Below are 115,343 nucleotides of genomic sequence, written 5' to 3'. Positions count from 1 at the left end.
TACTGAAGCCGCTTTTGCCCTTACACAATTTGATCTGATAAACAAATCGATGCTGGATGATGGTAGCATGAACTACTACGAATTAAATTCGGACGGTCAGCGTATGGGTTATGACGTTCGGGACCAGAAGAACTTCCGCATCGACACGGCAGGGAAAAAGGAGCTCAAAAACAGCGAACTTCCAGTCAACGCGATCACCCTCGATGTTTGCGGTACGGAAGGGACCATCGATGAACATGGGACGATCTTCGAGTGTGGTCCGTTTGAACACTTTCTCTTTGACGTGATGGAAAGGAAGCTGGAATTGCATTCGGGGACCGCTTTGGAAATAGCAAGGAAGAGTTCCCCTGAAATCGACCAGTGGCTCACGGAACATCTGGGAGACAGGATCAGTCGGGAAGCGGATGGGGAGTATTTCCTTCTAGTCGATGGGAAAGAGAAACCCGTATCACAACAAGAATACATGAAAGCATTGAAGGAAACGCCAATGGTCGGGGTCAATGAAATGGGTGAAGAGAAGTGGAAGGTAACCGTGGAGAATCCATATGGGGATGCGCCTCATACAATGACATTTGAAATCGATGGATCTGGAGAGGATCCTGTGGTGACTGAGCTGGATTTCAGGTAACGTTTTGGATAAGGGGAAACCACTTTCTTACCCCTTCCTACACACAGTAGATGCGAGCTGTTTATAGTCCGGTACGTTGATATGCTGGCTCTTTCAGTTCAGATTGGTTAAAGAATAATGTTGATTCTAATCAGGTTCTAGCGGTTGATTGGAGTGCGGGACGAAGACTCCTGCGGGGAGAGTAGCTTATAAGAAAAGCGGAAGGGCTTTGAAGAGAGGCGTGTGGCATAAGACAAATGGGCCACGAAGGCGTACTTTGCCTTCTTGGTCGGTTTGGCTTATTATATCTGCCTCTAAGCCCTGCAGCTAGACATATGAGACCCCGGAGGCTTACGGGCTACCCGCGGAAAGCGAAGTCTTGCCTGGAAATCAACAGCGGTGTTTAACTGAGCACTGATTTTTTAAATTTTTTCCAACTGAAATCCCTTGTTGCATGAAAATGTTTGCATAAGTGAAAATGGGGGAGTATAAGGAAAGGTAAACAATTGAGCGGCCACTATCATATAGTGTAGTGACATTCAGCTAATATCCGCGGAGGTGCCGGAAGTGACTAAACCGACAATAGATGATTACTTGGAAAACGGGATGTACGGTCAGAAACAGACGAAGCCTGACGAGCGGCGAAAGTTTCTCGGAAGCTTACGGGAACGCGTCGTCATCGCCCTCACACAAAACCAGGTGAGGGAGAAGAAGGTGTATAAGGAAGTGGAAGAAAGCCTGAAGGAACATAAAGGTGCCAAGCTTCTGCTCAATGGGAATATGCATTATAGCTACCTTACGAAATATATCAAGCTCGCCGGACAATATGGGGTATCCTTTTCCATGGTCACCAATAAGGAAACGGAAACCGAAATCGGTCTGCTCCTTGCATATGATCACGCGATTGACAAGGAAGAGATCTATGTGACGAAACAACCGGACAAACCAGTCAATAAATCGAAGCCGAAGAATAAAAAAGGGCTCTTTTCTTCCATTAAGAAAAAATTATTCTGACTCTGACGCAGGTCATGCCGTCCAGCTCAACATCTTGAGTGGGCGGCATTTTTATGTCCAAAGGCTCACCGGCACACGCTAACAACACGAATCATGGCTTACAGGACTTGATATCCGATCCTTTCAGCTCATGCTATAGGGATTCCAAGGCGTGATCCCGACTCGTAAAACCGTTCCGGCCAGTCCTCGCCTATTGCTTTAACACCGCTAATTTTGGTATTATCAATAGTATTGCAAGTGTTCGAAACTTTATGGAGGTGAAGAGGATGTCTAGAATTTCAGAAGATCAGGTGAAGCATGTTGCACACCTTGCACGACTAGCCATCACAGAGGACGAAGCGAAAAAATTCACAAATCAATTAGATGCCATCATCGGGTTTGCAGAGCAGCTCAATGAATTAGATACAGGGAATGTCGAAGCGACCAGCCATGTGCTTGATATGAAGAATGTGATGCGTGAAGATAAGCCGGTAGAAGGGCTTCCACGTGAAGAAGTGTTGAAGAACGCACCGGACAAACAGGATGGACAAGTACGCGTTCCATCGATTTTGGACTAAGGAGGGCAACTCATGTCATTATTTGATCATAAATTATCAGAGCTTCATCAACTTTTACATAAAAAAGAAGTATCTGTCTCAGATCTTGTCGACGAATCATATAAGCGTATCGATGCCGTCGAAGATAAAGTAAAAGCATTCCTTACATTGGATGAGGAAAATGCACGTGCAAAAGCGAAGGAAATGGATGCGAAGCTTGGCACGGATGAATCGAAAGGCCTTCTTTTCGGGATGCCGATCGGAATCAAGGATAATATCGTCACGAAAGGTCTTCGTACGACTTGCGCCAGTAAGATCCTTGAAAACTTCAACCCAATCTATGACGCAACGGTCGTCAATAAATTACATAACGCAGATACGATCACAATCGGAAAATTGAATATGGACGAGTTCGCGATGGGGTCATCCACTGAGAACTCCGGATTCCAGAAAACAAGCAACCCTTGGAACCTGGAGACGGTCCCAGGAGGATCTTCAGGTGGTTCTGCTGCTGCGGTTGCAGCCGGTGAAGTTCCATTTTCATTAGGTTCCGATACAGGTGGATCGATCCGTCAACCGGCATCGTTCACGGGTACGGTAGGTTTGAAACCGACTTACGGACGTGTATCCCGTTTCGGGCTTGTGGCATTCGCATCTTCACTTGATCAGATCGGGCCGATCACGCGAAATGTAGAAGACAATGCTTATTTATTACAGGCCATTGCAGGTCTTGATCCGAACGATTCCACATCTGCAAACGTTGAAGTACCGAACTATGCAGAAGCGTTGACTGGCGACATCAAAGGTCTGAAAATCGCCGTGCCAAAGGAATACCTTGGCGAAGGAGTAGGAGAAGAAGCACGTCAATCCGTCCTTGCTTCTCTTAAAGTATTGGAGAGCCTCGGAGCGACTTGGGAGGAAGTGTCACTTCCACATTCCAAATATGGGGTTTCCACGTACTACTTATTGGCATCTTCTGAAGCGTCTGCAAACCTTGCACGTTTCGACGGTGTCCGCTACGGTTACCGCACGCCGAATGCCGACAATCTTCTTGACCTTTACAAGAAGACGCGTGCAGAAGGTTTCGGTGACGAAGTGAAGCGCCGTATCATGCTTGGTACATTCGCACTGAGCTCAGGCTATTATGATGCTTATTATAAAAAAGCACAGCAGGCACGTACATTGATCAAGAAAGATTTTGAAGATGTATTTGAAAAATATGACGTCATCATTGGACCGACAACACCGACTCCTGCGTTCAAAATCGGTGAAAAAATCGATGACCCACTTACGATGTATGCAAATGATATCCTGACGATCCCTGTCAATCTTGCAGGTGTGCCGGGAATCTCCGTACCGAACGGTTTCTCTTCAGACGGATTGCCGCTGGGGCTGCAAATCATCGGGAAGCACTTTGATGAAAGTACGATCTACCGCGTAGCACATGCATTCGAGCAGGCTACAGATTTCCATACAAAAAGACCACAACTGTAAGGGGTGAAATCAATGAACTTTGAACCAGTAATCGGACTAGAAGTCCACGTAGAATTAAAAACCGACAGTAAGATGTTCTCTCCGGCACCGAACCATTTCGGGGCAGAACCGAACACAAATACAAACGTGATTGACCTTGGCTATCCGGGCGTACTTCCAGTGGTGAACAAGCGTGCCATCGAGTTCGGCATGAAAGCGGCGATGGCATTGAACTGTGAGATCGCACAGGACACGAAATTTGACCGTAAGAACTACTTTTATCCGGATAACCCGAAAGCTTATCAAATTTCTCAATTCGACAAACCGATCGGGGAGAACGGCTGGATCGAAATCGAAGTGAACGGCGAGAAGAAACGCATCGGGATCACCCGTCTTCACCTCGAGGAGGATGCAGGTAAGCTGACTCACTCAGGCGACGGCTATTCCCTTGTCGACTATAACCGCCAAGGTACGCCTTTGATCGAGATCGTTTCAGAGCCGGACATCCGTACGCCGGAAGAAGCGTATGCATATCTTGAAAAACTGAAATCCATCATTCAATACACAGGCGTTTCCGACTGTAAGATGGAAGAAGGTTCACTTCGTTGTGACGCGAATATCTCCCTTCGTCCAATCGGACAGGAGAAGTTCGGTACGAAAGCCGAGCTTAAAAACCTGAACTCCTTCAACTTCGTTAAAAAAGGGTTGGAATACGAAATCGTCCGTCAGGAGAAAGTCCTTTTATCAGGAGGATTGATCCAACAGGAAACACTTCGTTTCGACGAATCGACAGGTAAGACGATCCTCATGCGTGTCAAAGAAGGATCGGATGATTATCGTTACTTCCCAGAGCCGGATCTATTGCACCTGCACATCGACCAAGAGTGGATGGACCGTGTTCGTGCGGAAATCCCGGAACTTCCGGATGCGCGTAAACAACGCTATGTCGAAGAAATGGGGCTGCCTGCATACGATGCAATGGTCCTGACATTGACGAAGGAAATGTCCGACTTCTTCGAAGAAACGGTAGGAGAGGGAGCAGACGCGAAGCTCGCTTCCAACTGGCTGATGGGTGAAGTATCGGCATACATGAACGCCCAGCAAAAAGAACTTCACGATCTTAAATTGACGCCTTCAGGTCTTGCCGGCATGATCCAGCTGATTGAAAAAGGAACGATTTCTTCCAAGATCGCGAAGAAAGTATTCAAGGAGCTCGTTGAAAACGGCGGAGATCCAGAACAGATCGTAAAAGACAAAGGACTTGTTCAAATCTCTGACGAAGGAGCACTTCTGAAAATCGTCACGGAAACACTGGATAACAATCCACAATCAATCGAAGACTTCAAAAACGGTAAAGACCGTGCGATCGGATTCCTGGTCGGCCAAATCATGAAAGCAACCAAAGGGCAGGCAAACCCGCCGCTCGTAAACAAACTGCTTCTACAAGAAATCAAAAAACGCTAATTCAAAGGTACGTCCCTCACCACTTTAACGCGGTGAGGGACGTACCTTTTGTATGTATTTTATTGGTAAATAACAGATAATTCAGAAAACAACCTCTTTTTAGTTCAAGTTTTCCTTGGATGGAGCTTTTTCGTATATTTTTTATGGGTAATTTAGCACAGGGTTGAAAAAGATTCGGAATGGGTATTTAGACTCATTACCGCGTGTGAGATCTTGTACTATAGTTGTATCTACAGTTCGGAAAAGTTAGAAAATTCTTAAAAAAGAGGTGTTGTAATTGAAAAAGAAAGTCGTAGCGTTAAGTTTAACAGCAGGTTTGATGATGGGGCCGGTCTTTTCAGCGGATGCATTGGGTGCACCTGACTTGAGCCAGAAAGTGAACTTCAATGAAAAAATCGGTGCTCCTCAATTTATCTCAGGGAAGCTGACAAAGCCTTCTGCCGATGCGCCAGAGAAAGTTGTATTGGACTATTTCAATCAACAACAAGATGTATTCAAATTCAAGGGAGACGCAAAACTTTCGTTTAAAATAGTGGAACAGAAAAAGGATGATCTTGGATTTACATACCTTCGCGTCCAGCAAGTGTATAAAGGGACTCCTGTGTACGGTGCAGTATTGACGGCTCACGTCAATCAAGACGGTGTGCTGACTGCGGTATCCGGCGCTCCGGTTCCGAATCTTGATGAGAAGCAGTCCCTTAAAGCTTCTAAAAATGTATCGAAGAAAGATGCAGTGGCAGCAGGGGAAAAGGATCTCGTTGCTGAACTTGGCAGTGAACCTACTTATGAATACGCGCCTAAATCAAAATCAGTCATCTATGTAAAAGATGGAGAAGCGCGTCAGGCATATCTAGTAAACTACAATTTCCTTGATCCGAAGCCGGGCAACTGGAATTATTTCATTGATGCCGAGAGCGGCAACGTGCTCGATAAGCTGAATGAAATCCATGAAGCAGGTGGAAAACCAGGCGGTGAGGGAATCACTGGAACAAACACAGTAGGTACTGGAACAGGTGTATTAGGTGATACGAAATCACTGAATACGACTCTATCATCCTCAACGTATTATTTACAGGATAATACAAGAGGCGGCGGAGTATTCACATATGATGCCAAAAACCGCCAGCGCCTTCCGGGATCATTATGGGCGGATGCAGACAATAAATTCAATGCTGCATATGACGGTGCCGCAGTAGATGCCCATGTGTATGCCGGCCAAACGTATGATTACTACAAAAACGTCCACAACCGCAACAGCTATGATGGAAACGGCGGGGCACTCAAATCGACGGTCCACTACGCAAGAAATTATAACAATGCGTTCTGGAATGGACAGCAAATGGTTTACGGTGATGGTGACGAATCGACATTCGTTCCATTATCCGGAGGACTGGACGTTGTCGCGCATGAACTGACCCATGCCGTTACGGACACAACTGCGGACCTAATCTATCAAAACGAATCCGGTGCCATCAATGAATCAATGTCCGATGTATTCGGTACATTGCTTGAGTACCACACTGGAAACAATCCTGACTGGGAAATCGGAGAAGATATCTATACACCGGGAGTGAGCGGTGACGCCCTGCGTTCCATGTCTGACCCGGCAAAATATAATGATCCGGACCACTACTCTGTAAGATATACAGGTACAGGTGACAATGGCGGTGTCCATATCAACAGTGGAATCGGAAACAAAGCGGCTTATCTACTAAGCCAAGGAGGAACACATTACGGAGTCAAAGTGACAGGGATCGGAACCACTAAACTTGGAGCCATCTACTACCGTGCCCTGACGCAATACCTGACTCCATCATCCAACTTCAGCCAGCTTCGTTCGGCTGTCGTCCAATCGGCAACTGACCTCTACGGTGCAGGAAGCGCTGAAGTAGCAAGTGCCAACGCGGCATTCAACGCTGTTGGGGTTAACTGATTTTGCTTTAGTTTGTAGAAAGGGAAGGGCTTCGGCTCTTCCTTTTTTGTGTTTTAGGATGGAGGGAGGGGTGGTGGTTGAAGGAAGGATTAGTGTAGGGGAAGGTGTGATGTTGAGTTGGCGTGTGGAGATAATCATCTGAATGGGGTGCTGTTAATTGGAAGGGGTTGATGTTTTGATGGGGGTTTAGCGTGAAAAAGAGGGCTGTTTTTGATGATTCTTTATTATTGGGGGAGTGGGGGTTAGGTTGATTGTAGGGATATGCTTCATTTTTGGGGGATTTATGCTTCGGATGAGAGATATGTGCTTTTGATCAGGGGGTTATGCTCCGAATGAGAGAAATGTGCTTTTGATCAGGGGGATTTATGCTCCAAGTGAGAGATATGTGCTTTTGATCAGGGGGATTAATGCTTCAAGTGAGAGGAATTTGCTTTTGATCAGGGGGATTAATACTCCAAATGAGAGATGTTTGCTTTTAATCAAGGGGGATACTCCAAATCAGAGATATATGCTCCTAATCAGGGATTTATGCTCCAAATCAGAGAAATATGCTCCTAATCAGGGATTTATGCTCCAAATCAGAGATATATGCTCCTAATCAGGAATTTATGCTCCAAACTAGAGATATATGCTCCTAATCACAAAAATATGCTCCTATAAGAATGATTCTAAATAAGCCATCACCTCTCTCCATCTAAGCATCACCGCAATCGCCGACCGGCCACAACCGTCACCAAAATACAACTAGCCCAACAAAACACGGCAAAAATCCACCAGACAAAAATAAAAACCAAGCACAACCGACTTGGCACCCGAAACTCATATTCAATTAAACCACGAAAGATCCGACTCAACACATTCTGGCCCCACCCTACTACCAGGCACAACCAACCAACCAACCAACCCTATCCCACTACCACCAACCTCTTCTATGCCTGCTTCCGGCCCTTCTCCAAGATCTTTTTTGCCAAACGGTAATAGGTATCGGCTTCGGCTTTTGACTCGGCGTTTTTCAGCTGCATCATATAGTTTTGAAATCGAAGTTTGTCGACAGACGAGACTTTCATCACGATTTTTCTCATTTCGGCTCTCCTTTGGTGGACAAAGATGTGTCCAAATATCTATTCTGAATATTCTGTAAATAATGTATAATAATAGTAAATGATTCCAGAGGGTGGATAGAATGTCCTTATTAGAAGTGATCTTGTTGCCAATGTTGATGGGCGGTATCGGGGGCTTAGGACATATTTTGATTTTCAAAAATGGTCATTTCACCTTTCCTCGTAAGTTCATTGATGACCAAGGTGAGAAGCATTATCTATTCGGCTCAACGAAGGATATTATCATAGGCGTCCTTGCAGGATATCTCTCTGTACTTCCAGTCATTGACACGATTCCGATGTGGTATACGGTTTACATCAGTTTATTATCGGGCATCGGGGGAAGTTCCGTCATTACAAGAAAAATCGAACAAAACCTGGCTAGCACGAAAGCATCCTATATCGAAGAGCTATCACAATATCAGCTCGAATTGACCTCTAAGGGAGGATCTTCAAATCACAATGAGGTGAAACCTGTTGGCAAAGTCGAAGAAAAGAAGAATCAAGGTTGAACTGCCGCCTGAAGAGTATGAGAAAGCGAATCTCTATATGAAAAGACTGAAGGAGGCAGAGAGTGTAATCGAGCTGAACTACTACTACAAAAAAGTGGCAGAGATAATAGAGAATTCCAGATATTTTGAAGATGGTTCAATTGAAGAGTAATCCTGATCAAAGATGTAAGGGATTAAACTGACTTTTGAGTCAGCTTTTTTTGTGAGTGTACGGTATGATGGTTGGTTCATTCATAAGGACGATTTGCGCTATCACCCATTTCCCCGCTGGACATCTCTTCGGATAGCCATTCGGCTATTCTTTTTTTATGTTCCCTGGAAGAAGTTTTTACCCATCAATCACGTTGCTTTCTTCTATTATATTCCTCCAGGCATAATCGCACAATTGAAATTTATGATGAAAATGAAATGGATATTACTTGTGGTATGGTTACAAGATGAATAAGATATAAGAGAAATAAGTAAGCATATGAAGGATCTACATCCATAGGAGGAGTAAGCATGGCTTTAGTAAACTGGTTCGATAAAGGAATGACACCAACCGAATACTTTGAATATATGAAATCACATAAAGAAAATACATTGTCCATCTTAAATGGATTCGAGATTCCTGAAGATGATCAAGAGGTCATGGATTCAATTGCGAAACAATCTTTGCGTGTGATTGCAATCACGGAGGATTGGTGCGGGGATGCGATGCTGAACATCCCGATCCTGTTGAAAATTGCTGAAGCAGCTGATATCGAAGTGAAGATGATTCTTCGCGATGAACATTTGGAGCTCATGGATCAATATCTGACAAACGGGGTTTCAAGGGCGATCCCGATCTTCATTTTCATCGATGAGAATGGGGAAGAGAAGTTCGTGTGGGGGCCGCGTGCCCCGATGGTAAAGAAAATCGTCGATGATGAGCGTGCGAAGTTACCGCCGAAAGACTATGAAGGCTTCGGTGATAAGCAAAAAGAAATGATCGAACGTTTGACCCGTCGATACACGAGCGATAAGGAAATATGGGCAGAGGTGTATGAAAGCCTTAAAACGACGCTCGTGCAGGAAGTATTGATGTAAGATGGAAGGCCCGGGGTGAATCCTTGGGCTTTTTTTAGTTCCTGCAAAAAAGTTACTGTTCCTTCCATATAAAATCTACTCAGGTCTCCAGCACGGTTCCTTAAACTCTCCGTCCTCTTATACCGGCACAATACCAATAATCAGGTAATATGATGTAGTTTTTTGTGAAGACAAACGTTTCCTTTTATGGTAAGGCTAGTAGAAAGTGCCCTTCCTACTGGTACTTTTTCCCGGTTCACGAATGACGATATTCACGGTACTATGGTATAGGATGAGGAGTTGAAGCAACATGATTCATCAAAAAACAAATGCGATTGTCATTGAATCACTGGATAAATTCCCCCATAAAATTCACATTAAATTGGGAGATATCCTTCGTGATAGAGGATTAACTCAAGGTGATTTGCATCGCTTAACGGGGTTGCGGGTAGCGACGATCAATGAATTAGTGAATTTCAAGAAAAAGTCACTAACCGTTGCTCACCTTGTTTCTATTATGATCGCTCTTCGAATCACGGATATTCGTGAACTTATCGAGGTTGAATTCGATGAAGAGGTACAAGCCTACTTCAAAGAAGAAAATGAGCGAATGAGAAATGGTTTTACTCCAGACCTGACCAAAACAGCAGAAGAGAATGTTAAACGCATCGCAGCTGGAGTGAAAAACTAAATCACCGATTAATGTACAGGCCATCTTTGATTGGCCTTTTTTTCTTGTCTTAAAAAAGGATTGCCTCCCATCAAAATACGCTTTATCACGCTAAAGGTACGTCCCTCACTGCACTAAAGTGTTTGGAAGTTGACATGAAAACGTAACGTGGCTGGGGCGGGTTTTGGTTTATGATGGGAGTAGGGGATTTCATCGGTTTTTTGCTGGTGAATTCATGCTCTTATGGAAGATAACGTTTGAATCTATAGGTTTGTGGGATTATCATTATATACATAGTTTAGTAGAAAGAGTGATGGGATGAGCGTTGTGGAAAAGTATGTGAATTACTTGAATATGGACGTCGAGCAGCCTACGATCAATTATTTGCAGCGATTGATTCAACAGCATCTTATTCGGATTCCTTATGAAACCTTCAGTAAATTTTATTATTTCTCCAAAGGGGATTCCTATGTCCCGTCGCTTGAGGACTTCACCGACCACCTCTATTCAAAAGGGTGGGGCGGTACATGCTTTACGCTGAACATCAATTTCGGCAGACTTCTCAAGGAATTGGGATTCCAGTGCCAGTTTGTGAGGGTCAAACCGGGTCACCTTGGGTTGATGATCACTATCGATGATCGAAAGCTGTATGTGGATGTCGGCTACGGATCACCGATCATGAAACCCGTTGAACTTGAGGCGAGGCATAAACATGTGCTGCACGGCTTTGGTGAAGAGATCATCTTCACTCACAGGGATCAGTATGAGTTTGAAGTGGATCGCCGTTCAAACGGTAAATCTTTCGTGAAGAAAATCATCGAGTGGGTACCTCTCGAGGAAGAAGATTTGATAAAGGATATTGAAGCATCCTATCAGGACACGGACGACAATATCACAATGAGAAGAATCACGGCCGTGCGTTTCCAGGGGAATCAATGCTTTTTCCTTCGTAACCATACTTTGAAGGTGATGACGTACCGAAATATACGGGAATATCAAATGAGGGACCTCGACAAATGGAGAGACATGATCCAGGAGGTTTACCACTTTGACGGAAGTTCCCTTCAGGATTCCCTGCATTTCCTGGAGAACCGGAACATCAAGCTATTTTCATGAGCCATCTTGAATGACTGTTCATTCTGGATGGTTTTTTTTATGAAATCAAACACTTCTTAAGGACTACTCTAAAGGTGCACTATGAATAATAAACTAAATCAGGATGATGGTTGGGGTCCTGACTGATCCGTTGCTATGAAAAAAGTCATAAAACCTTCTATTATTTCCTGTAATTTTATTAGATTTTTTTTCGGAAAAGAGTTATGATATGGAGCGGTAGTTACTAAGAGGCGTATTTTCATTAATGGCACTTTATTGCAAGTGATGGCTTTATTTAATATGATGTTAAAAGATGGAACTTACACACAAACTCCGAGATCGAGGAACTTAAATAAAAGATTAGGATGATGGGGTATGAAACGCGCAAGAATTATCTATAATCCGACTTCTGGCCGCGAGCTCTTTAAAAAGCACCTTGCCGAAGTTTTAATTAAATTGGAACAAGCAGGTTATGAAACAAGTGTTCATGCCACGATCTGTGAAGGCGATGCCACGGAAGCAGCCAGGATCGCGGTGGAACGTAAATACGATATCGTCGTCGCTGCAGGCGGAGACGGGACACTTAATGAAGTGGTCAATGGCCTCGCTGAACAGGAATATCGTCCGAAGCTGGGTATCGTGCCGATGGGAACGACCAATGACTTCGCCAGGGCCCTTCACATCCCGAGGGACATTGGACAGGCAATCGATATCATCACGAAAGGTGATACCCTTCCTGTCGATATCGGGCGCATGAATGACCGTTATTTCATCAATATTGCCGGTGGGGGCAGGATCACTGAGCTGACCTATGAAGTACCGAGCAAACTGAAAACGATGATCGGACAGCTAGCCTACTATTTAAAAGGGATTGAAATGCTCCCTTCGATCAAGCCGACGGATGTGACGATCGAATATGATGGAAAACTCTTCGAAGGTGAAGCGATGCTATTCTTGATCGGACTCACCAACTCAGTCGGGGGCTTCGAGAAGCTTGCGCCGGATGCATCGATCAATGACGGGCTATTTTCCCTCTTGATCTTGAAAAAGACGAATCTGGCTGAATTCATCCGGATTGCCTCACTAGCCGTCCGCGGTGAACACGTAAAGGATCCGAACGTCATTTACACACAAGCGAACCGCATCAAGATCCAAGCAAAGGAAAAGGTGCAGCTGAACGTCGACGGCGAACTCGGCGGCGTCCTTCCTGCTGAATTCGAAAACTTATACCGCCACCTTGATGTCTTCGTCCCTCTGGACAAGATCCGCCCTGAGGATAAGGCGCTTTAATGAGAAAAGGAATGCCGGTGATGCCGGCGTTCTTTTTTTTGTTGGGGAGGGTTGGTTTTGGAATCTGGTGAGGTGGGGGGAACGGACTTGCGGTTGTTGCTTGGAGGCTCGGGTGTTGGAAAATTTATGTAAGTGACGGAATGATCTTCATTATTGAAAGATTATCATGTGAAACTGAAAGATTTCTTAACAAAATTAAAAGATTCTTCCATGAAACTAGAAGATTATAGCCAAATACTAAAAGATTATTTTCAAATGGGATGCGGTAGTGTTTCCAGGGGTGTGATTCGTCACGATCTTATCCGCAGAAACAGTGTAATCAACTGAACTTCAACGTGGAGACATTCCGATTGGACATGATTCCATTCCAAACGAACCGAACGGCAGGAGAAACTGCATCGGATGAAACGTGTGCACCCCAAATCGAACCGGATTTCACAACGAACCGTAACAAACGGACCAGATTTCATCACAACCTCCTCAAACAATCAAACCTCACACCCAACTCCCCAAAACAAACCGTACTCCACCATAAAGCGAACAAAAATCCACCCAACCCCAACCCTCCTAATACACCACAAATTTTAAAAAACCTCCAACAATCCAACTATCCCTAAATGGCGCCATCTCCCCCTAAAAATCCCCACAAAAAAACCACCCCCCGAACATCCAGCTCGGGAGGCAGTCTACCTACAAATACTATCTAATCAATAAAAATACTAAAAATGCCAGCGGGAACCCGATCAAAAATCCCCAGCCGATTTGCTGTTTATGGCGGAATGGTACCAATCTGACAATGAATGAGAGGATGTGGGCAACGATGACGAATGCAAATGCCCAGATGAGCTGCCCCACCACGAATACGAATAAATAAGACAGGATCGATTGTTTGTTCATGACGAGTGATAGTCCAAATCCAAAGGTCAACGTTAAAAAGGTGATCCCCATCAGGATGTAAGGAAGCCACCATCGGCGTGATTTAAGTGTGAATAGGACGCCGAGGAATACATTTCCTACAAGGATCAAATTTACTAAGATGTCAGGTTCCATAAGATCTACCTTCTTTTTTAGTTGTTATTTTAAGAGAGGGGAGCGCTATATCTCTTCTCTCCTAAAATATCTTTCTATACTAGCAACATCCCACGATTCTTTTCAAGCAATAACATGGAGCTTCCATAAATAGTCACGGAGGATAGTTTCCATGAGCCTGGCGTTGTGTTAAAGTGGGGAAAAGCATGTCGGAACCTAATGCCTGTGGAGGAGTGGTCATATGTATATTGTGCATTCAACATTTGTTGTCCCGGATGAGAAAGCGGATGAGGTGATAGCAATCTATCATTCCCGTTCCGGGTTAGTCGACCGGGCGGAAGGATTTCAACGTTTCCTGCTGCTTCAAAATGAAAAGAAGCCAGGGGAGATCACGGTTCACATGGAGTGGGATACGAAGGCGCATTTCATGACTTGGATCCAGAGCGATGACTATAAGCGGATTCATGATTTGGAGAAGAAGTACCCAGACCAGGAGCTTGCTTCGATCATCCCGTCGATTGATAAGTATAAGGTGGTGGCCTACTGATGGAGAATAAGTATAGTGCGGTGATTGACCGTGCAGTAACAAAGCTGTATGAGCGTTACCCTGAGCTACTTGAACGGTTCGGTGAGGGGGGAAGGCAGAAATGCTATGAAGATAATGTCCATCATTTCAATTATCTTCAGACGACTGACGCCGCGCGTGATGAGAAAGTGTTCGTTGATTATGCGCTGTGGCTGAATAATGTGTTGATCAGCAGGGGGATGAAATCCGATCATCTGATTGATAATTTCGTATGCATCGTGGAAGCGTTGGATGAGAGTGAGTTGCAACAGGCAGAAGCGTTTAAACAGTATCTGCAAGCAGGGATCGGCGCCATACGCGAGAACGACCTGGCATCACAACTTCGATAAACGAAAGCGGGATAAACATCGAAAACGGAATGGTTTCGGTGTTTTCTATTTTTATAGGAGCTGGTTGAATGGTGGATCGTTCACTCAAAGGATGAATTTTGGTTCCAAATTCAAGTAATGAATACCCTGATGATGAACAAAAGGAAATGAATCCAACAAAAAAACTGGGTGAGCGCCTGCTCATCCAGTTTTTTATCATAGGAATTGAAACATTAAAAAAGCTGCGGTTACATTGGCTAAAGCATGCGCGATCCAAGATAAATAAAGATTCCCAGACTTATAGTAAAGATAGCCGAATACTAAACTATCAAGAAAAATCGTGATAAGGTCCGGGATGACGATGCCGGGCGGTCCACTTGAAATGTGCATGATCGTAAATAGGATGGATGTCAGCGAGATCGAAAGAAGAGGGTTCATGACCCAGTTCAGTCTATTTTGTATCAATCCCCTGAAGACGATTTCTTCACCCAGGGCTAGAATGAGGATGCTGAAAATCAATTTGGTATCGAATGAATCAAGGATGGATACTCTTTCGTGAATATGTCCGAATACTTCCGGAACAAATTGCTTTAAGAGGAAGAAGTACCCTAACTGAAACACCACTCCGACGATCAGGACCCATTGCCACTTCTTTTTAAGCGATGCTCCGATCTGTTCCCTCTTGAATCCGATGCTTGATAGTGAGCGATTACGGACTCTCCTTTCAATGAACACATAGATGATTGGAAGGATGGCCGCTGCCCCTTTGAAGGCTGGAAAGAAAATCGCCACAATCACCATCAAAACGACCAGGATCCCCATTTCAAGAAGGGGACGTTTCTCATCCAGCTGTTTGTATGGATGATTCATGAGTCTTCACCCCGCTTTAAATAAAGAATCCTACAATATAATGGCTAATGAAAATGGCAAGGTAGATCAACGTGATCCACGGCTGGTAATCCACATAAAATTCCTTGTGTGTAAATTTAAAAGGGTGAGGAATCAAAACCCATCCTACGTAATCGAGAATGATCGATATGACCGTCCACTGAACGACCGTGTCGAACATCAATCCATGAATGTCGGTGGTCTCGATTGAGCTGACATACAGCCATAGGAAAACCGGAAACAAGACGACATTATAGAGTGCCTGATAGGGGATCGTCTTTACATAAGCAGGGGACTTGAGATAACTTGTACCTGCCTGTTTGGCATTCGGCACCCCGTAAACATGATGAAAGATATACATATGAATGATTGCGACAACCGTGACCAAGGTGTATGCCAGTAAAAGCCAGACAAACGACATTCCTAAGTGTTCAAACATAACCATCACCTCCTCGAATATCGAGCTTTCTAAAATATGTCTTTATACCTATAATTATCCATAAAATTTTGGAAAGATAAAGAATCTTTTTTACGTGGTAAAGAAAAGCTGTACATTGAGGTGATTCAACATCGTTCCCTGTTTATGGTACAATCAGTAGAGTCTTAATTAGGAAGCAGAAAAGGAAGATCATGATGAGTAAAAAAGCGCCTGTTCAAAAGAATGATTATATAGAGAATGCCTATTTCGAGGATCTGACCCATGATGGCAATGGGGTGACAAAGGTAGACGGTTATCCGCTGTTTGTCCCGAATGCGCTGCCGGGGGAAGAAGGAAAGGTAAAAGTCGTCAAGCCAAGCAAGGGCTATGGCTTTGGCCGGTTGGTGGAACGTACGATGGAAAGCCCCCATCGCCAGGAGCCCCCATGTCCGATTTACAAGGAATGCGGTGGCTGCCAGATTCAGCATATGACCTATGAAGGGCAGTTGCTCGCGAAAGAAAAGAACGTCCGCGATGTGATGCAGCGGATCGGAAAGCTTCAAGATGTCGCAATCCATAAAGTGCTTGGTATGGAAGAACCGTGGAGGTACCGGAATAAAGCGCAGGTGCCCGTTGGTGAGAAGGATGGTCGGTTTGTGGCCGGATTCTATCAGAAGCGAAGCCACGAAATCATCGACATGGACAAATGCATCATCCAATATGAAAAGAATGATGAAGTCATCCAGCAAGTGAAGGATATATGTGAAAAGCTGGGGATCCGTCCGTATGATGAAAAGAAGCACAAGGGGACTTTGCGCCATATCATGACGAGGACTGCGTATACGACAGGTGAAGTCATGGTCGTACTGGTCACGAGGACGAAGGAGCTGCCGCATAAAAGTGAAATCATTGATCAACTTGTCAGCAACATCGATGGCCTCAAATCCATCGTCCACAATGTGAACGGCAAGAAGACCAATGTGATCATGGGTGATGTGACCAATGTGCTTTGGGGGGAAGAAGTCATCCACGATATGATCGGGGATGTGAAGTTTGCGATTTCCGCACGCTCTTTCTATCAGGTCAACCCTGAACAAACGAAAGTTTTATACGAGAAAGCGTTGGAATATGCTGACTTGAAGGGGGAAGAAACAGTGATCGATGCCTATTGCGGGATCGGTACCATCTCCCTTTTCCTTGCTCAAAAAGCCAAGAAGGTGTATGGGGTTGAAATCGTTCCCCAAGCCATTGAGGATGCGAAAAAGAATGCACGTCTGAACATGATGGATAATGTCGAGTTTGAAGCCGGACCTGCTGAAGTCGTCATCCCAAAATGGTACGAAGAGGGAATCAGTGCCGATGTCCTTGTCGTCGACCCGCCGAGAAAAGGGTGCGATGAAGCCCTTCTCAATACGATCCTGGCGATGAAGCCAAAAAAAGTCGTCTATGTATCATGCAACCCTGCGACCTTGGCCCGCGATCTCCGCATACTCGAAGACGGTGGTTACAAAACGGCCGAGATCCAACCTGTCGATATGTTCCCGCAAACGATGCACTGCGAGGCAGTGGCGAAAATAGAGCTGAAGTAACGAAAGCAGAGAGGCATGGCGCCTCTCTTTTTTTTATTCGGAAAATAGAAACCGGACTCTGATGATAGAAGGAAGGGATGGATCAGTCATCCGATAACGACAATTTGTTGATCGTCAATCCACCTTGCCCCCGCACCACTTTCACTGAATTTACTCGATCTGGTTCCAATACAGAAATAAGGTAGTTTATTGCTTTCAAGGGATCGACCGTATGACCACATGTGTACCCATCAAGTGCGGCAAAACCTTTTTCCGGATACGTATGGATGGAGAGGTGGCTTTCCGAAAGGATGACGAACGCCGTGACGCCATGAGGGTCGAACCGATGATAATCGACCGAGAGGACCGTTGCACCACTGGCCTTCGCAGCTTCATGCATATGCTTTTCAAGAAAGGCCACATCATTGAGTCTGTCGAAGTCGACTCCCCACAAATCTACAATGATATGCCTTCCGAATGTACTGTACTCCAATCTCCTGCTCCTTTCTATAAGCGTTTACTTTAAGATATGTACAAACTCCCCGATTGGTTTGATAAAAGATCGAAATCTAGTAAAAATCCATCGTTTGATTATGATGACGTCCGCCCATAGGGATGAATCTCTTAGGATGATTGTCTATTTTTTTAATAGTAGAGAGGGTTGGGAGAACGGATGAAGCTTGATAGAAATAGAATGAAGTAGTAGTAGAAATTCATGAATAGGATGTGAACATCAGTGGCGAAAGAAAAGAATGGGCGTCAGTCGGCAAAGGAACTGGAATTATACGGTGATGAATGGGACAGGATCGGCCTAAAGGAGCTATTGGCCGGGGAACATGATGGTCTTTATAAAGGGAAGAGTAAATTTCAAGATATTCAGGTCATTCGAGCAGAGGATATCAGGTTGTACCTAAATGAACAGCTGCAGTTCAGTTCACTGGATGAAAGGATCTATCACGAAGCCTTTGTGCATGTGCCATTTGCACTTGGCAGGCCGATACGATCGGTCTTGGTCCTTGGTGGAGGGGACGGGCTCGCCCTTCGGGAAATCCTGAAATACGAGAGTGTCGAAGAAGTGGATTTAGTCGATATTGACGGGAAGGTGGTATCCCTTGCCAAGAAGGTCCCTGTTTTGGTTAAACTGAATGAACGGTCTTTTTTTGATAAAAGGGTAAGAACGCATATTGAAGATGCCAAGCAGTTCATTGAACGAAACGAAAAGGTATATGATTTAATGATCATTGATTTTCCCGATCCCACCAATGAACTGCTGGCAAGCCTTTATACACGGGAATTGTTTCGACAGCTGCATGCATCATTGAGTGACCATGGACTGATCGTTTGTCAATCCAACGCCTTGGATGCGACACCGACCGTGTTCTGGAGCATCGGAATGACCCTTGCCCATGCAGGATTCCATACGCAAGCCTATCATACCATCATCCCATCCTTCGGTGACTGGGGCTTCCAGATGGCGGCGAAGACATCAATATCATTGAAGTTCAACCCGGTTGCCGTCCCTCATCGCACCCTTCCCAAGCAATTATCGACTCTATTCTCATTCGCCCCCTACTATGAAGAGTACAAAAAAGGGGCGACCGTCAATTCTGCATCGAACCTGATCCTGCACCACATTTTCAAACAAGAGAACATATAAGGGAAGAGTTCATGTCAACTTTGCCGACTATGATATAATAGTGGGAAACTAGATGAAAGAGTTAATAGAGGGAAGCGAAATGTATCTCACAATAGCAGAAACAGCAGACTATTTATCCCTTCCAGAATCCTATATAGAAGCGCTCGTTCACGAAAATAAAATCAGGGCTGTCCACGACGGCGAGCAATTCCTGGTATATCGTGAACAATTCAATCAGCATCTCGAGCAAATCGAAAAAGCAAAGAAGCAGCTGGCGGAATACTTGAACGAACCCATTCCGGAAGATCCGGATATAAAGGACGAGGATTGAGGAGTTGAGGGTGAACACAGGGGTTGGTGTTTCAGATTGAATTTTTTGTGGAGAATTCCAGGATGGAAAGTTTCGTATGCACGGAATTTCAGCGAATGGGATTACTTTTCAGGTGAGGATGACGGGGTAAGATCTCATTGGACCGAAATGTGGAGAGGGTTTTACGATGAATTGTACCAGAAATGGAGTAATTGCACCGAAAACCGATGAATTGCCAAGATCCGATAATTGTACATCTTCTTAAACCGTCATCAATTTCAACCCCAAACCCCCATCACAAAAATCCAAAACCACCGACAAACCATAACCAAGTTAGGAGAATCCCATGAACGGTCAACAGCGAGCAAATATCAAACCAGGTTTACAAGTAGAAATCGTACTAAAAAAAGATCAGCGGACAGGCCGGCTGACGCAGGGCGTGGTAAAGGACATCCTGACGAATTCGGCCAATCATCCTCACGGTATCAAAGTGAGGCTTGAAGATGGACAAGTCGGAAGAGTGAAGAACATCCTGTCGTAACCGTTGCCAGTAAAGAAGGACTGTCCTTTAGTTAACTAAAGGACAGTCCTTCTTTTATTTTGCGTATCCCAGTATAACAAAAATGCCCCAAACCCATGCAGGGTGTGGGGCATTTCTATATTATCCAAACAATTTAGGAAGTTCGTTGATCATCGTGTAAATTCCCATATATGACATCGCAACGACGATGAGCAGACCGAAGATGGTCATCCACATCGGGTGCTTGTAATCGCCGACGATTTTCGTCTTGTAAGCAGCGATCAGCATGACGCCGAGGGCAATCGGCAGGATGAGCCCGTTCAGTGAACCGACAAGGATCATGACGGCGACCGGCTTACCGATGAGAGAGAACACAAGTGTGGATACGGCGATGAAACCGATGATGAGCCACTTGTGGTATTTCTCGAGCAGCGGGCTGAATGTACGGATGAAGGAAACGGATGTATAAGCCGCTCCGACGACCGAAGACACGGCGGCCGACCACATGACGATCCCGAACATTTTGTATCCGATGTTTCCGGCAGCAAGGTTAAAGACGGATGCCGGCGGGTTGGATGGGTCGATCTGGAGCCCCTGTGCGACGATTCCAAGCGATGCAAGGAAAAGGAAGATGCGCATGATCGAGGCGATCCCGATTGCTGAAACCGAACTCTTCGTGATTTGCGGAAGGGCGTCCTTACCGGTGATGCCTGCTTCCAGTAAACGGTGTCCACCGGCGAACGTAATGTATCCACCGACGGTTCCCCCTACAAGGGTGATGATGGCCATAAAGTCGATGGTATCGGGTGCGAATGTCTTCGTGACGGCTTCCCCGACAGGCGGGTTCGACGTGAACATTACGTAAACCGTTAAGAGGATCATCAGGAATCCAAGTATTTGCGCGAACTTGTCCATCAGTCTGCCTGCTTCTTTCACAAGGAAGATCCCGATGGCGACAAGGCCGCTGAATAAGGCACCCATTTCAGGTGAGATGCCGAATAACACATTGGTACCAAGACCTGCTCCCGCGATGTTTCCGATATTGAAGGCGAGGCCGCCCGCAACGATTAAGAAGGCCAGGAAATAGCCGAGGCCGGGCAGGATGTCATTCGCGATGTCCTGTGCCCTTTTTTCAGAAATGGCGATGATTCGCCAGATGTTTAGTTGAGCCCCGATATCGATGATGATGGAAACGAGGATGACGAAACCGAAGCTCGCCGCCAGTTTCTCGGTGAAGACCGTGGTCTGGGTAAGGAACCCAGGTCCGATTGCTGAGGTGGCCATCAGGAAGGCGGCACCCAGCAGTACGCTGAGGTTGGATTTTTTCATTGAATTCTCTCCTTTGATGTAGATTCTTTGATAGGATTATTTGATCTTCAAGGCGATGCCCTGCTTCAGGTGGCGAAGCTGATATTCCCTTTCGATGAGAAGCTTTTGCGCTTCTTCCCTCGTGATGAGGCTGAAGGAAAGTTCTTCTCCCGGTTTTGCTTGTGCGACTAGAGGCAGGTCGATGGAAGCGACCTGGCCGATCCGCGGGTACCCTCCGGTCGTTTGCCTGTCGGCTAAGAGGATGATCGGTTTCCCATCAGAGGGCACCTGGATCGTCCCAAAGGTGACGGCTTCTGAAATCATATTCATCTCTTCCTGGAGGACAAGTGGATTTCCTTCGAGTCGATAACCCATCCGGTCCGATTGGGGTGAAATTTTAAATGGCTGATCAACGAAAGCTTGCCGGCTTTCCTCTGAAAAGAAATCGAACTCCGGCCCTGCAATGACCCTGACTGCCTTTTCCCTTTGATGGATGGAAATGAATTCGGAAGAAATCGACCAGTCTATTTCCGTGAAATCGCGATCTTCCAGGTAAGGAGTCAGATAGTCGACCATGTCGAGGGAATCTCTCTGAAGTGCTCCGTGCTTTAGGAGATCGCCTTCTTTAATAGGTCGTCCCCCATATCCACCGATTCCGGCACGCATATAGGTAGACCGGCTACCCATGACCAGCGGCACATCGATCCCCCCTGCCACGGCAAGGTAAGCACGGGAGCCGCTTTTGCATCGACCGAACTTCAAGGTGCTGCCCTTCTTCACCAAGACCGAACGCCAAAGAGGGACAGGATCTCCGTTTATCGTGGGGGAAAGGTCACCTCCGCAGATGGAGATCAAGCTATTTTCCTGAAACTCAAGTAGGGGTCCGGTCAGGGTCATTTCAAGGACGGCATGGTTCTCGTCATTACCGACCAGCCAGTTCGAAATGCGGTGGGCAATCGGATCCATGCTGCCGCTGACGATGACGCCGAACTTCTGATAGCCGTATCGTCCAAGATCCTGGACAGTGGTAAGGAGGCCAGCCTTTAGTATGTTGATCATGATGATTCCTCCCAGTTTTTAAATTCTTCTTCTGAAATAGGGATGAATTTTATTCTGTCCCCGGCTTGGAGCAGGCTTGGGGTATCAAGCTCAGGCTGAAATAACGATAGGGGGGTCCGGCCGATCAGCTGCCATCCACCAGGGGTTTCAATCGGGTATACGCCTGTCTGCTCCCCGGCGATGCCGACGGATCCGGCAGGGATCTTCAAGCGTGGCGATTCCCTACGCGGGGTCGCTAAAGCGGGATCCAATCCTCCTACATAAGGAAAGCCCGGCGCAAAGCCGATCATATAAACGAGATAATCCCCATTGCTGTGCTTCGTGATGACCTCTTCGGTTGTCAAACCGTTGATGCGCGCAACTTCTTCTAAATCCGGTCCGAACTCACCGCCATAACAGACAGGGATCTCGATGATCCTCTCAGACGAGGAATCTCCCTTGATCTCGCCGGACAGCATATCGTTCAGGACGGAACAAATCCCTTCATAGGGAAGTTCGTGTGGGGTTTGTTGCAATATGGCAATCGGATCGTAATAGAGTGTGACCGTTGTAAAGGCGGGGATCACTTCCAAGAGCCAATCCTGTGGATTTTTTTCAAAAAATGCCGTTACATTCTTTACCTTTTCATGGGTATTCAACTCGATTGAATCCCCTAATTGAATGACTACGGCACTGTCGCCTAAAGGACGCAGGGTGTGGTTCATGATGTCTCCTCCTTTTTGGTTATGTATATTTATATTTAAAAGTAAATAAAAATACAGAATTGAACAGTATGTACGGATTTTTCTGAACTTTTGGTCATGTTGTCTATTATAGTATAAATTCAGAACTTTTCAACGGGAATTCCGCGGGAGAGAGGATTGGTCCGGAATAAGGGAGTCTCTTTTCCACACCTCTATACGCATAACGACATATCTTCAGGCAGGGATCCGGTCCGGAAAGAAGATTGGGATATTTCTAGAAAATGACAGGATTCTCTCGAATGAAATCGTGTATCTTTTACGTATAGTGTGCTATTATTTAGTAATCCGAAATAAATGAAGATTGTAAGAAATATAGATAAGTGAAAGGGGGATTTCCGGTGATGAAGGTGAAAGAACCTCTCTGGACAAGGTCCTTTATTATGTTGATGGTTGGAAATCTGTTTGTATTCATGTCATTTCAAATGTTGATCCCGACACTTCCTCCTTATATTAAATCACTGGGAGCGTCAGGACTTGAAATCGGTCTGGTGACGACGTTATTTTCAATCGGTGCGGTGCTAAGCAGGCCGTTCATCGGTTTCATGCTCGAATATCGGGAAAGGAAGCCCTTGGTCATCATCGGCGTAGTATCCTTGCTCCTCATTACCGTTGTGTACCCATTATCGAGCGTGGTCGTGATTTTCTTGCTGTTCAGGCTCGTGCACGGGTTGGCTTGGGGATGGTCGACGACGGTCAATGGAACGGCTGCCGTGGATGTTGTGCCGAAGTCGAGGCTCGGTGAAGGAATGGGGTATTACGGATTGTCCATAACGATTGGGATGATCATCGCTCCAAGTCTTGGAATCTACTTGTTTCAGGTAACCACTTTCACGAACTTGATCATCACGTCCGGCATACTTGGGGCGATTGCGATATTGTTGTTGTCGCTTGTGCGGTATCAGACGCCCGAAATGGTGAAAGAAACGAAGAAAGAAGATCTGAAGTTTTCCTATCTTGGATCACTCATAGAGAAATCAAGCTGGTTTCCCGCTTTCATCACGATCATGGTCACGTTTGGATATGGAACGATTGTCACGTTCATCGTGATCTTCGGTGAAGAACGCGGTATTCAGCATATCTTTTTATTTTACCTTTTCAATGCCATCATGGCTTCCATCTCAAGACCCGTTGCAGGGAAATGGTTTGATGAACATGGACCCAAGGGGCTTGTCTTGTTCTGTATCGCGGTTACGTTCATCGGGATGTGGGTACTGTCATTCGCCCATTCGGACGTACTCATCGCCGTAGCGGGCATTCTATTCGGAGTCGGATTCGGTTCGCTGATCCCGACGCTCCAATCGTGGACCCTATCCATGACGCCCGATAACCGCAGGGGAGTGGCGAACGGGATGTTCTTCTCATCCATCGACCTTGGCATCGGCTTGAGTGGCCTTGTGTTCGGAGTCATGGCGCAGTTCGTCGAGATTGGCGTCCTATTCCAGATCTCGAGCTTGTTCCTTGTCCTTGCCTTTGTCGTGGCAGTCCTTGAAGGCAGGAAGCAGCAAAAAAGGAAGCGGATCGGCGAGGCCCGTCAGGCGTAACCGGCCTGTAAGTGGACCCATTGCACTTCGGAAAATCGATTGATGAGATTTGCACCCCTGTTATCATGAGTGATGGTGCCATCTCATCGTTTACGCCTCCAGAAAAGGGGGTAAATCATAAGGACTATCTATTATCTTAAAGGGTATAGCCTTTTCGTAATGGATAGTCCTTTCTTGTGTAATGATTGTGTGAAGAAAGAATCACGGCATAAAGAATCATTTGAAAAATGAAAACGAAATGAAATTTTATCTTGTCGAAATTCTGATAGAATGATAGCCATAGAAAAGTCTGTGAATCGGGAAGCGATTCACAAATAACGGAGGACATTATGGTAGAAGAAAAATTATTGATGGAAAAGTCCTATTATGAAACGTTTTTAATAGAACAGGAGTCGACCGTTCATCCGATCGAAATATTGGGTGAGGCGTTTGTCGAAGAGCAGAAGAATGAACCTTATGACCTGACATACATCCGGTATGCCCAGGGTGAGGTGTATTTTCACAGTAAAGATTATGAAGCGGCGATCTTCAAATGGGAGAGCATCTCGGATGAGCTCGGATCGTGGGCGAAGAAGAATATAGCGGATTCGTATTATGCGCTCGGCATGCTGTCAGCGGCGGAGGATGTCTACACGGCGATCACGACCGAGAGCACGGTATTGACGATGGAAATTTCCTTACAGCTTTTCCACCTGTATATCGAAAGGGATAAGCTCAAGTCCGCATACAGGATCATCGAGAAGGCACTCGCGACCGATCCCGATTATCCGCTTGTGGCACAACTTGCGAAATCCTTCTATGAAGAGCAACAGGATTGGGAAAGTGCCGTCGGACTGGCTGTGAAGGAGTCCATCCGGACAGGGGAGCGCACATGGTTCCAGTCCCTATTGGAATACGCCGATAAGGGGTATACCTCAACATTCACACCCAACTATTTTTATGATGTTCTGATTACAATCTATGAAAGCGATAGGGAGATCTTCAGGAATCTCATCGAGAGCCTGTGGCAAACGTACAGGGAGGTCCCTTCAACTCATATCGATTGGGTGAATACCGCCAATACGATCTTCCAATATGTAGAAGTCGAGCCTGGTGAGCGCTGGGAAGCTATTTCATCCCAGTTCCAACAAGCGTACCTTCACTTCCTTGAGAATGGATACCTTGTAAAAGAAATCGAAGGGGTCATGCCTGTACTGCTGACCAATTGGCTGAAAATCAGTAAGCAGGAAAATCCCCTTCTGTCCGCATCGGCTGTAATGGCGTGGAATGATGCTTTCTCTTACTCGATGGAACCAATGGTCGTTGAAGAAGCGGAGAATCTGCTCATTCAGGGGGAATATCCTGCTTTCAACATGGAGGAAACACTCATCCTTCTTACGAAAATCATTGATTGGTCCGAGAAGAATGGTGCACCGGTCTCATTCAAGACCACATGGATCGCCGAACAGCTGCTTGATACAAGCCAGCAATATCTAGTGGTGGCGGGAAGCGAATCCAGCGGGAAATCATCATTCGTCCAGTCTGTCCTTGGGGAAAGTGTCGGGGAAGCAGAACACTCCACTGTTGTATACCGATACCATCACAACCAGGTGGAAGTGACGGAAATCCATGACCGAGGGGAAGGTCCGGTAGAGAGCATTGCCGATTTTGAAGCGCTCATGGAACGGGATGCGTTCGTCGAGTATAGACTGCCTTCTGATTTTCTTCAGAAAAATGGGCAAGCACTCATCGACGTCCAGGCGGACAGCAGGGGCTTGAAGGACCTTGCTTCCTTCTATCCAGCTGCGGACGGCCTTCTTTACGTATTGAACGCAGAATCACCCTTCAATGCCGAAGACCGCAAGACACTAAGGGCATTGACGGAAATCGGTCAGCCCGTGAATGTCCATTTCCTGCTTAATAAAATGGACAAAATCGCCCATGCTGGCCACTCCGAAGAAATCATTGATTCCGTCCGTAGCACGGCTCGGGAATGGTTCCCGGACGCCGAAGTCCTTCCGTATTCATCCCTTGAAGCGGTACACCTGCAGAAAAGGGACGTCGAAGCGTTAATCAAGGACTATTACACCCTTCATTCCGGCGAGCTCAAATACGAACGCAGGATGAAATTATTCTATCTTGTAAGAAAAACGCTGAAAGATCTATTCTCGAAGCGTAAGAATCAAGAGCTTGGATTAAAGGACGCGATTGAGAAAAACAAAGACATCCTAGTTCGCCTGAACGGCTTCCATACGTACCTCGAAGACATGCAAGCCGACAAGACCAAAGGGATAAAGGACTCTTTCCGTAAACAGAAAGAAGAGATGAGAAAAGAAATCTCGAAAAAGATCCCTGAAATCCTGAAGGGATGCGGGGAACTGATTACGGAAGACAGTGACTTCAGACAAATTCACAACGAATTGAATGAGGCGATGAACGATAGGATCCAAACGTATGTCAACGAAGATCTCATGCCTCGCTATATGGACTCATTGGAAAGCTGGCTTCAGTCTTCAAGGCAGGAGCTAGAGGACGGTCAGGATTACTTACATGAAATGAGCACAACCTTCAACCAATTATTCGGTCAAGACAAGGTGGTCCTTCAATGCGACTTCCAAGTGATCGATGACTGGAGAAGGGATGTAAGCCGGATGGGAACGAGGGCCCAGGTCGATAAGGAAAACATCCTCCTCAAGTTCAAGCCCGGTCAATTCCTGCTGAAGAGTGCCGGTAAACTGTTCGGAAACATCCCGCAGAACAAGAATCTGCTGTACACACAATACAAGCGTTATGTGGAAAACGAGGATTATTCCGAAACGGCCCAATCCATCATGAACAAGTTCTTCGTTCCGTTCGACTTGTTTGAAAAGTCATTGGACCAGGACGTACAATCCTTCTTCGCAGAACCGTTCCGCCAGCTCCACCTCACAATTGCAGACACGGAACGGGAGGTAGCGACCGACGAAGAATCCTTAAGGAAAATGAAGGAGAATCCGGAACGTTACTTCGATCCGATCAGATTGTTTGAAGTGAAGCTGCTTCAAGATGAATATCGAATGAAGGCCGGGAAGGCAAGTACACGCCCGTCGTACTGAGATAAATAAGGGAAAAGTCGATTCGCCGTTGGTGGATCGGCTTTTTTGATTTTTTGGGAGGAGGGAGTTGAGTGAGTTTGGTGAGGGGTGAGGGGTGAGGGCTGAGTGGCGTGAGACGGCGGGTGTTGTTCGAGGTTGTTTGTGGTTAATTTTGGTAAGTGACGGAATTAATCGTAAAACTCGAAGATTATACCGATAAACTCGAAGATTTCACCCCGAAACTGAAAGAAAAAGCCCAGTTTTCGAAAGATTACCAGGCAAAACTAAAAGATTAACGATTTTTTCAGAGATAACCGTAGATTTTCGCGGAGATTACCGGGCAAGACTAAGCATTCACGATCATCGCAGAGAATACCGTGCATTTTCACAAGGGGCACAGGGCCAAAACTAAAAGATTCACGATCATCACAGAGATTACCGTACTTTTTCACAGGGATCACCGGCCAAAACCAAAACATCCACGATCATCATCACAATCATCATCAAAAAACCCCCGGAGCACCATTCTCTCCGGGGGTAACGTATCAGAATTCATCCATTCAAGCGGATTTATTCAATAAACCATTCAATTGTTTCCTCGCACGGTGATAACGGGTTTTGACCGTTGCCGGATTGAGGTCGAGTTTCTGAGCGATTTCCTTGTCGCTCAGTCCCTGAATCGCCTTTAAACGAAGGACTTCTTGCTGGGAGGCAGGGAGCATCCTGATTCCCGCTTCAATCTCTTCTTCCAATAAGTGAAGATCGAGTTCGGATTCTACCATTCCACAGGAATGTGCGATAAACGGAGAATCATAGTCTCCATGATCATCGACAGGGTCCTCCCGACGCTTCGATTCTTTCCGGATGAAGTCGATGGCTGTCCGGTTGGCGATGCATGACAGCCACGCCTGGATCTTCCTGAAATCAATCAGAGTATCCCATTTACGGTACGCCTTCATGAACGTTTCCTGGACGATATCTTCTGAAAGATGGGCGTCCTTCGTCAATTTATAGGCGATATGATAGATTAATCGGTGAAATTGATGATACACATCTTCAAATGTTGGAGATTCAATGTGTATGAGTTTTGCACTCAAAGGTTATCACCTCGTTCGTTTCTAAGATTATTCAAAGGCTTTTTTTACAAAAGAAGGGGCGTTTTCTTCAGTAAGACCCATCACATCGACATAAGATTGGCCGCTGTATTTGATGCCGACAAGGTAAGGGATGTTCTCTCTGTCGTAGCTGAGGTTCTCGATAACTTCTTCTACTTTATCCTTGTCCTTGATCTCAAGCCCCGTTCCCTGTTTTTTTAGTTCAGGGAAGATGTCACCTGGGTATTTGCCCTTGTTCAACTCCCGGATATGGTCGTTTTTGTCCAGGATGTAAATCCAGTCAATATCATCGGAAGTCGTTTTGATTTTTTCGAGATATCCCTTGGCGCGAAGCCACTTTTCAAACTCATCATAGGAGTTGCGGACACTGATGCTTGTGCGTTTATTATTGGATAAAAGCACTTCAATGGAATATGAGTTCAATCTGTTTTGATCTTTGAACGTTTCATTATAAATTTCCTGTTTCAGGATTCCGATTGCTTCCTTGATGTCTTCAGGGTCGACGATCGATAAGGTCCTACCGGCAGCAAATTCCTTATGAAGCGTCAATTTGTCGATTTGATCCTCATTGATTTGGAAGATGTCGTTGGATGCTTCCTTGTACTCCTTCGTTTCATATAAATCGGAGTAGTACTGATCCAGCGTACCTTGTTTTACTTGATAGCTTCGAGCGATGGTGGTTCCGTCTTCTAATTTGTAATAAAAGAAGGCAGGCATCAATTCATAGTTATAGCCGATCGGCATTTTACCCAAATCGATGATCCCTTTGTGCAGGTTACGGATCGCTTCGATCGTTTCATCTGATTTCATCATCGGATCTCGCCTGAAATCAGTGATTCCGTCCTCGCTTGTGTACATTAAATCACTGCCGAATAGGTCATAGTAGCTGTATCCGACATAGGCTTCCTTGATCGCGCTTGCTTCAGGGACTTTCTTTTCGTATTGAAATAGATCGAAATGGAACAGAAGGGAGGCAGCTCCGATGACAACCAGGTAACCGACAAATCCTTTCCAGTTCCGGAAAACCCTCCAATGCTTTTGTAAAATCATCTCAGCGACATAGTAGCCGATCAGTGAGCCCACGATATACCCGAACCAGATCCAGCCAGCTTGTTCCTGAAGTTCGATGAAGTACATACCACCGATCAGCATGAAGCAGAACGTGACACCGTACTTGAAAATCGGCTGCAGAAACCTGAAGGCGATTGGCTGGGCAGCCATTTCAATGTGCCGTTTTTTATATAAAATGAGCGCCAAACCATAAAACAAAATCGATATGACTGAATAGATGAGGGCATCCGACCATGAAATCAGCTTATTCTCTAGCATCGCTGCTTTCACGATTGGTGAATACTCCTCAATCTGTATATTGTAGAAGTAGTCTTGCGGAAAGCCGAATAGAAGCTGCTGCAGGCTGAATGTGATCAACAGGAACAGCCCTGCCGGAAGCAGCAGGAGGATATAGGTCAATACACCCTGCACGGCTGAAAGTCCAGTGATCATCGCGATGAATGTCCCGGCCAAGTAAAACAGTACGGCCATCAACATGGTGATACCGGACCAGGCGAAGATATCCGCTGCATCAATGTAAAGATTCACTTCGGTCATTCCGTACAGAATGAAAAGGAATGCAGTGTTAAGTAAAATGGGGATCAGCAGAATCCCAAGACCCGTCAACAACGTATGCTGAAAGATCCTTCCCCGGCTGATCGGCAGGCTGTGAATGAAATCGGCTGCCTGTTTCACGTGCAGGAATCGGAAAATAAACACCGCCAGTAGAACAGGGATGAAGAACAAGAGTCCCATCTGAATCGGGTACTGTATTTTAAAGAGATTCTCATAAAGGCTGTTATAATAGATGACATTCGGATTTGTCAGTTTACCAAGAATATCGATCGGCAAGGAGAATAGGAGTCCGATAAAATAAACGATCCCGATCCAGCCGACATTGCGCAAGATTTGTATGATAAGTTCCTTATTAATCCAAGATGTTTTGGATGGCATATCCAACATCCCCCATTTCGTAGATAAAGATTTCTTCCAAAGTCAGCGGCAGCAGGTCGAAGATGACCGGATGATGCGCGCGGACCAGCCGTTCGACCTCTTCATGTTCCCCGCGAACGATGCACAATAGGACGCTGCCCCTTGTTTCTTTATGAAGGACATCCAGTTGATCGAGGAGTCCAGTCGGAATATCTCCCTTGAATGCGAGCTGGATTTTATGGATGCCTGATTTCAGGTCATCGAGCTCTTTTTCCAGTAAGAACCTTCCTTGATGAAGGATGGCGATATGATCGCAAATATCCTCGACTTCTCTCAAGTTGTGAGAGGAGATCAGGATGGTCATATCCCTTTCGGCCACTTCTGTGATCAACAGGTTCTTTAATTTTTTTCGTACGACAGGGTCGAGACCGTCGATCGGTTCATCCAGCACGAGGACATCGGGCTTTGCGGACAGGGCAAGAATGAAGGAAGCCTGACGCTGCACTCCTTTTGAATACTTATGAAGTTTCTTATGTGGATCGATTTCAAACAATGCCGTCAGCTGTTGATAATACTCCTCATCCCAACGGCTATACGTATTCTGATAAAACTGTCCCATCTGCTTCAGTGTGTAATGAGTGAAGAAGAAAGGTTGATCGGGAAGAAAAACAATCTTTTCTTTAACAGCGGTCATTTCATGGATCTGCTGGCCGTCCAACGTGATTTCCCCTCCATCGGCCGTTAAAATCCCGGCAATCGTACGAAGCAAGGTGGTCTTGCCGGCACCATTTGAACCGAGCAGTCCATAAATGGAGCCTTTTTCAATGGTAAATGAAATATTATGAATGATTTCGGTTTTATCGAACGCCTTACTGACACCTTTGATCTCAATCATCAGCTTGATTCCCCCCGACTGATGCCTCGATGTCGGCGATCATTTCTTTTAAATCTTCCGCAGTGATCCCGAGATAGAGGGCCTCTGACAAAAGTCTTGTAAGTTCTTCTTTTACTTTCATGATTTTCTCCGCGTTTTGGATGTGACTTGAAGGATTGACAAAGCTACCTCTCCCTTTCACTGAATAAATATATCCTTGCGATTCGAGTTCCCTATACGCTTTCTGGATCGTGTTTGGATTGATTGTCAGCTGTTGAGCCAATGTTCGCACAGATGGCAGCTGCTCATCCGGCTTCAGCACTTCGTTGATCATCAGTTCCTTGAGCTTTTCAACCAGCTGTTCGTAAATGGGCTTACGGCTTCTTAAATCGAGTTCAAACATATCCACCCTCCCAACTGTATACAGTGTACTATGTGTCTTAATACAGTTAAGTATATAACATGTTCTTCCAAATTAGAAGCATTTTTTGGTAAAAAAATTAAACGGATTCTTCATGAAATCCTGAAGCGCGTAGCTCTTTTCTTTCTAGGGAAGGATAAAAAGTGGTTAGACACAATCTGGAGCGGATGTCATATATATAGAAATGCAGAATCGTTGAGTTTACACGTAAACATTTCCTTTGACGAAGAAAGTTTCCTTGGTACAAAATAGACGTATCAGAAATAGAGATGGGAGGAACGGGTATATGATGGATTGGTTCACTGCTTTGAATCCGACCGTTCAGGCGCTTTTTGGCGGCATGATGACCTGGGGATTGACTGCGCTCGGGGCGGCCACCGTATTTTTCTTCACGAAAATTGAAAAGCATACGATGAATATGATGCTCGGATTTGCGGCCGGGGTCATGATTGCGGCTTCTTTCTGGTCGCTGCTCGCACCATCGATAGAGTTCAGTGAGCAGAACGGACAGATTCCGTGGCTTGCACCGGCAATTGGCTTCCTGCTCGGGGGCATCTTTATCAGGCTTCTCGACTTTGTCGTTCCCCACCTGCATCTTGGCAACGCTCAGGATAAGGCGGAGGGTCCAGAAACAAAATTCAAGAAATCCACGCTGCTATTCCTGGCCATCACCCTTCACAATATCCCTGAAGGCTTGGCAATCGGAGTCGCCTTCGGTGCAGCGGCCCTCGGAATCGGTGATGCAACGGTAATCGGCGCACTCGGCCTTGCAATCGGGATCGGAATCCAGAATATGCCCGAGGGTGCAGCCCTTTCCGTCCCATTGCGCGGGGAAGGCATGTCACGGGCCAGGGCCTTCAATTACGGTCAGCTCTCGGCCATCGTCGAGCCCATTGCGGCCGTCATCGGAGCGGCGGCCGTCATCCTCGTCCAACCGATCCTGCCTTATGCACTGGCATTCGCAGCAGGCGCGATGATCTTCGTAGTCGTCGAGGAACTGATCCCGGAATCCCAGTCTTCAGGAAGTACGGATCTAGCGACTCTCGGCTTGATGGTGGGGTTCGTCGTCATGATGATTTTGGATGTTTCGTTGGGATGAGGTTTGTTTGGATAAAGTAAAACCCTTACTAGTTTGCATGGGAGGCAATTAGTAAGGGTTTTTATTTTTTCTCTTTCCCACGGTTGTTTGGAGCCCCCATAGGTAGAAAACTTACGGCTAACGGCTCTGAAAGCGAAGTCCTTTACGGATGTCAGTAGCTGTATTGAAGACCTCGACTGACGTTGTTCGTGTCTTTAGACTTTTCATGGTTTAGTATAAAAAGTTCCTTTTCCAGCTCCATTCTGAATCAAGCCCGCTGTTTGAAGGATCCCGGTCGCCACTTTACGGGAGGGGAGGCAAAGGAACCTTCGTAGCTCCCGGCTGGTAAGTTTGGTGTCCACCAATAGGAAATAGTCGTCTATGGCCTTCAGGACGCTATCGGGGGACTGCCTGGAACATTGATCGCAGTGCCAGGAATTTCTGGTTCTCTTTAGTGGTAAGTGTCCGCAATGTTCACACTGGACCCCTGGGAGGATTTCCTCCTTCTTAAGGTTATATGTTTGCAGGCATTTGGAAGGGATATCTTCGTGATGGGTGAGAATAAGCTTCTTGATTTTCTTTAGTGTTTTATCATCCAGAGCCTTCATTTTATATAAACTGTTTAATTGTATAATCCGGTCGATGACACTTTGGGAATGAATGATATTAAGGTATGGAGATTGTGCTTCAGGGCGGGAGGTATACTCAATGGTAGTGGATGGATTGCTGATGACGACGAGGTATTCAATGGGGAGTGGTGGTATCTTATGGAGCGATAACCACTTTTGAAGGAAGTGCGTTTGCCGTCGGGCTTGCGAGATGGGATCGATAAAACCTTCTTGTGAGTCTTTATAGATCCGTGTACATTGTTTGATATGAGGGTCGATTCTGATGATTCCGGAGACGTTTTTCACTTCAATGGCGAGAATATAGTAAGGAGTCAGCAGGATGGTATCAATTTGAAAGTAATGTGGGGCCAGAGGTAGGCGGATGTCGAAGAAGAGCCAGTAATGTTTCCCGGTCAGAAAGCTCAAATGATAATCTACTGCTTTTTCACCGTTAAAGCCAGCCTTTCTTTTCTTTAAATCGAGCTCAATCAGGGGCTTGGATTCATGAAATGGGTCGAGCCGTGTCAATAAAGCTTCGTTTTCCAGTATTTTTATCGGGATTGTGCGTTCTTTTAGTATCAAACCATCACTCCTTAAACGTTGATATAGGATTATTCGCCATAGGGAGGAGGAATTCCTTTATTTTATTTGTAAAAAATGGAATTTGATTTTGGATATGCTCCTAATTGGGGATTTATGATCCAAATCAGGAAAATATGCTCCTAACGGCGGATTTATGCTCTCAATCCAGGATTTATGCTCCTAATTGGAGATATATGCTCTTATGAGAATGATTCTAATCTAGGGATTGGTCGGTGGCGCGTATGACCTAGATCCAGCCAAATCTAGCCCGCCCCCAGCCCATAGCCCCCATGCGAAACTCCGCCCCCGGACCATCCCTAGTCCGAATGCAAATATCCAACTCTACCCCAGTCCATAGCCCCCATACGGCCTCCATGTGAAAATCCGGCCTCAGCCCAATCCCAGCGCCATACCGAAATCCCACCCTAGTCCCCGCTCAGCGCGTAATCCCCACGCCAAAATCCCACCCCCCGCCACCCAGGAAATCCCACCCCCTACCTCGAATCTATCCATAACCACCAAAAACCTAAAAGGAGCAATTTATGAAAATTGGACTAATCAGGCATTTTAAAGTGAAAAGGGGATATCCGAATTCAATCGTGTCCTCGGCTGAATTGATGAAGTGGGTGGATGAATATGAAGCTTCTGAAGTAGAGGAGAATGAAGTGGATTTGAATGGAGTTGAATGGAAGTCCTGCTATTCGAGCAGCATGCGGAGGGCGGAAGTCACGGCACGGAGCGTTTACAACAGGGATATCATTTTCCTGGATGAATTAAGGGAGATTCCGTTATCACCGCTCTTTCCTTCGAGGATGAAGCTGCCCTTGTTCATCCATCTGACTGCCATCCGTCTGGCGTGGTGGTTCAATCATCCATCGCAGGCTGTTAGCAAAAAAGAGGTTTTCGAGAAAATAAATAAAGTCATAGACAGGGTCATGTCGGAGGATCAGGACGTTCTGATTGTCGGGCACGGTGGTGTGATGATGTTCATGAGAAAGGAATTGATCAGGCGTGGGTTTTCTGGTCGGTCATTCAGACGGCCGGAAAATGGAGTGGTCTATGTTTACGAAAATAAAGAAGGATGATCCATGTCAATTGCAGGGATCATCCTTGCTGCTTAAGTCTTTTCAAATCGGGAAACTTCAATGAGGTGCAAGGGTCATCACTTTGCCACGCTTTGAGGGGGGCGCGTCATTCCCGATCTTACTGCTGAACCAACAACAAAATCTTACCCTCATCCAGTTTTTCTTCGTACTGATCGGCTTCCTCTTTTGAAAAGCCCATTTCCTGGAGTTGGTTGCGCAGTTCGTCGCCTTTACTTAGGATCATGTTGCCGACGGCGGTGCCGAAGCCTGTTTCTTTCGCGCCGATTTCGTTTGCGTCCGCATTGTCGGCTACTCGTTCTGTGCGGTCATCGTCATGGGATAATACATATAGATTCTTTTTGTCTATGCCTTGAGAAGATAATGTTTCAACTTCAGAAATCAGTTCCTTGTCATTGTAGAATTCCTTTACAGTTGGTTTCATGTGAATCTCCTCCATTATCGTTTTCGTTACAGTCGTTGTTTTCCCCGTTATGGAAAAGATAAACATGTCCTATGGAGTGATTTTGACGGCACAAAGAGGGGAATAGATAAAGGGGACAGTAGATCAGAAAGGAGGAGAGTACCATGAATGAACAGCATACCCTCGAAGAGATCAAGAAGACAATACAAGAAGAAACAATGGTGCTTCTTTATATTTCACGTCCTAATTGTTCGGTATGCCATGCTTTGCTGCCCCAGGTGGAGGGAGTGCTTGAAAAGTATCCCATAATTGTCGCCGTTCACGCTGATGCCGATGAGATTCCCGGTATTGCAGGGGAATTTTCCATTTTCACGGTGCCTGTTGTGATTGTTTTTATAGAAGGGAAAGAAATGATGAGAAAGGCACGTTTCGTCCCAATTGATGAATTGGAAGGTGGACTGTCGAGGTTGATTGCCATGTTCGAGGATTAAACAAACGTTTGATTAAACGTGCCCGTACCATATGCGAGAAGGAATCAAAGAGTTAAACGATTGTTTAACTACATCAGATGGTGGCTGGCGATGAAGCAGTCCTTTCCAGAGGGATTAGATAAGAAGCTTACTCCTATTTAAAAAAGTAGCCATTTTGTCATGTCCACCTGAATAAGTATATAATAGAAGTAATATCCGGAATATTCAGAGCATTCTCCGGGGAAAGGAGAGGAATGGATGCCGAGGTTGTCCAGAGCAAGTAAAGTAATCATTTCAATAGCTGCGATCATTCTATTTGTTGCCGCCAATCAGATGACGATTGTTCAACACTTTACTGCCCGAGCGGCCACGAAGATTTATGTGGGATGGAAGTATAATCATCTTGACCTGGAATACGAGGATGTGGAGTTTTCCCCGCAATTCGGAGATTACTCTGTTGCCTATAAGGATAAAGAAGGCAGAGTCTACGGTTTCATGGTTGCCCCCAAATCCATGCCGGTCATCATCTTGCACGACCCGCTAAATGAACGCCCTTGATTGATTCCTTCATTTCTATGTCCGCAATGTCTTTTACTATTTACTCTTTTCGTGTATAATACGTACTGGAATAATAATTTAATAAACGTGACCACAAGGGGAGCGATTTGCTGAGAGTGAACGGCACGGCCTGTTCTGACCCTTTGAACCTGTTAGTTAGTACTAGCGTAGGAATGTGGAAGATAATAGGATCACTATGCCTATTTGAATTTGACTGACTCTCCCTTATGGTTTCGTTTAATAAAAAGGGGAGATTTTTTTTATGAAATCTTTAAGTTTAGTTGTCATGATCGAAGCTGCTTTGATGGCTGCGTTTGCCTTGATTCTTGATTTGCTTCCTTCGATTGATTTTTCACCGAGTATCTCCATTTCATTCTCGATGGTGCCGATTTTCATCCTTGCGTTCAGGAGAGGGTTCAAGGCAAGCTTGCTTGCCGGGTTTGTGTGGGGAGTCTTACAGGTTGCGCTCGGTAACGCCTGGATTGTCACGCCGGTTCAGATGATCATTGAGTACTTCATTGCGTTTGCCTTCATTGGATTTGCGGGTCTACTTGTCAACCGCATCCAACAGTCACTGCGTTCCGGGAATAAATCAAAGCTGTATGCGTGGATCATAACCGCGACGGTTGTCGGAAGTGCCGCCCGTTATTTCTGGCATTTCATCGCAGGATTCATTTTCTTTAGGGAATATGCTCCTGAAGGCATGTCGCCGGTCTTGTTCTCGCTGTTTGCGAACGGGGTGACGATGCTCGGATCAGCGTTGCTTTGTACAATCGTACTGGTGCTCTTGATTGCGACTGCCCCACGATTGATCAAGCAAGGTGTCCCTGTAGCGGAAGATCAGCGAAAAGCTTCATAATCGTATATAAAAACAACCGAATCCCAAGGGATTCGGTTGTTTTTTTGCACTCTTCATTGCCTACTCACCTGTTTTTCCTTTACACTAGACCTATTCAAAATTGATATGTGCATGGAGAGGTTCTTATGGAAGCGAAAATGATACGCAGGTATGACATAATGGAGGTTTGTTTGCTGGCAGGCAAGATCATGCTGCAAAGCGGTGCGGAAACGTATCGGGTCGAGGATACGATGATGAGGATCGCGGCCTCCTATGGAATCAAAGAATCGCATAGCTATGTGACGCCGACGGGAATCATCTTTAGCATTGAAACGGACGAACCGACCAAAACAAAATTGATCCGTATCAATGAACGGTCCACCGATCTTGAGAAAGTGACCCTTGTGAATGGGATTTCAAGAAAGATCAGCGAAGGGTTATTCACCATTGAAGAGGCATACAGTGAGCTTGAAGAGCTCGAAAAAACAGACCATTCTTATTCTTTTGTGGTCCAAGTGCTTGCTGCTTCGATATCGAGCGGCTGTTTTCTCATCATGTTCCTGGGAAACTGGGCTGATTTTCTTCCCGCTTTCATGACCGGGGGAGTCGGATATATGAGTGTCGTGTATTTACATAGGCTCGTTCCGATTAAATTCTTTGCAGAGTTTCTTGCATCCTTCATCATTGGGATTCTTTCCTTCGCTTTTGTCCATTTCGGGGCAGGGCAGGAACTGGATAAGATCATCATCGGTTCTGTCATGCCGCTTGTACCTGGGCTGCTCATCACCAATGCCGTCCGTGATCTGATGGCGGGGCACTTGGTCTCGGGATTGTCGAAGGGGGCGGAAGCGTTTCTGACCGCATTTGCAATCGGCACCGGCATCGCGGTGGTATTTACGTTGATTTAAAGTGAGCTTCAAAGGAGTGAATAGGGAATGTTAATCATTGAACATCTGATCACCAGTTTCATCGCCGCCGCTGCATTCGGCATCATTTTCAACGCACCGAAAGAGTCCCTATTCAAATGTGGGATTGTCGGGATGCTCGGATGGATCATCTATATGATCATGTATTTGAATGATACCGATGCAATACTTGCAACCTTGCTTGCATCCTTCGTCGTAGCCGTGGTCAGCCAGGTATTTGCAAAGATGTACAAGACGCCGGTCATCATCTTCAGTGTGGCGGGGATCATCCCGCTTGTACCTGGCGGGCTTGCCTATGATGCGATGAGGAATTTCGTTCAGAATGACTACAATGCAGCCATCAATCTGGCAGCAAAGGCCTTTATGATTTCGGGATCGATCGCGGTCGGTCTCATCTTTTCCGAAGTCATCAATCAAATCATCCGGAATGCCAAGCTCAATGCGAGTGCAAGGAGAATGAGATGACCATTCATGACGGACCCTGGAAACGGGGTCTTTTTTTATGCCATTTTTATTAGTTGTTCTCGTAAACATTGTTCCTATTGAAAAAAAGAGAAAAGATTAATTGGAGCTCCGTGCCCTAACTTTCCGCAGGACCTCCTCGGATGATTGCTCCTACTGAAACGTCGAAAAATCAACAGCCCACTCCGTCTCAAAACATCAACGTCAATAATATGTAACTTTCTTCCACCCCTTCCGTCTAATCTGAAAATAGACTATAAAGGTGGGTCAATCCGATGAAAAAGCATGGTTTCATCATTCTTGCAGGTCTTTTGTTGTGTGGTGGTTTCGGATTTTACTTCTATTGGCAGAAGCCTGCCGTCATGGCTGGTGGGAGTCTTGACGGAAAGGTTATGGTCATGCAGGGGAATGAGTGGATACTTCATTTCTCTGTACCGGTCAGTAAAAAAACAGTCAATTCACGGACTATCGCCGTGAAGGACTCGGATGGTCATGAAGTGGGGGTCGGATTTGAATTGAACGATGAAGGTACAGCACTGAAGATCGTTCCGCCTGCCGGGGGGTATCCAGATGATTCCCGTCAATTTACCTTGTCCATTTCTTCCGGTGTCAAAACGAAGTTGGGGTTCACTTACAGGGGAGATACAAAGGTGGCGTTTACCGTCACCGAATCCCTGCCTTCCTTCGGTTCGACGAAAGAATTGGCTAGCTATTTCCAAACCATCATCAAGAGACAAAAAATCGAACAGGAAAGGTTCAGTCTTTTTCGAAACAGCGTGGCCGAATCATCCGAAGATAAGGCTTCCTCAGGGGAAAGCTCAGGTTCTCAGCACTCCGAAACGAACAATCAGGTGCAGGGAGTAGATGAAGGGGATGTCGTCAAAACCGATGGTACTTATATTTATCAGGTTGCAAACGGGGAGCTTGTCATAACGAGAGCGATCCCGTCCACGAGCATGGAGATGGTGTCAAGGATACCGTTTGAAGGGAATATAGAGCCCCGCCATTTATTTTTGGAAGGAGACAATGTTGTGGTGATCGGGAACAGCTGGATGAGCAATGAGATGCAAGAAGGAGCGAAAGAGGTCATGCGTCATCCGATTCAAGGCTCTGCTTTTGCGGTGGTCTATGATATTTCAGATCGGAAAAAGCCGAATCTTCTAAGAAAAGTCGAGGTGGAAGGGAATTATATGACCTCCAGAAAAATAGGGGGGACGATCTATTTCATAGCCAACTCATATCCTGACTATTGGCTTGCCGACAAAAGTTCCGATGTTGATTTGAGACCGAGGGTCATGGACAGTGTGAAAGGGAACGAATTCACGGAGGTCGCGGTAGACAGGATCCAATACTTTCCCCAATCGATGCAGCCGAGTTATACGATGATCGCATCCCTTGACGTCACAAAACCCAAAGGGGAACTGAACGTTCAGACGTATTTGGGAAGTGGCAGCGGCATGTACATGTCGAAAGAGAATCTGTATCTTGCCGTTGAAAAATTTAATGATGACAATTGGAATGTCATGAGTACAGAGGTGTATAAATTCGGATTGAAGGATTCCGGGGTCATGTACAAAGCTTCAGGTCAAGTCCCTGGAAGGATCCTGAATCAATTTTCCATGGATGAGCATGATGGATATTTCAGAGTCGCCACAACGGACGGAGAGGTGTGGAATGACGATCGGCCCTCTTCGAATGCCCTCTATCTATTGGATGAAAACATGAAGAAGAGTGGTGACGTCACGAATCTCGCGAAAGGTGAACGGATTTACTCGGTAAGATTCCTCGGGGATAAGGCATATATCGTCACCTTCAAACAGGTGGACCCATTGTTCGTCATTGATACGGCGGACCCTCGACAGCCCAAGGTGCTGGGAGAATTGAAGATTCCGGGCTTCAGTACGTACCTGCATCCGATCGACGAGAATCATTTGATCGGTTTCGGGTTCGATACGAAGATAATCGATGATGGAAAATCATTGAACGGGGACCCCCGGATCATACGGAGCGGGATGAAAATTTCATTGTTTGATATTACAGACTTCGAGAATCCAAAGGAAGCAGATACTGAGATCATCGGAGGGACCGGGACCCATTCCCCGCTAATGGATGATCATAAAGCCCTTTTTCATGAACCTTCCCGGAATTTATATGGCTTTCCTGTATCTGTTTATCATGATAAAGAAGCTAGTGAATATGAGCGGGTCTTTGACTACCAGGGTGCACTTCTCTATGAAATCACACCTGAACACGGAATTGAAAAAAAGGCGGTGCTGGGAGCGGAAGACGGTTCAGGAAAAGAAATCTATGAAAGCTGGGAAAAGAATATTCAGCGGCTTCTATATATCGACGATCATGTATACACATTGGCCAATCAAAAAATCGAAGCTTATTCGCTGAACGATTTTCAAAAAGAAAGCTCGTTAGTTTTACACTGACAATCATGAAGCCTCCGACGATAATCGGAGGCTTTTTTGGTGGGGGCAGCCGCAGATTCCGGGACGTTTCACGTGGAACCTCCGAAGGGCATGGACAGAGTCGTTGATAAGGAGTCACCAAACTACCAACCATCATAAAAAAACGATATCATGGTACATATATACATATCGTAAGAACGAGAGCGTAAGGGGTGTGTGTCTTTGAGGATAATCGGTTTTTTGAAGCCCTATCGGCTGGCGATGGGGATTGCGTGGACGTTGATGCTGGTGGAGCTTGCAGTAGAACTTTTGAATCCACTATTCATGGCAAAGATCATTGATCAGGGAATCTTGAAGGGCGACATGGACGTGGTGCTTCTATGGGGCGGGATCATGGTAGGCATGTCAGTTCTTTCATTTGCTTCCGGGGTGACGAACTCCTTCTTTGCTGCCCATACGAGTCAGGGGTTCGGTTATGACGTCCGGGAAAGTCTATATAAGAAAATCCAGTCTTTTTCATTTGCAAGCTTCAACAAACTGCCGTCATCCTCGCTCATCACGAGGATGACCAATGATGTGAGACAGCTGCAGAATACGATTTTCATGAGCTTGAGGATCATGCTGAGGGCCCCGCTGCTTGTCATCGGATCGACGATCATGGCACTGTTTGTCAATGTCGAGCTTGCCCTTGTATTGCTTGTCGTGATCCCGATTTTATGGATGTTTTTACTATGGGTCCTCAAGCGGGGCTGGAGTTTATTTGAGAAGGTGCAGAAACGCCTGGACCGGGTGAATGAAGTCATGAAGGAGAATCTATCGGGCATACGGCTGATCAAGGCCTATACAAGGGGACAACATGAAGAAACACGATTCCACGGCGCCAATGAGGATCTGAAGGACAAAACGGTGCGTGCCCTCAGGTTCATGGAAATCATCATGCCTCTGTTGATGTTAGTGATGAACCTGGCCATCTTGATCGTCCTTTGGTCAGGGAGCCTGAAAGTGAATACGGGCGGTGCGCAGGTTGGGGAAGTCGTCGCGATCGTTACGTATGCAACGAGGATTTCATCCGTATTTTCCATTTTCTCTTTCATCATCACCAGTTTTTCAAGAGCGCGTGCTTCAGCTGACCGAGTGGAAGAGGTGCTGAACACTGAAGTTGATTTGCGGGATGGGGAAGAAGCGCGGATTGAAAATACCGTCATAACTGGAGAGATTGAATTTAAGGGAGTTTCCTTTCGATATCCTGAAACGAGGGGGAAGGTGCTCGAGGATATCTCCTTCCACATAAAAGCAGGGGAGACTGTCTCTGTCTTAGGGGCGACGGGTTCCGGGAAGTCGACGTTGTTCCAGCTGATCCCGCGCCTGTATGATGTGACGGAAGGGGAAATCCAGATAGATGGCCACCCGATTCGATCTGTCACGCTTCAGAATTTGAGAAAGGCAATCGGATATGTTCCACAGGAGGCGGTCCTTTTTTCAGGGACTGTCCGCGAAAATCTGCTATGGGGGAAAGAGCATGCCTCTGAAGAAGAAATGATGAAGGCAGCTAAGGATGCCCAGATCCATGACACGATTGAACACTTGAAGGACGGATACGACACGGAGCTTGGTCAGAAGGGGGTAAACCTTTCCGGGGGCCAGAAACAAAGGCTGTCGATTGCAAGGGCACTGATCAGGAAGCCGAAAATCCTGTTGCTGGACGATAGCACGAGTGCGCTGGATTTAAAAACGGAAGCGAAGCTGCTACAAGCCATCAAGGGATATGATTGTACGGTCATCATCATTACGCAGAAAATCAGTACATCGATGGAATCCGATACGATCTTGTTGCTGGAAGACGGGGTGTTGACCGCGAACGGTTCTCACGACACGCTTCTGAAGGAATCGCCTTTATATCAACGGATCTATCAATCGCAGTTCGGGGAGGTGCATCATGTCTAGGCATATGAGGAAGAAACTCGGGAAGGACGATCAGGCGCAGGATACGAAAGGGACACTGGGAAGACTCTGGTCCTACTTGTCAAAGATGAAGGGTGTGCTCTATCTGGTCATCGTCATGGTGATCATCAGTTCGACGGCATCGCTCCTTGGTCCATTCCTTGTTGGGAGAGCGATCGACGAGTACATTGTCACGAAAGATGCTTCTGGGATCATTTCCCTTCTTGCGGGTCTGGTCATCGTCTACATCCTGCACTCGGTATCTGTCTGGTATCAGAACTACTGGATGATCGGTGTGGCGCAGGATACCGTCTACAGGTTAAGGAAGGATTTGTTCCACAGACTGCATTTGCTGCCGATCCCTTTCTTTGATAAGAGAAAGCATGGAGAATTGATGAGCAGGGTGACCAATGATATCGATAATGTCAGCAATACATTGAACAGCTCCTTCATCCAGATCATCTCCAGTGTGCTGACACTCGCCGGGACGGCTGTCGTCATGCTGTGGCTCAGTCCCTTGTTGACTCTGATCACGCTTACGATTGTGCCGATTATGGTTTTCGGCATGAAATGGATCACAAAAAGGACCGGGCCGCTATTCAAACAATATCAGCATAACATCGGTGAGTTGAATGGGTATATTGAAGAGACCATTTCAGGACATAGCATCATCAAGACTTTTTCGCGGGAAGAGACGGCGATCGAGGAGTTTCAAGGGAAGAATGAAAGGCTGAGGGCGGCTGCCTATTGGGCGGATACGTATTCAGGCTTCATCCCGAAACTGATGAACATGCTCAATAATCTTAGCTTCGCGGTGATCGCGGGTGTCGGTGGGATCTTTGCATTGAACGGGATGGTCACAATCGGTGTGATTGTGATTTTCGCTGAATATGCGAGGCAGTTCACGCGACCTCTCAATGAACTCGCCAATCAGTATAATACATTGTTATCGGCGATCGCAGGCGCGGAACGTGTCTTTCAGATCATCGATGAAGAGGAAGAAGCGGGGGACGAAGAGGAGGCGGAGGAAATCGATTCCCTCCGTGGGAAGATCGAGTTCCGGGACGTCCATTTCTCTTACGGAAAGAATGATTCGACTCTTCAGGACGTTTCGTTTTCAATCTCCCCTGGCGAAACGGTTGCGCTTGTTGGCCCGACCGGTGCAGGAAAAACGACGATTACGAACTTATTATCCCGCTTTTATGATCATGATCAAGGGAGGATCCTGATTGATGGCAGGGAGATCGGGTCGATCAAACGTGATAGTCTTCGTAAGCAGCTTGGATTTGTTCTTCAGGACAGCTTCCTCTTCCAGGGGACCATCAAGGAGAATATCCGTTACGGAAGACTTACTGCTTCAGACGAAGAAGTAGTTGAGGCTGCAAAGCTAGCGAATGCCCATTCGTTTATCGAGAAGATGCCACAAGGATATGACACGGTCCTCAGACATGACGGCAACGGCATCAGTCAGGGGCAGAAGCAGCTTCTGTCGATCGCACGCGCCATCCTGTCAGATCCATCGATCTTGATCCTGGACGAAGCGACTTCGAGCATCGATACCATCACGGAACTGAAGATCCAGGATGCCCTGAAGAATTTGATGAAGGACCGGACGTCCGTCGTGGTCGCCCACAGGCTCAATACGATCCGGCAGGCCGATCAGATCCTCGTCCTCGACCAAGGGCGGATCATCGAAGAAGGTACCCACGAAGAACTTCTCGACCAAAAAGGCTTCTATCATGGCCTCTATCATAGCCAGTTGAAACAAACCAGCTAAAAAGAAGGTACGTCCCTCATCGCTTTAAAGCGATGAGGGACGTACCTTCAGAATTTCTCACTCATAAAATGGACAAAGCCCCCGAAGCGTCGGCGCTTCCGGGGGCTTTTATTGTGGTGAGGGGCTGAGCTTCCTGTCAGTGCTCCCTCATTCCATGCCTGATCGGAAAAGGCATGCTCTGTAACTTGCAACATCACAAGTAATATATTTATATCTTTAAACGTATTCAGATAATAAACAGCCGCGGGCAATTCCTTGAGTCGTTTGATGTACCTAAACGACGTAAGCCCTACCTCTCTTACATCCTTACGGCTCCGAAGCCGATCCAGTGTGAATAAGTTACATATCAAAACAGAATAGAATTACAGATTATCTGCTCTAGTCGTTTTAATTATGTCACAAGTTAACAATGATTAAATATATCATGTTCAGGAATACTTGTCAACATCATAACTCAAGTGTGTGCGGAGAACCTTCCTCATCATTCATCAATCGGATCGTATCCGGAGTGATTTTCAATACAATATAATTCGGGTCGTCCTTGCCATCGAACCATTTCTCCATATGGTCATTCCACAGTTTATCCTTATACGCCTGTGATTCTTCAATTGATGCTTTTCCCTGGATTTCCACGAACGTATCCCCATATCCTTCCCCTTCATATCCTAGGAGGATATGGACATTTGGATTCTCGTCGATTTCTTCCGCTTTATGTGTCTCTTTATTTGTTGGTGTATAAAGAGTGAGATCTTCGTGGAAGAAAGTCATATAGCGGGAATGCGGTTTGCTGCCTTTCACCGTAGCGAGTGTGCCGACCTTGCTATCCTCTAGAACCTTTAGTATTTGCTGCTTGAGCTGTGTTTGATCCATCCATGCCATCTCCTTATTTTGATCTATCCATACTATTCCTTAACAAAACGAGAATTAAACATGGGGATGTGTAAAGGAAGGGACGGAATGGGTATAAAGAAAAACAGGGATAAGGTACGTCCCTCATCGCGGTAATGTGTCAAAGGGGTGAGGGACGTACCTTCTGGAAGGAGGATGATGAGGGTGCTGCCGAAGGATTTGGTTGAACGATGCAAAAAAAGGATGGAGCCATACAATTGTGAAGGATTTGTTCATGGACGGGGCCCTGGGGATCCCTTGATCATGGTTGTGGGGGAAGCACCCGGTGAAACGGAAATTCATAATGGGATGCCGTTCAGTGGAAGGGCCGGGAAGGTACTGGACGAGTTTTTTGAATACCTCGGTGTTTCAAGAGAGGAGATTTATTTTACTTCTACCGTGAGGAGTAGGCCTTTTAAAATCGTACACAAAGAGGGACAGGGTGGAGAAATCATACAAAAGAAATACAACCGGGCGCCAAATATGAAGGAACAGCTTGCCCATGCTCCGATTGTCGATTATGAAATCCGGCATATCAAGCCTAAGCAAATCGTGACCCTAGGAAACATCGGCCTGCAGAGGTTACTGGGAAGGAAGTATACCATTTCGGAAGTCCACGGGAAGCTGATTCATGCGCCGGTCAGAAGATTGAAGGATATGGACACAAACGAGTGGACGCTCACTGATAGGGAATACGCCATCTTTCCGACTTTCCATCCTGCGTCCATCTTCTATAATCGATCCCTGCTTGAGAAAATTCATCGTGACCTCGATGAACTGAAAAAACATTTGAAAGGGGATAAAGGACCTTGACCATCAGCACTCAGATTGGTTAAGGTCCTTTCGCTTTTCACTTCTTATTTAAATTCTCCTGCGCCATCCTCACTAATTCCTTTACCATATTCCCGCCCATCCGGCCACCGATCTTCCCGGCTTGTTCAGACGTCAGTTTCCCGTTATATCCTTTGTCCAATGGGATTCCCTGCTCCCTCGCAGCTTCGAATTTCGCGTCCTTCGGATCGCTTACACCGGAGATTCTGGCCTTCAGCTGATCCAGTGCCGCACGAGATTCGGGCACTAGCAATTTTCGTCTCGACATGTTCCAACCTCCTTTCGTCATTAGGTTGCCCCGAAAAAATTTTTATACTGACCAAGCTTTGTTATACAAGGGTTTTCGGGTATGACGGCTTTTTTACGGATAAAAAAAGATTGTCTAATTTGTGTCAAATAAAATATAATTCATAATAGTTAGATAATTTTTGGAAGAAAAGGGGGAAACACTGTGGAAGAGTTTGTAGGCAGATTGGTGGGGATCTTATGGTCACCGGTCATGATTTATTTCTGTTTGGGTGTAGGACTTTTATTTTCGATCTTAACAAGATTTTTGCAGGTGCGTCTCATTAAGGACATGGTGGTTCAGATGTTCAAAGGGAGCAGCTCGAAATCGGGCGTATCCTCATTCCAGTCACTTGCACTTTCGTTATCCGGGCGTGTAGGGACGGGGAATATTGCCGGTACGGCAACCGCAATCGCATTCGGGGGACCCGGAGCGGTGTTCTGGATGTGGGCAATCGCATTCATCGGAGCAAGCAGTGCGTTCATCGAATCCACGCTTGCACAGATTTATAAAGTAAAGCAAGACGGTGAGTACCGCGGGGGTCCGGCCTATTATATCGAAAAAGGGATTGGTTGGAAGTGGTATGCGGTATTGTTCTCATTGGCAACACTTCTTGCCATCGGGGTATTGATGCCGGGGATCCAGTCCAACTCCATCGCGCAGGGCCTAGATAATGCATTCGGGCTTAATACGTCGGTTACCGGTATCGGATTAGTCATCCTGCTTGCCATCATCATCTTCGGTGGGGTAAAGAGAATTGCCGGTGTCGCTTCATATGTCGTTCCATTCATGGCGATTGCTTACATTGTTATGGCTTTGGTGATCGTTGGAATGAACATTGCTGAAATTCCAGCAGTTCTTTCCTTGATTTTCAGAAGTGCTTTCGGTGCAGACGCAGCATTCGGCGGAATCATCGGTAGCGCGATTGCCTGGGGTGTAAAGCGTGGAGTCTACTCCAATGAAGCAGGTCAGGGTACAGGGCCTCACCATGCAGCAGCAGCTGAAGTATCCCACCCGGCCAAACAAGGTCTGGTTCAGGCATCTTCCGTTTATATCGATACCCTGCTTGTATGTTCGGCTACGGCTTTCATGATCCTATTCACTGGCGCTTATAACGTAGAAAATGCCGATGGATCTGCCATTGTCACGAATCTTGAAGGAGTCGAAGCGGGTCCTGCATATACACAGGCTGCAATCGAATCGGTCCTTCCTGGTTTCGGGGCAGGTTTCGTCGCAATCGCCCTTTTCTTCTTTGCTTTCACAACCATCATGGCATACTACTATATGGCTGAAACGAATGTGGCGTATTTATTAAAAGGGAAGAATAGCAAGCCAGCCATCTTCATCCTTAAGATTGTCATTCTTGGGGTCACGTTCTACGGTGCGATCAAGGAAGCCGCACTTGCATGGGCCCTTGGGGATATCGGCCTCGGGATCATGGTATGGCTCAACCTAATCGCCATCCTGATCTTGGCAAAACCTGCTCTTCGTGCCCTCAAGGATTATGAAGAACAGAAGAAACAGGGGCTTGACCCGGTCTTTAACTCAACAAAGCTCGGAATCAAGAATGCTGAGTACTGGGAACAGGAATACAAGGCGGACAAGGAAGAAAGCGCTTCTTAACAACCTGAATGGACCTGCTGCACGATCTATCATGCAGCAGGTCCATTTTATGTATCAGTGGCGTTCAGCAGGGGGATCCTTTACGATGAAGCGATCGACGATGAACCGCTGGAACCCATATAAGAGGAGGGATTTAACGAAGAATAGCAGAGAGAGCTGATACCTTTTCAATAAAAGTAACTTCCCGACCCCCAATCTTGTGGATAGTGTAGTGAAAGGGTAAACGTAAAAGGTATCGACTAGCATATTAACAAAAAGGAACAAGTAGAAATTTTTATAGGTCCATTTCAAGATCCAGACCGAACCGCTTAGGAAAAGGCCAATCACGAAAGGGATATTTCCATTGACGCCCGGGAAGAGCTTCTCCTTTATTGTCCACCATTTGTTTTTTTCTGCATAAATGCTCTCAAGTATCACCAATAGACTCATAAACGCTGCGGAAGGCAGGTATTTCTTTAAGCTTTCTTTTCCTGCGACGAATAATGATCCCCAGGATAACAGCATTAAAAGAAGGATTAACGTTTTATTTTTGTTAAGCTTCATGGTCGATTCCTCCTGTAGTGGTAAAACAGTACATATGAATAGGTTTAATCTGTACCCGAAAATTTATTCAGGATACTTGAAATGATTTAATTCTGATTGGATTAGTAGGACAAAATTTTTGAGAATCGTAAGTTGTTTGATTATGATAGAGGAAAGATTGGTTGTTGGGAGGAGGACCATAATTGAATTTATATGAACCGTTTATCCAAAATGACCGGCAGAGGGAATTGCTAGACATGACGGCAAAGCTTGCAGATACCTTTGCCACTCGTGGTGAAAAATTCGATCGGGAAGATGCATTCCCATTTGAGAATGTTGAGGATTTGAAGGCCGCGGGCTATGTTTCATTGACTGTACCAGAGGAATATGGAGGGAAAGAGATCAGTCTTTATGAATTGGTGATGCTCCAGGAGAGACTCGCAACTGGTGACGCAGCCACCTCGTTATCGATTGGATGGCATCTCGGTGGTCTGATGGAACTATCTGAAAACCGTCCCTGGGACGAAGTGTTATTCAAAAGCCTGTGTGAAAAGGTTGTAACAGAACGTGTCCTGATCAACCGCGCCGCCACAGAGCCTGCCACGGGTAGTCCGACTAGAGGGGGCCTCCCTGAAACACGAGCGGTTAAGAGCGATAGGGGTTGGATCATTGATGGGCGAAAGACGTTCACTTCAATGGCGAAGGCACTGGACTATTCGTTGGTTTCGGCGCGAATAGGAGATTCCGATGAGAAAGGATTCTTCCTTGTAGACCATTCCCTTGACGGGGTGAGGATTGAAGAAACGTGGGATACCATCGCCATGCAGGGGACAGGAAGTGATGACTTGGTTCTTGATGACGTGTCCCTTTCAACGGAGGCGTTGGTCGAACGGGATCGCGACAAGCCTGAAGGAGGGGTGCTCCCGAAAGCATGGCTCCTCCATATCCCTGCCTGTTATATCGGCGTAGCGATTGCGGCCAGGAATGAAGCCATTACCTTTGCCAAAGAATATTCACCCAACAGTCTCCCAGGTCCGATCAAGGATGTTCCCGAAGTCCAAAGGAAAATCGGTGAAATCGAATTGGAGCTTTTCAAAGCCAGGCAGATCCTGTATTCGGTAGCAGATAAATGGGTGAAGGAACCACACAAGCGATCCGCAATGGGGGAAGAGCTTGGAGCGGTTAAGCACATTGTCACGAACAGTGCGTTCAAGGTGGTCGACACGGCGATGAGGATCGTTGGAGCAAGAAGCTTGTTTAAATCCAATCCGATGCAGCGGCACTACCGGAATGTACGAGCCGGACTCCATAACCCGCCGATGGATGACATGGTCATTTCTCAGCTTGCACATAGAGCTTTGGAACAATAGAAAAGGATCGCCTGGGATGAATTCCAGGCGATCCTTTGTCATATCTGCAGCGTTTTCTCCAGCACGTGTTCATGCTGTTTCTCCATCGTATGGATTTGGTTCAATTCTTCCAGTAAATCATGGATGGAAAGCAATTCGTACAATAAGATGGTTTCGCAGGAAAAATGTTGCCTGATTGACTTGAACTCCTTGCTATAAAGATCATGATGATCTTCCCAAAATTCCTGGAGCAGTTCTTTCATCAGGATGAAATGGCCCTCCTGCATATCATATGAAGGATGATTCATGATCGCTTTGATCGATTGGATGGCTGAAAGGATCTTTTCCTTCTGTTGTTCTGTAAACGAATGTCGGACAGGCAGATAGACCAGGTTACCAATATGGAAATGAATCTGCCTTAAGAGATTGAGCTTCTTGAATTGGTAATGATGGTCACGCAGTTGCTGACGGCTCGAGCGGTGAAGCTTCATTTCCTCTTTTTGATAGTCACATAGCATATTCGTTTTGTCGATTTCCCTATTGATGTCAGTGAAGATCAGCTTTGTTTCCCTGTGCAGGGAGTGCCCCTGAAGCACTTCGATTCCTCTTCTCTCCAATAAATTACCGGTCTTTACATACAAATCGTGAATATTACGGCTGATGATCGGTGAATATTTAGGTGGTAAAATCCATAAATTCACCAATGTAGAGACAATCAGCCCCAAGCTGGTCGATCCGAGCCGGATGAAGAAGGTGGCAATATAATGATCATGTATGGTCGGGATCATGGCGATGCCTGTCAGGGTGGCCACGAGGATACCGGCATCAAGGCGGAGCTTATGACAAGTAATGATGGTCAAAATGGCGACGAGGGCATACGTTACTGCATGATGCCCAAGTAAAGGAGAAATGATGACCGCAAATAAAGCACCGATCGCAGATGCGGGAAATCGTATGAATGCTTTCTTGATGGAATCGGCAGCAGTAGGTTCGATCGTGACAATCGCGGTGATGACTGCGAACATGGCCGGCCAATTCATGAGTTCGCAGACAAAGGCAGTCAGAAATACCGCGATCCCAGTCTTCGCGATCCTCCCTCCTGCAAACCTGAATTTTTTTAAGAAATTCATAGACTATAACCCTTTCTGGAAAAAACTCTTCTACTAACCATTATAAATAAACTTTCCCAAAAAAGAAAAAGGGTTCCGCAAATTGAGAAGGAGTCAGTAGCAAGAAATTTTCTGTAATCAAAATGCTGTTCCGTAAAACATTGTTGTTAAAAAAGGCGAAATCTTGCACGGAATCGGGCAGCTGTGTTTACAGTGCCATATAAACTTTAAGAAAATCGCCAACCAAAAAAGAACTGTTCAGAATGAACAGTTCATAAATATAGCATTATCTAAGAGGTAACGGGCGTAAAGAGATGCGGATGGAGCGAGGCATCGTGTTTTGATTCTGTGCCTCTTTTAAGAACTTGTACATCTGTTTGCCGGCAACAGCGTTTGCGGAATGGATGGTGATCGAGTTAGCAAAAAGTTGATGCCTTACCATGTAGTGTACAAGCATAAGTCCGTTTCTCGTTTTGCACTTCAAGTCATGATCCAATGAAAGATGAGAGATAGAGTACCTCTTGAGCAGGTCGATACATTCGTCGATGTCTTTTGCGAGAATGTAGCCTGGGGGACAGTGTCGATAATCATCCAAAAACACATTGACTGTCATAATTTATTCTACTTTCGTTGATTTGACTTACCTTCACCCTAACAGACTAGTGGTTGGACTTATATAGGTACAAAGAACTATTAAATTGAAATATTATTGTACAAGTGTATTAAAAAGATTGTATAGCACCCTGTAGTCATGCTTAATCACTGAATATTACGTATATATTCAATTTCGCCCCAGGATCTTCAGCAAGACGTCTGGCCGGTCTGTAATGATTCCGTCAGCCCCGGCACGAATCAATTTTTCCATTGTTTTCCTATCATTGATCGTCCAGTAGTGAACAGCAAGATTGAATCGGTGAGCCCCTTCAATCAGGCGGGGGTCTGTTAAATCGATGTCCCCTTTTTGCAAGGGAAGCTGGAATGCATGTACGGTAGGCTTATATAAATTCCGTAAAAATACCTTGTGTAGAATAACAAATTTCCTCACCTCTTGGGTCCCCCCCTGTACAGCTACGCGCCCTTCCGAATAAGTCCCGAACCGATCTATGATCGACTGATCGAAGGAAGCGATCAGAACACGATCTTCCATTCCGTACTCGTTGATCAGATCCATCAATTTCTTCGTTATTTCATCCATTCGCTCACGGGGATTGTCATCCTTGATTTCAATATTTATTTTCATTTTGTTGAAGCGCTGGAATACTTCTTCGAGGGTAGGGATGTAAACTCCCTTACCCCGATAAGGATATTCACCCTCGGGATCCACGAAATTGTAGCCCGCGTCGAGCCGCTGCAGTTCTTGTAAGGTGTAGTCGGCTACAAGCCCCTGTCCGTTTGTGGTGGCATCGACGGTGGGATCGTGAATGGTCACGAGATGGCCGTCCTTGGTGATATGTATATCCGTCTCAATGACATCGACCCCTAAGTCAACGGCATTCTTAAAGGCCGTGATGGTATTGCCTGGAGCAAGTGATTTTCCCCCTTGATGGGCAATGACGAGCGGTCCGTTATGGTCGCTTTCGAAGAATGGAAGGGTTTGTCCCTTATCTACAGGCATAAAGTAAGCGATGCTGAAAAAAGATGCAATCAATAGAATGAGTGATAACATCAAGGTCCATTTTGCTGACCATTGAGGGAAGGGACCCAGTTTCGTATTGTTCATAGACGTTCATCCTTCGTTAAAGTAGTTGTCTGATTTCTTCTTCCTTATATCTATTAATGGAAGTGTCCGGAAATGATTGGTTTGGCCAATAAATTTCAGTTTCATTTATAAATGAGCTTTATAGAGTGTTTTTTTCTCTGTAGAGTAAAAAAATTACTTTAAAGAGAAACTTTTCTTGATTTTAAGCGTAATATATATTACCTTATAAAGTAAGGAGGCGAATTGGATGAAAGATAACTTATCGTTGAATGTGTCACTGCTCAGGCGGAGGGTCCCCAATCTGACAACGGCTGCTAAAGCGGTGGGACTCAGGCCGGCTACAGTCTCAAACCTCTGTACCGGAAAAATATCGGTGGGGCGCGCGGAAGTCAGGACCTTGGTCACCCTGGCCAACCTGGCGAATTGTTCATTGGACGAATTAATCATTCAAGGGGGAAAATTAAGTATGATTGAAACGGGAATCAAGTCGGTCGATTTGTTTGCTCCGATTGTCAAAGGCGGTATAAACGGTTTTGTTGCAAGGGCTCAGGTCGGCCAATTGGTCGTACTGGCTGAAATCACACAAAGCTTGAAAGAAAAGGGCTATGAGATCATTTTGTTGACTCCCGATCGGGATTACGTGGGGATGAGTGACCTCGAGGGGTTTGTGAATGTGAAGGTCCATTCCGTGGACGATGCGTTCGCAGAAGTCTCTTTACGGGAGGACAAGGAAAAAATCATTTTACAAGTGGACCGGGCATTCGTCGTATCAGGAGAGGTATACGAGATGCGGGAAAGATTTGAAGCAGAGGGGTATCCGGATATCACGACGATCTTATTCGACCCGAGCGGAACGGCTGTTGATGAAGACGATCCGTACGGTCCTCTAGATACTTTATGTTATTTTGATATCGACCTCGCGAGCCGTGGGTTATATCCGGCGATTCATCCGGTTCAGTCAACGTCTGTATTGGTTGAGGAAGACAGTCTTGAAGATGAACACACGGATGTTAACAGAAAAGCGAAGAAGCTGCTTAGGCGATACAAGGAGATTCGGGTCCTGCTGAATTCACTTGGGAAGGATAAGCTGCCAGATTCAGATCTTGAACTATTTTCCATCGGAGAAAGGATGGAGGCATACCTGAGCCAGCCGTTCCACGTAGCTGAAGAGTTCACAGGGGTCAAAGGGGAACAGGTATCCGTACAGGATACGATTAAAGACATAAAGAAGATCCTAGCTGGCGAGTATAGCAACCTAGACCCAGTCGCGTTGAAGTTTAAAGGGAAGATAAGCTGACGTTTCAGCCTCTGTCGGATCAGCTGAGACGGCTGAATGTAGGATTTAAACGCCTTTAACCAGGCGTTTTTTTTCTTTCGTCGGACCAATATCCCTACCAAACGACTTTTTTATTTAATTCTCGACAGGAAATAAAGGGATTCCCCCCTTCAATGTCGTATGAGTATAGTACCGATGTCATAATTCGTTGTTGGGAGTTAAAAGGATGATTATTGAGAAATTGTTATTGCATGTATTGATAATCTTAGCTCCAATATTGATTCAGACCTCTTTATTAGAACATCACCGATTAGGGAAGTCACCTGTATTCATAGGGATTCTGCACGGTATTGCGGCGTTTGCCTGTTTGATCTTCGCATATGAGAGCTTTGGGCTCTTTTGGGACTTCCGCTATATCCCCCTGGTGCTGTCGATGCTATATGGCGGCAGGAAAGCAGGGCTGATTGTCATGGTCTTCATCATGGCGGCCCGGATCATTAATGGTGGGGACGCACTCCTGTTTGGGTTTATCAGTCTATGTTTAGCAGGGCTTCTACCCTTCCTCATCTCCAATAAATTCTGGTCATATACCCCTAAGAAACGAATCACCTTTGCCGTGTTGCTCGGATTCTGGCCTGCTTTTGTGATGCTTGGCATCCTGCTTTCGTTTTCGTTGATCCGTGGGATTCCTCTTTCGGGGAATATTGAGATGTTGACCTATGTCCTCATCTTCGGAGGCATTCAAGTATTGGGGGTGGGACTTGCTGCCAGGCTGAACGAATGGATGATCGAGAAGAGTATCCTGAGGGAAGAAATCATTAAATCAGAAAAACTGAACACCATCGGGGAATTGGCTGCATCCATTGCCCATGAAGTGAGAAACCCCTTAACCGTCGTAAAAGGGTTCCTGCAATTGATGAAAAAGCAGGTGAAAGGTGATCATCATGAATATCTGACGATCGTACTCAGTGAACTGGGAAGGGCAGAGGAGATCATCAATGATTATCTTAATTTTGCCAAGCCTGAATTCGAAAAGGTGGAAGACGTGAACCTGAGGGAAATCCTGACCGATGTCACTCTCTTAATGAATGCGTATGCCCTAAAGGAAGGCGTACACCTAGAAGTAAACAGTAATGAAGATGTCTATCTAAAAACCGATCGGAACAAACTGAAACAGGCATTCATCAATGTGATAAAAAACGCCATTGAAGCCACCCCGTCTCAAGGGAATGTGACTGTCGGGGTTGAAGTGAAAGGGAATCTGGGGATCATCACTATACAGGATACGGGTAAAGGGATGACCAAAGAAGAACTTTCGCGGATCGGGACCCTGTTCTTTACAACCAAAGACCGCGGTACTGGCCTTGGTACAAGTGTTTTCAAAAGGATTGTGGAGGCACTGGATGGGGTAGTGCATTATGAAAGCGAGGTAAATAATGGGACTACCGTGACCGTGCAAATACCGATTGAAAGGAAAGTAAACGAAGTTAGGAAAGAGAATGCGATGTAATGAAACACTTAGTGGAACTAAGTGTTTTTGTGTTTTTTTAGGAAGTTATGGTTTTGAATGAAGCTGTGATCAATAAAACCGAACGGAATCGGTGGTTCGGGGACGGCCATTCGTAGGGGGGAGCCATTCCGCATTTACATCCCCCATTTACCGTACATATGTTCCGTGATAGGATAGAAGAAATGAATGACGAAACCGAGCGTGCATGCGACGATGACAGTCCCGATTCCAACTGCTCCATGGGCGACCATGGCAAGGGTGATCGCAATTGCCTCATTCAGGAGGCGGGCATTCCGCAGATTGAGGCCGAAGCGGTGATGAATGGCGATCATGAATGTATCCATCGGACTTGATGGGAGTTTGGCAGGGAGATAGATGGCGATGCCAATGCCAAGAATGAGTATTCCGATAAGCACAAAGGCCAGCTGTTGCAGAAATCCATAAGGCTCGGCCCAAAATAGGCCGCTTTTGATCCAGAAATCCACCAGCATGCCAATGATGAAGATTGAGATAGCCGCGAGCCATTGAATCCGCTCCCTTAATAATAGGGCGTTGATGACGATGAGGATGCACCCGTTGAAAAAGATGCATGTCCCGATACTGAGATGAAATAAATAAGATTCCCCTACGGCCAGTGCATCCCAGGGAGCGGCTCCCAGGTCCCCTTTGATGATCAATGAGACTCCTAGAGATAGGCATACCAGTCCGATGCAGTAAAAGGCGAATCTTACTTTCATTCTATGGTCCTCCGTTCAACTTGAGAAATTGGTCTTCTATCCAGATTATGAGTTGTCCCGGTCGGTTAGAAGTGTTTTTCCGATTTCAATGATTAGTTTTCAAAGGTCTCTAAAAGAAAGAAGGGTGAAAGGGTATGGAAAAAGTGAAGGTCTCCGTAAGGGAACTGGTTGAATTCGTGCACAGGGAAGGGAGCATCGACCTGAGGTTTCAAGCACGTTCTTCCATGACGATTGGAACGAGGCTTCATCAGCTCATACAAAAAGGATATAAAGACGGTGATGAAAAAGAGGTGTTCCTGAAAGGGGACATCATCTCAGAAGAGATCCATTATGTACTTGAAGGCCGTTGTGATGGCATTCTATATCATGACGGAAAAGTAAAGATCGATGAAATAAAATCCACTGCCAGAAACCTGGATGAGATTGAGGACGGCTCCCGTGTTCATTGGGCACAGGCGGAGTGCTATGCCTATTTACTGGCAAAACAAAAAAGACTGGATTCCATTGATATCCAGCTCACCTACATCCAAATAGACACCGAGCAAGTGAAGATAGTTGAACGAACGGCTAGTATCGATGATCTCGAAGACATCGTCAGAACGACCCTCATCGCGTTTACACCATTTGCAAAAATCATTTCACATAACCAAAAAGCATTTAAAGACAGTATCCCAACTGTTTCATTTCCTTTCCCCTCATTCAGAAAGGGACAGAAACAGCTCGCGGGGGCGGTCTATAAAACAATCTCTGAAGGGAAGACACTCTTTGCCAATGCCCCGACCGGAACAGGAAAAACCATTTCGACCCTGTTTCCTGCCATCAAAAGCATGGACGGAGGAAAAGCCGGAAAGTGGTTCTATCTGACAGCGAAAACCATCACACGGACAGTAGCCGAGGAAGCCCTTTCCCAACTTGAGAAACAAGGATTATCCCACACCTCGGTCACCATCACGGCAAAAGATAAGATCTGCTTCAAAGAAGAAACAAGATGCCAAAAAGAGTACTGTGAATTTGCAGACGGCTATTACGATCGAATCAATGACGCCCTCATGGATATCCTCAAGTTTGAATCAGTCATGACCCGCCAGGTGATTGAACGCTATGCGCTGAAACATAAAGTATGTCCATTCGAATTTTCAATCGACCTTTCTTATCTTGTCGATGGCGTGATCTGTGATTATAACTACGTATTCGACCCGAAAGTCTCGTTAAAAAGATTGAGTGATGAAAGCAAGAAACGGACGGTGCTCCTGGTTGATGAAGCACATAATCTCGTGAACAGGGGACGAGAGATGTTCTCCGCTTCCTTAAGTCAGTCATCGTTCCTCGAAGTGAAGGATCTCCATCGGGAACGAGGGGATTTACAGAAAAGCATTTCTGCTGTCCATAAACACTTCATTCTGATGAAAGAAGGAATGAAAAAGGAAGGCGATTGGAATGTAGAAGCCGATGGAGAGCTTACCACTGTCATCGAGTCATTCGTGGAAACCGCAGAGAAATGCCTCGGTGAGCAAGGAAGGGAGTGGTCGCAATCATTCATGCAGCTCTATTTTGATGCCCTGCACTACGTCCGCATCTCTAGGCTCTACTCAGGCGAACATCGTTTTGTATTAGATGCTTCCGGAAAGGATTTGACGGTGAAACTTTTCTGCATCGACCCATCCAGGATGATCGCAAGAGGGTCCGAACCGTATCACTCCTCCATCTTCTTCTCGGCGACGCTCCACCCTTTTTCCTATTATTTTCAACAGCTTGGAGGAAATGAGGATGACTACCGCTTCCTCATTCCATCCCCTTTTGAAAAAGAACAATGGAAAGTGGAAATCGATCCGATCTCCACAAGGTACAGGGACAGGGAACGGACACTGGCAAGGATCGTCCAGTCGATTGTCGATGCCTTCAAAAACAACCGGGGACATTTCCTCGTTTTCTTCTCCTCGTATGCATACCTACGAGAAGTTCATGAAGAACTGTTGGGGCACTCGCTTGACGCTGAGTTTGTAGTTCAGGAAACGGATATGAAGGAAAGGGAAAGAGAGGAATTCCTTGAAAGCTTTCAAGCTGAAAAAAAACAGCGAGTCATCGGACTTGCCGTCCTTGGCGGAATATTCTCTGAAGGGATCGACCTGAAAGGAGATCGCTTAAATGGCGTCATAATCGTCGGTGTAGGGCTGCCACAGCCCGGTTTGGAGCAGGAAATGATGAAAGAATTCTACCAAGGGCAAGGGAAGAATGGGTTTGACTACGCCTATGTATACCCTGGCTTGAACAAAGTATTCCAGTCAGGGGGAAGACTGATCCGTTCAGAAAAGGACAGAGGCGTACTGCGATTGATTGATGACCGGTACTTAAAAACACCCTATCGTTCACTGCTTCCGGAGGAATGGACCCCGTTTGAGGTGATTAGGTAAAGGCCGATGATAGGGGTGGAGCACTTATTGGTGATTGAATCCGGACGTGAATATGATCGATTTCCTTGGTGGATACATAAGATCGCCGGTCGCATTATTCTTCAAATAAAAACAAGGTACGTCCCTCATTGCGTTAAAGCAATGAGGGACGTACCTTTATAAGTAAACGATTAGCTGAATGAAGGGTCTTTCAGTAAGCGGTCGAACTCTTCTAAGTGATGGGTTTCGTCCGCAATCATGTCCTCCAGCTTGATAACCAGTTCAGTCAGGCCGAGTTCCTCGGCTTGCTCTTTACGCTTCTTATAGCGTTCGATTGTATCAGCCTCTGCCTTGCGACCTTCTTCTAGCATTGTCTTTACATCGTCCGTCTGCTTGACAGGAGCGGGAGTCGTTGTAGGCTCTCCGCCTAATGTTTTGATTTTTTCCGCTAAGTATAGAGCATGTCCTTGCTCATCTGGAATTTCCTCTTCGAAGAAAGGCTTTAATACTTGACGATATAAACCGCTGACCACGGCAGCGTAATTTGTGTAGAGGATGACCGCGGCATATTCGTTTGCCAGGTCTTCATTTAATCCATCAATTAATTCTTTTTTCTTTGCATCCATTATGTTACCACCCTTTTTTATGTTGTTTATATAGGTTATTTACCCATCAAAGTCATAGTGTAAACATACAGAATGACAATAATTGAACATCAATATTTTGCCTCGAAAAGGGGATTCTAAACATATAAACAGAAATGCGCCCCAACAGAAGACGAATGGCTTCGGCCGATCGCCTAGATATGGATGCGCGAGAGAAGGGAGGGAAAGGGATGTCCAAGGAAGGCAGACAGAGTATGGATCAAACATCTGAACAGCTTGCAAAGCAAAAAGCACGTAATGACGTGGAGTTTGGTTCTGATCCCACAGTCGGGAACAGCCCGAATCAAAGCCAGAAAAAAAGTGGAAAGCAAGTGAACAAAAAATAAAATCATGAATATCTTCTTCGATGAAAGAAGAACCTAAGCAGTAGAAAAGGAAAAACTCCTACGAATGCCCGAAGTACTGGGTAGCGTGGGCTCGATTTATATTCAGGAGGTATAAACTCATGTCAAGAAGAATTGGTGTAGAAGAATCTTTAACAAACGTGGTTGAGGCATTGCGTGCAAAAGGGCATGATGTAGTGGAGCTTAAACAGGAAACAGACGCACAAGGTTGTGACTGCTGTGTCGTGACTGGTTTGGATTCCAACGTAATGGGCATCCAGAATACCGTGACTCAAGGGTCCGTGATTGAAGCAAGTGGTTTAAGTGCAGATGAAGTATGTCAACAAGTTGAAAGCAGACTTCAATAGTATAATGACGTTAAACTGATCACTAAGGAACGATCAAAGAAACAGGACCGCCAGATGGCAGTCCTGTTTTTTTGGTTCCAAACGTCAGCCTATGAACGCAAGGGGTTGATTCCTGATATGCTCCCTTAATAGGTCCGGAGCCGTCAAGAATAAGAGACCGTTTCCTTCTAGCGTTTTTGGGAAATTCAAAGGGACCGTCCGTTTGATGAGTTGAGCATATAACTCAGACTCTGATAGGTTCCGAGCGAAGGACGCCTGTTCGTACTCTTTAATGAGGGCAAGTGCCCCCGACACGTGCGGTGCAGCCATCGATGTACCGCTCAATTTTGCAAACTTATCCCCTGGTATCGTAGACAGGATCTTCTCACCCGGTGCGACCAGGTCCACTTCATTATTTGAGTTGGTGAAGTAGGAAGAATTTCGTTGAAGATCGATCGAGCCGACCGCGATGACTTCATTATAAGAACCCGGGTATGAAAACTCGTCCGTGGAACTGTTGGAATCCCCTTCATTCCCCGCTGCGCAAACAACCGAAATATTCGCATCGACCGCCCTTTTTATCACATCATGAAGCGGCTTGTAATCAGAAGGCCCGCCAAGTGACATCGAAATGATGTCCACACCCTGATCGATTGCATATTGGATTCCGTTGACAATCCAGTCATATTGTCCACTTCCCCTTTGACCTGCCAGTACCTTGACGATGAGTAATTCAGCAAGCGGCGCAACCCCTGCAACCCCCTGACCATCCTCATTGGCGGCAATCGTTCCGGAAACGTGCGTACCGTGTCCGCTGTAGTCTGTCACAGTATCCGCGTCACCGTTATCATCATCCGTGAAATTTCGACAGCCTTTGATCCTACCTTTCAAGTCCGGATGATTCACATCACAGCCTGTATCAAGAACCGCAACCGTTATCCCATTTCCTTTATAACCATTTTTCCAAAGACTTGGAGCTTGGATCAAATCAATGCCTGCAGGAATTTCATTTACATCAGCCAGCATTTCATTCATGAAATATGGAATCAACCTGATTTCACCTTGCATAGCAATCCCTCCTGAAAATGGTTTTAGCAACGATGTTAAAAATCTGAAGTTTCAGAAAATATAACATTTTTCGGACGAGATTTCCAGTGTAAATCGTAATAGGAAAATAAAACCAGTGTGTGGTGTTGGGGGGGCATACCTTTTGGTTTGGTGGAGAGCTCTGGGGGTGGAGTGGGTGCCAGGCACAGAAAGGCGGGATTGAGCCAGGCACAAAAGGGCGGATTTGAGCCAGGCACAGGGAGGCGGGATTGAGCCAGGCACAAACAGGCGGGATTGAGCCAGGCACAAAAGGGCGGGATTGAGCCAGGCACAGGGAGGCGGGATTGAGCCAGGCACAGGGAGGCGGGATTGAGCCAGGCACAGGGAGGCGAGATTGAGCCAGGCACAGAAAGGCAGGATTGTGCCAGGCACAAAAAGCTGGATTTGTGCCTGGCACGCCCCCACCGAGGATCCTTCATATTGCAGACGAATACTATGGAAGAACCAGTAATGAACCTCTCCTTTTTTTCATAAAGTGGAAATGAAGCTTAAATCAAAGGGGGAGGCATTGTTGAATTATTACCAATACGGCTATCCAGCTTATTCATATGTTCCCTATCGAAATATGCCTGTGATGGCGTATGCGATGATTCAGGGAGGTCCGCTTGCACCTGCAATAAATGGATATGTGTTTTTTCGTGATGTTCCGAATGGGGTGGAGGTTTTTGTGGAGGTGCATGGGCTTCCGAATTATGAACCGGGAAGCGAAAATAAAAAGCCCGTTGGCCCCCATGGATTTCATTTGCATGAAAAGGGCGTGTGTGAAATCGGTGATAAGGGTGATCCGTTCAAGTCAGCAGGTGGACACTGGAACCCTGATCAGCAGCTCCATGGCAATCATGCGGGTGATTTCCCTGTTTTGTTTTCCAATGACGGCTATAGCAAAATGTCCTTCTTCACGAATCGGTTCAAAGTGGAGGATGTCATCGGGAAAGGGGTCATCATTCACCAAGCTCCGGATGACTTTCAATCGCAGCCTTCCGGGGACGCGGGGAAGCGGCTTGCTTGCGGCGTGATCATGAAGTATGGGATGTAGCGTTCGGGAATAATCCTTTTTTTTAATAAAGTGCCTACTAAAAAAGAAAAGCGGACCTCCTTCATAGAGGTCCGCTTCTTCGTGTGATTAGATCACTCCCAGTACATCAAGCATAACGGCGATGATGAGGAGGGGGGCCACAAACTTGATCAAGAAGTACCATAGCTCGAAAAGTCCCTTCTTCAGTCGGCTTCCACGCTTCAATTCTTCGTAAAGCGCCGACTTTTTCATTTTTATTGGAATGAAAAGGGCGATGAGCAGGGAACCGATCGGCAGCAGGACATTGCTCACTGCGTAGTCTGCCAAGTCGAATACCGTCTTGCCGAATAGTAAGAAGTCGGATAAGACCCCATAAGATAAGGCGGAAGGGATCCCGCATACGAAAATGGCAAGTCCGATGATCCACGACCATTTCTTGCGTCGGGCCTGGTCCCCTTTTGCAATGACGGATACGATGATCTCTAGCATTGAAAAGGCGGATGTCAGGGCTGCAAACAGGAACAGCACAAGGAATGCGATGAAGAACAGCATCCCGAACGGCAGCTGGTCGAATACCGTCGGTAGGACATTGAATAGCAGGACAGGACCTGCACCCGGCTCGAGTCCGAAAGAGAATACCGCCGGGAAGACGGCCAATCCGGCCAAGAGAACGATGAAGATGTTCATCGCTACGATCGAAATTGCCGAACGTGGCAGGCTTTGGTTCTTAGGCAAGTAAGAACTGTACGTGACCATGACGGAAACCCCGACACTCAAGGTGAAGAATGATTGCCCCATTGCCTCCAGTATCGTTTGGGAGGTCACTTTGGAAAAGTCCGGTTGAAGCAGGAAGGAGATCCCTTCCATTGCACCATCAAGGGTGACAGCACGGATCACAAGGATGATGAACAATAAGAATAATGCAGGCATCATGATCTTGCTTGCCCGTTCGATCCCGTTCTGTACCCCTCTCGCAACGACTAGGATCGTCATCAGGATAAAGATGAATTGAACGAAGATACTCAATCCAGGATTTGAAATCGTTGCCCCGAAGAGCTCCCCGTATTGTTCGGAGGTGAGGCCATTCATTCCCCCGGTGACCGCTTTATACAAATACGCCACAATCCATCCGCCGACGACACTGTAGAAGGATAAGAGGATGAATGAAGTGACCATCCCGAGGATCCCGACCCAGTGCCATTTGGAGTTTGGTGCGATTCTTCTGTATGAATCGACGGCGTTACTTTGCGCAGTCCGGCCGATTGAAAACTCTGCAAGCAATAATGGAAGGCCGAGTAGTAAGGTAAATAGGATAAAGATCAGGAAAAAGGCTCCGCCTCCATTTTGACCTGCGGTGTAGGGGAACTTCCAAATTGCCCCGAGTCCGATTGCAGAACCTGCTGCCGCAAGGATGAAACCAAGTTTAGATGACCATTGTTCACGCTGACTCATATTCAATCTCCTTTCTTTACTAAAAAATGTACGATCCCGCTTTGAAAACAAAAAAATCGCCCCTACTATGCGTAGGGACGATTTGGATATCGCGGTACCACCCTAGTTATGAGAACAGAGTCTCATCACTTGAATACATAACGGCTGTGCCGTCTTTTGATCTCGTCAAAAGAAGCTCGGGAATCGAAATTCGCCCGACATATTTGCACCGATTCTCACCAACCACCGGCTCTCTTCAACAGGGAAATGTCTGCTACTGGTTTCCTTCAAAGCTTGTTCAATATTAGGTTATACAATTTTTATCATGAAACAAAAGAACTTGTCAATAAATTTCGAATTTACAATGATAGGCATTCTTTCGTGAAGCGGTTGCAACCCTGCATTGTTTCTGGGTTCTATCTCTTGTAAAATAGCTAAAAGAATCTGAAAGAAAATAAGAACGGAAAAAGGTGTTTGAAATGGAACGAATCATTGTCATCGGTGCAGGCATCCTCGGGGCATCGACTGCCTATCATCTTAGTGAAAAAGATGTCCACGTAACGCTTGTGGACAGGAAAGATAAGGGGCAGGCAACGGATGCCGCGGCCGGGATCGTCTGTCCGTGGCTGTCCCAACGACGGAATAAAATCTGGTACCGGCTCGCGAAGGGCGGTGCGAAATTTTATCCAGGGCTGATTGAAGAGCTTGAAAGATTGGGTGAAACCGAAACAGGCTACAAGCGTGTAGGGGCGCTGAGTCTTCACCATGATGAGAAAAAACTGGATAAGATGATTGAACGGGCATTGAAGCGAAGGGAAGATGCACCCGAGATGGGGGACATCAAAAAGCTGACGGCTGCGGAAACGAAGGAGATGTTTCCGTTATTGGGAGAAGAGCTTGTTTCTGTCCATGTGAGCGGTGCTGCAAGAGTCGATGGTAGGGCACTTCGCGATGCGTTGATCCGTGCGGCAGAAAAGAATGGAATCGAATTCCGGAACGGAGAGGCGAGACTTGTGAAAGGGGATCATACGGTTTCGGCCGTGAAGGTCGGGGAAGAAACCCTCGAAGCGGATAAAGTCATCGTCACGGCAGGAGTGTGGGCGAAAGAGCTATTTGCTGGAGCCGGCGTCGACTTTCTTGTTTCCCCTCAGAAAGCGCAGATCTTACACCTGGGAGTAATGGATGGAGAAACGGGTCGATGGCCAGTCGTCATTCCCCCTGGAAGCCAATATCTCCTTGGCTTCCCCGGTGGGAAAGTAGTGGCCGGTGCGACCCATGAAGACGAAGCGGGCTTCGACAGTAGGGTGACGGCCGGCGGGATGAATGAAGTACTGCATAAAGCGATGGAAACAGCTCCTGGCATTGCTGGTTGTGAGGTGTTGGAAGCAAGAGTCGGCTTCCGCCCATTCACGCCCGGATTCCTACCGGTGTTCGGAGCGGTGCCGGGACTCGGTGGCGTATACACCGCGAACGGACTCGGGGCTTCAGGCTTGACTTCAGGTCCTTATCTTGGTTCGGAACTTGCGAAGCTTGTCATGGGGGAAGCAACGGAACTCGATCCTGAGGACTATAATGTGGTGGATGCCATCGGGTAACCCTGATCCGGCATTCATGATTTTCCTCTATCATCTGAGGTCCGGGACCTTTATAATAGAGTAGTGCAAAATGGTAAAAATACTTTAATTCATATAGAAAAGGTGTAGTCACATATGAGTTTATTATCTGTTAAAAATTTGACGCACGGTTTCGGAGACCGTGCCATATTCAATGACGTCTCTTTCCGTTTGCTCAAAGGCGAGCATATCGGATTGATCGGTGCGAATGGAGAAGGGAAATCGACCTTCATGAACATCATCACCGGAAAGCTTGAGCCGGATGAAGGAAAAGTGGAATGGGCAAAGCGCATCCGAATCGGATACTTGGATCAGCATGCAGAGCTGAAACAGGGCATGTCGATCCGTGATGTGTTGAAAACGGCCTTTCAATATCTTTTTGACATGGAAGCTGAAATGAACGAGCTTTTCGGAAAAATGGGTGATGCATCCCCAGAAGAGCTTGAAGAACTGCTTGAAGAGACGGGCACCCTTCAAGACGCATTGACGAATAATGATTTCTACATCATCGATGCGAAGGTGGAAGAAATCGGACGCGGGCTTGGTCTCGATGATATCGGGTTGGACAAGGATGTCCACGACTTGAGCGGCGGACAACGAACAAAGGTCCTGCTCGCCAAGCTTTTACTCGAAAAGCCGGACATTTTGCTTCTGGATGAGCCGACCAACTATCTTGATGAGCAGCATATCGAATGGTTGAAAAGATATCTTCAGGACTATGAAAATGCATTTATCCTGATCTCACATGATATCCCATTCTTGAATAGCGTCATCAATCTTATTTATCACATGGAAAATCAGGAATTGAACCGCTATGCCGGCGATTACCATGAATTCAAAAAAGTCCATGAGATGAAAAAGCAGCAGCTGGAAGCCGCCTATAAAAAGCAACAGCAGGAAATGAAGGATCTGAAGGACTTTGTGGCACGAAATAAAGCGCGGGTATCTACCCGTAACATGGCGATGTCCCGCCAGAAGAAGCTTGATAAGATGGACGTCATCGAACTGGCCGCCGAAAAGCCGAAGCCGGAATTCAATTTTAAAATGGCAAGAACGGCCGGCCGTGTCATTTTCGAAACGAAGGATCTTGTCATCGGATACGATACGCCGCTTTCAAAACCACTGAACCTGAAGATGGAACGCGGACAGAAAATCGCGCTTTCCGGAGCAAATGGAATCGGGAAAACGACCCTGCTCAGAAGCATCCTGGGTGAAATCCGTCCAATCTCAGGATCCGTCGAGTTAGGGGATTACCTGCACATCGGTTACTTCGAGCAGGAAATCAAGACACAAAATTACAACACGTGCATTGAAGAAGTATGGAACGAGTTCCCGTCCTTCAATCAGGCTGAAGTGCGTGCAGCCCTTGCAAAATGCGGATTGACCACAAAGCACATCGAAAGCAAGGTCGAAGTGCTGAGCGGTGGGGAAAAAGCCAAGGTCCGCCTATGTAAACTCATGAACAAAGAAACCAACGTCCTCGTATTCGACGAGCCGACCAACCACTTGGATGTCGAAGCGAAAGAAGAACTCAAACGTGCCTTGAAGGCATACAAAGGCACCGTCCTCCTGATCAGTCACGAACCTGAATTCTACAACGACGTAGCGACTGAAGTTTGGAACTGTGAGTCGTGGACGACGAAATTGTTTTAATTTTGATGAAACTCCCCCGGATTGGATCTGGGGGAGTTTTTTTGAGAGTATAGGGTTGGGGTTAGTGGGGGGCAGGGACTGCGGTGTTAATTAGAATAATTCTTAATAGATCATAAATTTGAAAATAGGAGCATAAATCCTGGATTAGGAGCATAAAATTCTAATTTGGAGCATAAATCCTGAAAAAGGATCATAAATTCCCGAAAAGGAGCATAAATGCCGATCCAGTACTACACTCGACCTTCCCAACCAGTCTAACTCGTTCTTACTACCGCTTTATTAAAATAAATTCATCCAAATTAGACTATCACCGTGCAATCTCATTGCAAAAACAGCCCTCAGGTTGTCTCAATCGGGAATCTTGTGTTCACGAAGCCTTAATACATTCCCACCCAATCAGCAGAAACAACTTCGAAAGAAACTCTCCCACCAAACGGGCAAAAGCAGGTCCACCCGCCCGCAGAAACACCCCCGAACAACATGATTCAATCCACCAGCACATCCTCCAAAGAGGAATACCCATGATCATCCAGCCGCAGATCATCGAAGCTATGCTTCATATGAAGGTCGATCAATTCAAGCAGTGTCTTGTGATCATGGTTTTCGATGGCTTTGACCATTTCTTCATGTTCCCGGAAACGGACGTTTTCTCCGGGTTCAACGTGATAGAAGACGTCGAAAAGGAATAGGTACACATTGGATTGTGTGAGCATTTCGTCCATATAGCGGATCAGGAATTTGTTTCCGCTGACTTCGGCCAGGAAAAGGTGGAATTGTTTATTCAGTTCGACATATGCGGGAAGGTCTTTTTGCTCATACGTTTCCAGTTCCATTTCAAGAAAGGTGTGCAGTTTGGCAATGTCGGACTTTCTCACTTTCGGCAGCCCGTATTTCACCGCCAGGAATTCGAGTTCCTTCCTCATTTCGAAAAAGGAGGTGATTTCGTCCTTGGTCGGGTGTACGACAAACGCGCCCCGATTCGGTATGTTCTGGACGAGCCCTTCCTGTTCGAGGCGCTTCAGGGCCTGTCTGATGGGGGTCCTGCTGACGTACATGGATTCTGAGATCGTCTTTTCGACAAGCTGGGTGCCGGGAGCGATTCTCCTTGCTAACAAGGCATCCTTCAATTGCCGGTATACTTTGTATTCTGCGGTGTCTTTTTTCTTCACGTTCATCACCCATTCGATCAGTTTCATTACTCATATGATAGCCGAAAAAATGCAAAAGCCAAAAATTCTTTTTATTTTGTCAACGAGCGCACCTGTCGACAGAAAGTCACTGGGTTAGAAGATGAAATTTTCTGAAAATATATTGACAATTTGCCATAAAGACGTTATCTTGTGATTAGTTAAGTATGACACGTTTTTTAATATACGAGTAAATAACGTTATATAAAAATAATGTGAATCACTGGGGGTGCTGAAATTGATTTTGCATGAGATTGAAACAGCCGGTCGAGATCAAATGGAAAGCCTTCAGCTTGAACGGCTCAGGCGGACGGTCAACTCCGTCTATCATTCCGTTCCTTTCTACCGAAATCATTTCGAACAGAGAAATCTGCATCCGGAAGATCTACAGTCTTTGGAGGACATAAAAATGTTACCGCTTACAACAAAGGCGGATCTCAGGGCTCATTATCCGTTTGGCATGTTCGCGGTCAAAAGGGAAGAGATGGTCAGGGTCCATGCTTCTTCCGGGACGAGCGGGAAGCCTACGGTCGTCGGGTACACCCGGAATGATATCGATCTGTGGGGCGATCTTGTTGCCAGGGCGATTGCGATGGCAGGCGGAAGACCAGGAAGCGTACTGCACAATGCGTATGGATATGGATTGTTCACCGGTGGTCTGGGACTGCATTACGGCAGTGAAAAACTCGGAATGATCACAGTGCCTGTATCAGGAGGGAATATGGACCGGCAAATCACCCTGATTGAGGATTTTAAGCCTACCGTCATATGCGGTACGCCTTCTTATGTGTTGAATCTGGCGGAAACAATCGAGGCGCAGGGCAAGGATCCAGCAGCGCTTTCACTTGAAGTGGGAATCTTCGGCGCAGAACCTTGGTCCGATAAGATGAGGGAAACGCTTGAAGGGATCCTCGGGATCAAAGCATGCGATATTTACGGGCTGAGTGAGGTCATCGGACCCGGTGTTGCGATGGAATGCCCGGAGGCCCAGGACGGCCTTCATATCGCGGAGGATCACTTCCTTGCAGAAGTCATCGATCCGGATACATTGGAACCTGTGCCCGATGGAGAAACGGGTGAGCTCGTGTTTACGAGTTTGACGAAAGAAGCTTTCCCGATCATTAGATACCGAACGGGGGATATCGCTTCCATCAGGCATGGAACATGCGCCTGCGGGAGGACGACGGTGAAGATGTCCAGGGTGAAAGGACGTGTGGATGACATGCTCATCATCAGGGGCGTGAACGTATTCCCTTCTGAAATGGAGCATCATCTTCTCGGATTGGATGAACTTGCCCCGCACTATCAATTGCACGTAAGGAAGAAGGGGGCACTTGATACGGTGGAGCTTCACGTAGAAGTCAGCCCGGAGTATTTTGCAGGGATAACGGGTGATATCCATCATGAAAAAGTCCATGAATTGACCTCGAAGGTACAGAGGCTGATGAAGAATGGATGCCTTGTGTCGATGGATGTGAAAGTTAGGGCGCCAAGGGAAATACCGCGTTCGGAAGGAAAAGCAATCAGAATCGTCGATCTTCGTGAAGAAGCGGTTCTTCCATAAATTTTTTTGCCCGGAAAACCTATTACATATAGGAGGGCAAGCGTATTGACAGCGTGATGAAGGAGGCAGAGCAATGACAAATATAGCAGGAAATGAGCAGTTGACGGAAGAAGAGCAGATGGCACGTTTTATGAAAAAAATCGAACAGGACGAGAAAATCGAGGCAGACGACTGGATGCCGGATGAGTACCGGAATGCATTGATCAAATTGATTTCGATGCACGGGATCAGTGAAATCATGGGGGCCCTCCCCGAGAAGGAGTGGGTGCCGAAAGCCCCATCACTCAGAAGGAAGCTCGGCATCATGGCGAAGGTCCAGGACGAGATGGGACACGGTCAGCTCCTTCTCCGTGTGGCAGAGGACTTGATGAAACCTTACGGAAAGACGCGGGAACATATCATGAGGGACTTGTTCTCCGGGGATTTGAAGTTCCATAACGTCTTTCATATGGAAGCACCGACATGGGGGGACGCGGGTCTGATTGGCTGGCTGGTCGACGGTGCCGCCATCATTTCTCAGACGAATATGCTCGGCGCGTCCTATGGTCCCTATGCCCGTGCGCTAAAGCGGATCTGTGCGGAGGAAGTGTTCCACGCGCAGCATGGTGAAGCGATCATCATGGCACTCGCCGAAGGGACCGACGAGCAAAAAGCGCTCGTACAGGATGCAATCGACCGCTGGTGGGAGGCACTTCTCATGTTCTTCGGCCCGGCTGATGCAAAAACAACCGGATCTTCCAAGCAGGATATCACCATTAAATATAAAATCAGGACCAAAACGAATGAACAGCTTCGCCAGGACTTTTTTACAAAGTATGTGCCGAGGATGTTGTCGCTCGGACTGAAGCTACCCGACGAAACAATGTATTACGATGAAGAACAGGAGCTTTGGGTCTATAAGCAGCCCGATTGGAACAGGTTCAAGGAGATCATTCGCAATAACGGACCGAAATCGAAAGAACGTCTCCGCCTCCGGGAACTTTCTTATGACAATAACGCCTGGGTACGCGAAGCACTGAGTCCAAGCGGAAAAGTGGGTTAGAAAGGGATGAGGCAGATGTCTGATAAGGGACAGAATTTTTACCAGGAGTTTGAAGTATTCAGCAGGCGTTCGGACGGAGCACAGATGCAGCATCAATTCAGTTTGCTTGCCCCGAATCATGAACTCGCAATGGTGATGGCGCAGGAGAATTTCATGAGAAGGGAACCGGTAGCGGACATATGGGTCGTGAAACGATCGGACCTCAGAATAATGACGCCTGAAGAAAGGGAAAGCGTCAAGCGCCTTGATAACAAAGACTACAGAAATGCAAAAGGATATGGATACTTGAAGAAAAAGTGGCGTCAATACGAGCAGGAAATGCTCGATGAGAAGGAAATCATGTCCTGGGGAGAGTTGGTGAAGAAGAAATGATCATAAAAAGCCCAGAAGAAATGCCGAACGACCAGTATAAAAAAGCGGTCCTGGACCTTCTATACCAATTAGCGGATGATGATTTCATCCTTGCATACCGGGGGTCTGAATGGCTTGGGCTCGCCCCCCATATTGAAGAGGATGTCGCCTATTCCTCGATCAATCAGGATACGATGGGGCATGCGACCATGTATTATCAGCTACTTGAAGAATTGGGGGAAGGCAGTGCCGACTCACTGGCCCATGCCCGTACTCCGTCAGAAAGACGCAATGCGATCCTCTTGGAGGAAGTGAACGGGCCGGGGGATTATTTGACCGAACCCCGCTACGATTGGGCATTTGCCGTTGTGAGGCATTATTTTTACAGCGTAGCCAAAAAGGTCCGGATCGATTCGCTGAAAAATTCTTCGTATGAGCCGCTCGCGCAGCTTGCCATCAAAATCAATACAGAATTATATTACCATCTGCTTCATTGGAAAACATGGTTTCTGCAGCTGGTGAACGCTGGTGGTGAAGCACCGGTGAGAATGAAGGAAGCGATGGATCGGGTACTGGACGAGTTCCAAGGGGTTCTCTCTCTTGGTCCATCTGGAAAAGAGATGGAAGCCATGGGGTTGATCGAAGGCGAAGAGAATCTGAAGAAACGCTGGGAACTGGCGTTAAAGCCAGTCTTTCAAGCTTCCAATCTATCATTTCCTCCAAAGATTGATATGAAAAAAGGGGATGGCCGCAAAGGGGAGCATACAGCCGACCTTAATCAAGCGCTGTCTACCCTCAGCGAAGTGTATAACACAGATCCTGCAGCAACCTGGTAAAGGGTGATCAGAAATGTCAGAAACGATATGGAACGTACTTCATACAGTCAAAGATCCTGAAATTGATTCAATAAGTATCGTAGATTTGGGAATGGTGAATAGAATAGGTGAGGGGGACGACATTCTCACCATCGAATTGCTCCCGACATTCATGGGCTGCCCTGCACTCGACATCATCAAATCGAATGTAGTGACAGCCTGTAAGGAGCAGCTCGGGAAAGAGTCCGTGGATGTAAAATTTGTCTATGACCCGCCCTGGACTTCAAGCCGATTGACCGAGAAGGGCCGTGAAAGCTTGAAGGAATTCGGCATCGCCCCCCCTCCCAGGGACTTCAAGGGTGAGGAAGATTGGCAGATTCATTGTCCGTATTGTGACTCACCCTACACGTCCATGGAGAACCTGTTCGGACCCACCGCTTGCAGAAGCATCCTCTACTGCAAGCAATGCAAGAACCCGTTCGAGGCAATGAAACCTATTTCGACCATGGTGTAAAGAAAAGCGGAGGGGCTTTGCTAAGAGGCGGGTGGTATAAGTCGAATCGGCCATGAAGGCGCACTTTGCCTTCTTGATCGGTTTCGCTTATGTCTCGAGCCTCTAGCCGCCAGAGCTGGACATCAAGAAAAGCGGAGGCGGCTCGATCAGCTTCAGCATGAAGAAGATTTATTTAACCATAATGTTTAACCGGCTCCAGCAGTTGATTGGAGTGGAAGACGAAGACCCCTGCGGGTGAAGTGGCCAATGTGAGAACCCACAGGCGAAGCCCGGGAGGCTCTCGGGCCGCCCGCGGAAAGCGAAGTCTTCCACGGAAATCAACCGCGGTATTGAAAATCCAAACAAAAAACAAAATTTAAGGAGAGATATTAAATGGTAAAACTAATCGCATTATACAAACACCCTGAAAACAAGGAACAATTCGACGAGCACTACTTCAACACACATGCCCCGATCACATCGAAGATCCCGGGCCTGAAAGAAATGAAGGTTACGAGAATCACAGGATCGCCGATGGGTGGAGAAGGAAAATATTACTTAATGTGTGAGATGGTCTATGAAAGCCACGAAGCATTGAAGGCAGGCCTGAAATCCGATGAAGGGAAGGCTTCTGGCAAGGACTTGATGGGATTTGCTGCTGAACTGGTCACGCTCATGATCGGTGAAGAAGTGGATGAGTAAGCACGAATATATTGCGGTCAGCGAAAGGGACGGTCTCGGGTTCATTGAGCTGAACCGTCCCAAGGTGCTGAACGCCATCAATCGCCCCATGGTATCGGAGATTGTGGCAGCTTTTGAGGAGTTTGATCGGAATGAAAATGTAAACGTCATCATTTTATCCGGTAAAGGAAGGGCGTTCGCGGCAGGTGCCGATATCGATGAGATGTCAGCGGACGGTGCGATCGACCTTGAACTTCTTAATCAGTTCACCGAATGGGATCGTCTCGCCTGGATCAAGAAGCCGATCATCGGTGCGGTCCAAGGTTTCGCACTCGGTGGTGGATTCGAATTGGCGCTATGCTGTGACCTATTATTTGCGGCTGAAGATGCAAGCTTCGGATTTCCGGAAGTGAACCTCGGGGTCATGCCCGGTGCGGGAGGGACGCAGCGCCTGACAAAGCTCATCGGGAAATCGAGGGCGATGGAATGGCTTCTGTCGGGCGACAGATTCACGGCTCAGCAGGCACTCGAGTGGGGTGTCATCAACCGGACGATCGCACCGGAACTATTAATGGAAGAAACAGAAAAGTTCGCTAAGAAATTGGCATCCAAGCCTCCGCTCTCCATCAGGTTGATCAAAGAATCCGTCCATAAAGCGGTTGATTATTCCCTTTATGAAGGAATGCAATATGAGCGGAAGAATTTCTATCTTCTTTTTGCGTCAGAGGACCAAAAAGAAGGCATGAAAGCTTTCATTGAAAAACGCAGACCACATTTCAAAGGAAAGTAAGGGGGCTACATAAATGTACGAAACAATCAAATATGATGTGAAAAACCATGTAGCCTGGATCACCCTGAATCGACCGGAAAAATTGAACGCCTTCATCCGTCAACTCAACCTTGAAGTGGCAAAAGCGGTGAAAGATTCATCCCGGAATGACGAAGTAAGGGCGATCGTCATCACCGGTGAGGGCCGTGCGTTTTGTTCGGGCCAAGACTTGAGTGAAGTCGACGAGTCGATGGATCACGGCGAAGTATTGCGGAATAATTATGGGCCGATGGTGAAGGAAATCGAAGCCTGTGAAAAGCCTGTCATTGCGGCGGTGAACGGGGTTGCGGCAGGAGCAGGGTTCTCGCTTGCGCTTGCATGCGATTTCAGGATCGTGTCGGAAAAAGCGAGCTTCGTTCAGGCATTCGTCCATGTGGGGTTGGTTCCTGATTCAGGCAATCTCTACTATTTAACCAATCTAGTAGGCTATGCAAAAGCTCTTGAGCTCGCCGTTTTAGGTGAAAAGATCACGGCAGAACAAGCCGAAAAGCTTGGTTTGGTGACGAAACTGATTGGGACCGACAGCTGGTATGAAGAGACCGCCGCCTTTGCAGAAAGAATCGCCTCCATGCCGACGAAGGCGATCGGATTGATGAAGAGGTTATTGAAGGGGAGCCATGATCTACCTTTTCATGAATACCTGGAAAAAGAAGCTTACGCCCAGCGAATTGCAGGCGGGACCGAAGACCACCGTGAAGGTGTCACCGCTTTTCTTGAGAAAAGAAGACCAGCATTTCGCGGTAAATAGATTTATATGATTTTAGGCTGTATCCAGCAGTTGGTCGGAGTGCAAGAGACTCCTGCTGGAGAGGTGATAGATTGGAAGAGAAGGCCCCAGTGGAAATCGAAGTCTTTCACGGTATCGGGCATTGGTGTTTAACACAACAAAACGAAAAAGGAGATGGGACAATGTCTACAGTAAAAGAACAAAGCTTTGAAGTACTTGAAATGAAGAGGGAGCACTATTCATTGGTCATTAATGGACAGCGCATGGAAAGTGAGACTGCGGAAACGTTCACAACCTATAATCCTGCCACGGGTGAACCAATTGCAACGGTCGCCCTTGCTTCCTTGGAAGATGCAGAAAAAGCGGTTCAGGCAGCAAGGAATGCGTTTGACCACGGGAAGTGGAAGAAGTTCCCGATCAACAAACGTTCACGCGTGTTGAATAAGATTGCCGGTATCATGCGCTCCCGTTTCAACGAGCTGGTCGCTCTTGAAATCATGGACAGCGGCAAGTCGCTATCCGCCGCACAGGGTCAGGTCATGCAGGCAATCGAAGACTTCGAATTTTATGCAGGTGCCATTGTCGGCCACCGCGGCACCGTGAATAATGTCCCGGGACAATTCACGAATACGGCAGAAAAAGAGCCTGTCGGTGTTTGTGCCCAAATCATCCCTTGGAATTATCCATTGATGATGGCTGCCTGGAAGATCGCCCCGGCAATCGCTGCAGGCTGCTCTGTGGTCGTGAAGCCGGCTACACTTACGCCTCTCACGGCAATTGTTCTTGGGGAAATCTGTATTGAAGCTGGAGTGCCGGAAGGCGTCGTCAATATCTTACCAGGGGCCGGTTCGTCCGTAGGGAATTATTTAGTAGAGCATGAAAAGGTGGACAAAGTGGCATTCACCGGATCCACCCCGATTGGGAAAAATATTATGGAAAGAGCCTCTCAAACACTGAAGCGAGTGACATTGGAGCTTGGCGGAAAGTCACCTAACATCGTGTTCGACGATGCCGATGTGGATGCCGCAGTCGACGGCTCGCTGTTCGGTATCTTCTATAATACAGGTCAGTCCTGTGAAGCACGTTCAAGACTGTATGTTCATGAAGATATTTACGATGAATTCATGGAAAAGTTCGTCGAGAAAACCAAGAAGCTTACGCTTGGAGATCCAAACGATAAAGGGACGCATATCGGAGCCATCATCAATCAAGGCCAGCTTGATACGATCCACGGCTATGTGGAATCCGCGAAGCAGGACGGAGCCACCATCGTGACGGGAGGCAAACCGGCGAAGGTCGAAGGGTTTGAAAAAGGATATTGGTATGAGCCGACGATCATTACCGATGTCAATCACGATATGAAGGTTGTGAAGGAAGAAATCTTCGGTCCTGTCGTCGTCGTGATGAAGTTCAAGGACGAAAAAGAAGTCATCAAGATGGCCAACGACAGTGAATACGGATTGGGATCAGCGGTCTGGACGCAGAACCACGGGCGCGCGACAAGAGTATCCAAAGCGATCCAGGCAGGAATCGTGATGGTGAACTGTCCATTCTCAGCTTTCCCTGGCACACCGTTCGGAGGATACAAACAGTCCGGTTTCGGTCGTGAGTTGTGCGTAGAGACACTTGATTTATATACAGAAACAAAGAGTGTGATTTCCTACTTCGGTAACCGTCCGCTGAATCCATTCGGAGTATAAGAAAACCATCAGCTTGATACAGGGGTTGTCCTTTTTAAGGTCAACCCCATTTTGCACTAAAGGAGGATACAGACATGTCACAGCATATCGTCGTAGTCGGCTCGGGTGTCATGGGAAGAGGGATCGCTTATGTCAGTGCGGTCGGCGGCTTCAGAACAACCCTGGTCGATATCAAACAGGAACAGCTCGATCATGCCAAAGAAGAGATCCAGCGCATTTTTGAAAAAGGCCTTGAGAGAGGGAAGGTCACGAATCAGGAGTATATCGAAGCAAGGGAACGGCTTTCATATTCTGCCAATCTATCAATTACGGTGAGGGATGCCGATGTTGTCATTGAAGCCGTACCTGAAAAAACCGACATCAAACGAGGGGTCTTTGAAGTCCTCGATGCCCATGCACCCGACTATTGTTACCTGGCAACCAATACATCGACAATGAGCCCGACCGAAATCGGGTCATTCACGAAACGTCCGGACAAAGTGATCGCCATGCATTTCTTCAACCCTGTACATAAAATGCCACTCGTTGAAATCGTACGGGGACTTGAGACAAGTGATGAAACAACGGAAGTCATTGAACAGGTTGCAAGGTTGATGGGGAAGGAAACCGTCGTCATCAACGAATTTCCCGGTTTTGTCACAAGCAGGATCAGTGCACTCGTCGGAAACGAGGCGTTTTATATGCTGCAGGAAGGACTCGGTAGCCCTGAAGAAATCGATAAAGCCATCAAGCTCGGACTGAACTATCCGATGGGACCTTTTGAACTGGGGGATCTCGTTGGGTTGGATACCAGGTTGAATAACCTTAAGTATTTGCATGAAAAGCTTGGGGAAAAATACCGTCCGGCTCCTTTGTTGGAGAAGTATGTGAAAGCTGGAAGGCTCGGCAGGAAATCTGGTAGGGGTGTGTACGATTACACCGAGATGGCTGAAAAGGAGAGCAAATCATGAAGGAAGTCGTCATCGTCGATGCAGTGAGAACGCCAATCGGCAAGTACAAGGGCGCATTGAAGGACGTCCGTCCGGATGACCTCGGTGCACTTGTGATCAAAGCGCTTGTCGAACGAAACAAAGAAGTCCCGGTCGATTCCATCGAAGAAGTGGTGCTCGGAAATGCCAATGGGGCCGGCGAAGACAACCGGAATGTCGCACGTATGTCGACCTTGCTTGCAGGCCTTCCCGTTGAGGTCGGAGCGACTACGATCAACCGATTATGCGGATCGGGACTCGATGCGGTCAACTATGCTGCCCGTGCGATCCTTGCCGGTGAAGGGGATATCTTTATTGCAGGGGGCACTGAAAGTATGACAAGGGCGCCTTTCGTCATGGCGAAGCCTTCCAAGGACTTCCCGAGAGGCAATATGGAAATGTTCGATACGACCATTGGTTGGCGCTTCGTTAATTCCCGTCTGAAAGAAAGATACGGTACGGACTCCATGCCTGAAACCGCCGAAAACGTTGCAAGTAAGTATGAAATCACCCGGGAAGAACAGGACCGTTTTGCCTATGGAAGCCAGATGAAAGCCAAGCGGGCGATGGGAGAAAATCGCTTCAAAGAAGAAATCATCCCCGTGGAGATCGCCGACCGAAGAGGAAATGTGACCACCGTGGACTGTGATGAGCACCCACGTCCTCAATCGAGTCTGGAGAAATTATCGACTCTATCACCTCTATTTAATGAAGGAACCGTCACGGCGGGGAACGCATCCGGTGTGAATGATGGGGCATCCGCCCTGTTATTGATGAGCAGGGACAAAGCGGATGAACTCGGCTTGAAGCCCCTCGCACGCTACCTGACATCCGCGACTGCAGGCCTCGATCCTTCCGTCATGGGTCTTGGACCGATCTATGCCACCCGGAAAGCCCTCAAACGTGCCGGCCTTTCCCTGGACCAAATCGGCCTGGTCGAATTGAACGAAGCATTCGCCGCCCAATCGATTGCGTGCATACGGGACCTTGGATTGAATGAAGAATTCGTCAACGTCAATGGTGGGGCGATCGCCTTCGGTCATCCGCTTGGTGCAAGCGGAGCAAGGATCCTCACAACCCTCGTACATGAAATGAAGAAGCGCGGGACACGGTATGGACTGTCGACGATGTGTATCGGTGTGGGGCAGGGGATTGCGACGTTGGTTGAGAATGTAGAATAGCAATGAAGGAAGAGGTGCGGATTGCTGGACCTCTTTCTGGTGTTTTTTCTTTTGCGGAATAGTTTACGGTTATCTATATAGAAAACAACTACTATTAATTAAGTGAAAGAAATTCAGAAATAATAATTAATTTTTTAAGTTGTTTGTGATAATATATTTACTAAACGTAAAATGAACGTTACAAGAAAGTTTTTCCACAAAAGTGATTGTGCAAAAGGAGAGGCATCACAATGAATACCAGATCAATGATCTTCACCCTTTATGGGGATTACATACGCCACTACGGAAACAAAATATGGATCGGCAGCCTCATCCGACTGCTGAATGAGTTCGGGCACAATGATCAAGCCGTGCGTGCTGCGATTTCAAGAATGAACAAACAGGGATGGGTCCAGGCCGAGAAACAGGGGAATAAGAGTTATTATTCATTGACGGAGCCCGGCATCGACCGAATGGAAGAAGCGGCGAATCGTATCTTCAAGCTCAAGCCACAGGAGTGGGACGGGAAGTGGCGGATCTTCATGTATAACATTCCTGAAGAGATCCGCAGCATCCGTGACGAACTTCGTAAAGAACTGGTTTGGAGCGGATTCGGGACGCTGTCGACGTCTACATGGATCTCCCCGAACAATCTGGAAAAACAGGTGCAGGCACTGATCAGGAAATATGACATCGAAGATTATGTCGATTTCTTCGTTGCAGATTATAAAGGGCCGAATGAAAATCAGCGATTGGTCGAAAAGAGTTGGGACTTGAACGAGATCAATGACCGATATCAGGAATTCATTGCCCAGTACAGCCAGCAATATATGATCGATAAGAACAAAATCAAAAAGGGCGATATGACGGATGCCGAGTGCTTCGTTGAAAGAACGAAGCTTGTGCATGAATATCGCAAATTCCTATTCGTGGACCCGGGACTGCCGGAGGAGCTGTTACCTGAGAAGTGGCTCGGGTCACACGCAGCATCCTTGTTTGCAGAATACTATAAAGAACTTGCGGAACCCGCTTCCAGATTCTTCGAAAGTGTATTCGAAGACGGAAATGAATTGAAAAATAAGGATCGCAGTTACGACATCATGACGCATCCTTTGTTACTGGATTGATCAAAAAACCCCTGCTGAAATGGCAGGGGTTTTTGACTAGTGGGATCACGTATTCATTTTCTTGACATAACGATAAATGGAACTTGTCTACATGTTCAAGAAAGTATAACATGAAATTAACGAAGGGGGATTTTTATGAATAATCTAACGGGAATTCTCAATATTAAACACCCGATCCTTCAAGGGGGGATGGGGAATATCAGTAATGCTCCATTAACGGCTGCCGTCTCAGAAGCGGGGGCACTTGGCACGATCGGGGTCGGGACGATGAGCGTAGAGGAAGTAGAACGCATCATAATAGAAACAAAGAATCGTACAGCCAAGCCTTTTGCATTGAACATCCCTATCGCCATCACCCCTCATTTACAGGAGATGGTCCGTCTGGTCGTTCATCATAAGGTGCCGGTTGTGTCCTTATCGGCAGGAAATCCGACGCCCCTCATCCCTTACTTTCACGAGCATGGGGTGAAGGTGATCTGCGTGGTCGCTTCCAAAAAACAAGCGGTGAAAGCGGAGGAAGCAGGTGCGGATATTATTGTAGGAGAAGGATATGAAGCGGCGGGAATCAATTCGAACCTGGAAACGACAACGCTCGCTTTGATCCCTCAACTCGTTGATTCAGTGGACATCCCAGTGGTCGCTGCAGGTGGGATCGGAGATGGTAGGGGACTTGCAAGCATGCTCGCACTCGGCGCAAGCGGCGTTCAGATGGGGACCCGTCTCATCGCGACAAGGGAAGCCCCCTTTCATGAAAACTACAAAAGGACCCTGCTTGATGCGAAGGATGACGGCACGGTGATTGTCGGTCGTTCAGTCGGAAAAGTAAGGAGGGTCATGAAGACACCTTACTCGGCGGATTTGATCCGGAAAGAAAAAGAAGGGGTGCCTCCGGAAGAATTCGGACAGCTGACATCGGAAGACTATCACCGGATCGGTGCATTGGAAGGGAAGCTCGATCAGGGATTCATCAATGGAGGCCAGGTGTCGGGGCTCGTGTCCGATATCCCGACTGTGAAAGAGTTGATAGAGAAGATGATGCGTGATGCCGAGCGGATTTTTGAAAAATTGGCGAAGAGTAGGATGAAATAGTGGTGAGGGGCATGTTCCGTTTGGGGGAGCGTGCTTTTTTTGTGGGATTTGCTTGTGGAATTCGCGCAGCGTGGGTTTGCTTAGGGATGGAGTTGAACGTTATCGGCCGTTTTCCCGATTTATCTTCCAAAAAAATTTTTTATCTGCCGTTTTTTCGATTTATCTTCCAAAATAAAATTTTATCTGCCAAAATTTCGATTTATCTGCCATTCTTCAAAAAGCGACAAATTTCGCCACACACAATCGCCCCACCTCGGCAAACCGGCCCCACCCCGCACACCGGCCCCACCCGTGCGCAACGGTCACAACCACTCACCCCGACAAACTCGCCACACCCGAGCCCATCCGCCACACCCGAGCCCATCCACCACACCCGGCCACACCCCAATCCCCAACCGCACCACAACCTAGCCCCACACCAACCCCCCCAACCCCAAAAAAACCGAAAAACCCCTAGATATTCCCGTCCAAACCATCTATACTAGTATTAATTTTTAAATTTTCGGAATATTATTGACTATTTTGTGACAGTGATGATAATATAACGTTGTATTAACGAGGGTGTGTATTTTTATCACAAAAGGGTTTGGTAGTCTTTCAAGACTATTAATCATAAACAATCTTTTTAAGAGAAAAAGGGGGATTCTAATGAAGAAGAAACGTTTGCTAGTTGGTGCCATGACAATGCTTCTCGGTATGTCGGTTTTATCCGGGTGCGGTGGAAGTGAAAAGGGTTCGGCGGATGACGGTGAAAAGAAGTATGTGATCGGGGTCACCCAAATCGTTGAACATCCTTCTCTGGATGCAGCGTTCGAAGGCTTCAAGAAGGCGTTGGCGGATAACGGTTTTAAAGAAGGCGAAAATGTTGAATATAATGTCCAAATCGCGCAGGGAGATCAAAGTAACTCCCAGACAGCAGCTAAAAACCTTGTGGGTGACGGTGTCGACCTGATCTTCGCGAATTCCACCCCTAGTGCACAGCATGCACTCAATGCTACGAAGAAAATTCCGATCGTCTTTACTTCCGTAACGGATCCGGTTGGGGCAGAGCTTGTGAAATCCTTCGACGAGCCGGGTGAAAATATCACCGGAACGACGGATACTCATCCTGAAGCCATTTCAAAGACGCTTTCGTTCGTAACGGATGAAATGAAAGCGAAGACAATCGGGATCATTTATAACTCTGGTGAACAGAACGCGGTTGTTCAAGCAGAGGAAATCAATAAGATTGCAAAAGAAAAGGGAGTCAAAATCGTCGAAGCTTCCGTTTCTACATCGGCTGATGTCAAGCAGGCGGCAGAATCATTGACGGGTCGCGTGGATGCCATTTACATCCCGAAAGATAATACAGTGGTTTCCGCGTTGGAGTCGGTCATCGGTGTTGCCAATGAAAAGGACATCCCACTTTTTGTCGGTGAGCTTGATTCATTGAAAAAGGGTGCGATTGCAGCAAGTGGATTCAATTATGAAGACCTTGGTTATGAAACAGGATTGATGGCAGTCAAAATCCTGAAGGGTGAGAAGAAGCCTTCTGAAATCCCTGTACAGGCTCCACAGAACTTTGAATTGATGTTCAACAAAAAGGCAGCAGAGGAACAAGGTGTGGAAGTGAAGGAAACGTGGTCTGAATTAGGGAAGTTTCTTGAACAATAAGGGAGGATGATGATTCGTGCCAACAGCAATATTTGCATCTTTTGAATCTGGAATCATATATGCGATTATGGCCCTTGGAGTCTACTTGTCCTTTCGGATATTGGATTTTCCTGATTTGACAGTCGATGGCAGCTTCGTGACCGGGGCTGCTGTCGCAGCCACGATGATCGTCAGCGGTGTAAACCCGGTGATCGCGACTTTGTCAGCGATCGTGATCGGGTTTATCGCAGGATGCATAACAGGATTACTTCATACATTTGGAAAGATCAATGCGTTATTATCAGGGATTCTGATGATGATCGCCCTCTATTCGATCAATCTAAGGATCATGGGGCGGTCGAATGTACCGTTATTGAATCAGGAAACAGCTTTTACGGGTGTTGAAAACATCTGGGCGCCGCTGGGGATCGATACGGCACTGAATAAATTGTGGATGGCAGTCGGTCTTGGTGAACCGCTGCCGGGAACATGGAGTATTCTTTTCATCATGGTCATCATCACGCTAGCCATCAAGTTCTTGACGGACGCATTCTTGAAAACGGAAATCGGACTGGCGCTCCGTGCGACAGGTGACAATCAACGGATGATCCGAAGCTTCTCGGCCAATACCAATCTGATGATCATCCTCGGCCTCGGGATCTCGAATGGGATGGTTGCCCTATCCGGTGCGCTGATCGCCCAGTACAGCCGTTTCGCCGATGTCGGGATGGGGATCGGGATGATCATCATCGGTCTTGCATCGGTCATCATCGGGGAAGCGTTATTCGGTACAAAGACGATTGCACGCACGACGCTTGCGGTCATAGGGGGCGCGATCATCTATCGACTGGTCGTCAGTATGGCACTCCGGGTTGAATTCCTTGAAACCGGGGATATGAAGCTGATCACGGCAGTCATCGTCATCCTCGCATTGATCATGCCTAAAGTGATGGACAGATACAAAGATAATAAACGCAAAGCACAACGGATGGCGGAACGAATGCACAAGGTTCCACTGACTTCCGACAGAAAGGGTGATGACGGTGCTGCAATTAAATCGAATTCATAAAGTGTTCAATGAAGGCACACCGGATGAAAAAATCGCCCTCGATGACATCCAACTTTCCATGAAGCCAGGGGATTTTGTCACCGTGATTGGAAGTAATGGAGCCGGTAAATCGACGTTGATGAACATCGTGTCGGGGGTGCTCCTCCCAGATGTCGGGAACGTGCTGATCGATGATCATGATGTATCGAGGGTCTCTGAATATAAACGCTCCAAGCTGATCGGACGGGTGTTCCAGGATCCGATGGCGGGGACGGCGCCTTCGATGACGATCGAGGAAAACCTTGCAATGGCTTACTCGAGGAACCGGACAAGGACGTTCCGGTTGGGTGTGACGAAGAAGCGGAAAGAGTTCTTCAAGGAAGTGCTGGAAACTTTGCACCTCGGACTTGAGAACCGGTTGAATGCAAAGGTGGGTTTATTGTCCGGTGGGGAAAGGCAGGCTCTATCGTTATTGATGGCCACCTTCACGGAGCCGTCGATCCTGCTGCTCGATGAACATACCGCAGCGCTTGATCCGGCACGTGCCGACCTGATTACGAACCTGACGAAGGAAATCGTGGAGAAATATCAGCTGACCACACTGATGGTCACCCACAATATGCAGCAGGCACTCGATCTTGGGAACCGGCTGATCATGATGGACAAAGGCCAGATTATCCTCGAGGTCAATGAGGATGAGAAGAAACATCTTACCGTTGAAGGCCTCCTTAACGAATTTCAGCGGATCCGCGGCAGCAAACTCGCAAGCGACCGCGCACTATTATCCTAAAAAAAGTAACGGGACCCCGTCCCGTTACTTTTTTTAATGCTTAGAGTGGCTCAATCGCACATACGCTCAAGACGTTCTGAGAAGCACACTTAATAATCAAAATCGACGTAACTCAGGGCTGAACAAGCGCTGTCGCTTTTCTTCTTTAAAGCATTGAGGGACGTACCTTCAAGCGGAATCTGAGTAGTTTAAATTTTAACAATATATTGACTATTTATAATACTGAATGTTATTATATCGTTAAATTAACGTTATATGAATATGTATAATGCGTTGGTTTAAAGGGGGAAAGCGATGAAGTCCGGATTAGCTGAAGGGCATTCCGTTACGATCATGACGGAGGTGACCCCTGACATGCATGCCCAATTTGAGGGCGATGTCGTCCATCCTGTGTACTCCACCGTCTCGATGGTCTATCACATGGAATGGGCATCGAGGAAAATCATCCTTCCTTATCTGGAGGAAGGGGAAGAGGGCATGGGAGCAAGAGTGACTGTCGAGCACATGGCCCCTGCACGCACCGGTTCCAGTCTTGAAATCAAAGCGACCGTCATAAACTATGAGGGGAGCATCATCCTCACTGAAGTGACGGTGAAAGATTCCAAGAATGATCGAATCATCGGTAAGGGAGAGGTCAAGCAGGTTGTCCTGCCTAAAGAGAAAATAAGAGAACGGATAGAGAAAATATAGTTTTTTTGTGTTCTAATCTGTAAGCGTTTACAAAATGACTGGGGGAAGAGAAATGGATATGTTTGAACAAATCAAGAACCACGAACAAGTTGTTTTTTGTAATGATGAAGATACAGGACTCAAAGCAATCATCGCCATACATAACACGACACTCGGGCCAGCGCTCGGCGGATGCCGGATGAGGCCATATGCATCAGTGGACGAAGCATTGAACGATGTGCTGCGCCTTTCAAGGGGAATGACGTATAAATGTGCGGCAGCGGACGTAGATTTTGGAGGGGGGAAGGCGGTCATCATCGGTGATCCCGCCAAAGATAAGCATCCGGAATTATTCCGTGCGTTCGGTCAATTTGTGGAATCCTTGAATGGACGCTTCTACACAGGCACCGATATGGGGACGGAGCCTGAGGATTTCGTTTACGCGCTAAAAGAGACGAACTGCATTGTCGGTGTCGATGAAGTCTACGGCGGAAGCGGGGATTCTTCCATCCCGACTGCGATGGGCGTCATTTACGGGATTCAGGCAACGAACAAGACAGTATGGGGTTCGAGGGATCTCCACGGGAAAAGCTATGCGATCCAAGGCCTTGGGAAAGTGGGTTATAAAGTGGCAGAGCGCCTCCTTGACGAAGGAGCGGATCTGTATGTGACGGATATCAATCAGGGCTCGATCGATCAACTGGTTTCGAAGGCTAAGAATATGGGAGCGGCAATCAAAGTCGTGTCTGGTGACGAAATTTACTCCGTCGATGCCGATGTATTCATCCCTTGTGCCATCGGGGGCATCATCAATGATGATACGATCGATCAGCTGAAAGTCAAAGCAGTCGCAGGTTCAGCCAACAATCAGTTACTCGACCTGTCCCATGGGTTGAAGCTACATGAAAAAGGAATCCTTTATGCACCGGATTATATCGTCAATGCCGGCGGATTGATCCAGGTCGCGGATGAATTATATGAACCGAATAAAGAACGTGTCCTACAAAAGACAAGTGCCATCTATAACACCCTTCAGAATATTTACCTTCAAGCAGAGAACCAGCAGATGACCACAATGGAAGCAGCGGACCGTTTCTGCGAAGACCGCATCCACTCCCGCTCCAGAAGGAACAGCTTCTTTTCACATATGAAACGTCCGAAGTGGGCGGTAAGACAATAATGAATGATAGATCGATAGAGAGGGACATGGGTGTCAAAAGTTGGTCTTATCCCTCTATGACACCACGCCTATGAAAAGAGAGTATCCATAAGCCCTCTTTATGAAAATAGGAAACTTGCACCGAAAAACAGTGGTATATCGATTGAATTTCCATACACAGAAAAACCAAATAAATGCACCACACGAGGTGATGAAATGATCGAGGATTTTCCAATGATCCAGGTGATGGATAATCAAGGAGAACTGATTCAGGACGAATATGAAAACGAAATTTCGGAAGAATTGACCCGGCATTTTTATCGGCATTTGGTCCGGATCCGTACGTTTGACCGCAAGGCAGTCAGCCTCCAGCGTCAAGGACGGATCGGTACGTATGCGCCTTATGAAGGACAAGAGGCGTCACAGGTCGGGACCGCACTTGCACTCAACGGACAGGATTGGCTATTCCCTACTTATCGCGATCACGGAGCAGCCATGACATTCGGCCATTCATTATTGAATATCCTCCTGTTCTGGAAAGGCAGGAATGAAGGGTGTGTGCCTCCGGAAGGAAAGAACATCTTCACACCTGGGATCCCGATTGCGACCCAGCTCCCGCATGCGGTGGGGGCGGCTTTTGCTGAGAAAAGGAAAGGGACGAGAAATGCAGCGATCGCGTACTTCGGCGACGGGGCGACGTCGGAAGGGGACTTCCACGAAGGCTTGAACATCGCGAGTGTCTGGAGTGCGCCTGTTGTTTTCTTCAATCAAAATAATCACTATGCAATCTCGGTTCCGATGACAAAGCAGATGAAAACGAAAACCATTGCCCAAAAGGCGCTCGCCTATGATATCCCGGGTGTTCGGATTGACGGCAATGATATCTTTGCCGTTTATTTTGAAACGAAGAAGGCTCTGGACCGGGCGCGAGCTGGAGAGGGTCCGACCTTGATCGAGTCCGTCACATGGAGGTATGGTGCCCATACCACTGCGGATGACCCGACCAAATACCGCGATCAAGCAGAAAGTGATGGGAAGCGGCGGGATCATGACCCGGTGGAAAGGCTTGAGAAGTTCATGAAGAAGAAAGGGTGGATCGACGAAGAGTGGATGCATTCAGTCGAGAAGGAATGCCAGAAGGAAGTGGATCTTGCCGTTGAGGAACTCGAGAATTATCCAGCAGCAGACCCGTCTGTCATTTTCGACTACGTATTTGAAACACCGACGTGGACCATTCAAGAGCAAAAAGAAAAGCTCCTGAAAAGCATGGGAGGGAAGAGTCGATGAGTACGTTAACGAAGACAAAGATGCTGACCATGGTAGGGGCCATTACGGATGGGATGAGAGTCATGCTGAAAGAGCATGAGGATGTTCTATTGCTCGGAGAAGATATCGGAAAGAACGGGGGAGTCTTCAGGGCGACGGAGGGATTGCAGGCGGAATTCGGGGAAGACCGTGTGATGGATACCCCTTTAAGCGAAGCGGGCTTCATAGGAGCCGCCATCGGGATGGCAGTGAACGGGTTAAGACCGGTAGCGGAAATTCAGTTCATGGGATTCATTTACCCTGCCTATGAGCAGATCATGACCCATGCTTCCAGACTTCGTTCGCGTACACTCGGTCATTACACGTGTCCGATCGTGATCCGGGCTCCATACGGGGCGGGGGTCAGGGCACCTGAGATCCATTCAGATAGCACAGAAGCGATCTTCACCCATATGCCGGGAATCAAGGTGGTATGCCCGTCAACCCCTTACGATGCGAAAGGCCTCATGATTGCGGCCATCGAGGATCCCGATCCGGTGCTTTTCCTTGAACCGATGAGATGTTACCGCTCATCCCGCGAGGAAGTACCCGAAGAGAAATATACGGTTGAAATCGGAAAGGGGAAAGTGGTCAGGGAAGGGGAAGATGTCACGATCATCGCCTGGGGTGCGATGGTGAAGGTAGCGGAAGAAGCTGCCGGGAAGGCCGAGAAAAGCGGCATCTCCTGTGAAGTGCTTGACCTCAGGACCCTCTATCCACTGGATAAAGAAATCATAGCAGGATCCGTCCAGAAAACAGGCAGGACGGTCGTTGTCCACGAAGCGCATGCGACCGGAGGAGTAGGGAATGACGTATTGGCGATCATCAACGATACTTCCTTCTTATATCAAAAGGCTCCGGTCGAGCGGGTGACAGGCTTTGACACCCCTGTTCCCTATTTTGGATTTGAAGATTTTTACCTGCCGGATCCCGAACGGGTCCTAGAGGCAGTGAAGAAAGTAGCAGAATATTAGAATGAAAGGGACGAGGGGGGAGTTTATGGAAGTCAAGCTTCACGATATCGGAGAGGGCATGACGGAAGCGAACGTGAATCACTTCCTGGTAAAAGCGGGTGACACCGTGAAGGCGGATCAGCCACTGGTGGAAGTTCAGACAGATAAGATGACCGCGGAGATCCCGGCCCCATTTTCAGGAGTGATCAAGGAACTGAGGGTGGATGAAGGGGAAACGATCCCTGTCGGAACAACAGTGCTTCTGATGGAAAAGGGAGGGGCGGCTCCTGACGAGATCCCCCACCAAAAACCACAGGGTGTACGGGCTAGAAGAGTCCTTGCTTCCCCGTACACAAGGAAGATCGCGAGGGAGAACGGTGTGGACCTAGAAAGTATCACCGGAAGCGGTGCAGGAGGCCGCATCCTCGATGAAGATGTGTTCGCCTTCATTGAAGGTCCAGGAAATGGAGTGACAGAAACAGAGCCCGATTTGGTAGCTGTCGATAAAGTAGAACCGGTCCACCGTGCCGGTTCAGAAAAAGATGGGGACGTGATCCCTTTCCGAGGAAGACGGAAAGGGATCGCGGCAAAGATGACACACTCCCTTCAAACCGTTGCTCATTGCACTCATTTTGAAGAAATTGATGTGAGCAACCTCCTCCGGTGGAAAGAGACATTGAAAGAAGGCGGGCAATCCGTCTCGATGGGGGCGTATTTCATCAAAGTCATTTCTGTTTGTTTAAAGGAATTCCCGATCTTCAATGCTGTCCTGGACGAACAGAATGAATGCGTCCGGCTGAAACGCGAGCATCATATCGGGATGGCTGTCGATACCGATGATGGACTGATCGTGCCGGTCATCAAGAATGTCGAATCCAAGACGATGAAAACCATCCATAAGGAAATGAAGGAACTGACCGTTAAAGCCGTGGAAAATAAGCTCTCCATAAAGGAGATGACGGGCGGGACATTCACGGTGAGCAACGTAGGTCCGTTGAATGGATCGATCGGTGCGACCCCGATCATCAATGAACCTGAAGTCGGCCTGCTTGCTTTCCATAAAACAAAAAAACGCCCTGTCGTCAATGATCAAGATGAAATCGTGATCCGGTCCATGATGAACGTTTCGATGTCGTTCGATCATCGCATCATCGATGGAGGTACGGCCGTACGATTCACGAATCGTCTTCGCGACCTGATTGAAGAGCCTCAAACCATGCTTGTGGAGTTGATATAAATGGTAGTCGGAGAAATCGCTGAAGAGAAAGATATCGTCGTCATAGGGGGCGGCCCGGGAGGTTATCATGCTGCCATCAGAGCTGCTGCTCTTGGGCGGAAGGTGACCCTGATTGAGAAAGGGGAAATGGGTGGCACATGCCTGAATGAGGGGTGCATCCCTTCAAAGATCTTCACCCATTTTGCACAAGAGTTTAAAAATCTCAGGCATCTGTCCGAGATGGGGATGGAGTTTGAAAGAACCGGGTTGAACCTCGAAATGCTTCAAAGCTACAAAGAGAAAAAGATCACAGGGCTTCGAAAAGGGGTGGAAGCTCTCTGCAAGGCGAATGACGTGGAAATCATCAAAGGCACTGCCTCGTTCTTATCCAAAACACGAATCGGCGTGGAAAACGGACATGAATTCTCATTGCTTAACTTTAAAGAGGCGATCATCGCGACAGGGGGTACATTTCATTACCCCGACTGCATAACGTTTGATTCATCAGTCGTCCTCAAGGAGCGTGAAATCTTTCAGCTAGCGGAGATCCCGAACGAGCTCTGTGTCTATGGAAACGACTATATTTCGCTCGAAATCGCCTCTTCCTTCGCTGTGCTCGGCAGTAACGTGACCTTGATCCTGCCGGAAGGACTGCCCTTTGATTCATCCATCGCCAAGGAAGTGCTAAGGCTCTTCAAAAAGCAGAAAATCACGGTCATGAAAGACGCCGTCCTAAAGGAAGTCACAAGAAACGGGGACGGGGTCCATACGGTTCTTGAAAAGGGAAATGGAGAAGTGATTTCCATCGAGAGCAGTCATTTTACGGTGAGCGGCACGGTCAAGCCTTCACTGGAAGAACTGGGACTCGATCGATTGGGCATCGAATTGACAGGGGAAGGCTTTATCAGGACGGACGAGAGAGGACAAACATCCATCCGTTCACTTTGGGCGATCGGTGATGTGACAGAAGGCCCGGCCCTGGCAGTCAAGGCGATCAAGCAAGGGAAGGCAGCAGCCGAAGCGATAACGGGCGGCCATCCGGAAGTCGATACCTTCCATATTCCGACCATCCTTCAGCTCACGCCTCCCGTTGCCTTCGCAGGGCTAAGTGAAGAAGAAGCCAGGGAAGCGGGATATTCTGTCACGGTCAGCGAGTTCCCTGTAAGGGGGAACGGGTACGCAGGCATCACAGGGGCTCCGGACGGCTTGGTGAAGGTTGTCTCTGATGGGGAAACGGACGTACTCCTTGGTGTCCATATGATCGGCGCCGGTGCGGTCGAATTGATACAATCCGGGGTACTCGGACTTGAGATGGCAGCAAGGGATGAAGACCTCAGCTTCCCACTCCATGCCCACCCCGGATACGGAGAAAGCTTGCTGGAAGCAGTGGAAGGCTTGAAAGAAGCGGCTGTCCATCTTCCTCCGCGCAAAAAAGTGACAGTGGAGAAGTAACGTCCTTCATTGCATAAAAGCGTTCCAGCTTTACCAGCCGCTCTTGAGAAGAAAAGGATAATTATTTACGATATATTCAGAAAATACAAAAAGTGATCTGGAGGGATTAGGATGCAAGAACATGCAGCAAAGAAAAAGGAAAAAGTGGAAGAACTATTTCCGGTAAGAGATGTCGATTATTTAGAATATTATGCAGGAAATGCAAAACAGACCGCACACTTCTTCTGCACGGCATACGGCTTTAAAACCGTTGCATATTCAGGTCTTGAAACAGGGAACCGCGATACTGTGTCCTATGTACTGCAGCAAAATAAAGTGCGATTGGTCGTGACGGGAAGTCTTCATGAAGGAAGCCGTGTGGCAAGTTTCATCCATAAACACGGGGACGGGATCAAGGATATCGCCCTTATGGTGGATGATGTTGAAAAGGCATACAGGGGTGCCGTTGAACGCGGGGCGATTGAAATCATGCCTCCGGCGACACTTGAAGACGATGAAGGAACATTGAAAAAAGCGGTGATCGGTACATATGGGGACACGGTCCATACGCTGATCGAAAGAAAAGGTTACAAGGGGATCTTCATGCCGGGCTTTGAAAAATATGACTCTGCATTGAACCAAGACGACGCCGGTATCATCGCAGTCGATCATGTTGTCGGGAACGTGGAACGGATGGAGGAGTGGGTCGAGTATTACGAAAAGGTGATGGGCTTCAAAGAGATGCGCCACTTTACGAATGAAGATATCACGACTGAATATTCAGCCCTCATGTCCAAGGTCATGCACAACGGCGGAAGAATCAAATTCCCGATCAATGAACCGGCAGAAGGGAAACGAAAATCCCAAATCGAAGAATACCTCGAGTTCTACGGAGGTCCTGGAGTCCAGCATATCGCCATTTTGACGGAAGACATTGTAAAAACGGTGGGCAAGCTGAAAGAAAACGGTGTGGAGTTCTTGAATACTCCCGACTCATATTATGAAATGCTTTCTGACCGAGTAGGGGAAATCGATGAGGAAATTTCCAAAATCAAAGAGCTTAATATTTTAGTAGACCGGGATGATGAGGGGTACCTCCTGCAAATCTTCACCAAACCGATCGTCGACCGTCCTACGTTGTTCATCGAGGTCATCCAAAGGAAAGGTGCGAGAGGCTTCGGTGAAGGGAACTTCAAGGCATTATTCGAATCGATCGAACGTGAACAGGAGCGCCGCGGAAATCTTTAATGAACATGGCCATAAAATACAGATACTAAATAAATAGACAGATAGAAAAAGGGATATTGGGGTCAAAAGGACCGGTCAGGGGGTTAACCCGTGAAGAGGGGTGCAGTTTTTTCATGGATACGGAATACGATTCATGGAAGGACATTGCTTCTTCTCGAAGCGGGTCGGCCCCCTTCATCCATGAGAAAGGCGGGGGTCATGCATGGCACTTAAATTCAAGACGAGAGAAGCGGTGACGCATATTGCTCCCTATGTACTGGGGAAGACGCTTGCGGACCTGCAAAAGGAACACGGATTAAGCTCGATCAGAAAGCTCTCTGAAAATGAAAATATATACGGCTGTTCACCGAATGTGAAGAATTGGTTCAAAGGAAATGACGGAGACCTGTTTCTTTATCCTGATGGGGCCGCCATCGAGCTATCCGGGAAAGTAGCAGCCTTTCTGGGGGTGGAGAAGGATAAGATCGTATTTGGTAACGGTTCGGATGAAGTCATCCGACTTTTGACGAGGGCGTACATGACATGCGGGGACGAAGCGATCATGGCGGATGTCACCTTCCCGAGATATCAAACCAATGTATTGCTTGAAGGAGGAACCCCGGTGGTCGTTCCTTTGGTTGACTGGACGCATGACTTGAAGGCGATGGCAGGGGCGGTCACAACGAAGACCAAGCTCATCTTCGTCTGCAATCCGAATAACCCTACCGGAACCATTGTGGGGAAGAAAGAGCTGTTGGCGTTCATTGAAAGCATCCCGTCCCACATTTTGGTGGTCGTGGACGAGGCATATATGGAGTATGTCACAACGGATGACTATCTCGAAACGCTGCCATTGCTTTCTCAGTTCGATAACTTGATCGTACTCAGGACTTTCTCCAAGATCTATGGACTTGCAGGGCTTCGGGTCGGCTTCGGAGTGATGAACGAAGAAATCTCTGAACAGCTGAGGAAAGTGAAGGACGTATTCAATGTCAATATGGTCGCACAGCGAGCGGCTGTCATTGCCCTTGAAGATCAACATTTCATCCGCGAATGCACCCATAAGAATCAAATGGGCAGGGAGTTTCTTGAAAAAGAATTTCAGCGCTTGGGAGTAAGCTATTTTCCATCGCAGGCCAATTTCATCATGGTGGACACGGGTCTGAACGGGGACCTTATCTCCTCCGAACTGGTGAAAAGAGGGATCGTCGTTAGGTCGGGGACACTGCTCGGATATCCGACGACCGTACGTGTCACGATTGGCACGGAAGAAGATAATAAACTGTTCATTTCTTCATTGGAACAAATTTTAAAAGCGAAAGGAGGAGCGTGAATGGATATCAAACCGAACGCTATCCACTGGCAGGATGCCTATAAATTGATGATTGGAAGCATCCTTCCCCGTCCGATTGCGTTTGTATCGACCCTGGATGCTGAAGGGAGGGCGAATCTCGCTCCATTCAGTTTCTTTACGGCCATTTCAGCTGAACCGATGCTCGTCTGCTTCTCCCCGATGAGAAATGGGAAGGACGGAAGCAAAAAGGATACGCTTGTGAACATAGAGGAAACAAATGAATTTGTCATCAATATCGTCAGTGAAGAATTTGTGGAAGAGATGAATAACTGTGCGATCCAGTATGACCGTGGAATCGATGAATTTGAACAAACGGGGCTGACAAAGAAAGAGTCGATCGTCGTTAAACCTCCGGCGGTTGCAGAGAGTAAGGTGCAGCTTGAATGCACGCTCCATCAGGTGCTTCATTTCGGGGATGAACCCGGTGCGGGAAGCCTTGTCATCGGTAAGGTGGAATGTGTCAGGATCGACGACGAGCTTTATTATGACGGGAAAATTGATTCACTGAAATTAAAGCCCGTTGGAAGGCTTGCCGGTCAATCGTATACAAAGCCACTGTCCGATTCGTTTGAAATGATCCGAAAAAGGTGAGTGAGGATGAAATTTGTAAGTTTTCATAATAGCAATGAAGTCAGGGCGGGTCTCTTGCAAGACGACCTTGTCATTGATTTGTATGAAGTCACACACGGTTCTTTACCGAAGGACCTCCTTTCCTTGATCGAGATGGGGGATGAGGCGCGTTCGGAACTAGCCTCTCTCCGTCAGTTCACTGTCGGTGAGAGAGGGGTTCACCTTCTCCATGACGTGACGCTCAGAGCGCCGATTCCAAGGCCGGTCAGTATCCGTGATTTCTATGCATTTGAAGAACATGTCAAAACCGCCCGTAAAAGAAGGGGGCTGGATGTTGTGCCGGAATGGTATGACGTTCCTGTCTTTTACTTCACGAATCATCTTGCGGTAAAGGGTCCGGATGAAATGATCACGGCACCCCGCGACTGCGAATGGCTCGATTACGAGCTTGAGATCGCCTGTGTCATCGGGAAGGAAGGCCGGAACATCTCAAAGGAACATGCTGAAAATCATATTTTTGGCTATTTCATCATGAACGACTGGAGTGCAAGGGACATCCAGAAGCATGAGATGAAGGTGGGGCTCGGACCTGCAAAGGGGAAGGATTTCGCGACGTCATTCGGTCCATATCTCGTAACAGGCGATGAGCTCGAATCGGTCAGGACAGGGGACCGGTTCGATATGAAGATGACAGCGAAAGTCAATGGAAAGCTGCTATCCCTAGGGAATTTCAAGGATATACACTATACATTCACCGACATGATCGAGAGGGCTTCAAAGGACGTGACCCTTTATCCAGGGGAAGTCATCGGATCTGGGACGGTCGGCTCGGGATGCATCCTCGAGCTTGGAACGGAAACCCACCGCTGGCTGGAGCCGGGGGATGAAGTCGAACTTGAGATCGAAGGATTGGGTGTGCTTCGCAACAAAGTCGCAAGCTCAAGGAAGGAGGAAAACCATGTACTATCGCAAAATGGGGGAAATCCCTCATAAACGCCATACGATGTTCAAGAAGGATGACGGTAGCTTATACAGGGAACAGGTCATGGGGACAAAAGGATTTTCAGGTACACAATCCATCCTTTATCACCATCATTTGCCTACTGCCGTCACGAAAACGGAGTATCTTGGCAGCTATCTGCCCCAGTTTGAAGAAGACGGAGCAGTGCGCCATCGCCATTTCATGACGGATGCAGTGGGGAAGAAGGGGGATGCCCTAGAAAGCAGGGAGTATCTGCTTGGGAACTCGGACCTTTTGATCGGGACCGCGTTTGTTACGAGCGAAATGAAACGCTTTTACCGGAATGGTGATGGAGATGAAATGCTCTTCATCCACTTCGGGACGGGTACGGTCGAAACGATGTTCGGCACCATCACATATGGAAAAGGCGATTATATCGTGATCCCGATTGGCACCATCTATCGTGTCGTACCTGAAGAGGACACGAAGATGCTTATTGTAGAATCGTTCAGCCAACTCACAACCCCGCGCCGCTACCGGAATGAATATGGGCAGCTGCTTGAGCACAGTCCATTCTGTGAGAGGGATCTAAGAGGTCCTGAAAAACTTGAGACACATGATGAGAAAGGTGAATTTGAAGTCGTGTTGAAATCGAGGGGGGGCCTCCATTCCCACATGCTGGATCATCATCCGTTCGATGTGGTCGGCTGGGATGGCTACTTATATCCGTGGGTCTTCAACATCGATGATTTTGAACCGATCACCGGCCGTGTCCATCAGCCGCCTCCTGTCCATCAGACATTCGAAGGACATAATTTTGTGGTGTGCTCATTCGTTCCGAGGCTGTATGACTATCATCCAGAGGCCATACCCGCACCATACAACCACAGCAATGTAAACAGTGATGAGCTCCTGTACTACGTGGAAGGCAACTTCATGAGCCGTAAAGGGATCAAGGAAGGATCGATCACCCTCCATCCGAGCGGCATCCCGCACGGACCGCACCCAGGAACAACCGAAGCAAGCATCGGCAAAAAAGAAACACTCGAACTCGCCGTCATGATCGACACCTTCAAACCACTAAAAATCGTCAAAAAAGCAAAAGATGTCGAAGATGAAAAGTATATGTTCACTTGGACATAAAAAATCCTGCAAACGAACCAATTTAAAGTGTGGTAGACGCACTTTAAATTGGTTTTTTATTTAGAGGGATTTTAATTTGGTAAAATAGAATGCAGTGTAAGTAGTCTAAGTTTGATTGTTAGATCATTTAACAAAGTGCAAGAAGGATGAAAGTAATTACTGTATGCTCGCCAGACTTACTAATAGAGGAGAATTGTGAGTATTTCCAGCATTTGATTGGAGTGCAAGACGAAGACTCCTGCGGGAGAAGCGTGTTAGGTGAGACCCCGCAGGAGCGAATGCGACGAGGAGGCTCACCAACCGCCCGCGGAAAGCGAAGTCTTGCACGGAAATCAAATGCGGTTTTCAAAGGTGGATTATCAATTAACCAAATAAACTGAGAATCAGTTGATTCCATATTCATAGACACATCATCCCTTAACATGGTTTTCGACCATCAAAACCTGTCGAATCCCCCACTCCACCCTACCCCACAACTGAATCACCACTCATTAAAAAAATCCCAAAAAAATTTAGACCAAACAAACACGATTAGGACAAAGATGTAAGCGTTTTCTATAAAACTGATTAATCTAAATAGTCAAAAAATTTACAAAAATACTGTTGACCTTCCAAACAAACGGGCGTAATATTGTCCTCAATATAAAAATTCGAGCCGCAACAAACCGGCCATCGACTGCGTCAGCAACACAGTCGAGGCCATTGAAAAAAGGCTCACTCGCAGCTTCCGCACGATCGCTGCAAAACAAAAAATAACGCTCACTATAAAAAATCAATTCAACCGGGAAAGGAATGATTAACATGAACGAACAATGGATCTATTTGGACGGTCAGTACGTTAAAAAAGAAGACGCAGTCGTATCTGTTTACGACCATGGTTTTCTATATGGAGATGGAGTGTTCGAAGGGATTCGAATGTATGACGGGAATGTATTCCGTCTGGAAGAACATGTTGATCGCCTTTATGACTCAGCGAAAGCCATCATGCTCAACATCGAAGTGTCAAAAGAAGAGATGTGCGACATCATCGTTGACACGTTAAAGAAGAACCAGCTTGAAAATGCCTACATACGAGTGGTCATTTCACGCGGTGTAGGAAACCTTGGCCTCGATCCATTTTCCTGCAAGCGACCACAGCTCATTGTCATCGCTGAGCAGTTAGCCCTTTTCCCGAAAGAATTATATGATTCAGGCATCGAAATCGTATCCGTTGCAAGCCGCCGGAACCGGGCCGATGTTCTTTCACCGAAAGTGAAATCACTGAACTATTTAAATAATATCCTCGTGAAGATCGAAGCGAATCTTGCAGGGGTCAGCGAGGCGCTGATGATGAATGATCAAGGTTATGTTGCGGAAGGTTCCGCGGATAATATCTTCATTGTGAAAAAAGGAAAAATCCTCACTCCTCCAGGGTACGTTGGGGCGCTTGAGGGGATCACACGAAATGCGATCATCGAAATTGCCGAGAAGTTAGGCTTCGACATCAAGGAAGATGTTTTCACGCGACATGATGTCTATACCGCAGACGAAGTATTCCTCACCGGGACGGCCGCCGAGGTCATCGCCGTTGTCAAAGTGGATGGACGCGAGATCGGGGATGGGAAACCAGGACCTTATACAAACCAATTATTGCAGCAATTCAGAAATACCGTCACGCAGGATGGAAGAAAAGTTTACAAACAAAATGCTCAAGTCGGATAAGTTGGAGGTGATGATGTGCGCAGTGACATGATCAAGAAAGGAATCGACAGGGCCCCTCACCGCAGTTTACTTTATGCAACCGGGGTCAAGCTTGAAGATATGGAAAAACCATTCATCGGGGTGTGTAACTCCTACATCGATATCATACCAGGGCATATGCATCTGAACGGCTTTGCCCAGGTGGTGAAAGAGGCCATCCGGGAAGCAGGGGGAATCCCGTTCGAGTTCAACACGATCGGGGTCGATGACGGAATCGCGATGGGACACATCGGGATGAGGTATTCACTGCCAAGCAGGGAGCTCATCGCGGATTCAGCCGAAACCGTCATCAACGCCCACTGGTTCGACGGAGTCTTCTATATTCCGAACTGTGACAAAATCACTCCAGGGATGCTGATGGCATCGGTCAGGACGAATGTCCCGTCGGTATTTGTATCGGGTGGCCCGATGGAAGCCGGTGTATCAAGCGATGGAAGTCCATTATCCCTCGTCTCTGTATTTGAGGGAGTCGGTGCCCATCAATCAGGCAGGATGACAGCGGAACAACTGTTGGATATCGAGAAGAATGCCTGTCCGACATGCGGTTCCTGTTCCGGGATGTTCACGGCGAATTCGATGAACTCCCTGATGGAAATGCTCGGGATGGCGCCTCCGGGGAACGGCACGATCGTAGCCACTTCCGAGGAACGGCACCAACTGATCAAGGACGCCGCCAAACATCTGGTGGAAATGGTCAAGAAAGATATCAAGCCACGTGACATCATCACGGAGGAAACAATCGATGATGCATTCGCACTCGACATGGCGATGGGTGGTTCCACCAATACCGTCCTTCACACATTGGCGATCGCAAATGAAGCGGAAATCGATTATGACATCAACAGAATCAATAAGGTGGCGGAACGTGTCCCTTATTTATCAAAAATAAGCCCGGCATCGGACTATTCCATGCAGGATGTCCACAATGCGGGTGGAGTCAGTGCCATCATCAAGGAATTATGTGAAATGGGCGCCGTACACAATGATCGAATCACAGTGACGGGAAAATCCCTTTATGAAAATGTAAAGGATGCCCATATCCAAAACGCCGATGTGATCAGGCGAAAGGAAAACGCGCACAGCCCGGTCGGAGGATTATCCGTCCTCTTCGGGAACATCGCACCCGATGGGGGAGTCATTAAAGTCGGGGCGGTCGATCCTTCAATCAAAACATTCATGGGGGAAGCCATCGTATATGAGTCCCAGGATGAAGCACTTGCAGGAATCGAAAGCGGGGAAGTGAAGGAAGGCCACGTTGTCGTCATCCGCTATGAAGGGCCAAAAGGAGGTCCGGGGATGCCAGAGATGCTCGCCCCTACAGCAGCGATTGCCGGCAGGGGACTCGAGAAGAAGGTGGCACTCATGACGGACGGGAGGTTTTCCGGTGCATCCCGCGGCATTTCCATCGGCCATGTTTCCCCGGAAGCGGCTGAAGGAGGTCCGATCGGCGTCATTGAAAATGGCGACGCCATCTTTATCGACTTAACGAACCGGACCATTTCACTTATGGTCTCCGAAGAAGAACTGACGTTCAGGCAGCAGGAGTGGGTACAGCCCCCTCCGAAGATCAGGAAAGGGTATCTCGCAAGATACGCAAAGCTGGTCACATCCGCAAGTACGGGCGGCATCTTGAAAACCGAATAGATTGAAAACGTTGAAGAGGCAAAAGGATCGGGACTTGTATTTCCAGAGAGCTGGTGGTGCTGCAAACCAGTAATACACCCGATGCCGACATCCCCTCTGAGTATCGTTCTGAACATCATGAGTAGGAACGATCGAGTAGGTGTTACTCGTTACAAAAACAAAGGCTGGTGCATAAGAAGATCAGCCTGCTGAGGGAGGCGGCCCGTGGGCTGTCTCTGAACTAGGGTGGTACCGTGGAAAGGAGCAAAGTCTTTTCACCCCTGCGAAAGATCAAATTCTGACGTAGTGGGTGGAAAGGCTTTTTTATATGGGAATTTTCTTATTGATGGATGGGGTTCGTTTCAGCGGTTGATTGGGATTGAAGAAAAGGACACTTGCTGGAAAAGCGATACAGGTAAGGTTCTTCTTGGGTTGAGTGTAGCCCCTCCGCTTTTCTGAACAAGTGGTTGAAGAAATCGATTAAAAGGAGGAGATCAAAAATGAGAGCAAAGCTAGAGGCAGAACCGGTTTCACAGATGCAGACAGAAAAAGCCAACGGTGCTGACATGCTCATGAACGCGTTAAGGGAAGAGAGTGTTGAAATTCTGTTTGGGTACCCGGGTGGAGCGGTCCTGCCAATCTATGATGCTCTATATAAAGCCCCGATCAAACATGTTCTCGCCAGACACGAACAGGGGGCCATCCATGCCGCCGAAGGTTACGCGAGGGTATCGGGAAAACCGGGAGTCGTGATCGCGACATCGGGACCCGGGGCCACGAATCTCGTTACCGGGATTGCGGATGCCATGATGGATTCATTGCCGCTCGTCATCTTCACGGGCCAGGTTGCATCAAGCGTGATCGGGACCGATGCCTTCCAGGAAGCGGATGTTGTCGGGATCACAATGCCGATCACGAAACATAATTATCAGGTCAGGGATATCAAGGATTTGCCGAGGATCGTGAAGGAAGCATTCCATATCGCCTCGACAGGCAGACCCGGTCCGGTACTCGTGGATATCCCAAAGGATTTGACCGTACAGGAAGCTCCTCTGGTGAAGGATGTGGAAATGGATCTGCCCGGCTATCAGCCTAATTTCCATCCGAATCCGCTGCAAATCAGAAAGCTTGTGGACGCCATAAAAGCTTCAAAGAGGCCGGTGATCCTGGCGGGGGCAGGCGTCTTGCACGGTAAATCGTCAGAAGAATTAAAAAACTTTGCTGAACTTTATGATCTTCCGGTTATCCATACGCTATTGGGATTGGGAGGATTCCCTGCAGACCATCCGTTGTTTCTAGGAATGGCAGGGATGCACGGGTGTTACACGAGTAACATGGCCCTTTATGAATGCGATCTCTTGATCAACATCGGTGCGAGGTTCGATGACAGGCTAACAGGGAACCTCTCCACATTTGCACCGAGAGCGAAAGTGGTCCACATCGATATTGACCCGGCTGAAATCGGGAAAAACGTGAAGACGCATATCCCGATCGTCGCCGATTCGAAACAGGCATTATTGAAAGTCCTTGAACATGAAGTGGAAAGAGGGGACACTCTAGACTGGCACCGTCACCTACAGGCTTATAAGCTGGAAAATCCGTTTTGGTATACAAAAACGAAGGATGTCCTTTCCCCTCAGCGCCTCATTGAACAAGTGTATGAGATGACAAATGGGGAAGCGATCGTCACGACGGATGTCGGGCAGCATCAGATGTGGGCGGCTCAATATTATTCATTCAAAAAGCCGAATAATTGGGTCACTTCCGGAGGACTCGGAACGATGGGCTTCGGATTCCCGGCGGCAATCGGCGCGCAGCTTGCGAACCCTGAAAACAAGGTCGTAGCATTCGTTGGGGACGGCGGTTTCCAAATGACACTTCAGGAACTGGTCCTGTTAAAAGAATTGAACCTTCCCGTCAAGGTCGTCCTGCTCAATAACAGCACACTCGGAATGGTAAGGCAATGGCAGGAAACCTTCTATGAAGAACGTTATTCACAGTCACTCTTCTCCCAACAGCCGGATTTCGTGAAGCTTGCTGAATCATACGGCATCAAAGGCTACAGGGTGAAAGATCAGGAGGAGGCTGAACAGGTGTTGAGGGAAGCACTGACGAATGATGAACCGGTCCTGATCGACTGCCTCGTGAATCCAAAGGAAAATGTCTATCCGATGGTGGCACCGGGCAAAGGGATCCATGAAATGTTAGGGGTGAAACCATGAAGCGAATCGTCACAGCCCTCGTTCAAAACCGAAGCGGTGTACTCAACAGGGTGACAGGATTGTTTACAAAGCGTCAGTTCAATATAGAAAGCATCTCGGTCGGCTATACCGAAGTCGAAGGGATTTCAAGGATGACATTCGTCGTCAACGTAGAGGACGACGGAAAAATCGAACAGCTTTTGAAGCAGCTTCATAAGCAGATCGATGTACTGAAGGTCACCGACATCACCGATCAAGGAGTGGTTGCCCGCGAGCTGGCGTTGATCAAAGTACTCAGCACCGGCCAGACGAGATCCGAAATCAATGGAATCGTCGAACCTTTCAGGGCTTCCATCATCGATGTGGCAAGGGACAGCGTCACGGTCCAAGTGACGGGGGAAACCTCAAAAATAGAAGCCATCATCGACCTTTTGAGACCATATGGCATCAAGGAAATCGCCCGTACCGGCATCACCGCCTTTGCTAGGGGGAATGGAAAGCCGGTTACGGATATGAAGCAGTATTCAATCGTCAATTAAGTGGTACATCGCTAAACAGCGTGAATTTTATAAAAAAATGGAGAGGATGAGCGAAATGGTAAAGGTTTATTATAACGGAGATGTGAATGAAGAGGTTTTAAAAGGGAAGAAAGTTGCGGTAGTGGGATACGGTTCCCAAGGTCATGCCCATGCACAGAACTTAAAGGAAAGCGGATTTGAAGTTGTCGTCGGTTTACGGAAAGGGAAGTCCTGGGATCAAGCCGTTGAAGACGGATTGGACGTCTTTTCTGTCCGTGAAGCATGTGAACAGGCGGACGTGATCATGGTCCTCCTACCGGATGAACATCAGCCTAAGGTGTATGAAGCAGAAATCAAGCCAGCCCTCTCAGCGGGTAAAGCCTTAGCATTCGCTCATGGATTCAACATCCACTTTAGCCAGGTGGTTCCTCCGGAAGATGTCGATGTATTCCTCGTCGCCCCTAAAGGACCGGGACATCTTGTACGCAGGACCTTTGAAGAGGGAGCGGGTGTACCGGCATTATTCGGTGTCTATCAGGACGTATCGGGCCATGCGCATGATGTCGCACTTGCCTACGCAAAAGGAGTCGGGGCGGGTCGCGCCGGGATCCTCGAAACCACATTCCAGGAAGAAACGGAAACCGATCTATTCGGCGAACAGGCAGTGCTTTGTGGAGGCTTGACCTCCCTTGTGAAGGCAGGATTCGAAACGCTTGTGGAAGCAGGATACCAGAAAGAAGTGGCATACTTCGAATGCTTGCACGAACTGAAATTGATCGTTGATTTAATGTACGAACAAGGACTTGAAGGCATGCGCTACTCCATCTCTGATACGGCACAATGGGGAGACTTCGTTTCAGGGCCGCGCGTCGTGAACGAAGAAACGAAAGCCCGCATGAAGGAAGTGCTGACAGATATCCAAACAGGGAAATTCGCTAAAGGATGGATCCTTGAGAATCAGGCGAACCGTCCGGAATTCAACGCCATCAACCAGCGTGAAAGCAAGCACGAGCTTGAAGTGGTAGGGAAGGAGCTCCGTAAGATGATGCCATTCGTACAGCCGAAGTCTTCTAAAAAAGAGAAGGAAGTGGTAGCAAGTGCGAACCATTGATATTTTTGACACGACGTTAAGGGACGGGGAACAATCCGCCGGTGTGAATCTGAATACGGTTGAAAAGATCGAAGTGGCAAAGCAGCTTGAACGCCTGGGGGTCGATGTCATCGAAGCCGGGTTCCCTGCCGCTTCAAAAGGTGACTTCGATGCGGTGAAGCGGATCGGGGAAACGATCAAGGACAGCTCGGTGACGGGACTAGCGAGAGCCAGTATTCGCGATATCGACGCCGTCTGGGAGTCGCTCAAGACGACCGCAGAGCCAAGGCTGCATGTATTCATCGCGACATCGCCGATCCACATGACCCACAAGTTGAAAATGACGCCGGATCAAGTGATCGAAAAAGCGGTCGAGACCGTGAAATACGCAAAGAAATTCTTCCCTGTCGTCCAGTGGTCGGCAGAAGATGCAGGCAGGTCGGATCTGAACTTCCTCGTAAAAATCATGGAAAAGGTGATCGATGCGGGGGCATCGGTCATCAATCTACCGGATACGGTCGGCTATATGACGCCACAGAAATATGGTGAAATGTTCCGGTTCGTACGAGAGAATGTCCCGAATATCGGTGGGGTGAAACTATCCGCCCACTGCCATGATGATCTTGGAATGGCGACGGCGAATTCACTCGCTGCCATCGAAAATGGAGCCGATCAGATCGAGGGGACGATCAACGGGATCGGAGAACGTGCAGGCAATGCAGCCCTTGAAGAAGTGGCGGTCGCCCTTCGGATCCGCGAAGACTTCTACGGGGCGACTACCCGTTTGAAGCTCGATGAAATCAAGAAAACGAGCGCACTCGTCAGCAAGCTGACAGGAATGAGGGTTCCGGCCAACAAGGCGGTCGTCGGAAACAACGCATTCGCCCACGAGTCCGGCATCCATCAGGACGGCATGCTGAAGGAGAAAACAACGTATGAAATCATTACGCCTGAGTTGATCGGGGTCAATTCCACAAGACTCGTCCTCGGCAAGCATTCAGGGCGTCATGCTTTTAAAAATAAGGCACTTGAACTTGGCTTCGATCTAACGGAAGAAAAGCTGAAGGAAGCGTTCGATACGTTCAAAGATTTGGCAGATAAGAAGAAAGAAATCGTCGATGATGACCTATTCAGCATCCTGACGAACAAACAGACCGAAATCGGTGAAAGTGCCGGCTTCAAGCTCGAAAGGATGCAGGTTCAATACGGCATGGATAATATCCCGACCGCCACAATCGAACTCTGTGATGAAGACGGGGACCTTAAGCAGCTTGCCTCCACTGGATCAGGTAGCGTAGAAGCCATCTACAATACGATCGAATCGATGCTTCCGGCACCATCCAAACTGCTTGATTACAAAATCAATTCAGTCGGAGGCGGCCGCGATGCCCTTGCAGAAGTGTATGTGCGACTGGAATATGACGGTGAAAACACAAGCGGACGCGGGACCGCCCAGGACGTCCTGGAAGCATCCGCCCGCGCTTACCTGAACGCAGTGAATCGATTCCTGCAGCAGAAAGCAGTGACGAAGGAGAAAGTGACAGTGAAGGCAGGTTCGTAAATTTTAGTAAAAATGGGAGGCACCACACCGCTTGATGGGGGTGCCCCCACCAAAACAGGAGGTAGTTCTAATGAAGAAGAAAATCGCAGTTTTGCCTGGAGACGGGATCGGTCAAGAAATCATGGATGGTGCATTAGAAGTACTGAAAGCGGTGGGTGACTGGTTCGGCCATGAGTTCGAAGTGGAAAAAGGCTACATCGGCGGAGCGGCCGTCGATCGATTCGGTACCCCGCTGCCTCCTGAAACGGTGAAGCTTTGCAGGGAAAGCGACGCTGTGCTCCTTGGAGCCGTCGGAGGTCCGAAATGGGAGCACCTGCCCAAAGAACAGCGCCCTGAAAGAGGACTTCTCGCCATCCGAAAAGAGTTTGACCTATTTGCCAACCTAAGGCCGGTGAAAGCATTTGAAAGCTTGTTGAATGCGTCTCCCCTGAAAAGGGAAATGGTCGAGGACGTTGATCTTGTGATTGTCCGCGAATTGACGGGAGGCCTGTATTTCGGTCAGCCATCGGGACGTCAGGGGAAAAACGACGAAGTGGCGGTCGACACCCTGGTCTACGAACGGAGCGAAATCGAACGGATCGTCCGCAAAGCATTTGGTCTCGCACAGAAACGGAGTAAAAAGCTGACGTCCGTCGATAAGGCAAACGTGTTGGAAACAAGCCGAATGTGGCGCGAAGTCGTGAATGAAGTAGCATCTGACTATCCGGATGTCGAAGTCGAGCACATGCTGGTGGACGTGGCCGCCATGAAGCTGATGTATCAGCCGAAGCAATTCGACGTCCTCGTGACGGAGAACATGTTCGGGGATATCCTCAGCGATGAAGCGTCCATGATCACGGGGTCCCTCGGGATGCTGCCGTCTGCCAGTTTAAGAGAGGATGGCTTCGGACTCTATGAACCGGTACACGGTTCCGCTCCGGATATCGCCGGGAAAGGGAAGGCGAATCCGCTTGCGATGATCCTGTCGGTTGCGATGATGCTCCGTCATTCATTCGGGCTGAGGGAAGAAGCGGAAATGATCGAACTCGCCGTCCAGGAAGTATTGAACGCGGGATACCGTACCGGTGACCTGTGGACAATGGGCCGCGGAACCGTTGTCGGAACCGGGGCGATGAGCCAGCTTGTGGTGGAAAGGCTGGAAGCAGATCATGCGTTGAGTTCGATTTTGGCGGCGTATTTGTAGAAGCGGTCGTGTTTGATAGGGAGTGAGGCGAGACTTTTGAATTCGACACTTCGAGCATAAATCATGGATTTCGAGCAGAGAAGTGTCGAGGTCGAGCATAAAGTGTGGATTTCGAGCAGTGGAGCAATGAAATCGAGCACAAATAATGATTTTCAAAGCGTAAAGCAGGATTTTCATACTAATAAGTACAGGTAGATTGCAATTCCACATACAAAAACTACCGGTTAGCAGTTTTATAGCTCTTTTTTTAGATAGATTGGCAGATAAATCGTATAAGTCAGCACGAAAAGGAAAGGGGCTGTCCCCTGCAAGATTTGTTCAGCTGGCAAACAGGGAGCAGGTCCTTTAGCAAAAATCAAACGATCAAACCAGGAGGGAGATCATGGCAGGGAAAAATATCATCGAAAAGATATGGGAAAAACATCTTGTGCACGAAGAGAAAGGAAAGCCTGATTTACTGTATATCGATCTACACCTTGTTCATGAGGTTACATCTCCCCAGGCCTTTGAGGGGCTTCGCCTCAAGGGCAGGAAGGTTAGAAGGCCGGATCTGACGTATGCCACGATGGATCATAATGTACCGACAAGAGAGCGGCACGTCATCCGGGATGAGGTCGCACGGCTTCAAATGGATACGTTGAAGAAAAATTGCGAGGAGTTCAACGTCGAGCTATCCGACATCCATCATCCGGATCAAGGGATCGTCCATGTCATCGGTCCGGAGCTTGGGCTTACCCAGCCAGGTAAAACGATTGTGTGCGGCGACAGCCATACATCGACTCATGGCGCATTCGGCGCCCTCGCATTCGGGATCGGGACGAGTGAAGTGGAGCATGTTCTCGCAACCCAGACGCTGTGGCAATCGAAGCCGAAGACGTTGAAGGTCGATGTGACCGGCGAACTCGGTTTCGGTGTATCGGCAAAAGACGTGATCCTTCATGTCATTTCTAGATTCGGTGTGGGATTCGGCACCGGCTATGTGATTGAATTCACGGGCGATGTGATCCGGAATTTTTCAATGGAAGAGCGGATGACGGTCTGCAATATGAGCATCGAAGCGGGTGCGAAGGCAGGACTGATTTCACCGGATGAGGTGACATTTGACTACCTCGAAGGCAGGAAGCACTTGCCGAAGAACAAAACCTTTGAAATGCTCAAAACAGAATGGAGCGCCCTTCAAAGTGATGAAGATGCACTCTATGATGATGGCATCACAATCAAGGGAGAAGAGATTGAACCGCATGTGACGTGGGGGACGAATCCTGGCATGGGTGCAGGGATTTCAAGCAATGTCCCTCATCCAGAGGATTTCCGGGATCCTTCCGATCAGGAAGGCACGGAGAGGGCGCTAAGCTATATGGGACTTCAAGCGGGAATGCCGATCGAGGACATCGAGGTTGACTATGTGTTTATCGGATCCTGTACAAATTCCCGACTGAGCGATTTGAGGGCCGCGGCCGAAGTCGTGAAAGGCCATAAAGTGAAACCGGAAGTGACCGCCCTAGTTGTGCCGGGTTCCTTCAAAGTCAAACAGGCGGCTGAAGCAGAAGGGCTCCATGACATTTTTAGAGAAGCAGGATTCCAATGGAGGGAAGCGGGTTGCAGCATGTGCCTTGCCATGAATGATGATATCGTTCCGCCGGGGAAACGCTGTGCATCGACGTCCAATCGGAATTTTGAAGGGCGACAGGGGAACGGATCGCGTACCCACCTCCTAAGTCCGGCCATGGCAGCCGCTGCGGCGGTCACGGGAAAATTGACAGATGTACGAAAACTAAAAGCAGCAACAGTATCCTAAGGAGGTGGGACGGTGGCAATCAATCATTTGGAAGGGAAGGTATTCCCCCTTCACAGAGACAATGTCGATACCGACCAGATCATACCGAAGCAATTTTTAAAAAGAATCGAGCGCAAAGGATTCGGACAGTACCTGTTTTATCACTGGCGCTACGAAGACGATGGAAGTACCCTGCGAGAAGATTTTCAACTGGATACACCAAAGTATAAGGGTTCTGAAATCCTTCTTGGCGGTAAAAATTTCGGATGCGGTTCATCTCGCGAGCATGCACCGTGGTCACTCCAGGATTTCGGTTTCAAAGTGATCATCGCCAAGAGCTTTGCGGATATTTTTTATAATAACTGCCTGAAAAATGGCATCCTTCCAATCCGACTAGCAGCAGATACCGTCGATGCCCTTTGGAAGAATGAGAAGAAAGCGGATGTTTATAAAATCGAGGTCTCATTGGAGTCCCAGACGCTTTGCGACTCGGAGGGGCTCATCGCGTCGTTTGAAGTCGATCCGTACTGGAAGACGATGCTCTTGGAAGGACTGGATGAAATAGATTTAACCTTGCATTACGGTGGGAAAATCGAGAAGTACGAAAAACAAAATGAGGTGAGTGTCTTGGGGATTTAATGAAAAGTGCTGAAGTTGTAGAAGCGATGGAAAGAATCTGCGGTCAAGTGCATCGGACGCCGTTGAAGCAGTCATCCACACTGAATGCTTTCACTGGTGGGAATATCTTTATGAAAATGGAAAATTTGCAGCGCACCGGCTCATTCAAGGTGCGAGGGGCAATGAACAAGGTGATGTCGCTTACCGATGAGGAAGCGGGAAGGGGCATCATCTGCGCATCTGCAGGCAATCATGCCCAAGGAGTCGCGCTTGCCGCCTCTAAACGGAACGCTGCATCCAAGATCTTCATGCCGAAACGGACGCCTTCTGCGAAAGTGGAGGCGACCAAGCATTACGGGGCAAACATCGTGTTAGAAGGAGAGACGTATCAAGAAGCCTATAGTGCGGCTGTCGAGGAAATGAAGAAAAAGGGCTCCACATTCGTTCATGCATTTGATGATCCGAAAGTGATGGCCGGTCAGGGGACCGTCGCTCTCGAAATGCTTCAACAGCTCAGCGATCTCGATACCATCCTCGTCCCTGTCGGCGGCGGGGGACTCCTTGCCGGAATGGCACTAGCGGTCAAATCGTTCAACCCGAGTGTGAACATCATCGGTGTGCAGGCTCTAGGTGCGCCCGCCACATATAATTTCTTCACAGGGAAAAACAAAGGCTCCCTGAATCATGTACACACCATCGCGGATGGGATCCTCGTCAAGAAACCGGGAGAGCTCACATTCCCGATCATCCGCAAATACGTGGACGATATGGTCACGGTGACGGACGAAGAAATTTCGTACGCCATGATGTTCATGCTTCAGCGCGAGAAGACATTGGTGGAAGGGGCAGGTGCAGCATCACTTGCCGCCGCGATGTGCCACAAAGTGAACGTGCACGGGAAAAAAGTCGGCTGCGTCATCTCCGGTGGGAATGCCGATCCGAGCAAGATTCCTGTCTACCGCGAACTCTCGAAGATGGTCCGGCAGCTTCATTATATCGGATAAAGAAGGGCGGCTCCTGGTTCAGGTTGGAATCAGGGGCGGTCCTCTGTTTTTAAAATGGGTTTTTGATGAGAGGTGGTTTTGCGAGCTGGGTGATGTTTGGTGATGAGTGAATGGGAGTGGTGGAATCAGCGGAGTGAACGCCGTTTTTAGGGCCTTCAGCGTTGTTTGGCGTATTGGGTATCGTATTTAAAAGCCCAGAGGAGGTCGTTTTTGTTTGAATATCGGCCATTTAAGGTAGGGTTTGATGCGATTTACGCTGACTTTTTAGGATTTGCGCGCGAAAATTTTCATTTGTGCGTGGTTTTTTGCCGTAATTGCGCGAAATTTTTTATTTGCGCGCGAAAATATCGATTTACGCGCCATTTTTTTCATTTGTGCGTATTTTTCTAAAATATGGAAACCTCTTTCTGGCCAATCCATAAAAATCTCACGCAGATCCCTGCCACCACAACGAACTAAACCGAACCGATCCGTTCCGTTCCATACCGAACAGCACATCACCAGCAATCCAATCAGACAAAGCTTGACAAGCTAAAATTAAAAACGGAATCCAACCAACTTTTTATTATCCCGATCTATCAATAAAGAAAGCTCTTACATTAGAAAATTCAGAAAATAGGTATTGTAATAGGAAATTATTTCTACTATAATGTCCACTATACAAATACAAATGTACACCAGAAATAAACAATTGGAGGTTTTCGACTTATGGAATCAATTTCGATCGGACTTTTAGGACTCGGTACAGTGGGGGCCGGAGTAGTGAAAATCATAGAGAATCACCAGGATAAACTTTCGCATCAAATCGGCTGTCCAGTACAGGTGAAAAAGGCCCTTGTGCAGGACCTGGAAAAGGATAGGGGACTTGCGATCGAGGATGGGATATTGACCTTGCATCCGGCGGATGTCCTGAACGACCCTGAAATTGATATTGTGGTCGAAGTAATGGGAGGGATCGAAGCGACGAAGGAACATCTCCTCCAAGCGTTGAAGAATAAAAAACATGTGGTGACGGCCAACAAGGATCTGATGGCCGTCCATGGACCGGAACTATTGAAAATCGCGTCTCTAAACGAATGCGATCTCTTTTACGAAGCAAGTGTTGCCGGGGGGATCCCGATTTTAAGAAGTTTAGTAGATGGTCTAGCATCCGACCGCATCACCAAAATGATGGGGATTGTCAATGGGACGACCAATTTCATCCTGACGAAAATGACGAAAGAGGGACGTACCTTCGAGGATGTCTTGAAGGAAGCGCAGGAGCTGGGCTTTGCCGAAGCAGATCCGACTGCTGACGTCGGCGGGCTGGATGCGGCAAGGAAAATGGCCATCATGTCGACATTGGGCTTTTCGATGAATGTGGACCTTGCCGATGTGAAAATGAAGGGCATCACCGAAGTGACGGCAGATGACATCGAATACGCGGAGCAATTCGGTTACACGATGAAACTCATCGGATATGCACATCGGGATGGTGAAAAAGTGGAAGTGAGTGTGGAACCGACCCTGCTTCTGAACGATCATCCACTTTCATCTGTAAATGACGAATATAATGCGGTCTATGTGTACGGGGAAGCGGTCGGGGAAACGATGTTCTACGGACCTGGTGCGGGAAGTCTCCCTACTGCCACGGCTGTCGTTTCCGATATGGTCGGCATCATGAAGAATATGAGGCTCGGTGTGACAGGGAAGAGTGCAGTGAGCCCTCAGTATCCGAAAAAGTTGAAAGAGCGTAATGAAATTTCATCTCAATACTTTTTACGCCTTCATGTCCAGGATGAAATCGGGGTGCTGGCGAAGCTGACATCCATCTTTTCAGATCATGGAGTGAGCTTCGAGAAGATCCTTCAGAACCCATTGAATGGTGCCGGCTATTCTGAGATCGTGCTCGTCACCCATAAAGCATCACTTGATCATTATGAAGATATCCTGATGGAGTTGAAGGATTATCATGCGATTCATTCAATTGAGAGCTCATACCGAGTGGAAGGGGGAGAGAAAGGATGAGGTGGAAAGGTCTGATTGAACAATATCGGGAGTTTCTGCCCGTCACGGATGAGACTCCTCCTCTGAGCCTCAATGAAGGGAATACTCCCTTGATTGAATTAAAAACGTTATCGGACGAATGGGGAATCGAGCTTTATGCAAAAGTCGAAGGCGCAAATCCGACTGGTTCATTCAAAGATCGTGGAATGGTACTTGCGGTCGCCAAGGCACTTGAGGAGGGGAGCTCAACGGTCATTTGTGCTTCGACAGGAAATACATCGGCTGCCGCTGCGGCGTATGCCGCAAGGGCGGGGCTGAAATGCATCGTTGTGATTCCTGAAGGAAAGATCGCCCAGGGCAAACTTGCCCAGGCGGTCATGTACGGAGCGGAAATCATCTCGATCGAAGGCAATTTTGACGAAGCGCTCAAAATCGTCAGGGAACTAAGTCAAACTGAAGCCGTGACACTGGTGAATTCCGTGAATCCATATCGCCTCGAGGGGCAGAAGACCGCTGCATTCGAAGTGGTTGAAGGCCTGGGTGGAGCGCCGGATGTCCTTGCGATCCCGGTCGGCAATGCAGGTAATATTTCGGCCTACTGGAAAGGATTCAAGGAATACAGTCAGCGTGAGCAATCAAGTCTGCCGCGAATGTTTGGGTTTGAAGCTTCGGGAGCGGCCGCGTTGGTTCATGACCGTGTGTTCCCGCAACCTGAAACGATTGCGACGGCAATCAGGATCGGCAATCCGGCGAGCTGGGATTATGCCGTGGATGCCTTGAAGGAATCGGACGGTCATATTGACGAAGTGACCGATGAGGAAATCATCGAGGCGTACAGGTTGCTTGCCAAGAAGGAAGGGATCTTTGCCGAGCCTGCTTCTTGTGCTTCGATTGCAGGGATCAAGAAGAGTCTTGATAAGGGTGTGCTCGATAAAGGAAGCAGGGTAGTGGCGGTCCTGACAGGGAATGGGTTGAAGGACCCGGTCACGGCCATGGATTACAGCCCCGTCCAGCCAGTCAGGCTACCAAATGATAAAGAAAAGGTGAAGGATTACATCAAAGGGACGATCGGAGTATGAGGAAGAGGGATAATCGGTCTTGGAAGATTACCGTCCCGGCAAGTACAGCCAACTTAGGGGCGGGATTCGATTCGCTTGGCTTGGCACTTGATTTGTATTTGACGGTCGAAGCGACAGAGTCGGAGTGCTGGCAAGTGACGGCGCTATCGCCTGAGCTTCGAGTATTTCCTTCTGACGAAACCCATTTCATCGTCCAAGTGGCGATGGACGTGGCGGAGAAGAATGGCAAGTCACTCCATCCATGCCAGCTATACGTCAAGAGTGATATTCCGTTGACCAGGGGACTGGGGTCCAGTGCCGCTGCTGTTGTGGCAGGAATCGAACTTGCGGATGCATCCTGCGGGTTGAATCTGACTTTGAAGCAGAAGCTGGGGATTGCCACGGGTTATGAAGGGCATCCGGATAATGTCGGAGCGTCACTTTATGGAGGATTTGTAGTGAGTTGTCAGACCGAATCGGGTGTTGGGCTTCTTCCCCTTGAGAGTTCTGGAATCGAGATTGTCACCGTCATTCCAAAGACGGAGTTGAAGACATCTGATTCGAGGGGGGTGCTGCCTAAAGAAATGGCATTCAAGGAGTCTGTCTTAGCCGGTTCCGTAGCCAATGTACTGGTAGCCGCCTTCATCAGCGGTGACTGGGAACTTGCAGGGAGGATGATGAAAGAGGACCGATACCATCAGCCTTATCGGAAGAAGCTTCTTCCTCATTATGAAGCAGTCGAACAGGTCGCGAGTAGATATGGCGCCTTTGGGACGGCACTCAGCGGCGCAGGTCCGACGATTGCCTGCTTTGTTGAAAAGGAGTCCGCCGCTTGGCTGTGGAGACAGTTACAGCAAGCCTTTCCAACCATGGATGTCCGCAAGCTAACCATTAATTCAACCGGAAGTACAGTGAATATAAAAGAAGCTGACCACACGAAGGTCCGTCCCTCATCGCTTTAACGCGACGGGGGACGGACCTTCGTTTTAATGGTTTTTACTGGTGGTGATGATGAAGCAATTATGAATTTCGTTGATGTGTAGGTTGTAAGGGGCTTGTGGCGTGATGCCCATTTCTTCTCGAAGCTCCTTTGGGATATGGACGGTCCCCTTTTCGGAGATGTAGCGTTTGTTATTGGTGGAGTTCTCACGTGCCGGTTTAATAAGGATCGAATCATTCTGATAAGAGATTTCCGCCAACCTGCCGGGAACCAATCCAAACCGCTGTCGCCACTTCTTTGGCAAGGTGATCATTCCGCTATTACTGAAGGTTTTGTTTTTGTAAATTGGCTCGAATGCTGGAAACACCTTCCTTCTTTTCCGACCTTATCATATATACCACTTAACCCGAAACAGAGGGGTGTTAAACGTTTTTCTTTAGAAAATGGGACATATGGATGAGAGGTGAACGTTTACATGGGGATTTCTTTAGGGAATAGAGAAATCAAAGCGATTTCCGAGGGGTTTTCTTATTATTTATCATACCCTCATTGATTCGCTATGTTATTATAATTGGTGTTGTAAAAGAAGAAGAGCATGGAGAAGGGCCTACGTCTGGAAGGAAGTCCCGTCCTGAGAATGTCCGGGATCTAGGGAACCATGCCGGTGCCTTTGCTTACCATCCCGGTATGGCAGGTGAGGGGGGGGATGAATATTATCCGTCTCGTTCCGGGTCATCATGTTCTCCTTTATTCTCCATAGCCTGTCCATTTACTCCTTCTAGAAGAAGTTCATTTGGGGTGAGGTAAGAGTAATTTGTAATAAACTGGCAAGATTTGTGAAAGTATAGAGGTAATACTATTGTGAATTTAGGTGAACCACTCAATATGAAAAAAGCCAAGGAGATTGCGTTCAGAGTAACGTTTGTTTATGTCCTGCTCGGTATCCTGTGGATCTTGCTGTCAGACTATTTTTCGGTGGTTCTGGCCCATGAAAAGCTGAATCTGTACATCTATTTTCAACGCTACAAAGGCTGGTTCTTTGTTTTGGTAACCGGGATCATCCTTTATCTACTTGTATTCCGAAGAACCAAAGAGATCATTGATTCCAATGAACGCTTGCGGAAGAAGGAACGTCAATTATTCATCCAGCATGAGCATTATCATTCCCTGTTCAAACATAATCCGGATGGAGTGTTTGAACTGGATATGGAAGGG

At 47.4% G+C, this 115,343-nt stretch carries 108 protein-coding genes, 1 riboswitch and 1 other annotated feature (2 of these 110 only partly in view); of the genes, 82 read left to right on the top strand and 26 right to left on the bottom strand.

Annotation, left to right across the window (positions count from 1 at the left end; translation table 11 throughout):
• The 6 genes from LCM10_RS14175 to LCM10_RS14150 form a co-directional block, all read left to right on the top strand.
• On the top strand, positions 1-628 hold the 3' portion of the coding sequence (locus LCM10_RS14175; RefSeq protein WP_224876916.1) for a hypothetical protein. The gene continues 581 nt to the left of window position 1, outside the view; the window shows 628 of its 1,209 coding nt (coding positions 582-1,209); its start codon lies beyond the left edge, outside the window; its stop codon occupies positions 626-628.
• Positions 629-1,174: 546 nt separating this feature from the next.
• A complete protein-coding gene (locus tag LCM10_RS14170) occupies positions 1,175-1,621 on the top strand; it encodes a YueI family protein (RefSeq protein ID WP_224876915.1) in 447 nt (148 codons plus the stop codon).
• 266 nt (positions 1,622-1,887) lie between these two features.
• Complete coding sequence (gatC, locus tag LCM10_RS14165) at positions 1,888-2,178, top strand: Asp-tRNA(Asn)/Glu-tRNA(Gln) amidotransferase subunit GatC (protein WP_224876914.1); 291 nt, start codon at positions 1,888-1,890, stop codon at positions 2,176-2,178.
• Positions 2,179-2,190: 12 nt separating this feature from the next.
• Positions 2,191-3,651 carry an Asp-tRNA(Asn)/Glu-tRNA(Gln) amidotransferase subunit GatA gene (gene gatA / locus LCM10_RS14160; protein ID WP_224876913.1) on the top strand — a complete coding sequence of 487 codons (1,461 nt, stop codon included), beginning with the start codon at positions 2,191-2,193 and terminating at the stop codon, positions 3,649-3,651.
• 12 nt (positions 3,652-3,663) lie between these two features.
• Positions 3,664-5,094, top strand: a complete 1,431-nt coding sequence (gatB, locus tag LCM10_RS14155; RefSeq protein ID WP_224876912.1) for an Asp-tRNA(Asn)/Glu-tRNA(Gln) amidotransferase subunit GatB — start codon at positions 3,664-3,666, stop codon at positions 5,092-5,094.
• A gap of 319 nt (positions 5,095-5,413) precedes the next feature.
• Complete coding sequence (locus LCM10_RS14150; protein ID WP_412103406.1) at positions 5,414-7,027, top strand: M4 family metallopeptidase; 1,614 nt, start codon at positions 5,414-5,416, stop codon at positions 7,025-7,027.
• Between the two features lie 929 nt (positions 7,028-7,956).
• Here LCM10_RS14150 and LCM10_RS14145 read toward each other — a convergent pair.
• Positions 7,957-8,109: a hypothetical protein gene (locus tag LCM10_RS14145; protein WP_224876910.1), complete on the bottom strand. Its 153-nt coding sequence runs from the start codon at positions 8,107-8,109 to the stop codon at positions 7,957-7,959.
• 101 nt (positions 8,110-8,210) lie between these two features.
• Here LCM10_RS14145 and LCM10_RS14140 point away from each other — a divergent pair, with 101 nt between their 5' ends.
• The 6 genes from LCM10_RS14140 to LCM10_RS14115 all read left to right on the top strand — a co-directional run bounded on the left by LCM10_RS14140 (position 8,211) and on the right by LCM10_RS14115 (position 12,741).
• Positions 8,211-8,639 (top strand): DUF4257 domain-containing protein, encoded by a 429-nt coding sequence (locus tag LCM10_RS14140; protein ID WP_224876909.1) that lies wholly within the window; start codon positions 8,211-8,213, stop codon positions 8,637-8,639.
• Entirely contained in the window at positions 8,605-8,790 is a 186-nt protein-coding gene (locus LCM10_RS14135) for a hypothetical protein (RefSeq protein ID WP_224876908.1), read from the top strand. Before LCM10_RS14140 ends, LCM10_RS14135 begins: the two co-directional genes overlap by 35 nt.
• A 350-nt stretch (positions 8,791-9,140) precedes the next feature.
• Positions 9,141-9,707 (top strand): thioredoxin family protein, encoded by a 567-nt coding sequence (locus LCM10_RS14130; RefSeq protein WP_224876907.1) that lies wholly within the window; start codon positions 9,141-9,143, stop codon positions 9,705-9,707.
• Positions 9,708-9,996: 289 nt separating this feature from the next.
• Complete coding sequence (locus LCM10_RS14125; RefSeq protein WP_224876906.1) at positions 9,997-10,377, top strand: helix-turn-helix domain-containing protein; 381 nt, start codon at positions 9,997-9,999, stop codon at positions 10,375-10,377.
• Between the two features lie 297 nt (positions 10,378-10,674).
• On the top strand, positions 10,675-11,472 hold the full coding sequence (locus tag LCM10_RS14120; protein WP_224876905.1) for an arylamine N-acetyltransferase: 798 nt from the start codon (positions 10,675-10,677) through the stop codon (positions 11,470-11,472).
• 354 nt (positions 11,473-11,826) lie between these two features.
• On the top strand, positions 11,827-12,741 hold the full coding sequence (locus LCM10_RS14115; protein ID WP_224876904.1) for a diacylglycerol kinase: 915 nt from the start codon (positions 11,827-11,829) through the stop codon (positions 12,739-12,741).
• Positions 12,742-13,440: 699 nt separating this feature from the next.
• Here LCM10_RS14115 and LCM10_RS14110 read toward each other — a convergent pair.
• Positions 13,441-13,791: a hypothetical protein gene (locus LCM10_RS14110; protein ID WP_224876903.1), complete on the bottom strand. Its 351-nt coding sequence runs from the start codon at positions 13,789-13,791 to the stop codon at positions 13,441-13,443.
• A 220-nt stretch (positions 13,792-14,011) separates the two neighbouring features.
• Here LCM10_RS14110 and LCM10_RS14105 point away from each other — a divergent pair, with 220 nt between their 5' ends.
• Positions 14,012-14,317, top strand: a complete 306-nt coding sequence (locus LCM10_RS14105; RefSeq protein WP_224876902.1) for an antibiotic biosynthesis monooxygenase family protein — start codon at positions 14,012-14,014, stop codon at positions 14,315-14,317.
• Positions 14,317-14,685: a hypothetical protein gene (locus LCM10_RS14100; protein WP_224876901.1), complete on the top strand. Its 369-nt coding sequence runs from the start codon at positions 14,317-14,319 to the stop codon at positions 14,683-14,685. The genes LCM10_RS14105 and LCM10_RS14100 overlap by 1 nt, the downstream gene beginning before the upstream one ends.
• 195 nt (positions 14,686-14,880) lie before the next feature.
• Here the strand turns inward: LCM10_RS14100 and LCM10_RS14095 are convergent, their stop codons facing one another.
• Positions 14,881-15,534, bottom strand: coding sequence for a CPBP family intramembrane glutamic endopeptidase (locus tag LCM10_RS14095; RefSeq protein ID WP_224876900.1), 654 nt, complete (start codon positions 15,532-15,534; stop codon positions 14,881-14,883).
• A gap of 16 nt (positions 15,535-15,550) precedes the next feature.
• The gene (locus LCM10_RS14090) at positions 15,551-15,991 is read right to left on the bottom strand and encodes a hypothetical protein (protein WP_224876899.1); all 441 of its coding nucleotides are present in this window, start codon (positions 15,989-15,991) and stop codon (positions 15,551-15,553) included.
• Positions 15,992-16,185: 194 nt separating this feature from the next.
• On the opposite strand from LCM10_RS14090, the gene rlmD reads away from it, so the two are divergent.
• Positions 16,186-17,559 carry a 23S rRNA (uracil(1939)-C(5))-methyltransferase RlmD gene (gene rlmD / locus LCM10_RS14085; RefSeq protein WP_224876986.1) on the top strand — a complete coding sequence of 458 codons (1,374 nt, stop codon included), beginning with the start codon at positions 16,186-16,188 and terminating at the stop codon, positions 17,557-17,559.
• An 82-nt stretch (positions 17,560-17,641) separates the two neighbouring features.
• Here the strand turns inward: rlmD and speD are convergent, their stop codons facing one another.
• On the bottom strand, positions 17,642-18,031 hold the full coding sequence (gene speD, locus LCM10_RS14080; protein WP_224876898.1) for an adenosylmethionine decarboxylase: 390 nt from the start codon (positions 18,029-18,031) through the stop codon (positions 17,642-17,644).
• Between the two features lie 243 nt (positions 18,032-18,274).
• Between speD and LCM10_RS14075 the strand changes: the two genes are divergently transcribed.
• The 3 genes from LCM10_RS14075 to LCM10_RS14065 all read left to right on the top strand — a co-directional run bounded on the left by LCM10_RS14075 (position 18,275) and on the right by LCM10_RS14065 (position 20,025).
• A complete protein-coding gene (locus tag LCM10_RS14075; protein ID WP_224876897.1) occupies positions 18,275-19,195 on the top strand; it encodes a spermidine synthase in 921 nt (306 codons plus the stop codon).
• Between the two features lie 79 nt (positions 19,196-19,274).
• A complete protein-coding gene (locus LCM10_RS14070; RefSeq protein ID WP_224876985.1) occupies positions 19,275-19,505 on the top strand; it encodes an excisionase family DNA-binding protein in 231 nt (76 codons plus the stop codon).
• Between the two features lie 325 nt (positions 19,506-19,830).
• A complete protein-coding gene (locus tag LCM10_RS14065; protein ID WP_224876896.1) occupies positions 19,831-20,025 on the top strand; it encodes a YwbE family protein in 195 nt (64 codons plus the stop codon).
• A 120-nt stretch (positions 20,026-20,145) separates the two neighbouring features.
• Here the strand turns inward: LCM10_RS14065 and LCM10_RS14060 are convergent, their stop codons facing one another.
• From LCM10_RS14060 to pxpB, 3 genes are read right to left on the bottom strand one after another with little or no spacing between them, the layout of a single operon-like run.
• On the bottom strand, positions 20,146-21,333 hold the full coding sequence (locus tag LCM10_RS14060; RefSeq protein WP_224876895.1) for an NRAMP family divalent metal transporter: 1,188 nt from the start codon (positions 21,331-21,333) through the stop codon (positions 20,146-20,148).
• 36 nt (positions 21,334-21,369) lie between these two features.
• Entirely contained in the window at positions 21,370-22,371 is a 1,002-nt protein-coding gene (locus tag LCM10_RS14055) for a biotin-dependent carboxyltransferase family protein (RefSeq protein ID WP_263621496.1), read from the bottom strand.
• On the bottom strand, positions 22,368-23,075 hold the full coding sequence (pxpB, locus tag LCM10_RS14050) for a 5-oxoprolinase subunit PxpB (RefSeq protein WP_224876894.1): 708 nt from the start codon (positions 23,073-23,075) through the stop codon (positions 22,368-22,370). The genes LCM10_RS14055 and pxpB overlap by 4 nt, the downstream gene beginning before the upstream one ends.
• A 380-nt stretch (positions 23,076-23,455) precedes the next feature.
• Here pxpB and LCM10_RS14045 point away from each other — a divergent pair, with 380 nt between their 5' ends.
• On the top strand, positions 23,456-24,655 hold the full coding sequence (locus LCM10_RS14045; RefSeq protein WP_224876983.1) for an MFS transporter: 1,200 nt from the start codon (positions 23,456-23,458) through the stop codon (positions 24,653-24,655).
• 329 nt (positions 24,656-24,984) lie between these two features.
• The gene (locus LCM10_RS14040) at positions 24,985-27,729 is read left to right on the top strand and encodes a GTP-binding protein (RefSeq protein WP_224876893.1); all 2,745 of its coding nucleotides are present in this window, start codon (positions 24,985-24,987) and stop codon (positions 27,727-27,729) included.
• 539 nt (positions 27,730-28,268) lie between these two features.
• On the opposite strand, the gene LCM10_RS14035 is transcribed toward LCM10_RS14040, so the two are convergent.
• From LCM10_RS14035 to LCM10_RS14020, 4 genes are read right to left on the bottom strand one after another with little or no spacing between them, the layout of a single operon-like run.
• The gene (locus tag LCM10_RS14035; RefSeq protein ID WP_224876892.1) at positions 28,269-28,805 is read right to left on the bottom strand and encodes an RNA polymerase sigma factor; all 537 of its coding nucleotides are present in this window, start codon (positions 28,803-28,805) and stop codon (positions 28,269-28,271) included.
• 27 nt (positions 28,806-28,832) lie between these two features.
• Complete coding sequence (locus tag LCM10_RS14030; RefSeq protein ID WP_224876891.1) at positions 28,833-30,827, bottom strand: DUF6449 domain-containing protein; 1,995 nt, start codon at positions 30,825-30,827, stop codon at positions 28,833-28,835.
• The gene (locus tag LCM10_RS14025) at positions 30,802-31,701 is read right to left on the bottom strand and encodes an ABC transporter ATP-binding protein (protein ID WP_224876890.1); all 900 of its coding nucleotides are present in this window, start codon (positions 31,699-31,701) and stop codon (positions 30,802-30,804) included. Before LCM10_RS14025 ends, LCM10_RS14030 begins: the two co-directional genes overlap by 26 nt.
• On the bottom strand, positions 31,694-32,083 hold the full coding sequence (locus LCM10_RS14020) for a GntR family transcriptional regulator (protein ID WP_032085489.1): 390 nt from the start codon (positions 32,081-32,083) through the stop codon (positions 31,694-31,696). Before LCM10_RS14020 ends, LCM10_RS14025 begins: the two co-directional genes overlap by 8 nt.
• A 304-nt stretch (positions 32,084-32,387) precedes the next feature.
• On the opposite strand from LCM10_RS14020, the gene LCM10_RS14015 reads away from it, so the two are divergent.
• Positions 32,388-33,200, top strand: coding sequence for a ZIP family metal transporter (locus tag LCM10_RS14015; protein WP_224876889.1), 813 nt, complete (start codon positions 32,388-32,390; stop codon positions 33,198-33,200).
• 203 nt (positions 33,201-33,403) lie between these two features.
• Here the strand turns inward: LCM10_RS14015 and LCM10_RS14010 are convergent, their stop codons facing one another.
• On the bottom strand, positions 33,404-34,369 hold the full coding sequence (locus LCM10_RS14010; protein WP_224876888.1) for a nuclease-related domain-containing protein: 966 nt from the start codon (positions 34,367-34,369) through the stop codon (positions 33,404-33,406).
• A gap of 542 nt (positions 34,370-34,911) precedes the next feature.
• Here LCM10_RS14010 and LCM10_RS14005 point away from each other — a divergent pair.
• Positions 34,912-35,454, top strand: coding sequence for a histidine phosphatase family protein (locus LCM10_RS14005; protein ID WP_224876887.1), 543 nt, complete (start codon positions 34,912-34,914; stop codon positions 35,452-35,454).
• Between the two features lie 118 nt (positions 35,455-35,572).
• Here LCM10_RS14005 and LCM10_RS14000 read toward each other — a convergent pair whose 3' ends face one another.
• A complete protein-coding gene (locus LCM10_RS14000) occupies positions 35,573-35,896 on the bottom strand; it encodes a general stress protein (RefSeq protein ID WP_224876886.1) in 324 nt (107 codons plus the stop codon).
• A 143-nt stretch (positions 35,897-36,039) separates the two neighbouring features.
• Between LCM10_RS14000 and LCM10_RS13995 the strand changes: the two genes are divergently transcribed.
• The 8 genes from LCM10_RS13995 (at position 36,040) to LCM10_RS13960 (ending at position 45,264) form a co-directional block, all read left to right on the top strand.
• Entirely contained in the window at positions 36,040-36,366 is a 327-nt protein-coding gene (locus LCM10_RS13995; protein ID WP_224876885.1) for a thioredoxin family protein, read from the top strand.
• A gap of 237 nt (positions 36,367-36,603) precedes the next feature.
• Complete coding sequence (locus LCM10_RS13990; protein ID WP_224876884.1) at positions 36,604-36,903, top strand: hypothetical protein; 300 nt, start codon at positions 36,604-36,606, stop codon at positions 36,901-36,903.
• 86 nt (positions 36,904-36,989) lie between these two features.
• Positions 36,990-37,094, top strand: a riboswitch (TPP riboswitch).
• 71 nt (positions 37,095-37,165) lie between these two features.
• A complete protein-coding gene (thiT, locus tag LCM10_RS13985; protein WP_224876883.1) occupies positions 37,166-37,762 on the top strand; it encodes an energy-coupled thiamine transporter ThiT in 597 nt (198 codons plus the stop codon).
• 125 nt (positions 37,763-37,887) lie between these two features.
• A complete protein-coding gene (locus LCM10_RS13980) occupies positions 37,888-38,649 on the top strand; it encodes a threonine/serine exporter family protein (protein ID WP_224876882.1) in 762 nt (253 codons plus the stop codon).
• A 27-nt stretch (positions 38,650-38,676) separates the two neighbouring features.
• Positions 38,677-39,132, top strand: coding sequence for a threonine/serine exporter family protein (locus LCM10_RS13975; RefSeq protein WP_224876881.1), 456 nt, complete (start codon positions 38,677-38,679; stop codon positions 39,130-39,132).
• 272 nt (positions 39,133-39,404) lie between these two features.
• Positions 39,405-41,567 carry a beta-propeller domain-containing protein gene (locus tag LCM10_RS13970; protein WP_224876880.1) on the top strand — a complete coding sequence of 721 codons (2,163 nt, stop codon included), beginning with the start codon at positions 39,405-39,407 and terminating at the stop codon, positions 41,565-41,567.
• A gap of 240 nt (positions 41,568-41,807) precedes the next feature.
• Entirely contained in the window at positions 41,808-43,490 is a 1,683-nt protein-coding gene (locus LCM10_RS13965) for an ABC transporter ATP-binding protein (protein WP_224876982.1), read from the top strand.
• Positions 43,483-45,264, top strand: a complete 1,782-nt coding sequence (locus tag LCM10_RS13960) for an ABC transporter ATP-binding protein (protein ID WP_224876879.1) — start codon at positions 43,483-43,485, stop codon at positions 45,262-45,264. Before LCM10_RS13965 ends, LCM10_RS13960 begins: the two co-directional genes overlap by 8 nt.
• A 447-nt stretch (positions 45,265-45,711) precedes the next feature.
• Here the strand turns inward: LCM10_RS13960 and LCM10_RS13955 are convergent, their stop codons facing one another.
• Positions 45,712-46,134 carry a pyridoxamine 5'-phosphate oxidase family protein gene (locus tag LCM10_RS13955; protein WP_224876878.1) on the bottom strand — a complete coding sequence of 141 codons (423 nt, stop codon included), beginning with the start codon at positions 46,132-46,134 and terminating at the stop codon, positions 45,712-45,714.
• Between the two features lie 222 nt (positions 46,135-46,356).
• Between LCM10_RS13955 and LCM10_RS13950 the strand changes: the two genes are divergently transcribed.
• Positions 46,357-46,965: a uracil-DNA glycosylase gene (locus tag LCM10_RS13950; protein WP_412103405.1), complete on the top strand. Its 609-nt coding sequence runs from the start codon at positions 46,357-46,359 to the stop codon at positions 46,963-46,965.
• Positions 46,966-47,002: 37 nt separating this feature from the next.
• On the opposite strand, the gene LCM10_RS13945 is transcribed toward LCM10_RS13950, so the two are convergent.
• Positions 47,003-47,251, bottom strand: coding sequence for an alpha/beta-type small acid-soluble spore protein (locus LCM10_RS13945; protein ID WP_224876876.1), 249 nt, complete (start codon positions 47,249-47,251; stop codon positions 47,003-47,005).
• A 183-nt stretch (positions 47,252-47,434) separates the two neighbouring features.
• Here LCM10_RS13945 and LCM10_RS13940 point away from each other — a divergent pair, with 183 nt between their 5' ends.
• Complete coding sequence (locus LCM10_RS13940; RefSeq protein ID WP_224876875.1) at positions 47,435-48,892, top strand: alanine/glycine:cation symporter family protein; 1,458 nt, start codon at positions 47,435-47,437, stop codon at positions 48,890-48,892.
• Between the two features lie 54 nt (positions 48,893-48,946).
• Here LCM10_RS13940 and LCM10_RS13935 read toward each other — a convergent pair whose 3' ends face one another.
• Entirely contained in the window at positions 48,947-49,435 is a 489-nt protein-coding gene (locus LCM10_RS13935) for a hypothetical protein (protein ID WP_224876874.1), read from the bottom strand.
• A gap of 182 nt (positions 49,436-49,617) precedes the next feature.
• Here LCM10_RS13935 and LCM10_RS13930 point away from each other — a divergent pair, with 182 nt between their 5' ends.
• Positions 49,618-50,784 carry an acyl-CoA dehydrogenase family protein gene (locus LCM10_RS13930; RefSeq protein WP_224876873.1) on the top strand — a complete coding sequence of 389 codons (1,167 nt, stop codon included), beginning with the start codon at positions 49,618-49,620 and terminating at the stop codon, positions 50,782-50,784.
• Between the two features lie 38 nt (positions 50,785-50,822).
• Here the strand turns inward: LCM10_RS13930 and LCM10_RS13925 are convergent, their stop codons facing one another.
• The 3 genes from LCM10_RS13925 to LCM10_RS13915 form a co-directional block, all read right to left on the bottom strand.
• Positions 50,823-51,893 (bottom strand): aromatic acid exporter family protein, encoded by a 1,071-nt coding sequence (locus LCM10_RS13925; RefSeq protein WP_224876872.1) that lies wholly within the window; start codon positions 51,891-51,893, stop codon positions 50,823-50,825.
• Between the two features lie 265 nt (positions 51,894-52,158).
• On the bottom strand, positions 52,159-52,485 hold the full coding sequence (locus tag LCM10_RS13920; protein ID WP_224876871.1) for a cyclic-phosphate processing receiver domain-containing protein: 327 nt from the start codon (positions 52,483-52,485) through the stop codon (positions 52,159-52,161).
• A 168-nt stretch (positions 52,486-52,653) separates the two neighbouring features.
• Entirely contained in the window at positions 52,654-53,592 is a 939-nt protein-coding gene (locus LCM10_RS13915) for a glycerophosphodiester phosphodiesterase (RefSeq protein ID WP_224876870.1), read from the bottom strand.
• A 226-nt stretch (positions 53,593-53,818) separates the two neighbouring features.
• On the opposite strand from LCM10_RS13915, the gene LCM10_RS13910 reads away from it, so the two are divergent.
• Positions 53,819-54,868, top strand: a complete 1,050-nt coding sequence (locus LCM10_RS13910) for a hypothetical protein (RefSeq protein WP_224876869.1) — start codon at positions 53,819-53,821, stop codon at positions 54,866-54,868.
• A gap of 205 nt (positions 54,869-55,073) precedes the next feature.
• Positions 55,074-56,357 (top strand): ATP-binding protein, encoded by a 1,284-nt coding sequence (locus tag LCM10_RS13905; RefSeq protein WP_224876868.1) that lies wholly within the window; start codon positions 55,074-55,076, stop codon positions 56,355-56,357.
• A 134-nt stretch (positions 56,358-56,491) separates the two neighbouring features.
• Here LCM10_RS13905 and LCM10_RS13900 read toward each other — a convergent pair whose 3' ends face one another.
• Positions 56,492-57,094, bottom strand: a complete 603-nt coding sequence (locus LCM10_RS13900; RefSeq protein WP_224876867.1) for a YczE/YyaS/YitT family protein — start codon at positions 57,092-57,094, stop codon at positions 56,492-56,494.
• Between the two features lie 134 nt (positions 57,095-57,228).
• On the opposite strand from LCM10_RS13900, the gene LCM10_RS13895 reads away from it, so the two are divergent.
• Positions 57,229-59,505 carry an ATP-dependent DNA helicase gene (locus LCM10_RS13895; RefSeq protein WP_224876866.1) on the top strand — a complete coding sequence of 759 codons (2,277 nt, stop codon included), beginning with the start codon at positions 57,229-57,231 and terminating at the stop codon, positions 59,503-59,505.
• A gap of 170 nt (positions 59,506-59,675) precedes the next feature.
• Here the strand turns inward: LCM10_RS13895 and LCM10_RS13890 are convergent, their stop codons facing one another.
• Positions 59,676-60,110 carry a ferritin-like domain-containing protein gene (locus tag LCM10_RS13890; protein ID WP_224876865.1) on the bottom strand — a complete coding sequence of 145 codons (435 nt, stop codon included), beginning with the start codon at positions 60,108-60,110 and terminating at the stop codon, positions 59,676-59,678.
• A 209-nt stretch (positions 60,111-60,319) separates the two neighbouring features.
• Here LCM10_RS13890 and LCM10_RS13885 point away from each other — a divergent pair, with 209 nt between their 5' ends.
• On the top strand, positions 60,320-60,475 hold the full coding sequence (locus tag LCM10_RS13885; RefSeq protein WP_224876864.1) for a hypothetical protein: 156 nt from the start codon (positions 60,320-60,322) through the stop codon (positions 60,473-60,475).
• Between the two features lie 119 nt (positions 60,476-60,594).
• Positions 60,595-60,840 carry a YkuS family protein gene (locus LCM10_RS13880; protein WP_224876863.1) on the top strand — a complete coding sequence of 82 codons (246 nt, stop codon included), beginning with the start codon at positions 60,595-60,597 and terminating at the stop codon, positions 60,838-60,840.
• An 84-nt stretch (positions 60,841-60,924) separates the two neighbouring features.
• On the opposite strand, the gene LCM10_RS13875 is transcribed toward LCM10_RS13880, so the two are convergent.
• The gene (locus LCM10_RS13875; protein WP_224876862.1) at positions 60,925-61,887 is read right to left on the bottom strand and encodes a S8 family peptidase; all 963 of its coding nucleotides are present in this window, start codon (positions 61,885-61,887) and stop codon (positions 60,925-60,927) included.
• 604 nt (positions 61,888-62,491) lie between these two features.
• Between LCM10_RS13875 and LCM10_RS13870 the strand changes: the two genes are divergently transcribed.
• The gene (locus LCM10_RS13870; protein WP_224876981.1) at positions 62,492-62,962 is read left to right on the top strand and encodes a superoxide dismutase family protein; all 471 of its coding nucleotides are present in this window, start codon (positions 62,492-62,494) and stop codon (positions 62,960-62,962) included.
• Between the two features lie 87 nt (positions 62,963-63,049).
• On the opposite strand, the gene LCM10_RS13865 is transcribed toward LCM10_RS13870, so the two are convergent.
• A complete protein-coding gene (locus tag LCM10_RS13865; protein ID WP_224876861.1) occupies positions 63,050-64,393 on the bottom strand; it encodes a sodium-dependent transporter in 1,344 nt (447 codons plus the stop codon).
• Positions 64,394-64,463: 70 nt separating this feature from the next.
• Positions 64,464-64,672 (bottom strand) — a binding site (T-box leader).
• 179 nt (positions 64,673-64,851) lie between these two features.
• Between LCM10_RS13865 and LCM10_RS13860 the strand changes: the two genes are divergently transcribed.
• Both LCM10_RS13860 and LCM10_RS13855 read left to right on the top strand, forming a co-directional pair.
• Positions 64,852-65,967 carry an NAD(P)/FAD-dependent oxidoreductase gene (locus LCM10_RS13860; protein ID WP_224876860.1) on the top strand — a complete coding sequence of 372 codons (1,116 nt, stop codon included), beginning with the start codon at positions 64,852-64,854 and terminating at the stop codon, positions 65,965-65,967.
• Between the two features lie 114 nt (positions 65,968-66,081).
• Positions 66,082-67,638 carry an ABC-F family ATP-binding cassette domain-containing protein gene (locus LCM10_RS13855; protein WP_224876859.1) on the top strand — a complete coding sequence of 519 codons (1,557 nt, stop codon included), beginning with the start codon at positions 66,082-66,084 and terminating at the stop codon, positions 67,636-67,638.
• A 485-nt stretch (positions 67,639-68,123) separates the two neighbouring features.
• Here LCM10_RS13855 and LCM10_RS13850 read toward each other — a convergent pair whose 3' ends face one another.
• Positions 68,124-68,834: a GntR family transcriptional regulator gene (locus LCM10_RS13850; RefSeq protein ID WP_224876858.1), complete on the bottom strand. Its 711-nt coding sequence runs from the start codon at positions 68,832-68,834 to the stop codon at positions 68,124-68,126.
• 229 nt (positions 68,835-69,063) lie between these two features.
• Between LCM10_RS13850 and LCM10_RS13845 the strand changes: the two genes are divergently transcribed.
• The 40 genes from LCM10_RS13845 (at position 69,064) to thrB (ending at position 114,150) form a co-directional block, all read left to right on the top strand.
• Complete coding sequence (locus LCM10_RS13845) at positions 69,064-70,389, top strand: phenylacetate--CoA ligase family protein (RefSeq protein WP_224876857.1); 1,326 nt, start codon at positions 69,064-69,066, stop codon at positions 70,387-70,389.
• A 73-nt stretch (positions 70,390-70,462) separates the two neighbouring features.
• Positions 70,463-71,431, top strand: coding sequence for a 1,2-phenylacetyl-CoA epoxidase subunit PaaA (paaA, locus tag LCM10_RS13840; RefSeq protein ID WP_224876856.1), 969 nt, complete (start codon positions 70,463-70,465; stop codon positions 71,429-71,431).
• Positions 71,432-71,446: 15 nt separating this feature from the next.
• Positions 71,447-71,803 (top strand): 1,2-phenylacetyl-CoA epoxidase subunit PaaB, encoded by a 357-nt coding sequence (paaB, locus tag LCM10_RS13835; protein ID WP_224876855.1) that lies wholly within the window; start codon positions 71,447-71,449, stop codon positions 71,801-71,803.
• Positions 71,800-72,618, top strand: coding sequence for a 1,2-phenylacetyl-CoA epoxidase subunit PaaC (gene paaC, locus LCM10_RS13830; RefSeq protein WP_224876854.1), 819 nt, complete (start codon positions 71,800-71,802; stop codon positions 72,616-72,618). Before paaB ends, paaC begins: the two co-directional genes overlap by 4 nt.
• A gap of 13 nt (positions 72,619-72,631) precedes the next feature.
• Positions 72,632-73,111, top strand: coding sequence for a 1,2-phenylacetyl-CoA epoxidase subunit PaaD (gene paaD / locus LCM10_RS13825; RefSeq protein WP_224876853.1), 480 nt, complete (start codon positions 72,632-72,634; stop codon positions 73,109-73,111).
• 372 nt (positions 73,112-73,483) lie between these two features.
• Positions 73,484-73,792: an EthD family reductase gene (locus LCM10_RS13820; RefSeq protein WP_224876852.1), complete on the top strand. Its 309-nt coding sequence runs from the start codon at positions 73,484-73,486 to the stop codon at positions 73,790-73,792.
• Positions 73,785-74,561: an enoyl-CoA hydratase/isomerase family protein gene (locus LCM10_RS13815; protein ID WP_224876851.1), complete on the top strand. Its 777-nt coding sequence runs from the start codon at positions 73,785-73,787 to the stop codon at positions 74,559-74,561. The genes LCM10_RS13820 and LCM10_RS13815 overlap by 8 nt, the downstream gene beginning before the upstream one ends.
• A 13-nt stretch (positions 74,562-74,574) precedes the next feature.
• Positions 74,575-75,348 (top strand): enoyl-CoA hydratase-related protein, encoded by a 774-nt coding sequence (locus tag LCM10_RS13810; RefSeq protein WP_224876850.1) that lies wholly within the window; start codon positions 74,575-74,577, stop codon positions 75,346-75,348.
• A 161-nt stretch (positions 75,349-75,509) separates the two neighbouring features.
• A complete protein-coding gene (locus tag LCM10_RS13805) occupies positions 75,510-77,027 on the top strand; it encodes an aldehyde dehydrogenase family protein (RefSeq protein ID WP_224876849.1) in 1,518 nt (505 codons plus the stop codon).
• Between the two features lie 74 nt (positions 77,028-77,101).
• Complete coding sequence (locus LCM10_RS13800; RefSeq protein ID WP_224876848.1) at positions 77,102-77,977, top strand: 3-hydroxyacyl-CoA dehydrogenase; 876 nt, start codon at positions 77,102-77,104, stop codon at positions 77,975-77,977.
• Positions 77,974-79,176, top strand: a complete 1,203-nt coding sequence (locus LCM10_RS13795) for a thiolase family protein (RefSeq protein WP_224876847.1) — start codon at positions 77,974-77,976, stop codon at positions 79,174-79,176. The genes LCM10_RS13800 and LCM10_RS13795 overlap by 4 nt, the downstream gene beginning before the upstream one ends.
• A gap of 230 nt (positions 79,177-79,406) precedes the next feature.
• Positions 79,407-80,282, top strand: coding sequence for a phenylacetic acid degradation operon negative regulatory protein PaaX (gene paaX, locus LCM10_RS13790; protein WP_224876846.1), 876 nt, complete (start codon positions 79,407-79,409; stop codon positions 80,280-80,282).
• Between the two features lie 135 nt (positions 80,283-80,417).
• Complete coding sequence (locus LCM10_RS13785) at positions 80,418-81,371, top strand: NAD(P)H-dependent flavin oxidoreductase (RefSeq protein ID WP_224876845.1); 954 nt, start codon at positions 80,418-80,420, stop codon at positions 81,369-81,371.
• A 648-nt stretch (positions 81,372-82,019) separates the two neighbouring features.
• Complete coding sequence (locus LCM10_RS13780; protein ID WP_224876844.1) at positions 82,020-83,024, top strand: ABC transporter substrate-binding protein; 1,005 nt, start codon at positions 82,020-82,022, stop codon at positions 83,022-83,024.
• Positions 83,025-83,040: 16 nt separating this feature from the next.
• Positions 83,041-84,072 (top strand): ABC transporter permease, encoded by a 1,032-nt coding sequence (locus LCM10_RS13775; protein ID WP_224876843.1) that lies wholly within the window; start codon positions 83,041-83,043, stop codon positions 84,070-84,072.
• Positions 84,047-84,841, top strand: coding sequence for an ABC transporter ATP-binding protein (locus tag LCM10_RS13770; RefSeq protein ID WP_224876842.1), 795 nt, complete (start codon positions 84,047-84,049; stop codon positions 84,839-84,841). The genes LCM10_RS13775 and LCM10_RS13770 overlap by 26 nt, the downstream gene beginning before the upstream one ends.
• Before the next feature lie 294 nt (positions 84,842-85,135).
• A complete protein-coding gene (locus LCM10_RS13765) occupies positions 85,136-85,531 on the top strand; it encodes a thioesterase family protein (RefSeq protein ID WP_224876841.1) in 396 nt (131 codons plus the stop codon).
• Positions 85,532-85,583: 52 nt separating this feature from the next.
• Positions 85,584-86,690 carry a Leu/Phe/Val dehydrogenase gene (locus LCM10_RS13760; RefSeq protein WP_224876840.1) on the top strand — a complete coding sequence of 369 codons (1,107 nt, stop codon included), beginning with the start codon at positions 85,584-85,586 and terminating at the stop codon, positions 86,688-86,690.
• A gap of 195 nt (positions 86,691-86,885) precedes the next feature.
• Positions 86,886-87,956, top strand: a complete 1,071-nt coding sequence (gene pdhA, locus LCM10_RS13755; RefSeq protein ID WP_224876839.1) for a pyruvate dehydrogenase (acetyl-transferring) E1 component subunit alpha — start codon at positions 86,886-86,888, stop codon at positions 87,954-87,956.
• Complete coding sequence (locus LCM10_RS13750; RefSeq protein ID WP_224876838.1) at positions 87,953-88,948, top strand: alpha-ketoacid dehydrogenase subunit beta; 996 nt, start codon at positions 87,953-87,955, stop codon at positions 88,946-88,948. Before pdhA ends, LCM10_RS13750 begins: the two co-directional genes overlap by 4 nt.
• Positions 88,949-88,973: 25 nt before the next feature.
• Positions 88,974-90,164, top strand: coding sequence for a dihydrolipoamide acetyltransferase family protein (locus LCM10_RS13745; protein ID WP_224876837.1), 1,191 nt, complete (start codon positions 88,974-88,976; stop codon positions 90,162-90,164).
• Positions 90,165-91,595: a dihydrolipoyl dehydrogenase family protein gene (locus tag LCM10_RS13740; protein WP_224876836.1), complete on the top strand. Its 1,431-nt coding sequence runs from the start codon at positions 90,165-90,167 to the stop codon at positions 91,593-91,595. It begins immediately after the preceding gene.
• Positions 91,596-91,706: 111 nt separating this feature from the next.
• Positions 91,707-92,822: a 4-hydroxyphenylpyruvate dioxygenase gene (hppD, locus tag LCM10_RS13735; RefSeq protein ID WP_224876835.1), complete on the top strand. Its 1,116-nt coding sequence runs from the start codon at positions 91,707-91,709 to the stop codon at positions 92,820-92,822.
• A 202-nt stretch (positions 92,823-93,024) separates the two neighbouring features.
• A complete protein-coding gene (hisC, locus tag LCM10_RS13730; protein WP_224876834.1) occupies positions 93,025-94,134 on the top strand; it encodes a histidinol-phosphate transaminase in 1,110 nt (369 codons plus the stop codon).
• The gene (locus LCM10_RS13725; RefSeq protein ID WP_224876833.1) at positions 94,135-94,746 is read left to right on the top strand and encodes a flavin reductase family protein; all 612 of its coding nucleotides are present in this window, start codon (positions 94,135-94,137) and stop codon (positions 94,744-94,746) included.
• Between the two features lie 6 nt (positions 94,747-94,752).
• Entirely contained in the window at positions 94,753-95,718 is a 966-nt protein-coding gene (locus LCM10_RS13720) for a fumarylacetoacetate hydrolase family protein (protein WP_224876832.1), read from the top strand.
• Entirely contained in the window at positions 95,684-96,829 is a 1,146-nt protein-coding gene (locus LCM10_RS13715; protein ID WP_224876831.1) for a homogentisate 1,2-dioxygenase, read from the top strand. The genes LCM10_RS13720 and LCM10_RS13715 overlap by 35 nt, the downstream gene beginning before the upstream one ends.
• A gap of 801 nt (positions 96,830-97,630) precedes the next feature.
• Entirely contained in the window at positions 97,631-98,530 is a 900-nt protein-coding gene (gene ilvE, locus LCM10_RS13710) for a branched-chain-amino-acid transaminase (protein ID WP_224876830.1), read from the top strand.
• A gap of 15 nt (positions 98,531-98,545) precedes the next feature.
• A complete protein-coding gene (gene ilvD / locus LCM10_RS13705; protein WP_224876829.1) occupies positions 98,546-100,213 on the top strand; it encodes a dihydroxy-acid dehydratase in 1,668 nt (555 codons plus the stop codon).
• 479 nt (positions 100,214-100,692) lie between these two features.
• Positions 100,693-102,414, top strand: a complete 1,722-nt coding sequence (ilvB, locus tag LCM10_RS13700) for an acetolactate synthase large subunit (RefSeq protein ID WP_224876828.1) — start codon at positions 100,693-100,695, stop codon at positions 102,412-102,414.
• Positions 102,411-102,932, top strand: a complete 522-nt coding sequence (ilvN, locus tag LCM10_RS13695; protein WP_224876827.1) for an acetolactate synthase small subunit — start codon at positions 102,411-102,413, stop codon at positions 102,930-102,932. Before ilvB ends, ilvN begins: the two co-directional genes overlap by 4 nt.
• Before the next feature lie 55 nt (positions 102,933-102,987).
• Positions 102,988-104,022: a ketol-acid reductoisomerase gene (gene ilvC / locus LCM10_RS13690; protein WP_224876826.1), complete on the top strand. Its 1,035-nt coding sequence runs from the start codon at positions 102,988-102,990 to the stop codon at positions 104,020-104,022.
• Positions 104,009-105,562 carry a 2-isopropylmalate synthase gene (locus LCM10_RS13685; RefSeq protein WP_224876825.1) on the top strand — a complete coding sequence of 518 codons (1,554 nt, stop codon included), beginning with the start codon at positions 104,009-104,011 and terminating at the stop codon, positions 105,560-105,562. The genes ilvC and LCM10_RS13685 overlap by 14 nt, the downstream gene beginning before the upstream one ends.
• A gap of 70 nt (positions 105,563-105,632) precedes the next feature.
• Positions 105,633-106,745, top strand: coding sequence for a 3-isopropylmalate dehydrogenase (leuB, locus tag LCM10_RS13680; RefSeq protein ID WP_224876824.1), 1,113 nt, complete (start codon positions 105,633-105,635; stop codon positions 106,743-106,745).
• A gap of 382 nt (positions 106,746-107,127) precedes the next feature.
• A complete protein-coding gene (gene leuC, locus LCM10_RS13675) occupies positions 107,128-108,543 on the top strand; it encodes a 3-isopropylmalate dehydratase large subunit (RefSeq protein ID WP_224876823.1) in 1,416 nt (471 codons plus the stop codon).
• A gap of 12 nt (positions 108,544-108,555) precedes the next feature.
• On the top strand, positions 108,556-109,161 hold the full coding sequence (leuD, locus tag LCM10_RS13670; RefSeq protein WP_224876822.1) for a 3-isopropylmalate dehydratase small subunit: 606 nt from the start codon (positions 108,556-108,558) through the stop codon (positions 109,159-109,161).
• Positions 109,161-110,144, top strand: a complete 984-nt coding sequence (ilvA, locus tag LCM10_RS13665) for a threonine ammonia-lyase (protein WP_224876821.1) — start codon at positions 109,161-109,163, stop codon at positions 110,142-110,144. Before leuD ends, ilvA begins: the two co-directional genes overlap by 1 nt.
• A 708-nt stretch (positions 110,145-110,852) precedes the next feature.
• Positions 110,853-112,151 (top strand): homoserine dehydrogenase, encoded by a 1,299-nt coding sequence (locus LCM10_RS13660; protein WP_224876820.1) that lies wholly within the window; start codon positions 110,853-110,855, stop codon positions 112,149-112,151.
• Positions 112,148-113,209 (top strand): threonine synthase, encoded by a 1,062-nt coding sequence (gene thrC, locus LCM10_RS13655; RefSeq protein ID WP_224876819.1) that lies wholly within the window; start codon positions 112,148-112,150, stop codon positions 113,207-113,209. Before LCM10_RS13660 ends, thrC begins: the two co-directional genes overlap by 4 nt.
• On the top strand, positions 113,206-114,150 hold the full coding sequence (thrB, locus tag LCM10_RS13650) for a homoserine kinase (RefSeq protein ID WP_224876818.1): 945 nt from the start codon (positions 113,206-113,208) through the stop codon (positions 114,148-114,150). Before thrC ends, thrB begins: the two co-directional genes overlap by 4 nt.
• Before the next feature lie 24 nt (positions 114,151-114,174).
• On the opposite strand, the gene LCM10_RS13645 is transcribed toward thrB, so the two are convergent.
• Positions 114,175-114,441: an AbrB/MazE/SpoVT family DNA-binding domain-containing protein gene (locus tag LCM10_RS13645; RefSeq protein ID WP_224876980.1), complete on the bottom strand. Its 267-nt coding sequence runs from the start codon at positions 114,439-114,441 to the stop codon at positions 114,175-114,177.
• Positions 114,442-115,013: 572 nt separating this feature from the next.
• Here LCM10_RS13645 and LCM10_RS13640 point away from each other — a divergent pair.
• Positions 115,014-115,343, top strand: partial view of an ATP-binding protein gene (locus tag LCM10_RS13640; protein WP_224876817.1) — the 5' portion only. Its footprint extends 969 nt past the window's final position; 330 of the gene's 1,299 nt are visible here — the first part of the coding sequence; it begins with the start codon at positions 115,014-115,016; its stop codon lies off the right edge, out of view.

The organism is Rossellomorea aquimaris, from assembly GCF_020171925.1.
Classification (GTDB): Bacteria; Bacillota; Bacilli; order Bacillales; family Bacillaceae_B; genus Rossellomorea; species Rossellomorea aquimaris_F.
This window is presented reverse-complemented; position numbering and strand designations above follow the sequence as displayed.

Bases quoted from the DNA above. Each gene is read 5' to 3' on its own strand.
- gatC (WP_224876914.1), top strand. From the start codon at position 1,888: ATGTCTAGAATTTCAGAAGATCAGGTGAAGCATGTTGCACACCTTGCA.
- gatA (WP_224876913.1), top strand. From the start codon at position 2,191: ATGTCATTATTTGATCATAAATTATCAGAGCTTCATCAACTTTTACAT.
- gatB (WP_224876912.1), top strand. From the start codon at position 3,664: ATGAACTTTGAACCAGTAATCGGACTAGAAGTCCACGTAGAATTAAAA.
- LCM10_RS14150 (WP_412103406.1), top strand. From the start codon at position 5,414: ATGATGGGGCCGGTCTTTTCAGCGGATGCATTGGGTGCACCTGACTTG.
- LCM10_RS14145 (WP_224876910.1), bottom strand. From the start codon at position 8,109: ATGAGAAAAATCGTGATGAAAGTCTCGTCTGTCGACAAACTTCGATTT.
- LCM10_RS14140 (WP_224876909.1), top strand. From the start codon at position 8,211: ATGTCCTTATTAGAAGTGATCTTGTTGCCAATGTTGATGGGCGGTATC.
- LCM10_RS14130 (WP_224876907.1), top strand. From the start codon at position 9,141: ATGGCTTTAGTAAACTGGTTCGATAAAGGAATGACACCAACCGAATAC.
- LCM10_RS14125 (WP_224876906.1), top strand. From the start codon at position 9,997: ATGATTCATCAAAAAACAAATGCGATTGTCATTGAATCACTGGATAAA.
- LCM10_RS14120 (WP_224876905.1), top strand. From the start codon at position 10,675: ATGAGCGTTGTGGAAAAGTATGTGAATTACTTGAATATGGACGTCGAG.
- LCM10_RS14115 (WP_224876904.1), top strand. From the start codon at position 11,827: ATGAAACGCGCAAGAATTATCTATAATCCGACTTCTGGCCGCGAGCTC.
- LCM10_RS14110 (WP_224876903.1), bottom strand. From the start codon at position 13,791: ATGGAACCTGACATCTTAGTAAATTTGATCCTTGTAGGAAATGTATTC.
- LCM10_RS14105 (WP_224876902.1), top strand. From the start codon at position 14,012: ATGTATATTGTGCATTCAACATTTGTTGTCCCGGATGAGAAAGCGGAT.
- LCM10_RS14100 (WP_224876901.1), top strand. From the start codon at position 14,317: ATGGAGAATAAGTATAGTGCGGTGATTGACCGTGCAGTAACAAAGCTG.
- LCM10_RS14095 (WP_224876900.1), bottom strand. From the start codon at position 15,534: ATGAATCATCCATACAAACAGCTGGATGAGAAACGTCCCCTTCTTGAA.
- LCM10_RS14090 (WP_224876899.1), bottom strand. From the start codon at position 15,991: ATGTTTGAACACTTAGGAATGTCGTTTGTCTGGCTTTTACTGGCATAC.
- rlmD (WP_224876986.1), top strand. From the start codon at position 16,186: ATGAGTAAAAAAGCGCCTGTTCAAAAGAATGATTATATAGAGAATGCC.
- LCM10_RS14070 (WP_224876985.1), top strand. From the start codon at position 19,275: ATGTATCTCACAATAGCAGAAACAGCAGACTATTTATCCCTTCCAGAA.
- LCM10_RS14065 (WP_224876896.1), top strand. From the start codon at position 19,831: ATGAACGGTCAACAGCGAGCAAATATCAAACCAGGTTTACAAGTAGAA.
- LCM10_RS14060 (WP_224876895.1), bottom strand. From the start codon at position 21,333: ATGAAAAAATCCAACCTCAGCGTACTGCTGGGTGCCGCCTTCCTGATG.
- LCM10_RS14055 (WP_263621496.1), bottom strand. From the start codon at position 22,371: ATGATCAACATACTAAAGGCTGGCCTCCTTACCACTGTCCAGGATCTT.
- pxpB (WP_224876894.1), bottom strand. From the start codon at position 23,075: ATGAACCACACCCTGCGTCCTTTAGGCGACAGTGCCGTAGTCATTCAA.
- LCM10_RS14045 (WP_224876983.1), top strand. From the start codon at position 23,456: ATGAAGGTGAAAGAACCTCTCTGGACAAGGTCCTTTATTATGTTGATG.
- LCM10_RS14040 (WP_224876893.1), top strand. From the start codon at position 24,985: ATGGTAGAAGAAAAATTATTGATGGAAAAGTCCTATTATGAAACGTTT.
- LCM10_RS14030 (WP_224876891.1), bottom strand. From the start codon at position 30,827: ATGCCATCCAAAACATCTTGGATTAATAAGGAACTTATCATACAAATC.
- LCM10_RS14025 (WP_224876890.1), bottom strand. From the start codon at position 31,701: ATGATTGAGATCAAAGGTGTCAGTAAGGCGTTCGATAAAACCGAAATC.
- LCM10_RS14020 (WP_032085489.1), bottom strand. From the start codon at position 32,083: ATGTTTGAACTCGATTTAAGAAGCCGTAAGCCCATTTACGAACAGCTG.
- LCM10_RS14015 (WP_224876889.1), top strand. From the start codon at position 32,388: ATGATGGATTGGTTCACTGCTTTGAATCCGACCGTTCAGGCGCTTTTT.
- LCM10_RS14005 (WP_224876887.1), top strand. From the start codon at position 34,912: ATGAAAATTGGACTAATCAGGCATTTTAAAGTGAAAAGGGGATATCCG.
- LCM10_RS14000 (WP_224876886.1), bottom strand. From the start codon at position 35,896: ATGAAACCAACTGTAAAGGAATTCTACAATGACAAGGAACTGATTTCT.
- LCM10_RS13995 (WP_224876885.1), top strand. From the start codon at position 36,040: ATGAATGAACAGCATACCCTCGAAGAGATCAAGAAGACAATACAAGAA.
- LCM10_RS13990 (WP_224876884.1), top strand. From the start codon at position 36,604: ATGCCGAGGTTGTCCAGAGCAAGTAAAGTAATCATTTCAATAGCTGCG.
- thiT (WP_224876883.1), top strand. From the start codon at position 37,166: ATGAAATCTTTAAGTTTAGTTGTCATGATCGAAGCTGCTTTGATGGCT.
- LCM10_RS13980 (WP_224876882.1), top strand. From the start codon at position 37,888: ATGGAAGCGAAAATGATACGCAGGTATGACATAATGGAGGTTTGTTTG.
- LCM10_RS13975 (WP_224876881.1), top strand. From the start codon at position 38,677: ATGTTAATCATTGAACATCTGATCACCAGTTTCATCGCCGCCGCTGCA.
- LCM10_RS13970 (WP_224876880.1), top strand. From the start codon at position 39,405: ATGAAAAAGCATGGTTTCATCATTCTTGCAGGTCTTTTGTTGTGTGGT.
- LCM10_RS13965 (WP_224876982.1), top strand. From the start codon at position 41,808: ATGGGGATTGCGTGGACGTTGATGCTGGTGGAGCTTGCAGTAGAACTT.
- LCM10_RS13960 (WP_224876879.1), top strand. From the start codon at position 43,483: ATGTCTAGGCATATGAGGAAGAAACTCGGGAAGGACGATCAGGCGCAG.
- LCM10_RS13955 (WP_224876878.1), bottom strand. From the start codon at position 46,134: ATGGATCAAACACAGCTCAAGCAGCAAATACTAAAGGTTCTAGAGGAT.
- LCM10_RS13950 (WP_412103405.1), top strand. From the start codon at position 46,357: ATGGAGCCATACAATTGTGAAGGATTTGTTCATGGACGGGGCCCTGGG.
- LCM10_RS13945 (WP_224876876.1), bottom strand. From the start codon at position 47,251: ATGTCGAGACGAAAATTGCTAGTGCCCGAATCTCGTGCGGCACTGGAT.
- LCM10_RS13935 (WP_224876874.1), bottom strand. From the start codon at position 49,435: ATGAAGCTTAACAAAAATAAAACGTTAATCCTTCTTTTAATGCTGTTA.
- LCM10_RS13925 (WP_224876872.1), bottom strand. From the start codon at position 51,893: ATGAATTTCTTAAAAAAATTCAGGTTTGCAGGAGGGAGGATCGCGAAG.
- LCM10_RS13920 (WP_224876871.1), bottom strand. From the start codon at position 52,485: ATGACAGTCAATGTGTTTTTGGATGATTATCGACACTGTCCCCCAGGC.
- LCM10_RS13915 (WP_224876870.1), bottom strand. From the start codon at position 53,592: ATGAACAATACGAAACTGGGTCCCTTCCCTCAATGGTCAGCAAAATGG.
- LCM10_RS13910 (WP_224876869.1), top strand. From the start codon at position 53,819: ATGAAAGATAACTTATCGTTGAATGTGTCACTGCTCAGGCGGAGGGTC.
- LCM10_RS13905 (WP_224876868.1), top strand. From the start codon at position 55,074: ATGATTATTGAGAAATTGTTATTGCATGTATTGATAATCTTAGCTCCA.
- LCM10_RS13900 (WP_224876867.1), bottom strand. From the start codon at position 57,094: ATGAAAGTAAGATTCGCCTTTTACTGCATCGGACTGGTATGCCTATCT.
- LCM10_RS13895 (WP_224876866.1), top strand. From the start codon at position 57,229: ATGGAAAAAGTGAAGGTCTCCGTAAGGGAACTGGTTGAATTCGTGCAC.
- LCM10_RS13890 (WP_224876865.1), bottom strand. From the start codon at position 60,110: ATGGATGCAAAGAAAAAAGAATTAATTGATGGATTAAATGAAGACCTG.
- LCM10_RS13885 (WP_224876864.1), top strand. From the start codon at position 60,320: ATGTCCAAGGAAGGCAGACAGAGTATGGATCAAACATCTGAACAGCTT.
- LCM10_RS13880 (WP_224876863.1), top strand. From the start codon at position 60,595: ATGTCAAGAAGAATTGGTGTAGAAGAATCTTTAACAAACGTGGTTGAG.
- LCM10_RS13875 (WP_224876862.1), bottom strand. From the start codon at position 61,887: ATGCAAGGTGAAATCAGGTTGATTCCATATTTCATGAATGAAATGCTG.
- LCM10_RS13870 (WP_224876981.1), top strand. From the start codon at position 62,492: ATGCCTGTGATGGCGTATGCGATGATTCAGGGAGGTCCGCTTGCACCT.
- LCM10_RS13865 (WP_224876861.1), bottom strand. From the start codon at position 64,393: ATGAGTCAGCGTGAACAATGGTCATCTAAACTTGGTTTCATCCTTGCG.
- LCM10_RS13860 (WP_224876860.1), top strand. From the start codon at position 64,852: ATGGAACGAATCATTGTCATCGGTGCAGGCATCCTCGGGGCATCGACT.
- LCM10_RS13855 (WP_224876859.1), top strand. From the start codon at position 66,082: ATGAGTTTATTATCTGTTAAAAATTTGACGCACGGTTTCGGAGACCGT.
- LCM10_RS13850 (WP_224876858.1), bottom strand. From the start codon at position 68,834: ATGAAACTGATCGAATGGGTGATGAACGTGAAGAAAAAAGACACCGCA.
- paaA (WP_224876856.1), top strand. From the start codon at position 70,463: ATGACAAATATAGCAGGAAATGAGCAGTTGACGGAAGAAGAGCAGATG.
- paaB (WP_224876855.1), top strand. From the start codon at position 71,447: ATGTCTGATAAGGGACAGAATTTTTACCAGGAGTTTGAAGTATTCAGC.
- paaC (WP_224876854.1), top strand. From the start codon at position 71,800: ATGATCATAAAAAGCCCAGAAGAAATGCCGAACGACCAGTATAAAAAA.
- paaD (WP_224876853.1), top strand. From the start codon at position 72,632: ATGTCAGAAACGATATGGAACGTACTTCATACAGTCAAAGATCCTGAA.
- LCM10_RS13820 (WP_224876852.1), top strand. From the start codon at position 73,484: ATGGTAAAACTAATCGCATTATACAAACACCCTGAAAACAAGGAACAA.
- LCM10_RS13815 (WP_224876851.1), top strand. From the start codon at position 73,785: ATGAGTAAGCACGAATATATTGCGGTCAGCGAAAGGGACGGTCTCGGG.
- LCM10_RS13810 (WP_224876850.1), top strand. From the start codon at position 74,575: ATGTACGAAACAATCAAATATGATGTGAAAAACCATGTAGCCTGGATC.
- LCM10_RS13805 (WP_224876849.1), top strand. From the start codon at position 75,510: ATGTCTACAGTAAAAGAACAAAGCTTTGAAGTACTTGAAATGAAGAGG.
- LCM10_RS13800 (WP_224876848.1), top strand. From the start codon at position 77,102: ATGTCACAGCATATCGTCGTAGTCGGCTCGGGTGTCATGGGAAGAGGG.
- LCM10_RS13795 (WP_224876847.1), top strand. From the start codon at position 77,974: ATGAAGGAAGTCGTCATCGTCGATGCAGTGAGAACGCCAATCGGCAAG.
- paaX (WP_224876846.1), top strand. From the start codon at position 79,407: ATGAATACCAGATCAATGATCTTCACCCTTTATGGGGATTACATACGC.
- LCM10_RS13785 (WP_224876845.1), top strand. From the start codon at position 80,418: ATGAATAATCTAACGGGAATTCTCAATATTAAACACCCGATCCTTCAA.
- LCM10_RS13780 (WP_224876844.1), top strand. From the start codon at position 82,020: ATGAAGAAGAAACGTTTGCTAGTTGGTGCCATGACAATGCTTCTCGGT.
- LCM10_RS13765 (WP_224876841.1), top strand. From the start codon at position 85,136: ATGAAGTCCGGATTAGCTGAAGGGCATTCCGTTACGATCATGACGGAG.
- LCM10_RS13760 (WP_224876840.1), top strand. From the start codon at position 85,584: ATGGATATGTTTGAACAAATCAAGAACCACGAACAAGTTGTTTTTTGT.
- pdhA (WP_224876839.1), top strand. From the start codon at position 86,886: ATGATCGAGGATTTTCCAATGATCCAGGTGATGGATAATCAAGGAGAA.
- LCM10_RS13750 (WP_224876838.1), top strand. From the start codon at position 87,953: ATGAGTACGTTAACGAAGACAAAGATGCTGACCATGGTAGGGGCCATT.
- LCM10_RS13745 (WP_224876837.1), top strand. From the start codon at position 88,974: ATGGAAGTCAAGCTTCACGATATCGGAGAGGGCATGACGGAAGCGAAC.
- LCM10_RS13740 (WP_224876836.1), top strand. From the start codon at position 90,165: ATGGTAGTCGGAGAAATCGCTGAAGAGAAAGATATCGTCGTCATAGGG.
- hppD (WP_224876835.1), top strand. From the start codon at position 91,707: ATGCAAGAACATGCAGCAAAGAAAAAGGAAAAAGTGGAAGAACTATTT.
- hisC (WP_224876834.1), top strand. From the start codon at position 93,025: ATGGCACTTAAATTCAAGACGAGAGAAGCGGTGACGCATATTGCTCCC.
- LCM10_RS13725 (WP_224876833.1), top strand. From the start codon at position 94,135: ATGGATATCAAACCGAACGCTATCCACTGGCAGGATGCCTATAAATTG.
- LCM10_RS13720 (WP_224876832.1), top strand. From the start codon at position 94,753: ATGAAATTTGTAAGTTTTCATAATAGCAATGAAGTCAGGGCGGGTCTC.
- LCM10_RS13715 (WP_224876831.1), top strand. From the start codon at position 95,684: ATGTACTATCGCAAAATGGGGGAAATCCCTCATAAACGCCATACGATG.
- ilvE (WP_224876830.1), top strand. From the start codon at position 97,631: ATGAACGAACAATGGATCTATTTGGACGGTCAGTACGTTAAAAAAGAA.
- ilvB (WP_224876828.1), top strand. From the start codon at position 100,693: ATGAGAGCAAAGCTAGAGGCAGAACCGGTTTCACAGATGCAGACAGAA.
- ilvN (WP_224876827.1), top strand. From the start codon at position 102,411: ATGAAGCGAATCGTCACAGCCCTCGTTCAAAACCGAAGCGGTGTACTC.
- ilvC (WP_224876826.1), top strand. From the start codon at position 102,988: ATGGTAAAGGTTTATTATAACGGAGATGTGAATGAAGAGGTTTTAAAA.
- leuB (WP_224876824.1), top strand. From the start codon at position 105,633: ATGAAGAAGAAAATCGCAGTTTTGCCTGGAGACGGGATCGGTCAAGAA.
- leuC (WP_224876823.1), top strand. From the start codon at position 107,128: ATGGCAGGGAAAAATATCATCGAAAAGATATGGGAAAAACATCTTGTG.
- ilvA (WP_224876821.1), top strand. From the start codon at position 109,161: ATGAAAAGTGCTGAAGTTGTAGAAGCGATGGAAAGAATCTGCGGTCAA.
- LCM10_RS13660 (WP_224876820.1), top strand. From the start codon at position 110,853: ATGGAATCAATTTCGATCGGACTTTTAGGACTCGGTACAGTGGGGGCC.
- thrC (WP_224876819.1), top strand. From the start codon at position 112,148: ATGAGGTGGAAAGGTCTGATTGAACAATATCGGGAGTTTCTGCCCGTC.
- thrB (WP_224876818.1), top strand. From the start codon at position 113,206: ATGAGGAAGAGGGATAATCGGTCTTGGAAGATTACCGTCCCGGCAAGT.
- LCM10_RS13645 (WP_224876980.1), bottom strand. From the start codon at position 114,441: ATGATCACCTTGCCAAAGAAGTGGCGACAGCGGTTTGGATTGGTTCCC.